This is a genomic window from Pseudomonas sp. zfem001 (assembly GCF_032621725.1).
Classification (GTDB): domain Bacteria; phylum Pseudomonadota; class Gammaproteobacteria; order Pseudomonadales; family Pseudomonadaceae; genus Aquipseudomonas; species Aquipseudomonas sediminis.
Genome location: NZ_JAVYJI010000001.1, coordinates 165,596 through 276,914, shown reverse-complemented (window position 1 = coordinate 276,914; position 111,319 = coordinate 165,596). Strand labels below are relative to the sequence as shown.

Below are 111,319 nucleotides of genomic sequence, written 5' to 3'. Positions count from 1 at the left end.
CTGCGGCCGCTGGAAGCACTGCGTCGGGAAGTGGCTGAGCGGGCCAGCGATGACCTGCAGCCGCTGCCGGACGGCGGGCTGCCACGTGAGGTGCTGCCGCTGGTGGAAACGCTGAACCAGTTCAATGAGCGCTTGCAGGGGCTATTCGAGCGACAGTCACAGTTCATTGCCGATGCAGCGCATGAGTTGCGTACGCCGCTGGCGGCGCTGAAAGCGCGCATCACCCTGGGCTTGCGCGCCGATCAGCCTGAGGAATGGCGCAGCACTCTGGAGCAGGTGGCGCAGGAAGGTGATCGTCTGACTTCGTTGGCCAATCAGTTGCTGTCGCTGGCGCGTATCGAGAGCGGTGCACGAGCCATTACCGAAGGCGGTGCTCAGCGTATCGATCTCAGTCAGCTGGCGCGTGAACTGGGGCTGGCCATGGCGCCACTGGCTCATGCCCGTGGTGTCGCGCTGGCGCTGGAGGCTGACCAGGCGGTGTGGATCGATGGTGAACCGACGTTGCTCAACGAGTTACTGAATAACCTGCTGGATAACGCATTGGCGCATACACCGGCCGGCGGCAACCTGATCATCCGCGCACTGGCGCCGTCTGTACTCGAGGTCGAGGATGACGGTCCGGGTATTCCCGAGGCCGAACATGAGAAGGTTTTCGAGCGTTTCTATCGACGTAGCAACCTCGGCAATGGCGCAGGCCTCGGCTTGGCCATCGTTGGTGAGATCTGTCGCGCCCATCAGGCTCGTATCAGCCTGCATCAAGCGCAGCCGCATGGCCTGCGGGTACGTGTCGAGTTTCCGTTATCAGTGGCTGAGGCTTAGCGGCTGCTGAATCTCCAGCAGGTACTGGGAAACCCTGCCACTGTCGCGCAATTGATTCAGGCCACGATTGAAGCGTTGCATCAGTTCGTCATTGCCCGGCACCTCGCGCGATAGCAGCAGATGCAGACTGTCGCTGCGCAGAGGCTTGCGATGAAAGCTCAGGCGCTGGCGTTCGGCAGCGCTGAATTTCTGATAGAGCAGGTCGAAGCCCACCACCTTGTCCACGGGAAACACATCGATGCGCCCGGCCAGCAACTGGCGCAGGCCCTGTTCATCACCGGTCAGGCGTACCACCTCGAGCTCTCCGGCGGCTTCGGCACGTTGAAAGGCTTCGCCGTAGTCATAGCCACGGGTACCCGCAATGCGCAGGCCGCGCAGATCCGTGACATCGTTCCAGTCAAACGCGTGGCTCTTGCGATGAAACAGGTAGTAGCCGCTTTCGACCACCGGCTCGCTGATGTGAAAGTGTTGTTCGCGTTCGGGGTTGGCAAGCCAGACGGCGCTGCCGTCGCGCGTGCCTTGTTCGGCCATTTTCAGCGAGCGTGCCCACGGGTGAAATTCCCATTGCACTTCGACGCCTTGCAGTGCAAATGCCTCGGCGACGATGCGTGAGGCCACGCCATGGTGGGGCAGGGTTTCCCCGAGGTACGGCGGCCATTCGCCGTTGGTGAGGCGTACCTGCTCGGCGGCCTGGGCGCTGCCGAGCATCAGGACGAGCAGGAGAAATGCGTAACGCATGGCTCTACTTCCTCAAGCGAATGGCTCGAGTGTAGAGGCATTTTGCCATCTTTGGCGAGATGCTTTTATTGCAGCATGCCCATGGCTGCTTCCATGGCGGCGGAGAGGTCTTCGTCGGCCTGCATGTCGACCTGCGGGTCCAGGCCAAGCTTGGAGAACGCTGGCACTTTGCTCCAGTCCAGCTGGGTGTAGGGGTGCTCGCTGCCCAGGTAGCTTTGCAGCGTGGCGACCTGAACGATATCGACGTAATCGACCTTGGCCGAGTCGCGGGTGAAATCCAGATACTGGCTCGGCACGATGGCGATGGGCTCGGGGAACTCCCAGGTACGCAGGATCTTGTCGCCGATGATCGGGTGAATCTGCTCGATCACGTGATTGAGGCTGATGGAGTCGGCCAGCAGCTCGTTGTGTTCTTCGGCGTAGGTGAGGATCGGCAGCACGCCGATCTGGTGCACCAGGCCGGCGAGGGTGGCCTGGTCCGGCATCAGGCGGGTGTAGTGACGGCACAGCACGTGACAGATACCGGCGATCTCGGTGCTCTTGTTCCACACCTCGCGCATCTTGCGGTCGACCACATCGCTGGTGGCCTGGAACATCTGCTCCATGGCCAGGCCGGTGGCCAGGTTGCAGGTGTAATTGATCCCCAGACGGCTGACGGCCATCTGCAGGTCGGTGATTTCCTTGTTGCTGCGCAGCAGCGGGCTGTTGACCACCTTGATGATGCGCGCGGTGAGGGCTGCGTCGTTACCGATTACCTTGCTGATCTGCGGAATGCCCACATCCGGGTCTTCCGCTGCTTCACGCACCCGCAATGCCACCTCGGGCAAGGTGGGCAGTACCAGCTCATCGTTCTCGATGGCGTGGATCAGTTCCTGTTGGACTTTTTCGGCAAGCTTGCTCATGAAATAGCTCTCTTAGGCGATCCGATGCGGCGCCGGGGAAGTTTAGTCAGCGCTGGATTTCCTGGTCGGCATCCAGCTGATAAGGCAGATCGAGCAGGGTCAGCGTCGGGCCCTCACTGCTGCCGAGGTGAATACGGCCGTCGTTCACGGCATCTTCCTGCAGCACGGCGAGCAACTCGATGGCGTCGCCGGCCTGGGCCGCCAGCACCACTTCGCCAACGCTGGAACCATGCACCGGGGAGAACAATTCGACGCCGACGGCCGGCAGCTCGGAGCCGACCAGGCGCAGGCGCTGCAAGCGGCGCTTGAGCTTGCCCAGGTACTGCATGCGCGCGACGATTTCCTGGCCGGTGTAGCAGCCCTTCTTGAAGCTTACGCCGCCGAGGGCCTGCAGGTTGATCATCTGCGGAATGAACAGCTCACGTGTGGCGCCGAACACCTGGCCCACGCCGGCACGAACCTGAGCCAGTAGCCAGTCGTTCAGCGGCGCCTGCGGCAGCGCGGTGGCCAGGCGGCCTTGCAGTTGTTCTGTTTCGGCGGCCGGAGCCCACAGCTCGGCACGGCCATCGCTCAGGCGCACGGCAATTAACGGTCCAGCGCTGGTGATGGAGTCGCTGGCAGAGCCCAATTGCAGGCCAAGCTCGCCGAGTACGGCGTCGCCGCCGGCCAGGCCGAAACGGACCCAGGCGGCGCTTTCATCACTGAGCTTGGATTTGGAGAACACTGCGTATTTCTGCAGATCGGCCTGCTGCGACTCGATCAGTTCGCGTGCCATGGCCAGCAGATAGCCGTCTTCCACCGGGACGATGCGAAAGCTCGACAGCATGCGGCCCTTGGGCGTGCAGCGGGCGCCAAGACTGGATTGGCTGGCGCTGAGGTAATTGAGGTTGCAGGTCACTTGGCCCTGCAGGAACTTGGCTGCGTCCGCGCCGCGAACAGCGAGTAGGCCTTCGTGATCGAGGAGGGTGAAGTAAGCGCTATCGGCCATGATGCAAATCGAATCGCTGAATAAAGGTCAGGGGCATCATCATAGTGGGCAGGGCAGGGCCTTGTCAGCGCAATTGCACAGCGTCGCGGTGAACAGCGACGCAATTCGCCGTTATACTGCCGGCCTCGTTCGAGGAGTCCGTTGCATGGTTGAGCAAAGTGAACTGAATCGCCTGTTCTGGCATAGCCGCCGTGGCATGCTGGAGCTGGATGTGCTGCTGGTACCTTTCGTCAAGGAGGTGTACCCGAGCCTGGATGCCGAGAACCAGGCGCGCTATCGCAAGCTGCTGGAATGCGAGGATCAGGACATGTTCGGCTGGTTCATGCAGCGCGGCGAGCCCGAGGATGCCGACCTGCGCCACATCGTGCGCATGATCCTGGACCGTGTCCAACCCAAGTGATGTTTTCGAGTGCCGTTGGCAGCCATCACGCCGGCTGCTGAGGCTCTATCTGTCGGTCCTGGCGTTGGCCTTGCTGGCGCCGTGGCTGGCCGACATTCCCACCTGGTCGAAGCTGCTGTCATTCGTGGCGTGCCTGGCACATGCCGCCTGGGTGCTGCCGCGACACGTTCTGCTGACAGCGCCGAAGGCCATCACCGGATTGCGCCGTGATGGATTCGGCTGGCATCTATACAGTGCTGCAACTGGCTGGCAGGCGGTGCAACTTCGTCCTGACAGCCTGGCCTTGCCGCTGGTCGTGGTGCTGCGCTATCGCTTGCCAGGCCAGCGCTTCAGTCGCGGCTCGTGCATTCCGTGTGACGCGTTGGCGCCGGAGCAGCACCGGCGCCTGCGTTTGTGCCTGAAGTTCAGCCGGCGGCGCTGGGCTGAGCCTGGGGCGTCGGCGTCAGGATAGTGTCGCGTGCTTCGGCCAGTTGCTCGGGATAGTCGAGGGTGTAGTGCAGCCCGCGGCTCTCATGGCGTTGCATGGCCGAGCTGATCATCAGCTCGGCGACCAGGGCGAGGTTGCGCAGCTCGATCAGGTCGCGACTGACTTTGTAGTTCGAGTAGAACTCATCGATCTCGTCCAGCAACAGGCGCACGCGATGTTGCGCGCGCTGCAGGCGCTTGTTGGTGCGCACGATGCCGACGTAGTCCCACATGAAGCGGCGCAGCTCGTCCCAGTTGTGGGCGATGATCACGTCCTCGTCCGAGTCGGTCACCTGGCTGGCGTCCCAGCCCGGCAGGTCGCTGGGCATCTCGATAGTGTTCAACTGCTCGGTGATATCCGCGCAGGCCGAGCGCGCATAGACGAAGCATTCGAGCAGCGAATTGCTGGCCATGCGGTTGGCGCCATGCAGGCCGGTAAAGCTGGTTTCGCCGATGGCATACAAGCCTGGTACGTCGGTACGGCCATGTTGATCGACCACCACACCGCCGCAGGTGTAATGCGCTGCGGGGACGACCGGGATGGCCTGCTTGGTGATGTCGATGCCAAAGCCCAGGCAGCGCTCGTAGACAGTGGGGAAGTGACTCTTGATGAACTCGGCGGGCTTGTGACTGATGTCCAGGTAGACACAGTCGACACCTAGGCGCTTCATTTCATGGTCGATGGCGCGGGCGACGATGTCGCGCGGTGCCAGTTCGGCGCGCTCGTCGAAGCGCTGCATGAAGCGTTCGCCATTGGGCAGCTTGAGCAAGCCGCCTTCGCCGCGCACGGCTTCGGTGACCAGGAAGCTCTTGGCTTGTGGGTGATACAGGCAGGTGGGGTGGAACTGGTTGAACTCCAGATTGCCGACGCGGCAGCCGGCACGCCAGGCCATGGCAATGCCGTCGCCACAGGCGCCATCCGGGTTGCTGGTATAGAGGTAGACCTTGGCTGCGCCGCCGGTGGCGAGAATCACGAAGCGCGCGCTGAAGGTGTCCACTTCACCGCGAGCACGATCCAGTACGTAAGCCCCCAGGCAGCGCTCACCATCCAGGCCGAGCTTACGTTCGGTGATCAGGTCGACGGCGACGCGTTGCTCCAGTAGTTCGATGTTCGGGCGTTGCCGGGCCTGCTCCAACAGCGTATTGAAGATCGCTGCACCGGTAGCGTCGGCTGCGTGAATGATGCGTCGATGGCTATGGCCACCTTCGCGGGTCAGGTGGAACTCGAAACCGCCATCCTCGCGCGCGGTTTCATCGTCGCGGGTAAAAGGCACGCCCTGGTCGATCAGCCACTGGATGGCTTCGCGGCTGTGTTCTACCGTGAATCGCACAGCGTCTTCGCGGCACAGGCCGGCGCCAGCGTCGAGGGTGTCGGCGACGTGGGATTCGACCGTGTCGGTGTCGTCCAGGACTGCCGCTACACCACCTTGCGCCCAGTAGGTCGAGCCGTTGGCGAGATTGCCTTTGCTCAAGACCGCGATGCGCAAGTGGGTTGGAAGGGTGAGGGCGAGGGTCAGGCCGGCGGCACCGCTGCCGATAACCAGAACGTCGTGCTGGAAGTGTTGGCTCATGTCCGAGTTCCGCGTGAAAGCGAGCCCTAGTATATAGAGAGGGGCAGCGGCACAATAGGTGGCTTATGACCGACCGTGGTGCTCGGGAACTTTCTTAGTCATTAAGGTTCCATAGAGGGTCGCCCATATAAGGGAGAGCGCTTGCGCGTGCCTGCATCTGAAGTTAATGGAGGGTGTGGGAAATGAGCGGCGATAAGATTATTTGCGCGAGCGGAAAGGTTCCGCTGGCGCCATTCCTGGCAGAGAAAAGCAATCTCTGCGGGAAGCTTGCTTGGAGGGGAGAACTTTTGCGTAAGACCCGAGTCTATCTTGGCAAGCTGATTCGCTTACGGGCGCAAGCCTCCTCCAAGCCTCATGAGGAGAGTGCATGCTAACCCAGGAAGATGATCAGCAACTGGTCGAGCGAGTGCAGCGTGGTGACAAGCGTGCCTTCGATCTGTTGGTGCTGAAGTATCAGCACAAGATCCTCGGTTTGATCGTGCGATTCGTGCACGACACCCACGAGGCTCAGGATGTCGCTCAGGAGGCGTTCGTAAAAGCCTACCGAGCGCTTGGAAACTTTCGCGGGGACAGCGCGTTCTATACATGGCTGTACCGCATCGCCATCAATACGGCGAAGAATTATCTGGTGTCACGCGGTCGGCGGCCGCCGGATAGTGATGTCAGTAGCGATGACGCGGAGTTCTACGATGGCGATCACGGCCTCAAGGACATCGAGTCACCGGAGCGGGCATTGCTGCGCGACGAGATCGAAGCCACCGTGCATCGAACCATCGCCCAGTTGCCAGATGACCTGCGCACGGCTCTGACCTTGCGTGAGTTTGAAGGTCTGAGTTACGAGGACATTGCCGGTGTCATGCAGTGCCCGGTAGGAACAGTGCGTTCACGGATCTTCCGTGCACGTGAGGCAATTGATAAGTCCCTGCAGCCTCTGCTGCAGGAAACCTAAGGCAGCGGCGACAGCCAAGAGAGGAACACCATGAGTCGTGAAACCCTGCAGGAATCGCTGTCCGCGGTGATGGATAACGAAGCGGACGAACTGGAACTGCGGCGCGTGCTCGCAGCCAGCGATAATGGCGAGTTGCGTGGTACCTGGTCGCGTTACCAGGTCGCCCGTGCAGCCATGCATCGTGAGCTATTGGTGCCGCAACTGGACATCGCATCCGCCGTGTCTGCGGCGCTGGCCGACGAAGCCGTTCCAACACGCAAAGCACCCATCTGGCGTAGCGTAGGGCGTGTAGCCGTAGCAGCGTCGGTGACTGTTGCAGTGCTGGCTGGTGTGCGCTTCTACAACCAGGATGACCTGAGCGGTGCCCAACTGGCCCAGCAGGAAGCCTCTCCGGTACTTTCGGTACCTCAGGTGCAAGGTCCTGCACTGCTCGCTGGTTACAACAGCAGCGAGGAAGTCGGCGAACCCGCTGAAGCTGGCACTGCCAGCTGGCATGAGCAGCGCCTGCCGAACTACCTGCGTCAACATGCGCAGGAAGCCGTGATGGGTACCGGTGAAACCGCTCTGCCTTATGCTCGGGCTGCAAGTCTGGAAAACCGCTAAGCGCTAAGGAGTCACATGCGCGCGATTCCCCTCTACCTTCTCGGTGGTCTGCTGGCTCTGCCGGTTCAGGCCTCCGAGGTGCAGGACTTGCTCGGGCGCCTCGCTGCGGCAGAGCGCCAGCAAAGCTTCCAGGGTACGTTCATCTATGAGCGCAATGGGAGTTTTTCCACCCATGCCGTGTGGCATCAAGTAGAAGAGGGGGGCGAAGTTCGTGAGCGCCTTCTGCAGCTCGATGGTCCTGCCCAGGAAGTATTCAAGGTCGATGGTCAGGCTCAGTGCGTCAGTGGCGCGTTGGCCGATCAGGTCAGTGAGGGGCAAGCCTGGCCTGCCCGTCAGCTGGATGCCGAGCAACTGAGCAACTGGTACGACATTCGTGTCGCCGGTCAGTCGCGCATCGCCAATCGTCCTGCCGACGTTCTGGTGTTGGCGCCCAAGGATCAGCATCGTTACGGCTTCGAGTTGCACCTGGATCGAGAAACCGGCCTGCCGTTGAAGTCCCTGCTCTTGAACGAGCGCGGTCAGCTTCTGGAGCGATTCCAATTCGCCCAGCTAGATACCTCCGCCCCCGTAGCGAGCGCCATGCAACCGAGTTCGGGATGTCGTCCGGTACGTTTGCGTGCTGCCGACAGCATGGCCGAAGGCAGCTGGCGTTCGGACTGGTTGCCTCCAGGCTTTACCTTGACTGCCGCGCAGCTGCGTCGTGATCCTTCTTCTGATAACTCTGTCGCCTACATGATGTACGGCGATGGTCTGGCACGATTCTCGGTTTTCCTTGAGCCCTTGAAAGGCAGCGTTGTTGATGATGCGCGCAGCCAGCTGGGGCCGACCGTTGCCGTTTCGCGGCGCATGAGCACCGATGCAGGTGACGTGATGGTTACCGTGGTCGGTGAGATTCCTTTGGGTACTGCCGAGCGTATCGCCCTGTCCATGCGTGCCGGAGTTCCTGAACAGGCTAGCCAATGATCGAAGAGCAGGGGCGTGTAGTGGCGCTCGAGCCCGGCGCTGTCTGGGTCGAGACGCTACGCAAGAGCACCTGCTCGAGTTGTTCGGCCAATGCGGCGTGCGGTCAGGGGTTGATGGATCGTCTCGGCGTAGGTCGGCAGCGCGGTTACGTGCGCGCCCTCAGTCAAAAGCCGCTGGCCGTCGGCGACACCGTGATCATCGGTGTGCGCGAAGATCTGCTGGTGCGCAGTTCTGTTCTGGTTTATCTGCTTCCACTTCTGGGGCTGTTCGCCGCTGCGCTGCTGGCGGACGGTCTGGGTCTATCCGAGCCTCTGGTGATTCTCGCTGGCCTGAGTGGTCTGCTTGCCAGTTGGCTATTGGTTCGATGGCGCGCTGCTCGCGTTGCCGAGAACCCCTTATTACAGCCCGTTGTCCTACGTGCGCTGCTGGTGTCTGTGCCAGCGGCGGGTTGAGAGTGTCCGAGTTTTACATGGGGAGTCGTAGTTCGATGAGAAAACTCAAGTCCATTGCGCCGCTGCTGGCGGTTGCCTTGCTCTGGGGGCAAAGTCTGTTCGCTCAGGCCAGCCTGCCAGACTTCACCAATCTGGTAGAGGAAGCTTCGCCCGCGGTCGTCAATATCAGTACCCGCCAGAAGATGCCCGAGCGCGCCGTTGCCGGGCAGCCAGGGATGCCTGATCTGGAAGGTCTGCCGCCGATGTTCCGCGAGTTCTTCGAGCGCAGCATCCCGCAGGCTCCGCGCAACCCGGGCGGCCGCCAGCGCGAGGCGCAGTCGCTGGGCTCTGGTTTCATCATCTCGCCGGATGGCTACATCATGACTAACAATCATGTGGTCGCCGATGCTGACGAGATCATCGTGCGTCTCTCCGATCGCAGCGAGCTGGAAGCCAAGTTGATTGGCGCCGATCCGCGCAGCGATGTCGCGCTGCTCAAGGTCGAGGGCAAGGATTTGCCTGTGGTACGTCTGGGCAAGTCTGACGAGCTGAAGGTCGGCGAGTGGGTGCTGGCCATCGGTTCACCGTTCGGCTTCGACCACTCGGTGACCGCCGGGATCGTCAGCGCCAAGGGGCGCAACCTGCCGAGCGACAGCTACGTGCCGTTCATCCAGACCGACGTGGCGATCAACCCGGGTAACTCCGGCGGTCCGCTGTTCAATCTGCAAGGTGAAGTAGTGGGTATCAACTCGCAGATCTTCACCCGTTCCGGCGGTTTCATGGGGCTGTCCTTCGCCATCCCGATGGAAGTGGCCATGCAGGTCGCCGACCAGCTCAAGGCCGACGGCAAGGTCACTCGCGGCTGGCTCGGTGTGGTGATTCAGGAAGTGAACAAGGATCTGGCCGAATCCTTCGGTCTGGACAAGCCCGCTGGCGCGCTGGTCGCGCAGGTGCTGGAAGACGGCCCGGCGGACAAGGGCGGCCTGCAGGTGGGTGACGTGATCCTCAACCTCAACGGCAAGCCGATCATCATGTCGGCCGACCTGCCGCACCTGGTTGGCGGGCTGAAACCGGGCGAGAAGGCCGAGCTGGATGTGGTGCGCGATGGCTCGCGCAAGAAACTCAGCGTCACGATTGGCACGCTGCCGGAAGAAGGTCAGGAACTGGCGTCGTCCGGTTCGGAGCAGGGTGGCGAGCGTAGCAATAACCGCCTGGGCGTCACGGTGGTGGAGCTGACCGCCGAACAAAAGAAAGGTCTCGACCTCAAAGGCGGGGTTGTCGTGAAGGAAGTGCTCAACGGCCCGGCAGCGATGATTGGCCTGCGTCCGGGCGACGTGATCACTCACCTGAACAATCAGGCCATCGATTCAACCAGCACCTTCACCCAAGTGGCGCAGGAACTGCCGAAGAATCGTTCGGTGTCCATGCGAGTGCTGCGTCAGGGGCGTGCCAGCTTCATCACGTTCAAGCTGGCTGAATAAGCCGGGTACGTTGAAAAGGGCGCTTTCGGGCGCCCTTTTTCGTATCTGCACCAGCGCTGTGCAGACGTGACGCGGTCGCGAGGGATCGGGTACAATCCGCGGCTATTTTCGGCAAGCGTCTTGCCTGTGCCTTCTTTGAGTGTTGATCTGTGAGTGACCTGAGTCATATCCGCAATTTTTCCATCATTGCCCACATTGACCACGGCAAGTCCACCTTGGCTGACCGTTTCATCCAGATGTGCGGCGGTCTCACCGCGCGTGAAATGGAGGCTCAGGTTCTGGACTCCATGGATCTGGAGCGTGAGCGCGGCATCACCATCAAGGCCCACAGCGTCACTCTTCACTACAAGGCCAATGACGGCAAGACCTACCAACTGAACTTCATCGATACGCCCGGCCACGTCGACTTCACTTACGAAGTCTCGCGCTCTCTGGCTGCGTGCGAGGGCGCGCTGCTGGTGGTGGATGCCGGTCAGGGTGTCGAGGCGCAGTCGGTTGCCAACTGCTACACCGCCATCGAGCAGGGGCTGGAAGTAATGCCCGTGCTGAACAAGATGGACCTGCCGCAGGCCGACCCGGACCGCGTCAAGGACGAGATCGAGAAGATCATCGGCATCGACGCCACCGACGCCGTGGCCTGCAGCGCCAAGAGCGGCATGGGCGTGGACGAGGTGCTCGAGCGCCTGGTGCACACGATTCCTGCCCCGACAGGTGATATTGACGCGCCGTTGCAGGCGCTGATCATCGACTCCTGGTTCGACAACTACCTGGGCGTGGTCTCGCTGGTGCGTGTGCGCCATGGCCGCGTGAAGAAGGGCGACAAGATTCTGGTCAAGTCCACCGGCAAGGTACACCTGGTCGACAGCGTTGGTGTCTTCACCCCGAAACACACCGCCACTGCGGATCTGAAAGCCGGTGAAGTGGGCTTCATCATTGCCAGCATCAAGGATATTCACGGTGCGCCGGTGGGTGACACCCTGACCCTCTCTTCGACCCCAGAGGTCGAAGTGCTGCCCGGCTTCAAGAAAATCCAGCCGCAGGTCTACGCCGGCTTGTTCCCGGTCAGCTCCGATGACTTCGAGGATTTCCGCGACGCTCTGCAGAAGCTGACGCTGAACGACTCTTCGCTGCAATACATGCCGGAAAGCTCCGATGCCCTGGGCTTCGGTTTCCGTTGCGGCTTCCTCGGCATGCTGCACATGGAGATCATCCAGGAGCGCCTGGAGCGCGAGTACGACCTCGATCTGATCACCACCGCGCCGAGCGTGATCTACGAGCTGGAGCTCAAGACCGGTGAAACCATTGTCGTCGACAACCCCTCCAAGCTACCGGACGTTTCTTCGGTCACCGATTTCCGCGAGCCGATCGTCGACGCGACCATCCTGGTGCCGCAGGAGCACCTGGGTAACGTCATTACTCTGTGCATCGAGAAGCGTGGCGTGCAGCGCGACATGCAATTTCTCGGCTCGCAGGTTCAGGTTCGCTACGACATGCCGATGAACGAAGTGGTACTGGACTTCTTCGACAAGCTCAAGTCCACCAGCCGCGGTTATGCGTCGCTGGATTATCATTTCGATCGCTACCAGTCTGCCAACCTGGTCAAGCTGGATGTACTGATCAACGGCGACAAGGTCGATGCCCTGGCATTGATCGTGCACCGTGATAACGCGGCCTATAAAGGCCGTGCGTTGACCGAGAAGATGAAGGAACTGATTCCTCGGCAGATGTTCGATGTGGCGATTCAGGCAGCCATTGGCGGCCAGATCATCGCGCGGACCACTGTCAAGGCGCTCAGAAAGAACGTACTGGCCAAGTGTTACGGTGGCGACGTGAGCCGTAAGAAGAAGCTGCTCGAGAAGCAGAAGGCCGGTAAGAAACGCATGAAGCAGGTCGGTAACGTGGAGATTCCACAAGAAGCCTTCCTCGCCGTGCTCAGGTTGGATAGCTAAGGCTCTATGTCGATCAATTTCCCGCTCCTGTTGGTTATCGCGGTCGCCGTTTGCGGCTTTCTGGCCCTGGTCGATCTGATCCTGCTGGCTCCGCGCCGCCGTGCGGCAATTGCGGCGTACCAGGGGCGGGTCGACGATCCCGACGACAGGGTGCTGGAGCGCCTGAGCAAGGAGCCCTTGCTGGTCGAGTACGGCAAATCCTTCTTTCCGGTGCTGGCTATCGTGCTGGTACTGCGCTCGTTTCTGGTCGAGCCGTTCCAGATTCCATCCGGGTCGATGAAGCCGACCCTGGAAGTGGGCGATTTCATCCTGGTCAACAAGTTCGCTTACGGCATCCGCCTGCCGGTGATCGACGAGAAGATCATCGAGGTGGATAACCCGCAGCGCGGCGATGTGATGGTGTTCCGCTACCCCAGCGACCCGAGCATCAACTACATCAAGCGCGTGGTCGGTCTGCCGGGTGATCGTATCGAGTACACTCAGGGCAAGCGCCTGCTGATCAATGGTGAGCCGGTGGCCGAGAAACTGATCGGCGAAGAGGCCGGTAGCCTGGGCAGTGCGACGCTCTATCAGGAGCGCCTCGGCCAGGTCGAGCACACCATCCGCAAGGAAATGACCCGCATGCGCCGCGAACCCGGCGGTCAATGGGTGGTGCCGGAAGGGCACTACTTCATGATGGGCGACAACCGTGACAACTCCAACGACAGCCGTTACTGGCGTGATCGTCATATCCCTCAGGAGCTGTGGGGCATGGTCCCGGACGACCATATCGTCGGCAAGGCCTTCGCCATCTGGATGAGCTGGCCGGAGCCCAAGACCGGCAATCTGCCCAATTTCTCTCGAGTCGGCCTGATTCATTGAGCACTGGCGCGCTGTTCAATGCAGCGCCACAGGCTATAAATAGTCTAGCCGTCAGGCTTTCCAACAAGACCGTCTATTGGGGATACACATGACTTTCGCGCGCTCGCAGCAGGGGCTTTCCATTCTGGGTTGGTTGGTGGCTCTGGCCGTGGTGGCATTTTTCGCCAGCACTGCCTTCAAGGTGATGCCGCACTATCTCGACTACATGTCGCTGGAGAAGATCATCACTTCGGTGGAAACCGACAAGGCGTCGGATGTACGCACCGTCGGTGAGTTTTACAACCATGTGAGCAAAGGCATGCAGGTCAACAACATTCGTGACCTGAACATGCGCGACGCTCTGCAGGTGAAGGTGGAGAACAACGAGTTTCTGGTTCACCTCAAGTATGAAAAACGCGAGCCGCTGATCGAGAACCTCGATCTGGTGGTGAATTTCGACAAAGAATTTCGTGTACGGATGCCGTGACTCCCAATCTGTCCCGCCTCGAGCGCAAGCTCGGCTATAGCTTCAAGGACCAGGACCTGATGGTCCTGGCTCTGACCCATCGCAGTTTCGCCGGCCGCAATAATGAGCGGCTGGAATTTCTCGGTGATGCCATCCTCAATTTCGTCGCTGGTGAAGCGCTGTTCGAGCGCTTCCCACAGGCCCGCGAAGGCCAGCTGTCGCGCCTGCGCGCACGCCTGGTCAAGGGCGAGACGCTGGCCGTGCTGGCGCGCGGTTTCGAGCTGGGCGAATACCTGCGCCTGGGCTCTGGTGAGCTGAAAAGCGGCGGCTTTCGACGCGAGTCGATCCTGGCCGATGCTCTGGAGGCGCTGATCGGCGCCATCTATCTGGACACCGGCATGGATGCAGCGCGCGAGCGCGTGCTGGACTGGCTGACCGGCGAGCTGGACGGCCTGACCCTGGTCGACACCAACAAGGACCCGAAAACGCGCCTGCAGGAGTTCCTGCAATCGCGTGCCTGCGAGCTGCCTCGTTACGAGGTGGTGGACGTACAGGGCGAGCCGCACTGCCGTACCTTCATGGTCGAGTGCCAGGTTTCCCTGCTCAATGAAAAGACCCTGGGCCAGGGCGGCAGCCGGCGTATCGCCGAGCAGGTCGCTGCGGCTGCGGCGCTGATCGCCCTCGGGGTGGAGAATGGCAATGACTGATGCACCTGTGACCCGTTGCGGCTACGTCGCCATCGTCGGCCGGCCCAACGTGGGCAAGTCGACGCTGCTCAACCACATCCTCGGGCAGAAGTTGGCGATCACTTCGCGCAAACCGCAGACCACCCGCCACAACATGCTCGGTATCAAGACCGAGGGCGAGATTCAGGCCGTCTACGTCGACACGCCTGGCCTGCACAAGCAGAACGACAAGGCGCTCAACCGCTACATGAACCGTAGCGCCTCCACCGCACTGAAGGACGTTGACGTCGTGGTGTTCGTGGTCGACCGCATGCGCTGGACCGACGAAGATCAACTGGTGCTGGAGAAGGTGCAGCACGTCAAATGTCCTATCCTGCTGGCGGTGAACAAATCCGACCGCCTGGAAGACAAGAGCGAGCTGTTGCCGCACCTGGGCTGGCTGGCCGAGCAATTGCCGCAAGCCGAGATCGTGCCGATCTCCGCGCTGCAGGGGCAGAACCTCGACACCCTCGAGAAGCTGGTGGGCGAGCGCCTGCCGGAGTCCGAGCATTTCTACCCGGAAGACCAGATCACCGACCGTTCCAGCCGCTTCCTGGCGGCCGAGCTGATCCGCGAGAAGATCATGCGCCAGCTCGGTGCCGAGCTGCCGTACCAGATCACCGTGGAGATCGAGGAGTTCAAGCAGGAGGGCCGTATCCTGCATATCCACGGTCTGATCCTGGTGGAGCGCGACGGACAGAAGAAGATCATCATCGGCGACAAGGGCGAGCGCATCAAACGCATCGGCCAGGAAGCGCGCAAGGACATGGAAACCATGTTCGACTCCAAGGTGATGCTCAACCTCTGGGTAAAGGTCAAAGGTGGCTGGTCCGACGACGAACGCGCCCTGCGTTCGCTGGGTTACCTGGATTGATCGAGGCGCCATGCGCATCCTCGTTGTTGCTCATGGCGCATTCTGGCGGTTACTCATATGACTTCTGCCGCCTACGTTCTGCATAGCCGTCCGTACAAGGAAAGCAGCGCCCTGGTGGACTTCTTCACCGCCCAGGGCCGCGTGCGTGCCGTGCTACGCGCCGCACGCGGCAAGGTCGGCAGCATCGCCCGGCCTTTTGCGCCGTTGGAGCTGGAGCTGCGGGGGCGGGGCGAGCTGAAGACCGTCGGCCGCCTGGAAAGCGCCGGCATTCCTCTGTTGCTGACCGGCGAGGCGCTGTTCTCTGGGCTTTATCTCAATGAGCTACTGATCCGTCTGCTGCCGGCCGAAGACCCGCATCCTGTGATGCTCGAACACTATGGCCTGACCCTGCAGGCGCTAGCGGCCGGTCGGCCGCTGGAGCCACTACTGCGCGCATTCGAATGGCGCCTGTTGGACGAGCTGGGCTATGGTTTCGCCCTGGATCGTGATCAGCACGACCAACCCATCGATCCGACTGCACTTTACCGTTGGCAGCAGGACATAGGCCTGGTGCCGGTGGTACAACTGCAACCCGGTGTATTCCAGGGCCGCGAACTGTTGGCCATGGCTGAAGCCGACTGGCAGACCCCAGGCGCGCTGGCTGCCGCCAAGCGCCTGATGCGTCAGGCGCTGGCACCTCATCTCGGCGGCAGGCCCCTGGTCAGCCGCGAACTTTTCATGACGCTCAAGGAGTCCAAGCGTGACTGAGGCCAATCGTATTCTGCTCGGCGTGAACATCGACCACGTCGCCACCCTGCGCCAGGCTCGTGGCACGCGCTACCCGGACCCGGTCAAGGCTGCGTTGGACGCCGAAGAAGCCGGTGCCGACGGCATTACCGTGCACCTGCGTGAAGACCGTCGGCACATTCAGGATCGCGACGTACGTGTGCTGGCCGATGTGCTGCAGACGCGGATGAACTTCGAAATGGGCGTCACCGATTTCATGCTCGGTTTCGCCGAGCAGATCCGTCCGGCGCATGTCTGCCTGGTACCGGAAACCCGCCAGGAGCTGACCACCGAAGGCGGTCTCGATGTGGCCGGGCAGGAGGCGCGTATCGCAGCGGCGGTGGAGCGGCTGACGCTGGCCGGTTGCGAGGTGTCGCTGTTCATCGATGCCGAAGAGCGGCAGATCGAAGCGGCCATGCGCGTCGGTGCGCCGGCCATCGAACTGCACACCGGTCGCTATGCTGATGCGCACACCGCGGAAGAAGCCGCGCATGAGCTTTCACGCATTCGCGATGGCGTTATCTGCGGCCTGAACCACGGGCTGATCGTCAACGCCGGTCACGGCTTGCACTACCACAATGCCGAGGCTGTCGCCGCGATTCCTGGCATCAACGAACTGAACATCGGCCACGCTATCGTCGCCCATGCGTTGTTCGTTGGTTTCAAGCAGGCTGTCGCTGAGATGAAGGCGCTGATCGTCGCCGCGGCCGATCGCGGCTGAACGTAGTCGAGTGCTGGGGAGTTGGGCGTTCAACTGCCGTTCGGGTGGCTGATCGTAGGGTGCGCTGTGCGCACCGGCAGGCGCCGCGGTGCGCACGGCGCACCCTACACAGCTCTGTGCGATCGTCTGAATCTCTAAGTAAGCGCGCCCCATTCAGCCCTGTGCGAAAGCCTGAACCATCTGCCTGGCGAGCGCATCGACGGCGTCAGTGCGTTGATGGCCGAGAATCAGTTTGATGTGGTACTCGCCGAGGGCAGGCAAGCCCTGTTCCGCACCGAGCCGGCGCAGGGGTGGTCTGACCAGACTGCGCGGGAAGGGCGCGATGGCGAGGTCGGCGGTCATTGCTGCTTCCTGGCCTGCGCACTGTTCACAGGAATAGGCGATACGGTACGCCAGCCCTTGCCGGTCCAGCGCATCGAGGGCGTTACGGCGCCAAGCGCAGCCCGGGTTGGCCAGCGCCAGTGGCAGGGGCGAGCGCTGCATGGCCAGGCCGCCGTCGCGTCCAGCCCAGACCAGTTCTTCGGAATAGATTACTTCGCCGCGCGAATCATCCAGGCCGTCATTGCCCGCGTTGATCAGGGTCAGGTCCAACTCGCCGGCATCCAGCTTGGCCACCAGATCCACACTGCGCCCCACGTTTACCTCGACTTCCACGGCCGGATGGCTGCGGGCGAACAGCATGAGCACACTGGGTAACACGCGATCACCGATATCGTTCGGCGTGCCGAAGCGCACGCGGCCGGTCAGCGTCGGGGTGAGAAAGCGTGCCACCGCTTCTTCGTTGAGTTTGAGCAGACGCCTGGCGTAGCCCAGCAGCAACTCGCCCTCGGCAGTCAGTTGCACGCGCCTGGCCTCGCGAGTGAACAGGCGCTGGCCGAGCGTTTCCTCCAGGCGCTTGATCTGCAGGCTGACGGCTGCCGTGCTGCGAAACACCTGCGCTGCCGTGCGGGTAAAGCTCCCGCTGTCGGCGATGGCGACGAAGGTGCGCAGCACATCGCTTTCCAGAAGCGGCAGGGCGGTGGTTGCTGTCATGTTCATGATCGTTAAATATTACTTAATTTGGTGTTTGATATTTGTCGTTTGTTTGAACGATAGGCGCGTTTCATTCTGATCGCAAGCCCGGCACAGGCCGGCAGCGAAACGGAGGAAAAGCCATGAACAGTTCGAGCAAGTACGACAAGTCGCATCCGGCCGTGCCCGAGTTCTACATGCCGGCCATGTGGCCGCTGGATCTGCAGAACGCCATCGTCGACTGGGTTGGCGCCTGGTTCTGGCGCCGCCGCATGCGTCGTCTGCTGGCGCAGGACATCGAGGGAAGGATCCGCCTGGGCGGTGCCCGTGGTGTGGTAGAGCAGGGCGCCGGTGAACCGCTGCGGCTGATCGCACAGCGGCGGGCGCGTTGGCTACGGCCGTAGGGCGGATGCAACCCGCCAATTGCAGTCTGGCGGGTTGCACCCGCCCGACGAGACCCGCTGTACCTAGGGCTTGCGCGCGACCAGTACGGCGCGGGTCGGTGCCGGCAGGCCTTCGACGGTGCGGCTGTGGTCGGCCGGGTCGAGGAACTCCGGCAGCGACTGGAAGCGCATCCATTCGGTGGCACGTTGTTCTTCCACCGAGGTGGTGCTGACGTCGACGCAGCGTACGTCCTCGAAACCGGCACGGCGCAGCCAGCGCTCCAGTGCCGGCACCGAGGGCAGGAACCAGACGTTGCGCATCTGTGCGTAGCGGTCTTCCGGCACCAGCACCTGCTCGCTGTCGCCCTCGACCACCAAGGTTTCCAGCACCAGTTCGCCGCCCTTGACCAAGGCATCCTTCAGATCGAGCAGGTGGTCGATGGGCGAGCGGCGGTGGTAAAGCACACCCATGGAGAACACGGTGTCGAAGCCTTGCAGCTTGGCTGGCAGCTCCTCGAAGGCCAGCGGCAGGTGCCATATAGGCTGATCCGGCAGGTAGCGCTTCATCGCCAGGAACTGGCAGAGGAACAGCCAGTTGGGGTCGATGCCGACCACGCTGTCTGCGCCCGCACCGAGCATGCGCCACATGTAGTAGCCGTTGCCGCAACCGACATCGAGGATGCGTTTGCCGACCAGGTCCAGGTGCGGCGCGACGCGCTGCCATTTCCAGTCCGAGCGCCATTCGGTGTCGATATGCACACCGAACAATTCGAATGGCCCCTTGCGCCAGGGAATCAAGCCCTGCAGGGCCGCTTTCAATTGTGCGCGGGTCTCCTCGTCGCAGGCGCCGCCAAAGGCGAAGCGTTGCACCAGCTCCACCTCGCTTACCGGTAGATCCGGCAGTGCCTGCACGGCGCCATACCAGCGCGGCAGGTCACCGTGACCGATGGCCAGTTTGGCATCGAGTTGCCCGGGCAGCTCACAAGCCCAGTCCAGCAGCGGGGTGCCGGCCAGTTGCGCCTGCAGCGCGTCGAGATCCAGGTCGCGCATCATGGCAGGGCCACCAGCGAGGCGAAGTTAAGGCACTGGAACCAGGGCACCACCTTGCTGAAACCGGCAGCCAACAGGCGCTCGCGGTGCTGCTGGAGGCTGTCGGGCAGCATCACCTTCTCGATGGCGCTGCGTTTCTGCGCAATCTCCAGTTCGCTGTAGCCGTTGGCGCGCTTGAAGGCGACATGCAGTTCGGTGAGTAGCTCATGCTCGGCGGCGTCTTCGAAGCGCAGTTTCTCCGAGAGGATCAGCGCGCCACCGGGCAGCAGGGCCTGGCGAATGCGTGTGAGCAGTTCCAGGCGCCGTTCCGGCGGGATGAATTGCAGGGTGAAGTTGAGCGTGACCAATGAGGTGGGTTGCAGATCGAGGGCGAGAATGTCGGCCTCGATCACATCTACCGGCAGCAGCTCCTGGAACATGGCGTCCTGGGCATGCAAGTACTCGCTGCAGCGCGCGACCATGGCCGGCGAGTTGTCCACGGCGATCACCTTGCAGCCATCGACGCGTACATGGCGGCGCAGGGCCTGGGTGACTGCACCGAGCGAGGCGCCGAGGTCATACAGAGTGGTCTGCGGCTGGGCGAACTGGCCGGCGAGCACACCGATGTTCTCGACGATAGTCGGGTAGCCGGGGACCGAACGCTTGATCATGTCGGGGAAGACCCGTACCACGTCCTCGTTGAAGACGAAGTCGGGCACCTCGGGCAGAGGCTGGGCGAATAGACGATCAGGTTCTTGGCTCACGGCGGTAGCAACGGGTAGCGGAAAAGGCCGGCATTTTAGGCTTTGTACGAAAAGTCGTCGAGCGATGGTCAGGCGAGGCAAAAACGGGTGAGGAAGCGGAGTTTACGAGTTGTAAATGAGCATAACTCGCTGCGCTCGCCCTCCGGGCCGCGCTGAAGCGCGTTAGCCGTAAGCGGCTTGCCGAACCAGTTTTTAACGAAGCATCACCGAGCGCAGGCACTTTTCGTACAAAGCCTAGCCAAGTGCGGGCAATAGTCAGGGCTTTCCCGACTGCCCGCACGAAGGTATCAGGCCTTGGTGCGTCGAAAGGCCGAGGCGGCGATGCCCCACTGGCCAAGCCAGTAGGTGAGGATGATGGCGTAGGGCGCCGCGTCAAAGCTGGTGACGAAGCGGTCGATGCCGATCAGGCTGTCGGACAGCACGAAGAGCGCCGCACCAACTGCGGCGAGCCAGGTGGAGCTCGGCTGTAGGTCCGGGTGGCCGATGCGGGCCAGGGCGCGCCAGAGCATCAGGCAAATCGCGGTGGCATAACAGGCCACCGGAATCAGCAGCTCGCCCAGGCCGCTGCTGGCCAGTATGGCGAACATCGCGCCACCGGCGATCAGCGCCAGCAGCAAGGCGGGTAGGGCCGGCAGCCGGCTATCGGAGACGTAGGCGCGCAGATAGGCCAGGTGGCCGATCAGGAAGGCGCCGAGGCCGAACACGAAGAGGTCGCCAGGCCAGTCCAGAAGGATGTCGCCGGCCAGGGAAAATACCAGGCCGATGCAGATCCAGCGGCGGTAGGTGCCAGCCGGTGCCTGGCGCAGCCAGAGCAGCAGGGCGATCACCGGGATGCCCTTGGTCAGCAGGCTGAGCTGCGCATCGCCGGTGATCCGGCCATAAAGAAATACCGCAGCACCCGCCAGGCCGAGCAGCAACCAACGCATAGCAAGACTCCCTTCGTTATTGGAATGGCGCGACTATGCCCAGCGGCCGTGCGGCTGCCAATGCGAGGGGTGCCAAATCGAGTGGCGGATCGTGCCGCCCCTCGACGTCACGAGCAGTATTGGGCAACGTAGGCATTCGTCGAGGAGAAGCGCATGTCGATATCGCCACCTGTCACCGATCTGATCGCGCGGCTGTACCGCGAGGAGTCGCGTCGGGTGCTCGCCACCCTGATTCGCCTGCTCGGCGATTTCGACCTGGCCGAAGAGGCGCTGCATGAGGCCTTTCGCAGTGCGGTCGAGCAGTGGCCGCAGAGTGGTGTTCCGGACAACCCGCGCGCCTGGCTGGTCTCTGCTGGGCGCTTCAAGGCCATCGACAACCTGCGTAGGCAGCGCCGCTTTCAGCCGCTGGACGAACAGGTCGAGTTGCCAGATGAGAGTGGCGCCGAGGAGGGCGAGCTACTCGAGGACGACCGCCTGCGCCTGATCTTCACCTGCTGCCACCCGGCGCTGGCCAGCGATGCCCAGGTGGCGTTGACCCTGCGCGAGGTGTGCGACCTGACCACCGAGGAGATCGCTCGCGCCTTCCTCTCCAGTCCTTCGACCCTGGCGCAGCGCATCGTCAGGGCCAAGGCGAAGATTCGTGACGCGCGCATCCCTTACGAGGTGCCGGGGCGTAGCGAACTGCCCGAGCGCCTGGAGGCGGTGTTGCGGGTGATCTATCTGGTGTTCAACGAAGGCTACTTTGCCAGCTCCGGCGATTCACTGACCCGCAGCCAGCTGTCTGACGAGGCGATTCGCCTGGGCCGTTTGCTGCAGGAGCTGCTGCCCGAGCCGGAGGTGCAGGGGCTGCTGGCGCTGATGCTGCTGCATGAATCGCGTCGCGCGGCACGCAGCGGGGTCGATGGCGAGGTGATCTTGCTGGAGGCGCAGGATCGCAGTGTGTGGGACCGCGAACTGATCGCCGAAGGCGAGGCCCTGGTCCTGCAGGCCCTGCATTCACGGCGTTTCGGCCCTTACAGCCTGCAGGCGGCGATTGCCGCAGTGCATGCCGAGGCGGCCAGTCTGGAAGACACCGATTGGGTGCAAATCGTCGGCCTGTACGACGAGCTGCTGCGCCTGAGTCCGTCGCCGGTGATCGAGCTCAACCGCGCCGTGGCGCTGGCCATGCGTGATGGGTTTGAGACCGGGCTGCAGCAGATCGACCGTCTGCTGGCCATGGGCGAGTTGGACGGTTACCACCTGGCCCATGCGGCGCGGGCCGATCTGCTGCGCAGGCTGGGCCGCCGCGAGCAGGCGATTGCAGCCTACCGTCAGGCCCTGGCGCTGGCGCAACAGGGCCCGGATCGACAGTTTCTGCAGAGGAGGCTGGAGGAGCTAGGCGATCCGTAGAGTGCGCTGTATGCACCGAGATTCTTCGGTGCACACGCTCGGTGCGCATGGCGCACCCTACGGAGCGGGCGTGCTTAGCCCGCCACCAGTACGCGAATCGCTTCCAGGCGCAGGGCGGCCTTGTCGAACATCGCCAGGCTCTGTTCGCGCTGCTCGCGCAGGGCGTCGATCTCGCTGTCACGTACGCTTGGGTTGACCGCGCGCAGGGCGACCAGGCGCGCCAGTTCTTCGTCCAGTTCGGCGATCAGGCGACGCTTGGCCTCGGCGACGCGCTCGATATGGCGCGGCATGACCTTGGCTTCGGCGTCGTTGATCTGTTTGGCCAGCACGTCGCGCTGGGCCTGGACGAACTTGTTGGCGCTGGCGCGTGGCACGCTTTCCAACTGGTCGTTGAGCGTCTCGAAACCGACCTTGGCGGCCAGGTCGTTGCCATTGGCGTCGAACAGGCAGCGCAGCGCCGCTGGCGGCAGGAAACGCCCCAGTTGCAGTTTGCGCGGGCCGACTACTTCGCTGACGTAGAGCAGCTCCAGCAGCACGGTGCCAGGCTTGAGCGCCTTGTTCTTGATCAGCGCGACGGCGGTGTTGCCCATCGAGCCGGACAGCACCAGGTCCATGCCGCCCTGCACCATGGGGTGTTCCCAGGTGAGGAACTGCATGTCTTCGCGGACCAGGGCCTGCTCGCGGTCGTAGGTGATGGTCACCGCTTCGTCGTCACCCAGAGGGAAGCTGGCATCCAGCATTTTCTCGCTGGGGCGCAGGATCAGGGCGTTGTCGGAGTGGTCTTCGCTGTCGATGCCGAAGGCGTTGAACAGCTCTTCCATGTAGATCGGCAGGGTGAACTGGTCGTCCTGCTCGAGGATCGCCTCGACCAGTGCTTCGCCTTCACCGGCGCCGCCGGAGTTCAGCTCCAGCAGGCGGTCGCGGCCGCTATGCAGCTCACCTTCCAGGCGGATGCGCTCGGCAGTGGCTTCGTCGACCAGTTGCTGCCATTCGCCGTCGTCGGCGTTCTCCAGCATCGGCAGCAGACGCGGGCCGAACTGGTGCTGCAGGGCGTTGCCGGTCGGGCAGGTGGCGAGGAAGGCATTCAGCGCCTGGTGGTACCACTGGAACAGGCGTTCCTGCGGGCTGTTTTCCAGGTACGGCACGTGCAGTTGGATGCGGTGCTTCTGGCCGATACGGTCGAGACGACCGATGCGCTGCTCGAGCAGGTCCGGGTGGGCCGGCAGATCGAACAACACCAGGTGATGGGCGAACTGGAAGTTTCGGCCCTCGGAGCCGATTTCCGAGCAGATCAGCACCTGCGCGCCGAACTCTTCGTCGGCGAAGTAGGCAGCGGCGCGGTCGCGCTCGAGGATGCTCATGCCTTCGTGGAACACCGTGGCCGGGATACCGGAGCGCACGCGCAGGGCGTCTTCTAGATCCAGTGCGGTTTCGGCGTGGGCACAGATCACCAGCACCTTGAATTTCTTCAGCATCTTCAGGGTGTCGATCAGCCACTCGACACGTGGGTCGATGCGCCACCAGCGCTGCTCTTCGTCGACATCGTCCTGCGCCTGGTAGCTGACTTCCGGGTACAGCTCGGCATGCTCGCCGATCGGCAGCTCCAGGTATTCGTCCGGGCTCGGCAGCGGGTAGGGGTGCAGTTCGCGCTCAGGGAAACCCTGCACAGCGGCGCGAGTGTTACGGAACAGCAGGCGGCCGGTGCCGTGGCGGTCGAGCAGTTCGCGTACCAGGCGAGCGCGGGCTTCGCTGTCGCCAGTATCAATGGCGTCGAGCAGTTTGCGGCCTTCATCGCCGAGGAAGCCGCCGATGGCATCACGTGCCTGGGCGCTGAGCTTGTCCTGATCGAGCAGTTCCTGCACGGCTTCGGCGACTGGGCGGTACTGACTGCTTTCAGCGCGGAAGGCCTGCAGATCATGGAAACGGGCTGGATCGAGCAGGCGCAGGCGGGCGAAGTGGCTGTCCTGACCGAGCTGTTCCGGGGTGGCGGTGAGCAGCAGCACGCCGGGGATGACCTCGGCCAGTTGCTCGACCAGTGAATATTCGGCGCTGGCCTGTTCCGGGTGCCAGACCAGGTGGTGGGCTTCGTCGACCACCAGCAGGTCCCAGCCGGCGGCAAACAGCGCATCCTGGGCCTTCTCGTCGTCCTTCAGCCACTCCAGGGCGACCAGCGCCAGCTGGCAATCTTCGAAGGGGTTGCTGGCATCGCTTTCCATAAAACGCTCGGCGTCGAACAGGGCGACGTCGAGGTTGAAACGGCGGCGCATTTCCACCAGCCACTGGTGCTGCAGGTTTTCCGGCACCAGAATCAGCACACGGCTGGCGCGCCCGGAGAGCAGTTGGCGATGGATCACCAGGCCGGCCTCGATGGTCTTGCCCAGGCCCACTTCGTCGGCCAGCAGTACACGCGGAGCGATACGGTCGGCCACTTCGCGAGCGATGTGCAACTGGTGGGCGATCGGTTGTGCGCGGGCGCCGCCGAGGCCCCAGAGCGACGACTGCTGCAGGCGGCTGTTGTGTTCCAGGCTGTGGTAGCGCAGGGCGAACCAGGACAGCGGGTCGATCTGGCCGGCGAACAGGCGGTCGCTGGCCAGGCGGAACTGGATAAAGTTCGACAGCTGGGTTTCCGGCATGGTGACCGGCTGATGCTGGGCATTGAGGCCGTGATAGACCAGCAGTCCGTCGACGTCTTCGACTTCCTGCACGGTGAGCTTCCAGTTCTCGAAATGGGTGATCTCGTCGCCCGGAGCGAAGCGTACACGGGTCAATGGGGCATTGCGCGTAGCGTACTGGCGGGTTTCGCCGGTGGCCGGGTAGAGCACGGTGAGTAGGCGGCCGTCCTCGGCGAGGATGGTTCCCAGACCCAATTCCGCTTCGCTGTCACTGATCCAGCGTTGCCCCGGTTGATATTGCGCCATGCCTGTCTGTCTCCCGCGTGAAAAAGCCGGCTATGTTAACGGATGCGGCGCCGCGGCCAAAGCGGTCGTGGCACTATTGCCGAGCGGCTTAGTCGAAAGTGTAGCGAGCACCGGCTAAAGTCGCGGCTCACGGGGCCGACAGCCTGACCAAAGGAGGTGCTGTAACGTGCTACCGCCTATCCCCCATAGCCTGGTGCCAGTCACTGCCACGCAGGACGTGATCAAGCCCAAGCCCGAGATTCCTCCGGTGACTCCGGCCGAAGGCAGCGCCAAGGAAAGTGCGCTGAGCCTGGACAAGCGGCACCCGCAGGAAACCGAGGAGCTGCTGCGCGAAGAGCAGCGCCGCCGTCAGCGGCGTGGCTACACTCCGGAACAGCTGGCCGAGGCCGAGCCGGAAGAGGTGGAGCAGACGCTGGGCGATCTTCCGCGACAAGGACTTTGGGTGGATGTGGAAGTCTGAGAAACTCTTTTCATTCTTTTGTGCGTAGATCGTCATGCTGTTCGCCGACCCCTTGCCCGCACTCGCCGATGCAGAGCTGGGCTACCTCCCAGGCTGGATCGACCCCGCGCTCGCCGACAGCTGGCTGCATATGCTGGTCGAGCAGACACCCTGGCAGCAGCCGGAGCTGTTCATCCATGGTCGCTATCATCGAACACCGCGGCTGACGGCTTGGTATGGCGACCCCGAGGCGCGTTATCGCTACTCGGGGAAGATCCACGAGCCGTTGCCCTGGACGCCCTTGCTGGACGAGATTCGCCAACGGCTCGAGAAAGAAGTCGGGCAATCGCTCAATGCCGTGCTGCTCAACTATTACCGCGACGGCCAGGACTCCATGGGCTGGCACAGCGATGCCGAGCCGGAGCTGGGACGTGATCCGCTGATCGCCTCGCTCAATCTGGGCGGCAGCCGGCGTTTCGACCTGCGCCGCGTCGGCAGTACGCGCATCGAACATTCACTGACGCTGGAACACGCTTCGCTACTGGTCATGCGCGGGCCGACCCAGCATCATTGGCAACATCAAGTGGCGAAGACGCGGCAAGCCTGCGCGCCACGCCTGAACCTGACCTTTCGCCTGATTCGGTTTCCGCTATGAGCAATGACGACAAGCTGATCGATTTCGCCGCCGAGCGCGACAAGCGTATCCACGATCTCAACGACAAGCGCCTCAACGAGATGCGCCAGGTTTTCGAGCAGGTATTGCCGATCGGCAAGGCCAAGAAGAAGTCCAAGAGCAAGCCCAAGAAGCGCTGAAACTCCCACCGTTTGTTCGTCATGCACGGCTGCCAGGCCGTGCTTCCCGCCTCGCACCCTCTCGATTTCTTGACCTGGGTCAGTATTCCCTCCGGCCTGGTCGCGCCTGCTCGTCAGCCATTGACCCAGATCAATTTTCCCGCTGCCAGCGCTGATAACGTGAAGCCATCCCAGACAGACAGGCACAACAGGAGGCAGCCATGTTCGTCGATACAGTGGTTCTCGCCGGAGTCGGCACCGTTCTTCTGATGGTCGCGTTCTTCGGGGGTGTTGGTTACTTCATCTGGAAGGATGCTCACAAGCGCAAGCAGAGCTAACCCTTCCAGTTCACTGGGCACGCAAGGCAATTCGGGCGACTTCGGTCGCCCTTTTTTTATTTGCACGTTGACTGCCTGGGTGTATGGCGCCTTCTGGACATAAATACTTAGCTAGCTAATAATTGAGTTTCGCACGGAGGCGGAACCCAATCGCTACAGCTATGTTCAGAGTTGAGATTTCTTCAGGTAGCCATCGTGCGTGATTCCTTGCTGGCGTTTCTCGCGCCAAGCTCGCAAGCCGTTCAATTTGCCATCAAGACCCTGCTCGGCGGCGGTCTGGCGTTGTGGTGTGCGTTGCGTTTCGGCCTGGAGCAACCGCAGTGGGCGTTGATGACCGCGTTCATCGTCGCCCAGCCGCTGTCCGGCATGGTGGTGCAGAAGGGCCTGGCGCGGCTGCTCGGCACCCTGGTCGGCACCTTCATGGCCGTGGTGATGATGGGCCTGTTCGCCCAGGCGCCGCTGCTGTTCATACTGGCGTTCGCCTTGTGGTTGGCGTTGTGTACGGCGTCCTCGACCATGTTGCGCAGCGCCTGGTCATATTCCTTCGTGCTGGCTGGCTACACCGTGGCGATCATCGCCTTGCCGGCCATCGGCAAGCCGCATGTGGTATTCGATGAAGCTATCGCCCGCTGCACGGAAATCTGCCTGGGCATCATCTGCGCCACCCTGAGCAGCGCTTTGCTCTGGCCGCAGCGCGTCGAGCGGCAACTGGCACAGCAGGCGCGCAACACCTGGCAGGCCGGCGTTGCAGCTTCGCGTCAGGCGCTGGCGGGTGAGGCTGATTCGCGACAGGGCTTGCTGGAGGTGCTGGCGCGGATCGTCGCCGTCGACGCCCAGCGCGAGCACGCCTGGTTCGAGGGTGCCCGTGGTCGCCAGCGTGCCGTGGCGTTGCGGGTGTTGAGTCGTGATCTGCTCGGCATGCTGCGTCTGGCTCGTGGGGTGGCGCGGCAGTGGCGGCAACTGAGCGGTGTCGAGGCGCAGGCGGTCGCGCCCTGGCTGCAGGTGGTGGACGAGCGTTTGCAGCAGGAGCAGCCAGCGGGCCTGCTGGAGCTGGTCGAGCAACTGCGCCAGGCCGCGCAGGACGATGAGCTGAGCAGTGGCCAGCAACTGTGTCTGGAACGCTTGATGGTGCTGCTGTTGCGTGTCGAGGAAGCCAGCCACGCGTTGCGCGCGGTCGAGGAGGGCAAGGCTCCGGCCGATGCACCGCGCGCCTTGTCCTGGCATTACGACTGGCAGACCGCGCTGGTGTATGGCTCGCGCAGCGCGCTGACCTTTCTGGTTCTGGCGTCGTTCTGGCTGGCCACCGGCTGGACCCACGCCACCGGTGCGCTGCTGCTGGCCTGTGTGGTCTGCAGCTTGTTCGCCCGCCTCGAAGCGGCGCCGCAGATCGGCATGATGTTCCTGCGCGGCATCTTCTACGCGCTGCCGGTGGCGTTCTTCGTCGGCCAGATTCTGATGCCGCAGATCGATGGTTTCGTGATGCTCTGCATGGTGCTGGGCGTGCCGCTGTTCTTCGGCGTGCTGGGCATGGCCAAACCAGCGACGGCCGCGACCTCGACCTCGTTCTGTCTGCACTTCATCGTGCTCTGCCTGCCGGCGCCGGGTGTCGGCTACAACGTCGAGTTTTTCCTCAATGAAGCGCCCGGAATGCTGATGGGCGTGGGTTGCGCAGTGATGGCGTTCAAACTGGTGGTGTTGCGCAATCCGGTCTGGCATGGCCGGCGTCTGATGCAGGCGATCCTGACCGATCTGGGGCGGCTGACCCGTCGTGACCTGGGCCGCGCCGAGAACTGGTTCGGCGGGCGTATGGCTGATCGTCTGCTGCAGCTGGCGCGGCATTATCCGGCACGGCCGGATCAAACGCGCAGCCGCTGGGACGATGGCGTGGCCGGTCTCGACCTGGGCGACGAGTTGTTGCATCTGCGCAAGTGCCTGGCCAATGCCGATGCCGGCCTGGCGCGGTCGCAGCAGCGTTTCCTGGAGCGCCTCGACGACGCACTGGAACGTGGCCCCGCGCCAGGGCGTGAAGACGATCTGAACGCAGCGGTGGCCGAATTGCAGGGGGCCTTGCGCGCCTGCACGCCGAGCATCGACAAGCGCCTGGCTGAGGCGGCGTTGTTGCAGCTGCAAAACGGCTGGCGTCAGTGGTGCCAACTAAGGGGAGGGGCTGATGGGCTTGCATGAATGGTCGCTGGGCGGCGTGTTGCTGAGCCCGATGGCGGCCTACGCGGTATTGGCGTTGCTGCTGACCGGCGTGTTGCGCCTGGGCTTGCAGCGCATCGGGCTGTCGCGCTGGATCTGGCACGAAGCCCTGTTCGATTGTGCCTTGTATGTCTGCGTGCTGGCGGCCGTGATGGCCGTCCTGGCGCATTGAGGAGAAGAAAGCATGCGTTCGACCATTCGAGTCGGCATCACCCTGGCCATGGTGGCGGCGGCGATTTTCGCCGGCTCCTGGATTTGGCAGCACTACATGTACTCGCCCTGGACGCGCGACGCTCGGGTGCGCGCCGACGTGGTGACCATCGCCCCGGACGTGTCCGGCTGGGTGGTCGAGCTCAAGGTGCGCGACAACCAGCAGGTCAAGGCGGGTGATCTGCTGATGAGTATCGACCGCGATCGCTATCAGGCGGCGGTGGAGAAGGCCAAGGCGGTGGTGGATATTCGCCGCCAGCAGTTGAGCCTGCGCGAGCACGAAGCTTCGCGCCGATCTCGCCTGGGTGCCCAGGCGATCAGTGCCGAGCTGCTGGAAAACGCGCAGATCAACGCCGAGATGGCGCGCAGCGAATACCGCGAAGCGCAGGCTGATCTGCGTGTAGCCGAGCTGAACCTGGCACGCAGCGAAGTGCATGCCCCACGCGATGGGCAGATCACCAATCTGGTGCTGGCGCAGGGTAACTACATCAATGCCGGGCAAGCAGTGATGGCGCTCGTCGATACCGAATCGTTCTACGTGCAGGCGTACTTCGAGGAAACCAAGTTGCCGCGCATACAGGTTGGCGCGCCGGTGGAGGTGTGGTTGATGGGCGGTGATCAGCAGATTCGCGGCGAGGTCGAAAGCATCAGCCGTGGCATCACCGACCGCAATGCCAGCCCTGATGGGCAACTGCTGGCCAATGTCGAGCCGACCTTCAACTGGGTACGCCTGGCGCAGCGAATTCCGGTGCGCATCAAGCTCGATCAAGTGCCCGAAGGCATGGTGCTGAGCGCCGGCATGACCGCAAGCGTGCGGGTGGAGTAGGGCGCGTGGGAGGGGCTTTAGCCGCGAGCCCTTGACAGGTTATCGCGGCTAAAGCCCCTCCCACGTTTGAGCGTCAGGCGCGCTCGATACTGGCCGGCGTACGCCGCATCAGCACCTTGCCGTGGCGCACCGACACCAGCGCGTGGCCCTGGCTGCGTACCATCTCGTAATCGTCCGGCGCCGAGAGGATCAGCAGGTTGGCTGGGCGCCCCACTTCCAGGCCATACCCTTCACCCAGGTTCAGCGCGCGCGCCGAGTTGTCGGTGATCAGATCCAGGCTGCGCTTGAGGTCTTCATAGCCGAGCATGTGGCAGATATGCAGGCCGGCTTCGAGGATGCGCAGGATGTTGCCGTTGCCCAGCGGGTACCAGGGGTCGACGATAGAATCCTGGCCGAAGCAGACGTTCATCCCCGCTCGATCGATCTCCGCCACGCGAGTCAGACCGCGGCGTTTCGGGTAGGTGTCGAAGCGGCCTTGCAGGTGGATGCTTTCGGTGGGGCAGGAGATGAAGCTGATGCCGCTCATTTTCAGCAGGCGGAACAGCTTGGAGCAGTAGGCGTTGTCGTAGGAGCCCATGGCCGTGGTGTGGCTGGCGGTGACCCGTGCGCCCATGCCGCGCACGCGGGCTTCCTCGGCCAGCACTTCGAGAAAGCGCGACTGCGGATCGTCGGTCTCGTCGCAGTGCACGTCCACCAGGCAGCCGCTGCGTTCGGCCAGGTCCATGAGGAACTTGATCGACGACACGCCCTGGTCACGGGTGTTCTCGAAGTGGGGGATGCCGCCGACCACGTCGGCGCCCAACTCGATGGCTTGCTCCATCAACGCGCGACCGTTGGCGTAGGACTCGATGCCCTCCTGCGGGAAGGCGACGATCTGCAGGTCGATCAGATGGCGGGTTTCCTCGCGCACTTCGAGCATGGCCTTGAGCGCGGCCAGGGTTGGGTCTGTGACGTCGACGTGGGTGCGCACGTGCTGGATGCCGTGGTCTACCAGCATGTCGATGGTCTTCTTGGCGCGGGTCTTGGTGTCTTCATGGGTGACCAGCGCCTTGCGCTCGGCCCAGCGCTCGATGCCCTCGAACAGCGTGCCGCTCATGTTCCAGGCCGGCTCACCAGCGGTGAGGGTGGCGTCGAGATGGATATGCGGCTCGACGAAGGGCGGCACCACGAGATTACCGGCGGCGTCCAGGTCGCCCTCGGCGATGGGATGCAGGGCGTGCTGGGCCTCAATGGCGGCGATACGCTCGTCGTCCAGGGTGATGCGATGCAGGCCGTCGCGGCCGCGCAGGCGGGCATTGTGGATGATCATGGAAGTTCCTCTCAGGCAGGCGACGACAGGCGCCGGATCAACAGTGCGACGCTGATGTTCAAGCGGTCGTGCGGGTCTTCGAACGAGCAGCCGGTCAACGCTTCGATGCGCTGTAGACGGTAGCTCAGGGTGTTGCGGTGAACGTTCAGGCGTTGCGCGGCCAGGGCCAGGTTGCCGTTTTCCTGGAACCAGGCTTCCAGCGTCGGCATCAGCACCGGCTGGTGACGCGAGTCGTCGCCGATCAGCGGGCCGACCACGCGCTCGACGAAGCGATCGAGCAAGCTGCGGTCGCGGATCGCGCCGAGCAGTTCCAGCACGCCTAATTCATTGAAACTGCACAAGCCCAGGCGCTCGGGAAAACGCTGCGCCACGCTCAAGGCCTGGCGTGCTTCACCCAGGCCCTGGGCGAAACGCGGCGCCTCACAGCCGGCGCTGCCCAGACCGAGGAACAGGCGTAGCGGGCCGAGCTGTGGGCGCAGTTCGTCGAGCAGCACGGTCATAGCCTGGCGGTTGCGCGCTTCGGCGTGGGCATCGGGGCAGGGCAGCAGGGCGATCCAGTGTCGCCCTTGGCTGACCAGCGGCAGCGCGTCACCGAGTTCGCCGAGGCTCTGTTCCAGGCGCCGTTGTAGCAGTTGTTGGCGAGTCTGTAGCTGACGTTCGGCGTCTTCGTCGGGCAGGTCGCCGAACAGTTGCTCGCTACCGTCGAGGCGCAGCAGCGCTACCTGGCGCGGTACGTGTAATGCCAGGCCGAGGCTGTCGCCGCGTTGCAGCAGCACGTCGAGTGACTGGTAGTCACCGTCGAGCACCTGCTCCAGCACGTGCTGGCGTGAGCGGCCGAGCTGCTGCGCCTGCACCAGCGCGGTACCGATGGCCTGGGTGACCACCACCATTTTCAGCGCGTAGGGCTGCTCGATCAGCGGCAGATTCAGGCGCTCGGCCTCGGCGATGACGCTGGGCGGAATGGCCTGGATGAACTCGGCGCCGGTGAGGATGACCATGCCTGCGACCACGCGCTCATGGCCCTCGCGCACTAGGCGCAGCAGGTTGGCTTCGTCGCGCGGGTGGTTGATGCCGGTGACGAAGATCAGCTCGCCACCCATCACCCAATCGGCGATGCCTTCGTTCTCGGCCACGTAGGGCCAGCGCACGGCATTCTCGCGCCCGGCCTGGCCGGCACGCAGCTGCATGCTGGCCAGATCGGGCAGGGCGAGTACGTCGGCGACGGTCAGACTCACGCGCCGGCGACCTGCTGGCGGCCGACCAGGGCCTTGTTCAGTTCGAACAGCACGACGTAGGCCAGGGCAGCCACGGCGATGCCTACCAGCGGTGCGACCCAAGGCGAGAAGTAGGCGCTCAGCGCACCGATCAGGTAGGCGCCCAGGCCGACCCAGTTGAACGCTGGCAGACGTACATCGGCCAGTTTCGGATAGCGCGCGCGGTGGCCATAGAAGAAGTCGGCCATGATCACCCCACCAATCGGCGGGATGATCGAGCCAAGCAGGATCAGGAAGGGAATCAGCATCTCGTACATGCCGCCGATGGCCAGCAGCGTACCGATGGCCGCGCCAGCCAGGGTGACGGTCTTGCGTTTGCCGGTGCGCAGTAGGTTGCAGCCGGCTGCGGCGAAGTTGTAGATGGTGTTGTCCTGAGTGGTCCACAGGTTGAGGAACAGCATGATCACGGCAGCCATGGACAGGCCCTGCAGCACCAGCACTTCGACCACGTCCGGTTGCTGATAGACGATGGCGCCGTAGGCTCCGGCGACGATCATCAGGCCGTTGCCGATGAAGAAACCGAACAGGCTGGCCAGCACCGCGACGCGGCCGCTCTTGGCGAAACGCGTCCAGTTTGTGGCCTGGGTGGCGCCGCTGACGAAGGTGCCGAACACCAGGGTGATGGCCACGCTCAGGCTCATGCTCTCGGACGGTTCCACCGCGAGCAGGCCGGCCAGGCCGCCGATATCACGGGTGGCGATCCACAATGAAGCCACCAGCAGCACCAGCATGGCTGGCACGGCGACGCGTGAGAGCAGATCCAGACCCTTGTAGCCGACGAAGGCGGTGAGACAGAAACCGAAGCCGAACAGCACCATCAGTGGGATGGTCAGACTTTCGGACAAGCCAAGGATCTTCACCAGGACGATGGCGATGGTCGCCGTGCCCCAGGCGTACCAGCCGATCTGGGTGAAGCCCAGGAGCATGTCGGACAGCTTGCTGCCCACCTCGCCGAAGCAGAAACGGCCCATCAGCACCGAGTTCAGCCCGCTGCGACAGGCGATCAGGCCGAGCACGGCGGCGTACAGGCCGAGCAGCAGGTTACCGATCACCGCAGCCCAGAGCAGGGTGGTGAAATCGAAGGCCATACCGATCTTGCCGCCGGCGAACATGGTGGCGGTGAAGAAGGTGAAACCGAACAGCAGGATGGCGGTGGAGAACAGCCCCTTGCGAGCGCCGTTGGGCACCTCGCTCAGAGGGTAATCGCTATCGGGGGTGGCGTTGCTCATGGACCTGGCTCCGGTAAGGGTATGAAGCCTTGGCGATAGCAGGGGACGTGCCAGAAATCAGCGCAGCAGGCTGCTTGGCGAGGTGATCAAAGGGTTTTGTGCGAAATGCACAAAGAAACGCACTTATGCAGTGCCAGGTCGCTCAAGGTTTGTGAGTGTAGAACAAAAGTGGTGCGCGACGCTGTGGTCGCGCACCAGCTTGCAGCGAATCAGTTGACGGTCACCTGCGGCATCGGCGGCATGGTCACGGTCTGCTCAGCGCTTGGGGCGAGCACTTCGGCTTCGCCGTCGACCACTTGCTTGCCGTCCTGGTTGAACACGCGGGTGGCGATGCGCACGCGGTTCTTCGGCAGTTTTTCCAGCACTTCCAGCTTCACGGTCAGGGTGTCGCCGAGTTTTACCGGGCGGGTGAACTTGAGCTGTTGGCCAAGGTAGATGGTGCCCGGGCCGGGCAGGTTGCAGGCGATGGCGGCGCTGATCAGCGCGCCGGTGAACATGCCGTGGGCGATGCGCTCCTTGAACATGGTCTCGGCGGCGAAGGCGGCGTCCAGGTGTACCGGGTTGTTGTCGCCGGATACCGCAGCGAACAGTTGCACGTCGCGTTCTTCGACCTGTTTCTCGAAGCTCGCCTGCTGGCCGACTTCGAGGGCTTCGTAGGGGATGTTGGTTACCTGGGTCATGGACACTCCTTGATTGGGCTTCGACCATGGCTCAGCGCCTGCTGCAGCCAATCGATCAGGTGGGCGGTGACCTCGTCGCGATTGCTCTCGTTGAGCAGCTCATGACGGGCCTCGGGATAAATCTTCAGTTGCACGTCGCGCACGCCGCCCTCACGCAGGGCGCCCGCCAGATCACCCAGACGCTTGCCGTCGCTGACCGGATCGCGCGAGCCGCCGATCACCAGCAGCGGCAGGTCGGCATCGATCTGCGCCAGGTTGGCCGTCGGGGTGATGTATTGCAGGCCATCGAGCAGGTCGCACCACAACTGCGTGGTGCAGACGAAACCGCACAGCGGATCGGTCACGTATTTGTCCACTTCGGCCGGGTCGCGGCTGAGCCAGTCGAAGGCCGTGCGGTTGGGCTTGAAGGCCTTGTTGAACGAGCCGAAGGAGAGGAAATCGATGACTTTGCTGCGGCCCTTGGGGCCCAGACGCCAGCGTTCGAAGCCAGCGATCAGCCGGGCGGCCTTGTACAGCATCACGGGTTGGTAGTTGGAGCCCGACAGCACGGCGCCCTGCAGGCTGCAACTGTGCCCCAGCAGGTAGGCCATGCCGATGTAGCTGCCCATGCTGTGGCCGAACAGGAAGATCGGTGCCTGCGGGTAGCGTTGGCGGATATGGTGATTGAGCGAGGCCAGGTCGCCGACCACCTTGTCCCAGCCGCCTTCGTCGGCGTAGTGGCCGAGCGTACCCTGAGCGGCGCTCTGGCCGTGGCCGCGCTGGTCCAGCGCATAGAGATCGAAGCCGGCGGCCACCAGGCTTTCGGCCAGGCGTGCATAGCGCAGGCTGTGTTCGGCCATGCCGTGGGACAGCATGACCACCGCGCGCGGTGGTTGATCACCGTGCCAGTGGTTGACGTGCAGGTGCATACCGTCCTGGGTAGCCAGGGGAAAGGCGTTGTGGCGCATGGCGAATCCTTGTGCCGGAAGTTGGCGGCATTGTGCACCTTGGCCATCAACAGGCATAGCTCCCCGGTTTTCTTCGAAGCGGTAAAGATCGGTTACGAATCACTACATTTATTGCGAAATTCAGCCCATCAATGACGCCTTCGAGCTATTTGCGGCTCGGCCCTAAGCTGCTACTTTCCGGGCAGTCAGATCACTTCAGGGGAAGAGGACAAGAACAATGCAGCCTGATTTCTGGAACGACAAACGCGCCCCTGGCGTGCCCAACGATATCGACCTGTCCAGCTACAAGTCGGTGATCGAAGTATTCGAACGCTCGTGCAAGCGCTTTGCCGACCGTCCGGCCTTCAGCAATCTCGGCGTTACGCTGACCTATGCCGAGCTGGATCGTCTCTCTGCGACCTTCGCCGCCTACCTGCAAAAGCACACCGACCTCAAGCCGGGCGATCGTATCGCGGTGCAGATGCCCAACGTGCTGCAGTATCCGATCGCGGTATTCGGTGCCATGCGCGCCGGGCTGATCGTGGTCAACACCAACCCGCTGTACACCGCGCGCGAGATGCGCCACCAGTTCAAGGACGCCGGTGTGCGTGCGCTTGTGTACCTGAACATGTTCGGCAAGCTGGTGCAGGAAGTGCTGCCGGATACCGAGATCGACTACCTGATCGAAGCCAAGATGGGCGACCTGCTGCCGAGCCTCAAGGGTTGGCTGGTCAACACCGTGGTGAAGAAGGTCAAGAAGATGGTGCCGGACTACCATCTGCCCCAGGCCATTGCCTTCAAGCAGGTGCTCAAGCAGGGCCATGGCCAGGCGCTGGCGCCAGTCAAGGCCAGCCACGACGACATCGCCGTGCTGCAGTACACCGGCGGCACCACCGGCGTAGCCAAGGGCGCGATGCTCACTCACGGCAACCTGGTGGCCAACATGCTGCAGGTCGATGCCTGTCTGTCGCAGCTCGGCCCGGACGGCACGCCGCTGATGAAACAGGGCCAGGAGATCATGATCGCGCCGCTGCCGCTGTACCACATCTATGCATTCACCGCGAACTGCATGTGCATGATGGTCAATGGCAACCACAACGTACTGATCACCAACCCGCGCGACATCCCCGGCTTCGTCAAGGAGTTGGGCAAGTGGAAGTTCTCCGCGCTGCTGGGCCTGAACACCCTGTTTGTCGCGCTGATGGATAACCCCGAGTTCAAGAGCCTCGACTTCTCCAACCTCAAGGTCACTAACTCCGGTGGTACCGCGCTGGTCAAAGCCACCGCCGAGCGCTGGCAGCAGATGACCGGTTGCACCGTGGTCGAAGGCTATGGCCTGACCGAAACCTCGCCGGTGGCCAGTACCAACCCCTACGGTGACAAGGCGCGTCTGGGTACCGTCGGCATTCCGGTGCCGGGCACGGCGTTCAAGGTCATCGACGACGACGGCAACGAACTGCCGACGGGCGAGCGCGGCGAGCTGTGCATCAAGGGTCCGCAGGTGATGAAGGGTTACTGGCAGCGTGAAGAAGCCACCGCCGAAGTGCTCGATGCCGAAGGCTGGTTCAAGACCGGCGACATTGCCGTGATCGATGCCGACGGTTTCGTGCGCATCGTCGATCGCAAGAAGGACATGATCATCGTCTCCGGCTTCAACGTGTACCCCAACGAAATCGAGGATGTGGTCATGGCCCACCCGAAGGTCGCCAGTTGCGCCGCTATCGGTGTGCCGGACGAGAAGTCGGGGGAGGTGGTCAAGCTGTTCGTGGTGCCGCGTGACGGCGGTGTCACCGCGGAAGAACTCAAGGCCTACTGCAAGGAAAACTTCACCGGCTACAAGGTGCCTAAGCACATCGTGTTCAAGGACTCGCTGCCGATGACCCCGGTTGGCAAGATCCTGCGTCGCGAGCTGCGCGACATCGCTTGATCCAAAGCCCCTCCCCAGCTCAGGGGAGGGGCTTCCCGCCTCAGCTGCCATCGGGCAGTCCAATTGTTGTGATTTGGTAACTACCTTCGCGTGTTTCATACAACCCAGTGCTGCATCGGTGACAGAGACGAGCTAGGCTCTATGCGCTGCAATATGCGAGCTAGAGGCTTTTTGCGGGTTTGCGAAGATAAAGATTGTTTGTGACTTTGTAGTCTTTTTTGGTCACTTTAACGACTCTGCTGGCCATGGTTGGTGCTGGTCGGCCTCTGGCAAAGCTGCTACTCTCGGCGCGCTTCCGGGCCCTGGGGCCAGCGGAAAAGCGAGCTATACACACAACAAACAACCGCCCTCGCGCGGTGAAGATCAGCTGTTGCTTAGGAGTGGGCTTCCATGACCGAAAACTTCTGGAAGGACAAGTATCCCGTTGGGGTTGCTGCCGAAATCAATCCCGATCAGTACCCGAACATCCTCGCGGTACTGAAAGAGTCCTGCCAACGCTTCGCCGACAAGCCTGCTTTCAGCAACCTGGGCAAGACGCTCACCTACGGCGAGATCTACAAACTCTCCGGTGACTTCGCCGCCTACCTGCAGAAACACACCGACCTCAAGCCCGGCGACCGCATCGCCGTGCAACTGCCTAACGTGCTGCAGTACCCCGTCGTGGTATTCGGTGCCATGCGCGCCGGCCTGGTGGTGGTCAACACCAACCCGCTGTACACCGCACGGGAGCTGGAGCACCAGTTCAACGACTCCGGCGCCAAGGCGCTGATCTGCCTGGCCAACATGGCTCACCTGGCCGAGCAGGTCGTGCCCAAGACCGGCGTCAAGACCGTGATCGTCACCGAAGTTGGCGACATGCTGCCGACCTTCAAGCGCCTGCTGGTCAATGCCGTGATCAAGCACGTGAAGAAGATGGTGCCGGCCTACAACCTGCCCAAGGCGGTCAAACTCAATGACGCCCTGGCCAAGGGCCGTGGCCAGAGTTTCGCCGAGGCTAGCCCGAGCAACGACGACATCGCCGTGCTGCAGTACACCGGCGGCACCACCGGCGTAGCCAAGGGCGCCATGCTCACCCATCGCAACCTGGTGGCTAACATGCTGCAGGTCAAGGAGCTGATGGGCGCCAACCTCAATGAAGGCTGTGAGGTGCTGATCGCACCGCTGCCGCTGTATCACATCTACGCCTTCACCTTTCACTGCATGGCGATGATGCTGATCGGTGGCCACAACGTCCTGCTGACCAACCCGCGCGACCTGCCGGCAGTGGTCAAGGACCTGGCCAAGTACCGCTTCACCGGCTTCGTCGGCCTCAACACCCTGTTCGTCGCCCTGTGCAACAACGAGGACTTCCGCAAGCTGGACTTCTCCAGCCTGAAAGCGACCTTCTCGGGCGGTATGGCCCTGCAGTTGGCCACCGCTGAGCGCTGGAAGGAAGTCACCGGCTGCGCCATCTGCGAAGGCTTCGGCATGACCGAGACCAGCCCGGTGGCCACGGTCAACCCGTTCAGCGCCATCCAACTCGGCACCATCGGCATTCCAGTGCCATCGACGCTGTGCAAGATCGTCAACGATGACGGTCAGGAACTGGCCATCGGCGAAATCGGCGAGCTGTGCGTGAAAGGCCCGCAGGTGATGAAGGGCTACTGGCAGCGCCAGGAAGCCACCGACGAAATCCTCGACGCCGAAGGCTGGTTGAAGACCGGCGATATCGGCCTGATCCAGGAAGATGGCTACCTGCGCATCGTCGACCGCAAGAAGGACATGATTCTGGTGTCCGGCTTCAACGTCTACCCGAACGAACTGGAAGACGTGCTGGCAACTCTGCCGGGCGTGCTGCAGTGTGCCGCCATCGGCATCCCGGACGAGAAATCCGGTGAAGCGATCAAGGTATTCGTGGTGGTCAAACCAGGCGAGAGCGTGACCAAGGAGCAGGTGATGGAGCACATGCGCGCCAACCTCACCGGCTACAAGGTGCCCAAGGCCGTCGAGTTCCGCGACGTGCTGCCGACCACCAACGTCGGCAAGATCCTGCGTCGCGAACTGCGCGACGAAGAGCTGAAGAAGCTGGGCAAGAAGTGATTCGCTAGCGCTTCCGAGAACCCCGCTTCGGCGGGGTTCTTGCGTTTTGCAGTCCCCGATGTAGGGCGTACCGGGCGGCGATCCGTGTACGTAGCAGTACGCGGTACATACCTGCTCTATGGGATATATTGCTCCGCCACTGCGCAATAACTGCCAGTGGTCGACACTAGCGCTGGGCTATATTCCCACTCAGAGCATGGGAACGATTAAAAAATCACGAGAAGAGCAGATGGATGTGATCTTCAATGTTGTTTTTGAAGTTGCCCTTAGAACGCTCGGGCTTTGGCTGTTGAAGCTCGTAACTTTCGGGCGTTACAAGGGCACCAACAGCTACCTGTATTTCTTTCCAAGTCTTGTGGGGCTGGTGTTCTTGATACTTCTGACCGTCCTGATATTGCTGGCGATAGGCTGGATCAAAACGCTGGGTTGAATCAGCAGCAATTGGTGGACTATTCGCTACGCCACGAACGGTCGGTGTCCCGATCCGCCCTACGCGCTGACGCTTTACGCCTTGGCGTCCTTCGCCCCCCGCCAGGCCACCAGCAGCACGCCGCCGACGATGCACAGCGCCGCCAGCAGCATCGACAAGCTGCCCTGTTCGCCGAGCAGGCCGATGGCGATGGCCGCGCCAGTGATCGCTGCTACCGAACCGATCTGGCTGAGAAATACCGTGCCAGCCAGGTTCTGTAGAACGAAGAACAGCGCATAAACGGCCGCGAACAGCAGCATCTGCAAGGCCAGCAGGCCCACGGCTGCAGTACCTTGCAAACGCGGCGCGAGGTCGACGCCGAACAGGCCCAGCGGCACCAGCAGCAGCGCGCCGCCTAGCAGCATGCCGGGTGCCAGGGACAGTGGGCTGGCGCCCTGCGGCCAGTAGCGGGCGCGGTAGATGTTGCCGAGCGCCAGAAACACGGGCACGCAGAGCGCCGCCAGCACCCACAGCAGGGGGCTGTCGCCTGCGTTGAGCTTGCCTAGTGCCAGTAGCAAACTGCCGGCCAGACCGATGCAGATGCCCAGCAGACGAATGCGGCTCAGTCCCTCCATGCGCAAGGCCAGGGCCAGCAGGTAGGTGATCAGAGGCGGGAAGGCCAGGCACATTGAGGCGAACCCGGCGCCGACATGGCCGATGGAGCTGAACAGCAAACCATTCGGCACCGCGATGCTGAGCAGCCCCGAGGCCAGGTAATAACCCAGCAACCCGGAGCTGATGCCGGGGCGCTCGCCGCGTATCCAGGTGAACAGCAACAGCAGCAAACCGCCGCCCAGCAAGCTCCAGAGCAGGTAGGCCATGGCCGGCCAGCCGACGTTGCCGGCCAGTTTCACCAGGATGCTGGTCAGTCCCATCAGGGCGCCGATGGTCAGCAATAGTGACAAGGCAAGAACGGGACGAAATTGGGAGCCGGGCATGCAGCTGTCTCCTGAGGATGGATGCGTTACGATGCAAACATTCTTTTTGAAAAGTATCTTGATATCAAGATAAATCGAGGGCGATATGCAAGACCGCGCACAATTGGCTGCCGAGCAGTGGCTTCGACAGCGCCCGGATCTGGATGGTTTTTCCATGGCGGTGATTGGCCGCCTGGGTGAGCTGAACCAGGTGATCAGCCGCGATCACCTGTTGCCGTTCTTCGCCGAGAACGGGCTGCAGGCCGGCGAGTTCGACCTGCTCGCTACCCTGCGTCGCTCGGGTGAGCCCTATGCGTTGATGCCGACAGCGTTGTACGAGAGCGCGATGATTTCCTCGGGCGGCATGACCAGTCGTATCGACCGCCTGGAAAAGGCCGGGCTGATCGAGCGGCGCAAGCATCCGTCCGATCGCCGTGGCGTGCTGGTGGCGCTGACCCCAGCTGGCTTCGAATTGATCGACGGTATGCTCGCGGCCCATGTGGCCAATCTGCAGCGCGTGCTCACAGGATTGACCGCCGATGAGCAGCGCACGTTGCATGAGTTGCACGGCAAGTTGCTGGCAGGGATAGCGCAGCAGGGTGCCGAGTGATTGAACTGTGGGAGGCTGTTTTCGATCTCACTCATGCTGCGTGAGTGCGCGTCCATGACGCTCTTCGTGCTGCTACCAGTACGCGGATGTTGGAGCACGTGTAGAGCGTGGCAGTGATCAAAGTGCACTCAAACGCCCTGAAGGTCGAAGCTTCCGAGTTGACGCTTCAGCGTTTTGAGCCACGATCTTCTGGCGGTATAGCGAAAAGGCACACATATGGAATCGGTCTGGATCGCTGCGGGTGTCTTCGTATGCCTGCTGTCGGCGTCCCTGCTCATGATGCATTGGTACCCCAAACTCTCGGCTCGCCACCGAGATGAAGAAACCAACACGGTGGTTCGCCTGGTCGCCAACATCTTTGTGGTCATGACCTCGCTGGTGTTCGGCCTGATGATCAATTCGGCCAAGAACACCTTCGAAGCGATCGACACCAACATGCACACCTATGCGACCAGCCTGATCATCTTTGATCGAACACTGAAGACCTACGGTGACAAGGCGCAGGACACGCGCCAGCACCTGGCCGCCTATGTGGAGCACGCTATCGCCAATCCTTATCGCGGTGATGAAGCACTGCAGCATCGAGCGAGCCCCGCTACTCAGTTTCTGGATGAGATCGGTGTGGTCCTGGCTGCCATCAAGCCCGAAACCCGTTATCAAGAAACCATGCTCAGCGACCTTCGTCAGCAGTACCACTCACTCATAGAACAGCGTTGGCGAATCGTGGAGCAGTCCGAAGGGACGATACCGATGCCACTCATCGGCATGCTTGTCGCCTGGATGACGCTGATCTACGCCAGCTTTGGCTATCGCGCGCCGAACAACCCGATGGTGATTGGCATGTTCGCCTTGTCTGCGCTGCTGATTGCCGCTTCCGTGTACCTGGTTCTGGACATGGATATTCCTTTCCATGGGCCGATACAGATATCAGACGCGCCATTGCGCAGAGCCTTGGCGGAAATGCAGATGTAGTGCGGGTTTCCCAGGGAGAGAGTCACCAGGAAAAGTGACTGATTTATTTTCGGTGTGGCTGGTCTGATTCAGTGCTCTTTCTCTTTTTTGTTAGCGGTAGGGATCGGTCGCTCTGTTCTCTACGACGAGACTAATGGAAATATGCCATGCATCTTCTACGCATCCACGCCATCGCCTTGGGCGTTATGTTTCTGGTCGGCCCTGCCGCGGCACAGGTGAATATCGGTATTTGGGGCAACGGTATTCTAGGCCAGGCCGCTCTTCGGAATGCCCAGGAGGCAGCAGGCCAGAGCGCTGACGATGACGAGTCTGAAGCCTCTGTGCAGGCTCGACCGGAAGAGCCTGCCGCGCTGTCCTTTACTCGTTCAGGTGATTTGAGCCGCCAGATCGAAGAGGGTGTCGCACAGCGCCTGTCCGAGATGGTCTCGGTGCAGTTCCAGATGAAAGACCCGTCATCTCTGGTAAGAACGGCAGGCACTCGCGCCATTTACCGGCAAGAGCTGAAGAAACGCGGCCTACCGGAGAATTCTCTCAGTGGCGCTACGGCGCTGTTCCTGGCCGTCGGTTGGGAGTTGGCTAACGGGCGCCCGTTGTCGGAGGCGCAAACAGCAGCCATTTTCCGGCAGACCGCTGGCGGGCTGCAGCGGTCCCCTCTGGCTCGCAAGAGTGGGCCTGAGCTCCAGCAGGAGTCCGAGATACGCTTGATAATCACCGCGCTGTGGCTGGAGGAGGCACGTGTACGTTCATCGTCATCTCGGTCGACACAGGACCTAGCCGACGCGGTCAGGAGCGACCTGGAGGCGATCACTCGCAATGACATGCGCGCCTATGAAGTGACCGAGAACGGGTTCAACGGGCGCTAGTGTCTCGGTAGTCGGGTGACCCGCTTACATCCGATGCTGTTCCACCAGGTAATCCACGAACACCCGCACCCGCGCTGGCATGGCCGGGCCGCCGATGAACACCGCATGAATCGGCTCCCGGTCGTCTGGGTTGAAGGCTTGCAGCAGCGGCACCAGATCGCCGCGCTGCAGGTCTTCGGCCACGCTGAATTCGCCGATGCGCGCGATGCCGGCGCCGACCCTGGCGAACTGCGCCAGTGCCTCGCCACTGCTGCATTCGATATTGCCGCAGACCTTGAGTGAGAACGCCTGGCCGTCGCGGATGAATGGCCAGTTGGGTTCGGCACGGCGGAAGTTGAAGCGCAGGCAGTTGTGCTGCAGCAGGTCTTCCGGCTGCTGCGGCGTGCCGTGGCGTTGCAGATAGTCGGGGGAGGCCACCACCACCTGGCCGGTTTCGCCGACTTTTCGTGCGGTCAACGGGCTGTCTGGCAGATGGCCGAAGCGCACGGCCACATCAGCCTGGCCACCGAGAATGTCGACCACCTCGTCGCCCAGGCTGAGGTCGACGGTGATGTTCGGGTAACGCGCGCTGAACGCCGCCACCAGCGGCACGATGGTCATCCGGCCATGGCCGAGCGCGGCACTCACGCGCAAGCGCCCGCGTGGCACGCCCTGATCGGCGATGGCTTCCTCAACCTCCGTCATATCGGCGAGGATGCGCCGGGCGCCACGCAGATATGCCTCGCCCTCGGCAGTAAAGGTGATCGCGCGGGTGGTGCGCAGCAGCAGGCGCGTGCCGAGGCGTTGTTCGGTGCGGGCGATGATGCGGCTGACCGCCGAAGGTGTCAGCCCCAATGCGCGTGCAGCGGCCGACAGGCTGCCTTCCTCCGCCACGGTGGCGAACACCACCATGTCACCTGACCTGCCGCCTATGTCCATTTGTGCTCCGTAAGCAAAGGTGTTTGCCAGAAATGCCATCTACCGCCGTCAAGGTTTGGATCCTAGCATTCGCGGCATAGATGAGGAGACTTTCCATGCGTATCAATCCACCCCTTGTTGCACTCTCCATCGGTGCTTTCGGCATCGGCGTTACCGAGTTCGCCCCCATGGGCATGTTGCCGGGTATCGCCAGCGATCTCGGCGTTTCCATTCCCGCTGCCGGCCTGCTGGTCAGCGCCTACGCGCTGGGCGTGCTGCTCGGCGCGCCACTGATGACGCTGACCACCGGCAAGATTCCCCGGCGCTACCTGCTGATCGGGCTGATGGCCATCTTCACCCTGGGCAACCTGATGTCGGCCCTGGCGACTGACTACTACAGCCTGCTGATCGCCCGCGTGGTGACTTCGCTTAACCACGGTGCTTTCTTCGGCGTCGGCTCCATCGTCGCCGCCAGTGTGGTCGCGCCAGACAAGCGCGCAGGGGCGGTGGCAGCGATGTTCATGGGCCTGACTCTGGCGACCATCGGCGGTGTACCGCTGGCGGCCTGGTTCGGTGAGGTACTCGGCTGGCGCACGGCGTTCTGGGGCATTACCGGGCTCGGTGTGCTGGCGATGGTCTCGCTATGGTTCGCGCTGCCCAACGTGCCGCTGCCGAAGAGCGATGGTGTGCTGGCAGAAATCCGCGTGCTGGGCCGTGGCCCGGTGCTGGCGGCACTGGCTCTGACCGTAATCGGCTCCAGCGCGATGTTTACCGTGTTCACCTATATCGCGCCGATCCTCAGCAGCGAGACCCAGGCCTCCACCGCCTTCATCACCGCCATGCTGGTGCTGTACGGCATCGGCCTGACACTGGGCAACGTGTGGGGCGGCAAGGCGGCGGATCGCTCCGTCGACCGCACCCTGATCGTCTCGCTCAGTGCGCTGATCCTGGTCTTGCTGGCCTTTACCGTGCTGATGCGCTGGCCGGTGCCAGCCGCTGTGGCCATCCTGATCTGGGGTATCGCCAGCTTCGCCATCGTGCCGCCGCTGCAGATGCGTGTTATGGAAGCCGCCAAGGAAGCACCCAATCTGGCCTCGGCGGTGAATATCGGCGCCTTCAACCTCGGTAACGCGATTGGCGCAGCACTGGGCGGCGCGGTGATCAAGGCGGGGTTGGGGTATCCAGCGATCTCGCTGGCCGGTGCGGCGATGGCCGGGCTGGGGCTGCTGATGGTGCTGGGGTTTGCCTGGCGTTCCAGGGCGGTGACGGCTGCGGCGATCTAAGAGAGCGGCAATCGGGAAGGGGCGGATTAAGTGAATCCACCCCTTTCCGGTTTACGCCTTCGCAGCAGGGCTCAAGCGAAAGCTGACGCCCATGCGGTTGAAGGCGTTCATGGCTGCGATAGCGGCCGTGAGGTCGACCAGGTCTTTCGGATTGAATGCGGACGATGCTGCGGCATAGGCCTCGTCAGAAACATGCGTTTCGCTGACCAGGGTCACTTCTTCCGTCCAGGCCAGGGCGGAACGTTCCTGCTCGGAAAACAGATGCGCGGCCTCATGCCACACCGGCACCAGAACGAGCTTATCTACTGACATACCTCCCTTGATCAAGTCTCGCGAATGGATATCGATGCAGTGCGCGCATCCATTGATTTGCGATGCCCGCAAGAACACCAGATGGATGAGCTGAGGCGGCAGGTTCGTGCCTGCGGTGACGAAATGGTGCATCCCTCCCAGTGCTTTGGCTGCACCGGGTGAAGCCTCAAACCAATTCAGACGAGTCATAGAGCAGTACCCTTTGTGGATGGGGGGAGTCGGTAAGGTCTGCCCAATTAAGACAACTAAGAGGATCAAGGTATTGATCCAATTAAAGGCTTAATGAATGGTCCACTTTGCGGCGTGGCCGTTGTGGCTTTTGATGCGGTGCAGCGTGGGGCGGCTGATCTCCTGTCCATCGCTCAGGCTTTAGCCTGGGGAGCGTTGCGATGCTTGCGCTTCTGGCTATATGAGAGCCTGCGCACTGGCTCGTGGCTGCTCAGCTCTGTGAACGGTGTCCGCAGAAAAATACGATGGCTCCCGCGCTCCGGCGTGGTAACGATCATGAAACGACTTCTTTTGGCCGTTTTCTGCGTTTCACGACCGGCTGCAATCGGCCAGAAGCGGACGGTTTCCAATGGAACCGGGCTTCTTCCTGAGGATCGAAAACACTTATGAAACTCGGGGCGATTCATTCAGGCCCGGTTAAGAGGACTTCATCTCTGAATCGGGCCAGCAGGTTGGGGGGTGCCATGGACGAGCTCATGGCTAGATTTGAGAGCAACTGATCAGCATAGCCCGCCTCAAAATGCCCCTCCCTGACGCTCATCCCGGTACTCCTGGGTCTCAGGCGAGGGCTCAATTGGGTCGATCTCCTCAACCTCAAATCAGGACGCCGTTCATAGGAATTAGAGTCGTCTCTCTTGACTCTAACTGCTACCATGGTGACATAACGCAATCCTACTTTGGCGAGCAGGATGCGAGTCTTTGATTCCCTCCTATCCTGAGCACCGCGTCGCCGCAATAGCCACGGATTGGGCATTTTTTGCAAAGATCAGGTAACAGAAATGGCCAGCGCCGAACAGCTCAAAGCGCTCGTGAAATCTCACATCGAACGGGATGACAGTCAATTCTATTCCGTAGCGATGCAGGTTGCCGCGCGCGAAGCTAAATCGGGCCATGGCAAGCTCGCGACCGATCTGCGCGACATGATCGATGCTGCTAAAAGCAGTGTGAGTCTAGAAGGTCGGCGCAATAGCCCTATTCCCCTTGCCAAGCCTCGCGGCGAAATGGCAGGTTTGCTGAGCGTTACCTATCCAAAAGATCGCTTCGTAGAGATGGTTCTCGACGAAGCGGCATCAGCTCAGTTGCAACGAGTCTTGAAAGAGCAACGAATGTTCTCTCGTCTACGAGAGCATGGGCTTTCTCCTCGCAGGAAGGTGCTGTTGGTAGGCCCTCCAGGAACGGGGAAATCCATGACTGCTTCGGCTCTTGCTGGCGAGCTAGGGGTGCCGCTTTTCCTTGTCCGGTTGGACACGCTTATTACTAAATTTATGGGTGAAACTGCGGCGAAGCTCAGACAGGTTTTTGATGCCATAGCTGAAGTCCGTGGTGTCTATTTTTTTGATGAGTTCGACGCAATTGGTTCCCAGCGTGGAATGCCAAACGATGTTGGCGAGATCCGACGGGTCCTAAACAGCTTTTTGATGATGATCGAAGAAGACCAATCAAATAGCCTAATCATTGCCGCGACTAATCACCCCGAGATCCTTGACTACGCCTTATTTCGTCGTTTCGATGACGTCATCGAGTATCACTTACCGACTGCTGAACAAGCATCGAGTCTTATTCGTTCGCGGCTTGGCCATTTCGCACCTAAGCCCTTTTCAGCTAAAGCCATTGGGGAAAAAGCTGCTGGACTGAGCTATGCCGAAATCCGGCGGGCGGTGGATGACGCTATTAAAGAAGCCGTTATGCACGATGAAGAATGCGTCAAAGGACAGACGCTGGGCAAGGCATTGATGGATCGCCAACTGCTCAGCCAGAAATTGGCAAAACAACGTAGCAGCGAGCCATGCCGGACAAAAGAAACGCAAAGCGTGAACACTTAATACTGCCAAAAAATTCCCAGTCGAAAGATTTCACGGCACATGCCTCTAAGGGCGGCGTAAAACCGCAGATCCCAGATTTGCCTAGGCAGCAGCATGGTGCGTCACTTCAGCATCAGCTGCACGCATTGAAGCCAATGGCCGAAGCAGCCAAGAACTTTCAACAGGGGATCGATGTTGAAAGTGGCTTGGGCTTGCAAATCCAGTTCATTGGTCAGCCCGATGTGGAAATGGCATTCCAGAGCCTTGGTGATGAGCGTAAGAAAATCGAGCTCCTCAGCGTGCGCCAAGAGGGAGACCAGACCATTGCCAACGTCTATGTTCCCGATGGCAAGCTCGATCATTTTGAGAAGATCGTTACGGAGTACCTTCAGGAAAAGAAGGACAAGAACGGCAATCCCCGAGATCACCGTAACCTCCTCAATACGATCGAATCGATTCGCAACGCCGAGCTGGAAGCGTTGTGGACAGATGATCCAGATTTACTGCCCATCGACAAATTAGAAGCGTTTTGGTGGGAGGTGTGGCTTCCGGTACGAGGTTCGCGCCAGGCTGTTATTAACGACTTCACCAAAATCGTCGAAGGAAGTGGATGCATCGTCAGCGAAGCGCGAGCTGATTTTCCCGAACGAACTGTGGTGCTGATGAAAGGTTCCCAGCGACAGTTTTCGCAATCGGTGATGGGGCTCAACTGCGTCGCAGAGCTTCGTCGAGCAAAAGAAACTGCTGACAGCTTCGATGATTTGGCCAATGAAGAGCAAATCGAGTGGCTGGATGAATTGATTGCGAGAACTGATTTTCCGCCGGTAAATCATCCAGCCCCCAGAATTTGTTTGTTGGATTCAGGGGTCAATCGAGCTCACCCCTTGCTCAGTCCACTAATCGAGGATGAGGACACTCACACCGTCGACCCTCAGTGGGGAAAGCACGATGATGAGAACCACGGCACTGGTATGGCAGCCCTTGCAGCTTATGGTGATCTCACTGACTGTCTATCTTCACTTGAGCGAGTGAGCATTCATCATCGGCTTGAGTCGGTGAAACTTTTGCCGGGCCACGGGGCAAATCAGGGGAGCGCTCTGCTTCATGCTTCTCTGTTTGCTGAAGGTGTGGCAAGACCAGAAATCAGCCATGCGGATAGATCCAGGATCTTTAATTCAGCAGTTAGCGCGGAGGACTACCGTGACCGCGGTCGACCATCCTCCTGGTCTTCAAAGCTGGACAGTCTGGCTGCGGATGCCGATAACGAAGGCGAGTTCCCAAGATTGTTCATTCAATCGGCCGGGAACATTCGGGACAACAACGCATGGATGCTTTATCCCGCGAGCCTAAGCACCAACCTGATCCATGATCCGGGTCAAGCTTGGAATGCTCTGACGGTTGGAGCCTGTACCCGCAAAACGGACACGAGGCCCACTGCATATGAGCCAATAGCGCAAGAAGGTGGGCTCAGCCCTTTCACCACAACCTCTGCTACCTGGGACAGTGCCTGGCCATTAAAACCGGACGTAGTTTTTGAGGGAGGCAATGCTGCCAAGGATCGATATGGCGCAGCAGGGATGGCGAGCCTTAATTTGCTCACCGCCAAGAATGAGTTCGAGGCAAGACGATTCTGTACCTTTAACGCTACGAGTGCAGCGTCGGCACTGTGCTCCCGCATGGCGGCCCAGATTCTCGTTAAGTATCCGGCTTTACGGCCAGAGACAGTCCGCGCCCTGATTGTTCACTCAGCTGAGTGGTCGGAAGCTATGCGCCACGCTTATCTTCCTGCTCGCCCAGTGAAATCGGACTACGTAAACCTCATTCGACATGCCGGCTGGGGAGAACCGAGTCTTGATCGAGCTCTTTGGAGTGCCAGTAACTCCCTCACCTTGGTGTTAGAGGACCAGCTCTACCCTTATAAGAAAGGCAAGGGGAAGATCGATACGAAGGAGATGAACCTCCACGACATCCCTTGGCCAAGGGATGAGCTTGAAGCTCTGCAGGATGCAGAGGTGGAGATGAAGGTCACCCTCTCGTATTTTATCGAGCCGAATCCCTCTGCTCGCGGTTCCGCGTCTAAATATCACTACCCATCTCACCGTTTACGATTCGATGTTAAGCGTCCCTTGGAAGGGCCTGAAGATTTTGTGGGTCGCATAAATGCGGCTGCTGAACAGGTGAATGAAGGCATGGCACCGAAGGATCCCGATTGGCTCCTCGGGGGGCAATACAGGCACAAAGGGTCCATTCACCAAGATATTTGGAAAGGCACTGCTGCTGATTTGGCAAGCCGCGGCTTGCTGGCTGTGTTTCCAGGAATGGGCTGGTGGAGAACACGGCCCAATCTCAACCGGTATATGCTCCCTGCTCGGTACAGTCTGATCATCTCCATCAAAACCCCGGAGACGGACATCGATCTGTATACCGCGGTCGAAAACAAGCTGGCTATCCTAGTGTAAAGATCCATGAAACGGCTCACCGCTTCCCTCTCAGGATAGAGGTAGGGGCAAATTTTTTGAGAGAACGGTAGGCGATTTTCAGCTATTCGAATCACTGCTGGTTGCCTAGACAATCTGACTGGCGACTCTGGGTCGATTTCTGCCGATAACGAGAAGGGCCGCTCTTGGCCGATAGCTGCCGCCCCTCAAGCTCTTCCGCTGCTGTATAGCCTGCCCGCCTTGAGCCGTAATCTGCGACAATCCCGCCTTTGCCCTGATTGCCTCGATCCAGATGACTGACCTCGCCACGCTGCAGAAGAAACTCGACCACGTCATGATCGCCGAGCGTCATCGCTTGCGCCGGCAGTTGCATGAGCTGCAGAAGCAGCCCGATGAGGCCAAGCTGGCGCAGTGGCTGGAGCGTTTTCAGGCGTCCAGCGACAAGGTGGCGGCGCGGCGTAGCAGCATCCCCACCATGCGTTACGACGATGCGCTGCCGATTGCCGCCAAGCGCGATGAGATCAAGGCCGCGCTGGAGAAGAGCCAGGTGGTGGTGATCGCCGGCGAGACCGGTTCGGGCAAGACCACGCAGTTGCCGAAGATCTGCCTGGAGATTGGCCGGGGTGTGCATGGGCTGATCGGCCACACCCAGCCGCGCCGCTTGGCAGCGCGCAGTGTGGCCACTCGGGTGGCCGAAGAGATTGGCACGCCGTTGGGCGAGCTGGTCGGCTATCAGGTGCGTTTCGAGGATCAGAGCAAGGACGGTACGCTGATCAAGCTGATGACCGACGGCATCCTGCTCGCCGAAACCCAGCACGACCGCTTTCTGGAAAAGTACGACACCATCATCGTCGACGAGGCGCACGAGCGCAGCCTCAATATCGACTTCCTGCTCGGTTACCTGAAGACCCTGCTGCCGCGTCGCCCGGATCTGAAGCTGATCATCACGTCGGCGACCATCGATCTGGAGCGGTTCAGCAAACACTTCAATGACGCGCCGATCATCGAGGTATCCGGGCGTACCTACCCAGTGGAAACCTGGTACCGCCCGTTGGCGGCCGAGGTGGACGAGGAGGGCGAGCGCCTGCTCGATGACCTGTCCATCGACCAGGGCATTCTCGCTGCGCTGGACGAGATCGCCGAGCACGAGCGCAGCGTGGGCAAGCGCCCCGGCGATGTGCTGGTGTTCCTGCCCGGTGAGCGCGAGATTCGCGAGGCGGCGGAGGTGCTGCGCAAGGCCAATCTGCGTTTTACCGAGGTGCTGCCGCTGTATGCGCGGCTGACGCCCGCCGAGCAGCAGAAGATTTTCGCGCCCATGGCCGGGCGTAAGATCGTGCTGGCCACCAACGTGGCGGAAACCTCGTTGACCGTGCCGGGCATCCGTTACGTGATCGACAGCGGCACGGCGCGCATCAGCCGCTACAGCTACCGCGCCAAGGTGCAGCGCCTGCCCATCGAGCCGGTGTCGCAGGCCAGCGCCAACCAGCGCAAGGGCCGTTGCGGGCGGGTCGAGCCGGGTATCTGCATTCGTTTGTACAGCGAGGAGGATTTTCTCGGGCGCCCGGAATTTACCGACCCGGAGATTCTGCGTACCAACCTGGCGGCGGTGATCCTGCAGATGCTGCACCTGCGCCTGGGCAGCATCGAGGACTTCCCCTTTATCGAGCCACCAGACGGCAAGGCCATCAGCGATGGCTTCAACCTGCTGCAGGAGCTGTCGGCGGTCAACCGCGAAAGCCAGCTCACGCCCATCGGTCGGCAACTGGCGCGCCTGCCCATCGACCCACGTCTGGGGCGCATGGTGCTGGAAGGCGCCAAGCAGGGCAGCCTGGAGGAAATCCTCATCGTCGCCGCCGCGCTGTCGGTGCAAGACCCGCGCGAGCGACCGATGGATCGCCAGCAGGCCGCCGACCAGGCGCACGCGCAGTGGAAGGATGTGGATTCGGACTTCGCCGCGCTGATCAACCTGTGGCGCGGCTTCGAGGAGAAGCGCCAGGAGTTGGGCAGCAACCCGCTGCGTACGTGGTGCAAGAAGAACTTCCTCAACTACATGCGCCTGCGCGAGTGGCGCGATGCGCATCGGCAACTGGTGCTGATCGCTCGTGATCTGCAGTTGATGGGCAAGGGCAGCCAGAACCGCTCGGAAGCGCAGGGCGAGCAGGCGGCGAACGCGCCGCAGCCGACCAAGGACACCCGCGTCAACGCCATCGCCCGCCAGCAGGCCGAGGCCAGCGAGGCGGCAGTGCGGGCGAAGAACTACGCCGCCGTGCACAAGGCGATTCTCGCCGGCCTGCTCAGCCAGATCGGCCAGAAGACCGAGGAGGGCGACTACCTCGGCGCGCGCCAGCGGCGTTTCTGGATTCACCCGTCGAGCGTGATCGGGCGCAAGAAGCCCAACTGGATCATGGCCGCCGAGCTGGTAGAAACCACCAAGCTGTTCGCCCGCATGGTGGCGAAGATCGAACCGGACTGGATCGAACCGCTGGCCGCGCATCTGGTGAAGAAGAACCATCTGGAACCGCACTGGGAGAAGAAGCGCGGCCAGGTGGTGGCGTACGAGCAGGTCACCCTGTACGGCATGATTATCGTCGGCCGCCGCCCGGTGCATTACGGCCCCATCGACCCGCCGGTTTCCCGCGAGATGTTCATTCGCGAAGGGCTGGTGCGTGGCGAGATCAATAGCCGCGTGCGCTGCCTGACCGCCAACCGCCAGTTGCTCGAACGCCTCGACGAGCTGGAGGCCAAGTCGCGCCGCCGCGACATTCTCGCCGACGAGGAAACCCTGTTCGGCTACTACGACGCGCGCATCCCGCAGGACATCTACCAGGCCGCGAGTTTCGAGAGTTGGTACAAGAAGGGCAGCGCCGCTGACGCGCAACTGCTGATCATGCGCGAGGAAGACGCCCTGGCCCGCGATGCCAAGGAAGTTACCGCCGCGCAGTACCCGGACACCTTGCGCATTGGCGAACTGCAACTGCCGCTGAGCTATCACTTCGAGCCCAACCACCCGCGTGACGGCGTGACCCTGCGCGTGCCGGCGCCGCTGTTGCCGCAACTGCAGCCCGAGCGTTTGGAATGGCTGGTGCCGGGCCTGCTGGAGGCCAAGTGCATTGCCCTGGTGCGCGGCCTACCCAAGGCGCTGCGCAAGAACTTCGTGCCGGTACCGGACTTCGTCGGCGCCGCGCTGGGCAAGCTGGTGTTTGGCCAGGGTTCGTTGCCGCAGGCGCTCGGTGCCGAGCTGCTGCGCATGACTGGCGCGCGGGTATCCGACGAGGCCTGGGCAGAAGCGGCTGAAAGCATCGAAAGCCACCTGAAGATGAACATCGAGGTGGTGGATGCGCGCGGCAAGTTCCTCGGTGAAGGCCGCGATCTGGCCGAGCTGACCGCGCGCTTCGCCGAAGCCAGCCAGGCTGCGTTGGCCATCCCGCAGCAGAGCGACAAGCCGAAAGCGGTGGAGGCCAAGGCCTTTGCCGAAGTGGCCGAGAAGGCGCAGCAGAAGATCGCCGGACTTTCCATGACGGTCTACCCGGCCTTGGTGGAGGAGGCTGGAGTGGTCAAGGAAGGGCGCTTCCCGACCCAGGCCGAGGCCGACTTCCAGCATCGCCGTGCATTGCAACGCTTGCTGTTACAACAACTGGCCGAGCAGGCGAAGTTCCTGCGCGGCAAGCTGCCGGGGCTGACCGAGCTGGGCCTGCTGTACCGCGATATCGGCCGTGTCGAGGCGTTGGTCGAGGACATTCTGCTGGCCAGCCTGGATGCCTGCATCCTCGAAGGCGAAGCCACGCTGCCACGCGACGGCGCGGCCCTGGCGCAGCTGGCCGAGCGCAAGCGCGGCGACTGGACGGCGCATGCCGAACGCATCGCTCGCCAGGTGCTGGAAATCCTCAAGTTGCACCATGGCCTGCAGAAGCGCTTCAAGGGCAAGATCGATCTGGCCCAGGCCATGGCGCTCAACGACATCAAGCTGCAACTGGCCAATCTGGTTTATGCCGGCTTCGTGCGTGAGACGCCGGGCGAGTGGCTCAAGGAAATCCCGCGCTATCTGAAGGCCATCGAGCAGCGCCTGGACAAGGTCGGGGCGCAGGTGCAGCGTGACCGCGTATGGACGGGCGAGCTGACCGGCTACTGGGAACAGTACAAGGCGCGTGCGGCCAAACATGCCCAGGAAGGCAAGCGCGATGCGCAGCTCACGCTGTATCGCTGGATGCTGGAGGAATACCGCGTGTCGCTGTTCGCCCAGCAACTGGGTACCAAGATGGCGGTATCGGACAAGCGCCTGAGCAAGCAGTGGACGCTGGTTGAAGGTTGATGATCGGCGCTCGCCCCGGTGCAGGGGCGAGCCAACCACTGATGAATGCGGAAACCGAGAAAGATGAGCGCAAGTGAAGAAAATTCCGGGCTGGGGCGCCGTGGCTGCCTGGGCCTGTTTCTGGTCGGCCTGGCCTTTGTCGTACTGATTTTCGCCGGGCTGATCTACATCATGACCCGTCCGCAGGACGCCGAGATCGAGGCCGGCGAGCGCGCGGCCATCGAGGCCTGCTGGAAGAGCGCGCAGGCCACCGAGCGCAGTTTTACCGAGGAGAGTTGCCAGGAAATGGAGAAGCAGTTCCTGCGCAAGTTCGGCCATCAGCCATGAATCTGCTGCAACGCCTGAGCTTCAAGCATCTGGTGGTGGGCTTCTGCGTCTTGGCGCTGGGGAGCGTGGTGCTGATCTGGTGGCTCAGCGGCGCGGCCTATCTGCGGCCCTACGCCGAGCAGACGGTGATCTTCGGTCAGGGCGAGCTGAAGCTGCCGCCTGAACTGGCTGGCCCCGGGCCCATTCGCGTGGTGCACTTCTGGGACCCGGATTGCCCCTGCAATGCGGAAACCGACGCGCACCTGCGCTATCTGATTGGCCTGCACCGTAACGCCGATGTGGCGTTCTACAGCGTGCAGAGGCCGGGTAGCACAGGTGAGATCGCGGCATTCCTGCGTGGGCGGATGAAGCCCCTGCCGGGTATCGAGGGTATGGAGTCGCTGCCGGCCAGCCCGGCCCTTGCGATCTGGGATCGTGACGGCAAGCTGGCCTATGCCGGGCCATACAGCGAAGGGTTGGTGTGTAACTCCAGCAACAGCTTCGTCGAGCCGGTGCTCGATGCGCTGACCCAGGGGCGCCATGTGTCGCTGGCCAGTGGGTTGGCGGTGGGGTGTTATTGCGCTTGGAAGTAGTGGGGTAGGCCGGTGTCGGGTTGGGAGCAGGGTAGGGTTGCCTATGCCTATGCCTATGCCTATGCCTGTGCCTGTGCCTGTGCCTGTGCCTGTGGGAGGGGCTTTAGCCGCGACAAGCATCGCGGCTGAAGCCCCTCCCACAGATGCCCCCCTGTCGGCTGCAATTGCGTAGCCCGGATGCAATCCGGGGCACATATCCAATCGTTCCGGGTTGCGTGTGGGTTAGGCAGAGCTATCGCGGCTGAAGCCGCTCCTACAGACATTCACCCATCCCGTAGGAGCGGTTGGGCGGCATTCCGTTTCAGCCGCGCTCAATCGCCCCGGATTGCGTCCGGGCTACAGCACCAACCACCTCTGATTTCTTTCTAGCTGCCGCTCTGCGGCCCAGCCTTTCGCTAGGCCCAAGCGCCTATCGCCCGTATTCGAAAACCTCGAAATCTCCTTAATGTCAAGGCAGGCCGTGCTGTGAGCTAGCGGCATCTTTCCTTGCAATGATTCCTGTCAATTTGCTGACAAACAGCTCTAAAACGGGCCTGTGATCATTTGTCGCACCCCTGCGATTCTTTGCTGGCTTCTTGCTGCAAAGTGTTTCAAATCTTTGCATAAATGTTTCGAAACATGTCGAAGAGGTGCTGTAAGTTCGCTCATAAGTAGGCCGCTAACGAATTGAATGAGGCCTTTTTAGCCGGCAACATCGTCGAATCCCACGGTTTTACCGCTTCGCTTGCACGGATGCTCAAGCTCTGAGTTCTCGCTGCCGGCCTTTGCTCGATGGGCCGCACGGCAACTGAAGCCGATTGTGGGGCTCACTCAGTTGAAGGTCGTGACATGAAAGAAGAGAAATACCATCGTTGTGTGCGCTGGCTGGTGATGGCGATTGCCTTCTCGGCGCTCGGTGGATGTGACTGGGCACTGTTCAACTCGAAAGGGCAGATCGGTGTCGAGCAGGGCAATCTGATCCTGATCTCCATCGGACTCATGCTGATCGTGGTGGTACCCGTGATCATCATGACCTTCCTGTTTGGCTGGCGTTATCGCGAGTCGAACGAGAAGGCCACCTACATGCCCGATTGGGCACATTCGCACAAGATCGAGCTGGTCGTCTGGGGCGTTCCCCTGATCATCGTCGCCGTTCTGGCGGTCATCATCTGGCAAACCTCGCATTCGCTCGACCCCTATCGCCCGATCGAATCGGACAAGCCGGCACTGAACATCGAAGTCGTCTCGCTCGACTGGAAATGGCTGTTCATCTACCCGGACCAGGGCGTGGCCGTGGTCAATGAGCTGGTGATCCCGGAGAAGACCCCGGTGACCTTCCACATCACCTCCGACACGGTGATGAACGCGCTGTCGATCCCGCAGCTCGGCGGGATGATCTACGCCATGGGCGGCCAGCGCACCCAGCTCAACCTGATCGCCAATGAGCAGGGTGAGTTCTTCGGCCAGTCCGGCAACTTCAGCGGCGAAGGCTTCTCGGCCATGCGCTTCACCACTCACTCGGTCAGCGACGACGCGTTTGCGCAGTGGGTCGACAAGGTCAAGCAGTCGCCTGAGGTCATGGATTTCGCCGCCTTCAAGCAGGTGGGCGAGCCTGGCGAGATGGTCCATCACCGTTACCCGATCTACCCGATCCGTTACTTCGGCCAGGTCGAGGCGAACCTGTTCAACAAGGTGATCGGGCAGTACGTGACCCTGAAAGATTCCCACAGCACAGCCATGCACGAAGCAGCGGAGGTGCAGGAGTGAATATGTTTGGAAAACTGACTCTGGACGCGATTCCGTACCACGAGCCAATCATCATGATCACCCTGGCCATCGTGGCGCTGGGCGGTCTGGGGCTGTTCGCGGCGGTCACCTACTTCAAGAAGTGGGGCTACCTGTGGAAAGAGTGGCTCACCTCGGTGGACCACAAGAAAATCGGCGTGATGTACATCCTCGTCGCGCTGGTCATGCTGGTGCGTGGCTTCGCTGACGCGATCATGATGCGCACCCACCTGGCGATGGCCCACGGTGACGGCCAGGGCTACCTGCCGCCCGAGCACTACGACCAGATCTTCACCGCGCACGGCATCATCATGCTGATTTTCGTGGCCATGCCACTGGTCACCGGCCTGATGAATATCGTCGTGCCGCTGCAGATCGGCGCGCGTGACGTGGCCTTCCCCTACCTGAACTCGCTGAGCTTCTGGCTGTTCGTCGGCGGCGCGCTGCTGATCAACCTGTCGCTGGGCCTGGGCGAATTCGCCAAGACCGGCTGGGTGGCTTATCCGCCGTTGTCAGGGATTCAGTACAGTCCCGGCGTGGGGATGGACTACTACATCTGGAGCATGCAGTTATCCGGCTTGGGGACGACGCTGACCGGGGTCAACTTCATCGCCACCATCCTCAAGATGCGTGCACCGGGCATGAGCCTGATGAAGATGCCGATCTTCACCTGGACCATTCTGGTGACCTGCGTGCTGATCTGCGGCGCCTTCCCTCCGCTGACCGCGACCCTGGCGATGCTGTCGCTGGACCGCTACCTGGATTTCCACTTCTTCACCAATGAACTGGGCGGCAACCCGATGATGTACGCCAACCTGTTCTGGATCTGGGGTCACCCGGAGGTGTACATCCTCATCCTGCCGGCGTTCGGTGTGTTCTCCGAAGTGGTGGCGACCTTCTCGCGCAAGACCCTGTTCGGTTATGCCTCGATGGTCTGGGCGACCGCGGCCATCGGCGTGCTGTCGTTCGTGGTGTGGCTGCACCACTTCTTCACCATGGGCTCGGGGGCCAGCGTCAACGCTTTCTTCGGCATCATGACCTCGATCATCGCCATCCCCACCGGGGTGAAGATCTTCACCTGGCTGTTCACCATCTTCCGTGGCCGTCTGCAACTGAACGCCATGACCTGGATGACCCTGGGCTTCCTCGTGACCTTCTCCATCGGCGGCATGACCGGCGTACTGATGGCGGTACCGGCGGCGGACTTCGTGCTGCACAACAGCCTGTTCCTGATCGCCCACTTCCACAACGTGATCATCGGCGGTGCGGTGTTCGGCTACCTGGCCGGCATCATCTACTGGTTCCCGAAAGCCTTCGGCTTCAAGTTGCTCGATCGTTTCGGCCGCTACTCGTTCTGGTGCTGGCTGATCGGCTTCTACTTCGCCTTCATGCCGCTGTACGTGCTGGGCTTCATGGGCATGACCCGTCGCCTCAACCACTTCGACAACCCGGCCTGGGTGCCGTGGGTGCAGGTGGCCGTGGTCGGCGCTGTGCTGATCGGTATCGGCATCGTGTTCACCGTGGTGCAGTTCGTCACCAGCTACATCAAGCGCAAGGAAAACGTCGACGTGAGCGGCGACCCCTGGGATGGCCGCACCCTGGAGTGGGCGACTTCCTCGCCACCACCGTTCTACAACTTCGCGGTCATCCCGACTGCGGACAAGATCGATGCCTTCTATGAGGCGAAGAAGAACGGTGTCGAGCTGATGCCTGCGCCGGAGCACTACGAGCCGATCCATATGCCGAAGAACACCGGTAACGGTCTGGTGGTGTCGGCGTTCGTCATCGCCTTCGGCTTCGCCATGATCTGGCACATCTGGTGGCTCGCCATCGTCGGTCTGGTCGGCGCCGTGGTCAGCTTCATCGTGCGTTCCTATGACGAGGACATCGACTACTACGTGCAGCCCGAAGAGATCGCGCGGATCGAGCAGGCGCACCACCAAACCAAAGCCAACGCAGTCGTACAGGCATAACCATGACCGCTTACGAACCCCATTTTCCACACGACGCTCATGGCCACGGCCATGAGCACCACCATGACACCAGTGGAATCAAGCTGTTCGGCTTCTGGGTTTACCTGATGACCGACCTGCTGATCTTCGCCACGGTGTTCGCCACCTTCGCGGTACTCAGCAACTCCTTCGCCGGTGGCCCCACCGCCAAGGAAATGCTCGGTGGCGGCCTGCACCTGGTGCTGGTGGAAACCTTCGCGCTGCTGTTTTCCAGTATCACCTACGGCATGGCCATGCTGGCCACCTACCGTGGCGACAAGGCTGCGGTGCTGCGCTGGTTGGGCATCACCTTCCTGTTCGGTGCGGCCTTCATCAGCATCGAGCTGTACGAGTTCCGCCACCTGATCCATGAAGGCGCCGGGCCGCAGGTCAGCGCCTACTGGTCGGCGTTCTTCACCCTGGTCGGCACCCACGGCCTGCACGTCAGTGCCGGTCTGCTGTGGATGCTGGTGCTGATGTTCCAGGTTGGCAGCCGTGGCCTGACTGACACCAACAAGACCCGCGTCGGGCTGCTCAGCCTGTTCTGGCACTTCCTCGACGTGGTGTGGATCTGCGTGTTTACCGTCGTCTATCTGCTGGGGGTGCTGTAAATGGCTCACCAAGACAATCACGCCGCCCACGCCGTGGGCTTCAAGGATTACCTGATCGGTTTCATCCTGTCGGTGATCCTCACCGTGATCCCTTTCATGCTGGTCATGCACCCTGACGTGCTGGGCCTGAGCCGTGGCGCGACGCTGATCACCGTGGTGCTCTTCGGCCTGGCGCAGGTGCTCGTCCACCTCGTGTACTTCCTGCACATGAAGACCGACGCAGAAGGCCGCTGGAACGTCGTTTCGATGATCTTCACCGTGCTGATCATCGCGTTCGTGGTCGGCCTGTCGGTCTGGATCATGTGGAGCATGCACTATCACATGATGATCAACTGATGCTGGCGCTCCTGAAGCAGTACCTCAACCTCGCCAAGCCGGGCATCGTCTTCGGGAATCTGATTTCCGTGACGGGCGGTTTCTTCCTGGCTTCGCGCGGCGATGCCAACCTTGCGCTGTACCTTGCGACGGCGCTGGGGGTTTCGTTGGTGATCGCCTCAGGCTGTGTGTTCAACAACTACATCGATAGGGACATCGACCAGAAGATGGAGCGCACGCGTAATCGAGTCCTGGCGCAGGGGCTGGTATCTCCTGCGCACGCCATCGTCTATGCCTTCGCGCTCGGGGTAGCCGGGGTGGCCGTGCTGTACGCCGCCACCAATACCCTGGCGGTGATGCTGGTGCTGATGGGCTTCGTGGTCTACGTCGGCCTCTACAGCCTGTGGCTCAAGCGTGGCTCGGTGTACGGCACCCTGGTCGGCAGCCTGTCCGGGGCGGCTCCGCCCGTGGTCGGCTACTGCGCGGTGAGCAACGAGTTCGATGCCGGCGCCGCCATCCTGTTGTTGATCTTCAGCCTGTGGCAGATGCCGCATTCCTATGCCATCGCCATCTTCCGTTTCAATGACTACCAGGCCGCGAACATCCCGGTGTTGCCCGTCATCAAGGGGATCTCGGCTGCCAAGCGGCAGATCGTGCTGTACATCGCCGCCTTCGTGGTTGCGACCCTGATGCTGACGCTCAGCGGCTACGCCGGCTACAGCTACTTCGTGGTCGCCGCGCTGAGCGGTGCCTACTGGTTGTGGATGGGCGTGTCGGGCTACAAGGCCGCCGATGATCGGGTGTGGGCGCGCAAGCTGTTCACCTTCTCCATCATCAGTATCACCATGCTCAGCGTGATGATGTCGGTGGATTTCATCTCCTCGCCCGAGCAGGTATTGGTGACCTCCATCAATCACCTGTGCAGCCAGTTCGCCGGCAGCGCGCAGGGTATCTGCGCGGTGGTCGCCGGTATCTGATCTTGGCTCCGTGGGAGGTGCTTGAGCCGCGACTGTCGCCGCTAAAGCGCCTCCCACGGTGTTCCTGTCGCAGGTTGGCGGTCGCTCTTTACATCCACCACACGGTGGATAGATGAAGCATGATCCACCCTACGACAGCACCTTCAACTTTGGCCAGGTAGCCAGCCAGTTCTTGCTGCGCAATCGTTTCTGGTAGATCGGCTGTTTCTCGCCCTTGAATCTCCCCGCCGGACGTACCACGAGGTCGAACAGATCCTCGAGACCGAGCGGTGCCGCGACCTCCAGCCTGCCTTGTTCATCGAGCCTGACTGCTACCGCCGTCGCAGTCTCTGGCCAGTGCCGCATCGCTTCGGTGGCCGAGGTGTAAGGCGCATCGCCATTGCGCAGGTGCATGCGTGCCTGATTCTTCACCGACCACTGCAGCGATTCGTCCTGTTGGCGCAGGATCGTCTCCAGCTCAGCATCGCGAGTAGGGCAGAGCTGGTAGCGGTCGAACCAGATCACATCGATATCTTCTGGTAGCGGCGAGGGCGTGCGTTGGTGCAGATGATCCCAGACCGCACTGCGCACGAAACCGGCGGCTACCCAGCAATCGGGCAAGTCGAGCCCGCGCACCTGCTGCAGGATGCGCAGGCGCCGAGGGTCGTTGGCAATCAGGGTCTGGAGGCGAGCAACGAGGTTCATGTGCGCAGCCTATCAGCGGTGCCTGTTGCGGCTCCACAACGTAGGAGCGGCTTCAGCCGCGATTGTCGCCGTACTGAGGCGCTTCAGATACTGCGCTGATTGACCCGCTGTGACAGCGCCTCGGCCGACTCCTTGCGCTCGGAGTAGCGGTCTACCAGTTCGGGGTGGTCGCGCAGCAGCCAGGTGAAACGCACCAGCTCTTCCATCACGTCCACCAGGCGGTCGTAGTAGGGCGACGGCTGCATGCGGTCGTCATCGCCGAATTCGAGAAAGGCCTTGGGCACCGACGACTGGTTGGGGATGGTGAACATGCGCATCCAGCGGCCCAGTACGCGCAACTGATTGACCACGTTGAACGACTGCGAACCGCCGCAGACCTGCATCACCGCCAGGGTCTTGCCCTGGGTCGGGCGCACCGCGCCAACGGCCAGCGGCACCCAGTCGATCTGAGCCTTGAATACCGCCGACATGGCGCCGTGGCGTTCCGGCGAGCACCACACCTGGCCTTCAGACCACTGCATCAGGTCGCGCAGTTCCTGCACCTTGGGATGCTCGACCGGGGCGTCGTCCGGCAGTGGCAGGCCGGACGGATCGAAGATGCGCGTCTCGCAGCCCAGGTGCTGCAGCAGGCGCGCCGCTTCCTGCACCAGCAGGCGGCTGAACGAGCGCGGCCGGGTGGAGCCATACAGCAGCAGTATGCGCGGTGCCGGGGCCGAGCCGCTGGGTTGGGCCGGCAGCAGATCAAGGTCGAGGTTGGGTAGTTCGTCGTTCATGCGTGCGTCCTCACTCCTGGCCGATATGGTTGAGCGCCTGCTGCAGCTCGTCGCGGCTCATGTCCGCCAGGGGCAGGGCGAAGAAGGCGCGGCAGCGCCGTTCGATATGCGCCAGGGTGGCGTGAAAGGCGGCGTCGATGCTGGCCTCGTCGCCTTCCACGTGGGACGGATCTTCCAGGCCCCAGTGGGCTTTCAGCGCCGGGCCGAAGTACACCGGGCAGGCTTCGCCGGCCGCCTTGTCGCAGACGGTGATGACGATATCCGGCGGGCAATCTTCGAAGGCGTCGTTGCCCTTGCTGCTCAGGCCCTCGGTGGCGATGCCGGCCTCGCGCAGGGTCACCAGGGTGCGCGGCAGTACCTCGCCGCGTGGGAAGCTGCCGGAGCTCACCGCCTGGTGCTCGCTTGGCGCCAGGTGGTTGAACATGGCTTCGGAGAGGATGCTGCGGCAACTGTTGGCCGTGCACATGAACAAGACTTTCATCGGAAGGCTCCAAATCAGAGGCTCAGGCGCAGGGCCAGGGCCGAAAGGGTAAGCAGCAGTACCGGCAGGGTGAGCACGATGCCGACCTTGAAGTAGTAACCCCAGGTCACGCGGATGCCCTTGCGCGCCAATACGTGCAGCCAGAGTAGGGTGGCCAGGCTGCCGATGGGGGTGATCTTCGGCCCCAGATCGCAGCCGATCACGTTGGCGTAGATCATCGCCTCACGCACCGCGCCGCTAGCCTGGCTGGCGTCGATGGCCAGCGCGCCAATCAGCACGCTGGGCATGTTGTTCATCAGCGACGACAGCAGCGCGCTGAGCAGGCCGGTGCCCAGCGCCGCGCCCCAGATGCCATAGGCTGCGAAGGCGTCGAGCAGCCGCGTCAGCTCGGTAGTCAGGCCGGCATTGCTCAGGCCGTAGACCACCAGATACATGCCGAGGGAGAAGATCACCACCTGCCAGGGGGCCTCGCGCAGCACCTTGCCGGTGGCGATGCGTTTGCCGCGCGCGGCGACGGCGAACAGCAACGCGGCACAGGCCGCTGCTACGGCGCTTATGGGGATGCCCAACGGCTCCAGGGCGAACAGCCCTATCAGTAACGCGAGCAGCACCACCCAGCCGACCTTGAAGGTACTGAGGTCACGGATCGCCTGGCTCGGTGCCTGCAGCGCCGTCACCTCATAGCGCGCCGGAATGTCGCGGCGGAAGAACAGCCACAGCACCAGCAGGGTGGCGGCGACGCTGACCAGGTTCACCGGCACCATCACTGCGGCGTAGGCGCCGAAGCCGATGCCGAAGTAGTCGGCCGAGACGATGTTGACGAGGTTGGACACCACCAGCGGCAGGCTGGCGGTGTCGGCGATAAAGCCGGCAGCCATGACGAAGGCCAGGGTCGAAGCCGGCGAGAAGCGCAGCGCCAGCAACATGGAAATCACGATGGGGGTGAGGATCAGTGCCGCGCCGTCGTTGGCGAACAACGCCGACACCGCCGCGCCAAGCAGGATGCTGAAGGCGAATAGGCGCGCGCCGCTGCCGTTGGCCCAGCGCGCCACGTGCAGCGCCGCCCATTCGAAGAAGCCGGCCTCATCGAGCAGCAGGCTGATGATGATCACGGCGATGAAGGTCGCCGTGGCATTCCACACGATATTCCACACGGTAGGGATGTCGGCCAAGCTGACCACGCCGGCGGCCAGGGCCAGCACGGCGCCGAGCGAGGCGCTCCAGCCAACGCCGAGGCCTCTGGGTTGCCAGATGACCAGAATCAGGGTGAACAGGAAGATGGCGACGGCGATCAGCATGCGGTGTACTCAGCAGCAGGTAGCGAGGCGGGCAGGGCGGTCGCCCATGTTGGCGAGGCGGCTGGCGTCCTGCTCCAGCCAGGTGCGGTTGGCGGCGAGGGTGGCGGCCAGTACATCGCGCACCCATTGCGGCAGATCGGGCGCCAGTCGGTAGTAGACCCACTGGCCCTGGCGGCGATCCTGCAACAGGCCGCTGGCGCGCAGCTGCGCCAGGTGGCGGGAGATCTTCGGCTGGCTGTCGCCCAGCGCGCAGACCAGCTCGCACACGCACAGCTCGCCCTGCTCGGCGATCAGCAGTACGGCGCGGGCGCGGGTTTCGTCGGCCAGGGATTTGAACAGCGTGGGCGGGGAGAGGTGCTCGGACATTGAGTAAGTCCTTATATGCGGGTTGGCGAATATACGGAAATCCATATGTTTGAGCAACTCGGTGGAGGTAGAGGGCGGCTTTGCACTACAGTCGCCAAGCCGGTCGCCGGGACGGACTTTCCCGGCCAGAGATTTTCAAGGGAGGCGCTGGATGCGTTTACCGCGCATGCGCAACGTGATGGCCTGGACGCTGGTAGTGCTGTTGTTGATCGTGGTGGCCTTGCTCGGCATTCGCATCGCCGGGCTATCGTCATTGCCCGAACTGGAACCCTGGCACCGCCTGGTGCCGCAGGAGCTTGAGGTCAGCGAGCTGGACGAGGGCGACTGGCAGACCTACGTGGCTGCCGAGGCGGCCCTGTTCGAGCGCCTGCAGCGTGAGTTGATCGAGCCGGTCACGGCTTCCGGTTCGGCGCGCTACAGCCGTTATGCCAGCGACAGCCCGGTCTACCCCGGCAATCTGCCGCATGACTGGAACCGCTCCTTCATCCTGTCGCCGCCAGGCCCGGCACGCGGCGTGGTGGTGTTACTGCACGGCCTGACCGATTCGCCCTACAGCCTGCGCCACATAGCCCAGCACCTCAGCGAGCAGGGCCTGCTCGCCGTGGTGCCGCGCATGCCCGGCCATGGCACCGTGCCGGCGGCGCTTACTGCTGCGCACTGGGAACAATGGCTGGCTACCACCCGTCTGGCCGTGCGCGAAGCGCGGCGTCAGGTGCCGGACGGGCCGCTGTATCTGGTCGGCTATTCCAATGGCGGTGCATTGGCGCTGCGCTACAGCCTGGCGGCGCTGGAGGACGAACACCTGGCCATGCCGCAACGCCTGGTGCTGATCTCGCCGATGATCGGTGTCACCAGCTACGCGCGTTATGCCGGGCTGGCGGCCTTACCGGCGTTGCTGCCGGCCTTCGCCAAGTCGGCCTGGATGAACGTGCTGCCGGAATTCAACCCGTTCAAGTACAACTCCTTTCCGGTGCACGCGGCGCGGCAGACCTACGAGTTGACCCATGAGGTGCAGAGCGCCTTCGACGCTGCCGAAGCCGATGGCCGTCTCTCACGATTGCCGCCGGTGCTGGCCTTCCAGTCGCTGGCCGACAGTACCGTGAGCACACCGGCCGTTGTGCGCCAGCTGTTCGAGCGCCTACCGGCCAATGGCAGTGAGCTGGTGGTGTTCGATATCAATCGCTCGCAGGCAGCCAGTTCGCTGTTGCGCACGGATATGAGTGGGTTGCTGGAGCAACTGCTACCGCCGGCCAAGCGTGACTACGACCTCACTGTGGTTGGCGTGGCGCCGGAGCAGGGGCGTGCGGTGGAAGCCAGACGCATCGCTGCAGGTGACCAGCAGGTGCAGCGCGTGTCGTTGGGTGTGGATTACCCGCGCCAGCTGTTCTCGCTGTCGCACGTGGCCTTGCCGTTCCCGCCCAGTGATCCGCTGTATGGCAGTGATCCCACTCCGGACGAGAACTACGGCGTGGCGCTGGGTACGCTGGCGCCGCGCGGTGAGCACGGCGTATTGGTGGTGGGGCTGGACAGCCTGCAGCGGGCGACGTCCAACCCCTTCTACGATTACCTGCTGCAGCGTATCGACGAGGATCTGCGCTGAGCCTTACAGGCGGAAGCGGCCCACCAGCCCATCCAGTTGGCTCGACAGCGCCTGCAGGTCGCTGCTGGCCTGGTTGAGCTGATCGGCGATATGGGTGGTGCCGACGGTCAGCTCGTTGATGTCGACGATATTGCGGTTGATGTCTTCGACCACGCTGGACTGCTCCTCGGTGGCGGTGGCGACCTGGATGTTCTGATCGCTGATCTGGCCGATATGGCTGTTGATCTGCTCCAGCGCGGCCGACGCCTTGCTCGCATATTCCACTACCAGCGCGCTCTGCCGTTGTCCCTTGGCCATGGCCTCGACGGCCGAGCGTGATTCGTTCTGCAGGCGGTCGATGACTTGCTGGATCTCCTCGGTGGACGCGCCGGAACGGCTGGCCAGGGTGCGTACCTCGTCGGCCACCACGGCGAAGCCACGGCCCTGTTCGCCGGCACGCGCCGCTTCGATGGCGGCGTTGAGGGCGAGCAGGTTGGTCTGTTCGGAAATGCTGCGGATGGTGTTGAGCGTGGTGCTGATGGCGTTGGTCTGTGCGGCCAATGCTTCGATCACTTTAGCGGCCTGTTCCAGCTCGCCGTTGAGGGCATCGACCTGGCGATGCGCCTGGCTGACCACGGCGCTGCCGTCGCTGGCGTGCTGGGTCGCTTCGCGGGCGACTTCTGCGGCGTTCTCGGCGTTACGGGCAATCTCGTTGACGGTCGAGCCTAGTTCGTTGATGGCGGTGGCCACCTGCACCGTGCGGTCGCTCTGGGCGGTGCAGTTGCTCTGGGTAAGGCGCGCGCGTTCGGCCACGTCACGGGCCATGCCCGAGAGCTGACGCGAGTTGTCGGCGAGCTGGCGCATGGCGCCGTGCACCTTGTCGATGAACTGGTTGAAGCTACGGGCGATCTCGCTCAACTCGTCCTGGCCGGGCAGGTCGATGCGGGTGTCCAGGGCCAGGTTGTCGGCGGCCTGGCCGAGGCTGTTCTGTAGCACGGCGACGCGGCGGCGCAGCTGGATGGCGATCAACCAGGAGATGATGATCGACACCAGCAGGCCGATGGCGATGATGGCGATCTGGCGGATCAGTCCATCGTCGTAGCTCTGTGCGCTGTGCAGGTTCTGTTGTTCGGCCTGTTTGAGCAGGGCATCGAGCAGGTCGTTGGCGCCCTGGCGCATCACCCCGTAGGTCTTGGCGTACTGGTCGCGGTAGATCTGCTGCGCCTTGGCCATGTCACCCGCATCGAAGGCGGCGAGCATCGGGTTCAGTTCGTTGCTGACCATGGCTTCGAACTGATCGAGCAACTGCTGCGCCTGCGCCTTGCGCTCGGGGTTGACCTGGGCGGCCACGGCCTGGCGCATTGCCTCGCGCATGCCGGGCACGTCTTCGTTGCGAGCATCCTGCACACGGGATTTCACGCCGCGTTCGTCGCGCAGCGGGGTTTCCTGCAGCAGCATCATGTCGATGCCGACGCGCATGCGTGGGATGCGTGAGGCCACTTCGGCCATGGCGCGCATGGGCGCGGCGGTATTGAGATAAAGCACCTCCGTGTCTCGATGCATGCTCGACATGCTGCTCAGGCTGGTCAGCGCAACCAGCAGCAGGGCGATGCAGGGAATCGCCACCGCGATGATCAGGCGGGATTTCAAAGAGAGGGCGTCGAGACGCATGGGAAAACTCCATTTCGAGATAGGGCGCAGCGCATCAGCCTATCGGACCAATGTTGCCGCTCTTGTATCGGCCGCGATGGCCCGCAACATGAGAGCGAAGGCGACCACTTTGGCGAAAAGGAGTAGGCCGACCATCAGGCCGGCCTCCAACACTCAGGCTTGCAGTAACGCGTCCAGCTTGCCGCCACGCTCCAGCGCGGCGAGATCATCGAAGCCACCGACATGCTGCTCGCCGATGAAGATCTGCGGCACACTGCGGCGCTTGCTGCGCTGAAGCATCTCTGCCAGACGCTGCGGCGAACTGCCAACATCGATTTCCTCGTAGGCCACGCCCTTGCGCGTCAGCAGGGTCTTGGCATTGACGCAGTAGGGGTAGTGCCCGGTGGTGTAGAGAGTAACGGTTTGCATGATGCACCTCCTGCGTTGTCAGACGGTCACGGGCGGAAAGTCGACAACGGTTTCGGCCAGGTTGTTGAGGTAATTGGTCAGAGTCATCAGGGCGACGTTGGCTACGACCTCGACGATAGCGGCGTCACCCAGCCCAGCCTCGCGTGCAGCCTGCAGTTGCGCATCGCTGATGCGGCCGCTGCTGTCGATGATCTGCCGGGTCAGACGCGCCACGGCATCGAACTCGCCGTTGCGGGCGCTGCGAATGTCCGCCTCGCTCAAACCGGCCTTGCCGGCGAACAGGGTGTGTGCGGCCAGGCAATACTCGCAGCCGTTGACCTGCGAGCTTGCCAGCGCGACCACTTCGCGCGCCTTGGCATTCAGCGTGCCCTTGCCGAGGGCCTGGGACAGCGCCAGGTAGCCGCTCAGCGCGGCTGGGGCATTGGCCAGGGTGGCGAAGGTGTTGGGGATGAAGCCGAGGCCCTTGCGGATACCTTCCAGTTGCGCCTGGGCGCTGGCGGCGGTTTGTTCGAAGGGCAGTGCGGCGATACGAGTCATGGTGATTCTCCAGTCTTGGGTGGGGAGCTTGTCGTTCAAGCCTGGAGCCAGATTAGTGAAATGAGCTGGCCTTTCGGATTCAGATCGTCGATGTTATGCGACAGATCGTCCAAGAGTGCGAGATGACCATGGATCGCCTGTCCAGCCTGCTGCATCACTTCAATCTGCACGCCAGCACCTTCCACCGCGGTGGCTTCTGCGGCACCAGCAGCCATGGCGAGCATGAGCCGCATGGCTACATCCACCTGCTGCGTGCCGGGCGCATGAGCTTTCGTGAGGGTGATGGCCGCGAGCTGCGTCTGCAGGAGCCGAGCCTGATGCTGGTGGCCAGGCCGCGCCTGCACCAGATGACGGCCAGCGAGGCCGATGGCGCCGAGTTGGTCTGCGCCACCTTGGCCTTCGATGGCGGTATCGACAATCCGCTGTCGCGGGCATTGCCCGGCGCCATCGTCAAACCGCTGCGTGAACTGCCGAGCCTGAGCGGCTGCCTGGACTGGCTGTTCGCCGAAGCGGCAGGGGAGGATTGTGGGCGCGAACTGGTGCTCAACCGCCTATTCGAGCTGATGGTTATCCAGCTGCTGCGGCACTTGATGAACAGCCGCGAGCTGGCCTCGGGGATGATGGCCGGCCTGGCCGAACCGCGCCTGGCCCGTGCGCTCAATCAGCTGCACGAGAAACCGCAGCATGGCTGGTCGGTGGCCGAACTGGCGGCGTTGGCCGGTATGTCGCGCGCCAGTTTCGCTGCGCACTTTCACCAGGTGGTGGGTGCTACGCCGGCCGATTATCTGGTGGGCTGGCGTGTCAGCCTGGCGCAGAAGCGCTTGCGAGAAGGCCGGCCCATGGCGCTGATCGCCGATGAGGTTGGTTACGAAAGCCCTTCGGCGCTGGCGCGCGCGTTTCGCCGCAAGGTGGGAACGAGCCCCAGTGAGTGGCTGAAGCAGGGCGCTTGAGTATCACGCGACAGCTTTGATCTGCGGCAATCGTGCTGTTGATCGGGCTCGACCCCAGTGCCCCGATAGTGCATGGTGGCGCCCCACGCTGCCTGCTTCGAGAGTCGCGCCATGTTCGAAATCCAAGCCATCGACCCCGCCTATTACCGCCAGCAGACACGCCGCAGCACGGCGGTGATCGCCGTTATCTTCGTGGCACTGGCCATGCTCTGCGCCACGCTGAGTACGCAGGTGTTCGGCACGCCCGGTGGCGACAACTTCAAGTGGAATCTGCTCGGCGTGGTGGCGGGCCTCGCATTGACCATCGCCCTGGTACGCCAGCAATTATGGTCGCGGCCGTTCATGGCGCCTGCCGTTTACGGTTGGCGGCTCAAGCGCAGCCTGATGCGCATCACCAATGTCATGCATCACGTCAAGGCAGGTGTGGCGCAGGGGGATGACGGCGCGATGAAGTTGCTGCGTTTCTATCATTTGGGGGTAACCCAGATGCACCAGCTCGACGGCAACTCCAGCGAGCTGAGCCAGATGGTGCGCGAGATCGATAGCCATCGTGAGGCGATGGAGCAGCAGGGGCTGGATATCGAGCAGACGCGGCTCGACCTGGCCTGGCTGGAGCAGGTGAAGGCGTTCAAAGCGGCCTGATCAGTTGTCCAGCGACAACTCCAGCGTCTGACCTTGCCAGATGCCCTGGCGGCGGCGCGCAATCACGAGGCAGTCACCCGTGCCGACTGCATTTACCACCTGTCGCCCACCGGGCGCCCAGAACGCGCTGCGCCCGGCGCAGGCCCAGCCGCCGGAAGGACCGCCGTGGTTGGCCATCAACACCCCGAGGGACAAGTCACGGGCATAGCCTTCGAGCAATTCGCTGTCATGCGGGTAACCGTTTTCGCTGATCAGCACACTGGTCGCGTAGATCCCGGCGCCGCGCTCGACGGCAGCCCTGGCATGGCTGGCGTGGGCGAAGTCCGCACAGATCGACAGGGCGATGCGCTCGTCGCCGAGGTGCAGCGGCGCACCGCCGGTGCCTGGGCTGAACACTCGCTCTTCACCCGCATGCAGGTGCTGCTTGGTGTAGATGGCCTGCGAGCCATCGGCGCCGCATAGCACTGAGCCGATCAGGACGGCGTCGCTTTCGGCTGTTCGCAGCGGCAGGCCGACCACCGTGGTCATGCGCAGCTGCTTGGCCAATGTGCGCAAAGGTTGCAGCAGGGCAGTGTCCGTCGCCTGCGCCAGTTCGCGTGCCAGCGAGGGCTCGTAGCCGGTCAACGACAGTTCGGGGAACAGCAGAAAATCGATGCGCTGCTCGGCGGCGAGTCGCATGACCTGCAGGTGGCGCTGGAGGTTGGCGTGGAGGTCGCCGGCGATGGCGCAGTATTGGGCGGCGCAGAGATCGAGGTCGGTCATGGGGCTTGCTGTCACTTTGGGTTGCGACAGTAGAGCATGGATTGCTGTTGAAGACCTTGCGTGTGCTGGCAAGCGCAAGGCTCACGTCGGCATCGATGCGAAGAGTCATCATGACCTTTATTTAGTCTTTATGACTTCTTTATGGCGTAGTCATTAAAACTTATCTGATTTTATCTTGTTGTTTTTTAAGTAAAAAATATATGGCACGGAAACTGATTTGCTCCAGGTGCAATGCCCATTAAAGGAGAAATCAGATGAAATCCATTGCCTTGCTTGCCCTTTCCCTCGGCCTTGCGGCCGTCAATGTTGTGCAGGCTGCCGAAATGGTGGCCGGACGTGAAGAAAACTCTGTAGGTGCCGGTTTTGGAGGTTTGTCCGGCCTGATGCTGGGTGCCGCCGCGGGTGGCCCTGTTGGTGCGCTGATTGGCGGCGCCGCTGGGCTCTGGTCCGGCGCGCAGGTGCAGGCCGCCACTGGCAATAGCGGCACCGCCTATGTGGTGCGCCACGAAGATGGTCGTGAGCAGTGGGTGCGTTCGCCCAAGGAGCGCTTCGAGCTGGGTCAGCAGGTGAAGATGAACGGTATCCGCCTGCAAGCGCAGTAAGTCGATCTCAGCGCGGCTCGTGGAAGCCGCGGTACTCATGCTCTTATCGCTTCGAGGAACTTCATGAATACGAATTTTCAGGGTCGTCTGGCTGTCGTCACCGGGGCCAGTTCAGGTATTGGCCTGGCGGTGTGTGATCTGTTGCTGCAGCGCGGCGCGCGGGTACTGGCTTTTTCACGGCGTCTGGGCGCGTTGGAAGCGTTGCAGGCGTTGCATCCCGAACAGCTACATTGGTGTGCGGGTGACGTTACCGATATCGACGCGCTGCATGGGCTGGCCGAGCGGGCGGGGCGGCTCGGTGCAGTCGATTATCTGGTGCCCAACGCTGGAATCGCGCGGCTGGCACCGGGCTGCGACATGCAGGCGTTCGAGCAGCAGTGGCAGGTCAACGGTGCCGGTGCAATCAATACCTTTCAGGTGCTTAAGCCTCATCTGGCGCGGCCCGCGTCGGTGGTTTTCATCAGTACCTTTCTGCGTCAACTGGGGTTTGCCGGGCTCGGCGGTTATATCGCCAGCAAGGCGGCGCTATCTGCGCTGGTACGTAGCCTGGCGCTGGAGCATGCCAGCGAAGGATTGCGGCTCAATCTGGTTTCACCAGGGCCGACGGCGACTCCAATCTGGAATAGCCTGGGCCTGGCTGACGATGCCTTGGCGGGGGTTGCCAGTGAGGTCGGCAAGCGCCTGGTCGACGGCGAGTTTCTCGACCCGCAGGCGATTGCCGAGGTGGTGTTGTTCCAGCTGAGCAATGGTGCATGTGGTGTCCACGGCCAGGATTGGGTGGTAGACAAGGGCTACACCCTGCAATAAATGAAGTCGGGGGCGGCAGGGCTGCCGCCCCGATTTCGCGACATATCCACTGACATTTAGCGAGGCGCATGTTCGCCGCTTAAAGGTTTTTGAAAGGTTCGCCTCTTAGCCTCCGCACGCGCCTTTTGCGTGCTTTACAAGAAAAAGAGGAGAAAGCGGTTTGTTGACCTTGATTGGCCTGTTGACCATCTGCAGCCTGGTTGTGCTGCTGCTTATCGGGCGCATGTCGCCTGTTCTGCCATTGATCGTGGTGCCGTTGCTCGGCGCTCTGGCCGCGGGCTTTGGCCCGGAGGCGATTTCCGGTTTCTTCACCGATGGCATCGGCCGCGTGACGGCGATTGCCACCATGTTCGTGTTTGCCATCACCTTTTTTGGCGTGCTGCAGGACACCGGGCTGTTCCGCCCGCTGATCGGCGGCATGGTCCGGCTCACCCGCGGCAACGTGATCGCGGTGACCGTGGCCACTGCGGTGATCGGCATGCTGGCGCACCTGGACGGCGCCGGCGCCACCACCTTCCTGCTCACCGTTCCCGCCTTGCTGCCGCTGTACAAGCAGTTGCGCATGAGCCCGTACCTGATGCTGCTGTTGCTGGCGATCGGCGCCGGTATCTTCAACATGCTGCCCTGGGCCGGACCGCTGGGCCGTGCCTCGGCCGTGACCGGCATCGAGGTCACCGAGCTGTGGCGTCCGCTGATCGCCATCCAGGGTATCGGTGTGGTGTTGTTGGTAGCCCTGGCGGCGCTGCTGGGTTGGCGTGAGCAGCGCCGTATCGCCGCCGGCAAGAGCGGGGACGAAGGGGTACTGGTGGAAACCAGCACTGATTTGCATGAGCCAAGCGCCGAGGAGCTTGCACTGGAGCGCCCGCGTCTGCTGTGGGCCAACTCCGCGTTGTTCCTGGCGGTGCTGGTATCGCTGTTCTCTGGCGTGCTGCCGGCTGGCTATATCTTCATGATCGGTCTGTGCCTGGCGCTGCTGATCAACTACCCCGGCGGCAAGGCGCAGATGCAGCGTATCTCCGCCCACGCTCCGGCTGCGCTGAGTATGGGCATGATCATCCTGGCGGCGGGCTCGATGCTCGGCATCTTCACTGGCACCGGCATGCTCACGTCCATTGCCCAGGACCTGGCGCAGGTGCTGCCGGCACCGCTGGTGGGGCAGATGCATATCGTGCTGGGGCTGTTCGGCCTGCCGATGGAGCTGATGCTGAGCACCGACGCCTACTACTTCGGCCTGCTGCCGGTAACGCTGGAAGTGGTCGGTGCCCAGGGCGTCGAGCCGGCCAGCGTGGTCTATGCGCTGACCATCGGCAACATCATCGGCACCTTCATCAGCCCGTTCTCGCCGGCGCTGTGGCTGGCGCTGGGTCTGGCCGGGCTGGATCTGGGCCGGCACATTCGCTACTCGCTGTGGTGGATGTGGGGCTTCTCGCTGGTGCTGTTCGGTGCGGCCTGGGCACTCGGGTTGTTCTGACAAACCCAGCTTGTATCGCACCTCACGCCCGGGCTTGCCCGGGCGTGTTGCATCTGGAGGCGGGTGTTTAGCTGATTTCCACCTGATAGCGGAAGTTCTCCGCCGCCGCGCGTGACAGGCGATATTCCAGCGGCGTGCGATCGTAGCCCAAGGCGGTACGTTCAATCACCACGCTTGGGCTGGCTTCGGCCACATCCAGAATGGCGGCGAGTTCGGCATCGGCGGAGGAGACCGTCAGGGTTTCCCGGGCGGACGCGATGCGCTGGCCGCAATGCTGCTCGTAGAAGGGGTAGAGCAATTGTGGAAAGTCGTCCGGCGCGAGCTCCAGCAGAGCGTCGAAGCGTGAAGCCGGCAGCCAGATACGTTCATGGAACAGCGGGCGGCCGTCGATCAGACGCAGGCGTTGGAGGAATACGCAGGGCTCGCCTTCGCTCAGCTGCAGTGCCTGGCTGACGGCGGCATCGGCAGCTACCTGGCGGCAGTCGAGGATGCGACCCTGCGGCACCTGAGACTGGCCACTGGCGCTGACCTGGCGGAAAAAACGAAACAGCGAGCCGTCGAAGTTCGGCCGGCGTACGAAGGTGCCGCGTCCCTGAGCACGCAGCAGCAGGCCTTCTGCGACCAGGGTTTCCACTGCCTTGCGCACCGTACCAACGGCCACGCCGTAGTGGCGGGTCAACTCCGCTTCGGTAGGGATGGCTTCACCCGGCAACCATTCGCCTGCGGCAATTTTCCCCAGCATTTCGTCGCGTAACCGCTGGTACAGCGGCAGGCGCTCGTCCTGTCCCAGAGCCGTGGTGCTCATAAACCTCAAATCCAAAAGTCGACCGGCCGTCACTTTACCACTGGCCTGCAGATTGACAGCACTCGATCTCTGTAGATACAGTCATCTAATCATATATATGAATATATGACTTACAAGAAGGAGTCGCTCGTACCGGCGGCTCGTACAAGAATCGACAGAGGTATCGCTTCGTGACGCCCATGCCTTATGCCGCTATCACCGGCATCGACACCCACGCGCACATCTTTCGCCAGGACCTGCCCATGGTTCCCGGCCGCCGCTACAGCCCCAGCTATGACGCCACCGTGGAGCAGTACCTGGCCCACCTGGACGCCTGCGGCCTGTCCCAGGGGGTGCTGATCCAGCCCAGCTTTCTCGGCACCGACAACCACTACATGGTCGCGGCGTTGCAGCGCTTCCCCGAGCGTTTGCGCGGCGTTGCGGTAGTCGACGCGCAGGTCAGCGATGCCGAGCTGGACGAGTTGGCCGCTGCCGGCGTGGTGGGCGTGCGCCTGAACCTGATCGGCAAGGCGCTGGAGGATTTCACCGGCCCAACCTGGAGTGGCCTGTTCCGCCGTCTGGCGCGCCGTGGCTGGCAGGTGGAAATTCAGCGCGGCTTCGACGACCTGGCGCTGATCGTGCCGGCGATTCTCGAATCCGGCGTCACCGTGGTGATCGATCACTTCGGCCTGCCTGCTCCGAGCGTGCAACTGGATGCTGCGCAGCATGACGTGTTCTTCGACCTGCTGGGCCAGGCGCCGGTATGGATCAAGCTGTCGGCAGCCTACCGCAGCCAGTCCGATCTGAGCCGTACCCAGGCCATCGAGGTGCGTCTGCGTGAGGCTTGTGGCGGCGTCGGTCGCTTCCTCTGGGGCAGCGATTGGCCCAACACCCAGTTCGAGTCGCAGACCCGCTACGATCAGCAATTCGCGCTGCTCGAGGCTCTGCTGCCCAACCCCGAGGAGCGCCGTCGCGTTCTGGTGGATAACCCCGCAACCCTGTTCGGTTTCGCCTCAGCGTAACCACTGCTCACATCAGAACAACAAAAGGAGTCAAACCATCATGATGAGCTTGCTCGTCGTCGCCGCGATCGTCCTCGCCGTCGCGCTGGGTTACACCACCAAGATCAACATCGGCCTGTTCGCCATTGCCTTCGCCTACCTGCTGGGCTGCTTCGGCATGGGCATGAGCCCGGGCGATATCATCAACATGTGGCCGCTGAAGATCTTCTTCGTGATCTTCTCGGTCTGCCTGTTCTACAGCTTCGCCACCGTCAACGGCACCCTGGAAAAACTCGCCGGGCATCTGCTGTATCGCTGCCGTGGCGTGCCGCACATGCTGCCCTATGCCATTTTGCTGACCTCGGGGGTGATCGCTGCCATGGGCGCCGGTTACTACACCGTGCTGGCCTTCATGGCGCCGCTGACCCTGCTGCTGTGCCAGCGCACTGGCATGAGCCTGATTCTCGGTGGCATGGCGGTGAACTACGGTGCGCTGGCCGGGGCGAACTTCGTTTCCAGCCAGAGCGGCATCATCTTCCGTGGCCTGATGACCGGCGCCGGCATGCCCGAGAGCGAGGCTTTCGTGAATGCCCTGGCGATCTTCGCCAGCACGGCGATCATCCCGGTGCTGGTGATTTCCGCCTTCGTCTTCCTCGGTGGCCACGGCCGCAACCTGAAGAATGCGGTGCTCGCCGCCGATCTGCCGGAGGCCTTCAATCGTGAGCAGAAGCTGACCCTGCTGCTGACTGTGCTGATGATGGTGCTGGTGCTCGCTGCACCACTGGCGCTGCTGGCCTTCCCGGACAATGCCACGATCAAGTTCATCAACAGCAAGGTGGACATCGGCCTGATCGCCAGCGTGTTCTCGGTGATCGCCCTGTTGCTCAAGCTCGGTGACGAGCGCAAGGCCATCGCCTCCGTGCCCTGGGCCACGCTGATCATGATCTGCGGCGTCGGCATGCTGATTACCGTCGCGATCAAGGCCGGCACCATCGACGCCCTGGCGTCCTGGATCGGCGGCAATATCCCGCCGTTGATGATCCCGGTGGCCTTCGGCGTGGTGGCTGCGCTGATGTCGATCTTCGCCAGCACCCTGGGTGTGGTGACGCCGGCACTGTTCCCCATGGTGCTGCCGCTGTCGGCGTCGATGTCGATCGATCCGATGATCCTCTTCATCGCCATCGTGGTGGGCGCTCAGGCTACCTCGATCTCGCCGTTCTCCTCCGGTGGCAGCCTGCTGCTGGGCTCCTGCACGGACGACAAGGTTCGCTCGACCCTGTTCTCGCAACTGCTGCTGCGCGCCGCGCCCATTGGCTTCGTTGCAGCGATGCTGTTCAACCTGGCGCTGACCTTCCTGTTCTGATGAGAAGAGGTTCTTTGCCTAGTTTGGGGAAAGTGCGAGTTGATACTGGACTGCTAAGTTTGTGTGCGTATTGCTCACGGGCTTAGCACTATCCATTACCGAGCCCACTGAACGTTTGGGTTGCGCCCCTTACGGGCGCCACACCTTTCTTGCTTGCCCAAGAAAGGTGTGCCAAAGAAGGGCACCCCGACATCCGGGTTTCGCTACGCGAAACTTCCCTCGCTCCGGTGCCGCTCCGGGGGCCGGCTTACATGGGCCATCCTTGGCCCATTAAGCCTTTCGCCGCATCCATGCGGCTCACTCCCCTACGCAACACCTACGTTCGGCCTCCTGAAGGGGACCAGGTCGCGAGCTTGCGTAATCTTCGCAAAATTGAAATTAGCGGCGTCTGAGCTTTGCCTTTGCTCTTCAACTGCGATGGTACAGACGACGCCCAAGTCCCCTTCAGGAGGCCGAGTGGAATCGCCGTGGAAGGGGTTGAGCGACATGGATGTCGCGAGAGCTGCGATGGGCCAGGGATGGCCCTTCGCAGCGTGCCCCTGTAACGGTGATGGAGCGAGGGAACCCCGGCGCAGCCGGGGCCGTATGCAGGGGTGTGTTTCTTTGCTTAATTTCTTTGCACAAGCAAAGAAAGTGAGTCGCCCGTAAGGGGCGAAACCCATCAGATCAGACGACACGCTAACGGATAGTGCCAAGCCATGGACAGCTAACACGTAATTGCCAGTCCGGTATCAAGCGTATCCTCCCCGCGAGAATGCGAAGAACCTGAAAAAACCGGCATCGAGTGATGCAGGGGCTTTATCCCCGCAAGTCCGTATCGCTATTTCAGCCGATAGCGTCGCATATCATCCTGGCTCAGCAGGCGCAAGCGACCTGGCGGGGCCTGGTAGATCGCTTCCGCCAGGCTTACGTCGACGCCCATGTCGCGAAAGTACTTGGCCGGGCTGAACGCCTGGCTGCCATGGGCGGCCTGCGCCAATGCCGAGTCACCGGCGGGGAAGGGTGGACGGCGCAGGGCAACGTGGCCGTTGACCGTGCGTTTGCTGCCAGCCGCCAGCAAATAGATGCAACTGCCCTGGCACATGCCGCCTGAAGGCACCAGCGCCTCGAAGCCGGTTTCGCGTAGCAAGCGACCCATGCGGATGGCCTCCGGGGCACTGCCGCCGATGCTGTCGAGCAGCACGATCTTGCGCGTGTGCTTGCCTGGGTTGGCGCGCAAGCCCTGCAGCAGTTTCTCGTAGTCGCCGGGAACGATCTCTTCGGAAATTTTCGCTGCCAGCAGGCCGGCGTTGGCCTCGACTTCCACCTGCGCCTGGACGTTCAGGGCGGTGCATAAGGTGGTGGCGATCAGGGCGACGCGTAAACGCTGAACAATCATCGGGCGGGTTCGTTGGTGGCTCGGGAGGTAGAAGATACCTTGCCCGAGTCACCTCACGCACCTGTTCAGATCGCTGCGTTTTTCTGCTGCACCTGCCACGCCCAGGCAAACAAGAGTAGGCCGCCGATGGCGGTCGCGGCGCCGATGTAGCCGGTCACCGTCCAGCCCATACCGGCGCTGATGGCCAGGCCGCCGAGCCAGGGGCCGAGCGCGTTGGCGACGTTGAACGCGGCGTGGTTGGACGCGGCAGCGAGTGTCTGCGCGCCCGTGGCAACGTCCATCAAATGGGTCTGCAGCGCCGGGCCGAGGGCGATCATGGTGCCGAGGGCGAAGATCGCCGGCAGGATGGTCCACAGGCTGTGCGCTGCGAACGGGAAGACCAGTAGCACCAGCGTGCTCCAGGCCAGAATCCAGGCCACGGCGCGCAGGCGCAGGCGGTCGAATAGCCAGCCGCCGGCACTGTTGCCGACGATGCAGCCGGCACCGAACACGCCCATGGCCAGGGGAATCCAGCCGGGGCCGACCTGGGTGACATGAAGCAGGGTCGGCGCCATGTAGCTGAACACGCAGAACATTCCGGCAAAACCGATCGAGCCGATGCCCAGGGCCAGCCAGATCGGCGCGCGGTTGAAGGCGCGCAGCTCGCCCGATGGGCTGCTGCGCTGCTCGTTGGGGTCAGCCGGGAGGAAGATCGCGACCATGGCGATGGTGGTGATGGCGATGATGCCGACCAGGGCAAAGGCGTAGCGCCAGCTCATGAATTGGCCGAGCCAGGTGGCCAGCGGGTTGCCGATCAGGATGGCCACGGTCAGGCCGGCCAGCACCCGGCTTACCGCCTTGGCGCGTTTGTGCGGCGGAGCCATGGAGGCCGCCACCAACATGGCGATACCGAAGTAGGCGCCATGTGGCAGGCCGGCGATGAAGCGGAAAATCAGCAGCGGCTCATAACTGGGTGCCAGAGCGCTGGCGAAGTTGCCGAGGGCGAAGCAACCCATCAGCAACAGCAGCAGGATGCGCCGTGGCAGGCGCGCACCGAGCAGGGCCAGCACCGGTGCACCGACTACCACGCCGAGGGCGTAAGCGCTGATCACGTGGCCGACTTGCGGCTCGCTGACGCCAAGGTCGGCGGCGACGTTGGGCATCAGGCCCATGATGGCAAACTCGCCGGTGCCGATGGCGAAGCCGCCAAGGGCCAGGGCGAGTTGAATGAGAAGGATCGCGCCCGGCGACAGAGTGGTCGCGGCGCCTGATGCAGAGCTGTTCATGAGTGACCTGGAGGAGGGGGAAGCAAGCGCGCAATTATAATCTCCCAGCGTCTTGCTTGGGTATTGGCGGCCGCTCTATATCGGGCTTTGAGACGAATGGTCGGCGTTGTTCAAGGCCTTCACGTAGTCGACGAAGGCACGCAGGGGCGCCGGCACCTGGCGCCTGCTGTGGTAGTACAGATACGGGCCGTTGAAGTGCTGCCACCAGTCCTGCATGAAGGGTTGCAACTGGCCGCTGGCCAGGGGCGCCGCGATGTATTCCTCGAATGTGTAGAGAATACCGTGGCCGGCACAGGCTGCAGCGATCAGCAGGTCCTGCGACGAGCTGACCAGGCGACCCTCGGGGCTGATGCGCAGGGTGCGTCCATCCTGCTCGAACTCCCATACGCCGAGCTTGCCGCTGGCGAAGCGGTAACCGAGCAGGCGATGCTCGCTCAGTTCGCTGGGGTGTTGTGGCGTGCCATGGCGCTGCAGGTAGCTGGGCGCCGCCACTGCCATGAAACACTGTCGGCGCGGCCCGATGGGGATGGCGATCATGTCCTTGGCCAGGCTTTCCTCGTAGCGGATGCCAGCGTCATAACCGGCGCCGATCACGTCGATGAAGGTGTTGTCCATGTTCACCTCCAGCGCGATGCCGGGGTAGCGAGCGAGAAAGCCATCCAGCAGTTGCGGCAGGATGTGCCGCGCGATCACGCCGGGCACATGCAGGCGCAGTGAGCCGACCGGGTTCTGCGGATCTTCCTGCAGGTCGTTGAGCGCCGTGTTGATCTCATCCAGCGCGGGGCGCAGACGTTCAAGCAGGCGCGCGCCGATTTCCGTCGGTGTCAGGCCGCGCGTGGTGCGGTTTAGCAGGCGTACGTCCAGCTCCTTTTCCAGACGGCGCACGCAATCGCTCAGCGACGAGGCCGACATGCCGCGGCGTTGCGCGGCGACGCGAAAGCCGCCGGCCTCGACCACGGCAGCGAACAGGGCAACATCGGATAGATTCGGTTGGCGCATGGGTGGCGGCTGGATTATTACGAAGGGTCCGATAATGCGGCGCAGCGGCCACTTTGCCAATCCTGAGTGGAGACTAGGGAGTGCGTGGGAGGGGCTTCAGCCGCGATCTTCGCCGTGGCAGCACTCACTCTCGAATTACGCTTCGCGTCCGCGAAACACCTGGTAACTGTCCGCCTGACCGTATGCGTTGTTCGGTTTTGGCCGGCTTATCGTACGTGCCATCTGCCTGCACCCTATGTCCTGTACGTGCGCCGGGTCTGGCGCATTGAGTCAACGGACACGAGGAATCAGCCGATGGACAAGAAGAATGCTGTGGGGCGAGGCCATTCGCGTCGTGATGCCCTGAAACTGTTCGGCATGGTGGGCGGCAGCCTGGCCTTGCATGGGGTGTTGGGCGGTGTACCGACATTCGCCTGGGCCAGTACCTCACCGGGGTGGCAGGCGAGCGACATGCCCTCGCTGACCGGCAAGCGCATGCTGGTCACTGGCGGCAGCAGCGGCATGGGCTTCGAGGATGCCCTGGCCCTGAGCCGCGCGGGTGCTCAGGTGATCATCGCCGCGCGCAATTCACAGCGCGGTGCCGAAAGCATCGAACGCATTCGTGCTCAGGTACCGGATGCGCGTCTGCGTTTCGAACAGCTGGATCTGGCCGACCTGGCCTCGGTGCGCAGCCTGGCTCAGCGCCTGAATGCCGAGGGTGAGGTGCTGGACGTACTGATCAACAACGCGGCGATCATGGCGCCACCACAGCGCGGCGTGTCCCGCGATGGTTTCGAGATGCAGTTGGCGACCAACTTCCTCGGCCATTTCGCCCTGACCGGTTTGCTCCTGCCGTCGCTGCAAAAGTCGGCCGACCCGCGCGTGGTCACCCTGGCGAGCATCGCCGTGAACCGCGGCAGCATCAATTTCGATGATCTGCAGTCGCAGAACAACTACAACCCCTATGCCGCTTATGCCCAGTCGAAGCTGGCCTGTCTGATGATGGCCTTCGAGTTGCAGCGGCGCAGTTTGGCCAATGACTGGGGCATTCGCAGCGTGGCCGCGCATCCTGGCGTGGCTGTCACCGAACTGGTCGAACGCGGGCCTGGACTGGAAAGCGAGTTCGCCCGCGAGTGGGCGAAGGACCGTGATGTCTATCACTCGGCAGCGCAAGGTGCGCTGTCATCGCTGTTCGCGGCGACGGCGGCCGAAGCCGAGGGCGGTCGTTATTACGGCCCGACCGGCGAAGAGGAAAAACGCGGCCCGTTAGGTCTGGCCAAGGTGCCGGATGCGGCAGCCGATGCTGATGCTGCGGCGCGCCTGTGGTCGGTAGCCGAGCGTCTGACTGGCGTCAGATACGGCTGAGTGATGCCGGCGCGCCGTGCTGGCGCGCCCGTTCGAGGAATTTCCCATGTCATCGTCAACGATGGCGCAGCGCGTGGCCGTAGCCATCAACGCGCAGCGCAACGAGTTGTGGCCGGCGCTGGCCGGTTTTGCCCTGTTCTTTTGCCTGTTCTCGGGCTACTTCATGCTGCGACCGATCCGCGAGGCGATGGGCATCGTCTCCGGCGTGGAGAACCTGCAATGGTTGTTCACCGCCACGTTCGTGGTGATGCTGATCGCGGTGCCCTTGTTCGCCTGGCTCAGTTCGCGGGTGCCGCGGATTCATTTCATCGACTGGGTGTACGGTTTCTTCACCCTGAACCTCGCGCTGTTCGCCCTGTTGTTTTTCAGCGCTGATGAAAGTGTATGGCTGGCGCGTAGCTTTTACGTGTGGATCTCGGTCTACAACCTGTTCGTCGTGTCGGTGGCCTGGAGTCTGATGGCGGATGTATTCGACAGCGAACAGGCCAAGCGATTGTTCGCTTTCATCGCCGCGGGAGCCAGCGTCGGCGGTTTAGCTGGACCCGCGCTCAGTACACTGTTGATCGGCACTCTTGGTCAGGCCGGGTTGATTCTGCTGGCCGCTGTACTGCTGGCTGTTGCGCTGACGCTCAAGCAGGTGCTGATGCGCTGGCGAGAGCAGGGTGGTGCGGGACGCCCCGGTGCGGTTCAGGCCGAGAGCCCACGCCGGCCCGTGCCGGGCAATCCGTTCAGCGGTTTGACCCGGGTACTGGCTTCGCCCTACCTGCTGGGTATCGCCGGCTTCGTGATTCTTCTGGCCACGGCCAGCACCTTTCTCTACTTCGAGCAGGCACGTCTGGTGGCCGAGCTGTTCCCGGATCGCGCGGCGCAGGTGCGCGTATTCGGCGTGATCGACTTCGTGGTGCAGGCTGGCGCATTGATTGCCCAGCTGTTCATCACCGGGCGTATCGCGCGGCGTATGGGCGTGCGAGTGTTGTTGGCCTGTGTGCCGCTAATGGTGTTTGTCGGTTTCATCGGCCTGGCGTTGATGCCGAGCTTCGCCATGCTGGCGGCGCTGATGATCGTCCGGCGTATTGGTGAATATGCCTTCGTGCGGCCTGGGCGGGAGATGCTCTTCGCGCCGCTGGATGCCGAGAGCAAGTACAAGGCGAAGAACTTCATCGACACCGTGATCTATCGCGCGGGCGACGCCATGAGTGGTTGGCTCAAGAGCCTGCTGGACATGCTGGCCCAGGGCGCCTGGCTGGTGGCGTTGGTGGGGGCTGCCAGTGCGGCGCTGTGGGGACTGCTGGGTTGGTACCTGGGCGGGCAGGCCGATCAGCGCAGTGCCGAGAAAAAGGTGGCTGCGACTACCTAAGGCAAGTGCGAGAGAAACGATGTGGGAGTCGGCGGCCGACTCCCACAACTGCATCAGCCTCGTGCGGGGATGTTCAGGCCGCGCTGCACCGCCGGGCGAGCGAGGAAGGCATCGAGCACGCGGCGCACGTTGGTGAAGCGCTCGAACTGCACCAGATCACCGGCCTGGTAGAAATCCGCCAGGGTGCGAATCCAGGGGAATACGGCGATATCGGCGATGCTGTATTCGCCAGCGATCCAGTCACGGCCTTGCAGGTGTTGGTCGAGTACGCCCAGCAGGCGTGCCGATTCAGCGGCGTAACGATCACGTGGACGCTTGTCTTCAAACTGGCTGCCGGCGAATTTGACGAAGAAACCGAGCTGGCCAAACATCGGCCCCAGGCCGCCCATCTGCCACATCAGCCATTGAATCGTCTCGTAACGTGCAGCGGCATCCTGCGGTAGCAGCTTGCCGGTCTTTTCCGCCAGGTAGATCAGAATCGCGCCGGACTCGAACAGCGGCAGCGGATGACCATTGGGGCCGTCGGGATCGAGGATGGCGGGAATCTTGTTGTTCGGCGCCAGCGAGAGAAACTCGGGGCTGAATTGGTCATCGCTACCGAAGTCGACTAGGTGCGGTTCGTAGGGCAGGCCAATTTCTTCCAGCATGATCGAGACCTTGACCCCATTGGGTGTGGGCAGCGAATACAGCTGCAGGTGCTCGGGATGCTGGGCAGGCCATTTGCGGGTGATGTGGAATGGGCTGAGGTCGGTCATGTGGAGTTCCATGTCGAATGGGGCGAAGAAGGAGCGATCAGAACACGAGTAGCCTTAGCGCAGGAAATCGATCCAGCTGCTAGTAGTCATCGACTCGAGCAATCCTGCCCGGTTCCCTGTACGTGAACGAGGCGGTATGGTGCGGTTTTCATCCACTCGGCCCGGAGCCCATCGGCATGAGCCTGCACGGTACTTACGACTCCCAGAACATCTTCGCCCAGATCATTCGTGGCGACTTGCCCTGCTACACACTCTACGAGGACGACGATGTACTGGCCTTCCTCGATCTGTTCCCGCAATCGAAAGGTCACAGCCTGGTGATTCCCAAGCGCGCGGCCGCGCGCAATATCCTGGAAATCGACGACGCCAGCCTGGCCAAGGTCATGGCCGTGGTGAAGAAGGTCACCCAGGCCGTGGTCGATGAGTTGCAGCCGGCTGGCGTGCAAGTCGCGCAGTTCAACGGTGCGCCTGCCGGGCAGACGGTGTTCCACATCCACATGCACGTGATTCCGCGCTTCGAGGGCGAGGGCTTGGGTGTTCACGCGGCGAGCAAGGCCGATCCGGCCGAGCTGGAAGCGCTGCAGGCACGACTGGTCAAGCGCCTGCAAGCCTGAAACGGCATCGCCCCGGACGAGTGACTCGGCCGGGGCATCAGGCAACCTGTGGTTTAGCCGTTCTGGTTGCTCAGGCCGCCCCATTCCACGAAACGCACGGCGTGCACTTCGCCCTGGCTGTCACGGTAAACGATGACGCTGGGCACGACACCGCTCTTGCGGCTGTTGTCGGTGCGCTGCAGAACCTGGTCGATGTCCAGCTGCATGCCGTACTGGTATTCCTGTACGTTCACTTTGGTGCTGTCTGGCGCTTTCTCGCTGGCGAATGCGATAGGGGTGAAAGCGGCGAGGAGGGTGGCGTTGAGCGCTGTGAATTTCATCTGAGTAATCTCCGATCAGTTGCGCCGAAGAAGTTGGCGCTGGGGTCGAGAGAGATGAAAACATTGCGCCGATCATTACAGAAATCGATGCTTTTGCTTTTGGGCATCGATGTTATCGATACCTTGCCCGCCGGCTCGCCAACCCCAATACTCAGGCAGCACTTATCTGCCCATGGAGGGCTTCATGCGTTCGATCCTCATCGCTCTACCGCTGTTGCTGTTGGCCGGTTGTTCGTCATATCGGGGTGACCCCGAGAACGTCAAACCGGTACCGGAAGATCGTCTGCTGGCGTTTCAGGAGGCGCAGGCGAACGGCGCGCAGATCGTGGTCAACCGCGATTTCGGGATGATGGGTGGCGGCTGCTTCGTGGCCATCGAGGTGGATCGCAAGGTCGCAGCGCGCATCGGCGTCGGCGAGGTCGCAACCTTCCAGGTGCCGCCAGGCACGCGTGTGGTCGGCATCACGCCGGATCGCATGGACGACACCCTGTGCGGCATGGGCCGCTTGCTACGCGAAGTGGCGGTACCGGTGAAAGCCGGGGAAACCCAGCACCTGCGCATCGTCAGCCAGAACAAGGGCGGCTTCGATATTCGTCCGGACAAGCCCTGATCGCTTTGCCGCTGTGCGAGCGGTCATATCGAGCATGACGCCAGGCGGTTAGTATTCCCTGCATCAAAACAGGGAGCATGAACGTGAATGGATTGCCGATAGCCATCGTAGGGGCGGGTACCGCGGGTCTCGCCACGGCGATATTCCTCGCCCGTCAGGGGTATGCGGTTCGACTCCTGGAGCGGGTCGAGCAGTTGCAGCCGGTGGGTGCAGGCATTCTCTTGCAGCCTTCCGGTCTGGCTGTGTTGCAGCGCTTGGGCCTGCTGGCCGAGTGCACCGCACTGGGCGCCCCGGTCAGCCGGCTGTATGGCACCAGCTGTCAGGGCCGGGTGATCCTCGATACCCGTTATCACGACTGGCAGCCAGGCAGTTTCGGCCTGGGCATTCACCGCGGCGTGTTGATGACGGCATTGCTCAATGCAGCGCAGCGTGCCGGTGTGCAGGTGGAGACCGGCGTGGCGGTCAGCCGCTTCGAGCAGGCCAGCGGCCATATTCGCTTGCTGCGCCAGGACGAGGGTGGCAGTGAACAACCCCTGGGCGATTTCGCCGCAATGATCCTGGCCGATGGCACACGTTCGACCCTGCGCGCGCAGATGCAGGTGCGGCAGTGGTCGCGGCCCTATCCGTGGGGCGCGCTGTGGAGCATGTTGCCGACTTCACCTGCGACCGAGTCCGGCGAGCTGCGCCAGTGGTACCGCGGTTGCCGCGAGATGTTCGGCCTGATGCCGACTGGCTGCACCCACCACGCGCGTGAGACTTCTTTGACTAGCCTGTTCTGGAGCCTGCCTCTGAGCGAGCACGAGAGTTGGCGCAACAGCGGCTTGCAGGCCTGGAAAACCCGCGTGCGCAACCTCGCTGGCGAGGCTTCAGAGGCCTATCTGCAGCAGATCGATGATCCCGCACAACTGACCCTGGCGGCCTATGCGGACGTGCGCATGCAACGCTGGAACGATGGTCGCGTGCTGGCCATCGGGGATTGCGCCCACGCCATGAGCCCGCAATTGGGGCAGGGCGCCAATATGGCACTGGTCGATGCCGCTGCACTGGCCGATGCGCTCGGCAATGCCGGTGACCAGCATCAGCACGCGCTCGACTGGAACGCCATCTTCACTCGCTATGGTGATACGCGCCGTGATCACCTGCGCTACTACCGCCAGGCCAGTCGCTTGCTGACGCCGCTGTTCCAGTCCAACAGCAACGCCCTGGCGGTATTGCGCGATATCGTCCTGATGTTGGCTCGGCACAACCGTTTCGGCCGCCAGCATGCTGTCAGCACGCTGGTAGGTGCACGCGGCGGCTGGCTGTGGTCGGGGGCGCAGAAGCGCGAGTTGCATGCCTGGACGGGCGAGCGGGAGGCCTGGGAGTAAGGCCGCTCAGTCGCGCTGCAGCTCAAGCAGCGCCTTCTGGCTCAGGTCCAGCCACTCCTTGTGTAGCACTCGATAGTGCCGTGCGGAGCGGCGGGCGTGGGTCTGGATCTGCTGCAGCAGTTCGATGGCCTCGCGCTGACGTCCTAGTCGCTGCAGCAGCAGGGCGTAGCGGTAATTAGCCTCGGGGCTGGCGCAGTAGCTGCCGAGGGCGCGGTATTCCTCTTCGGCCTTGAGGTCGTTGCCCTGGCCTTCCAGCGCGCGGGCATACAGCAAGTGGCCGTCGCTGGAACGGAAGTCGGGGTTGTGGGCGATCAACTGGTCGAGGCTTGCCTGGCAACCGGCGAAGTCGCCCTGGGCGAAACGGGCTCTGGCCAGGCCGAGGAGGATGTCCGGGGCGTCGCTGTGGATACCGCGCAGGGCTGTCTGGTAGTGCGTGGCCGCTTCTTCGGCCTGGCCCATGCGCAGCAGTTCATCGGCCAGGTTGACGCGGGTATCACGGGTGTCGCGAATCTCCAGTTCGTCGCGCAGGGCGCGCAGGTGGCGCTGCGGGTCGATGCTGTCGTGCAGGCGGTTGAGTGTCTGCCGGCCGCGTCGGCTGCCGAGCAGATCCGGCAGCATGATGCCGAGGAAGTAGATCAGGCAACCGAGGCCGGGCAGGGCGATGATCAGGTACAGCCAGTAGCGTTCCTGGCCACTGCGCACCACGTGGAGGCCGCAGGTGACTTGGCAGGCGATGACCAGCAGAGCGAGCAGAGGCATGGGGCGATCCATTCCTTTGGAGTGCGAGGGGAGGCTTATCAGAGCATGGATCAGCGCTGTTGTCAGGTGATGCATGCACGGCTGTGGCTTGTGTCACGTGATAGGCTGCGCGGCTGATTCCATGTTCATAAGGATGCGTGCATGCCGTCGTCGCTGGAGATTTTCGCCAACCTCTTTTATCTGGTTTCGGTCGTGCTGGCGGCGCGCAATTCGGTGCACACCTGGGCCGTTGGCCTTGTCGGCTGTGTGCTGTTCGGCTGGCTGTTCTTCAGCGTGCAGCTGTATGCCGATGTCACCTTGCAGGCCTTCTTCATCGCCACCAGCCTGCTGGGTTGGTGGAGCTGGCGGCGCGGTCGCCAGGGCGAGGCGCTGCCGATCAGCCATGCAAGCGCGACCGGACTGGGCCTGGCGCTGCTGCTCGCGGTGGTTGTGGCGGGTGCATACGGCGCCTTGCTGCACCATTTCACCGACGCCTACGCGCCTTTCATCGATTCGCTGGTGCTGACCTTCAGCGTGTTGGCGCAATTGCTGCTGATGCGCCGCACGCTGGAAACCTGGTACGGCTGGCTGCTGGTGAACACCCTCGCGGTGCCGCTGTTCGCCTCGCGCGAGCTGTATCTGACGGCGTTCATCTACCTGCTGTTCTGGTGCAATGCCTGGTACGGCCTGTACCGCTGGCGCTGTGAGCTGAACGCGCAGATCGCCTGACATGAGCATGCGATTCGCCTGCGGGCTGGTGGTCGGCAAGTTCGCGCCGCTGCACCTGGGGCATGAATGGCTGATTCGCCAGGCGCAACAGCAATGCGAACAGCTGGTGCTGCTCAGTTGGGCCTGCCCGGAGCTTGCCGGTTGCGAGCCCGAGCGCCGTGCGAACTGGTTGCAGGTGCGCTTTCCCGAACTGCGCAGCTGGGTGGCTACGCCCGAGTGGGTTGCCCAGCAACGCGCACGCGGCCTGGCGTTACCAGAGCTTCCCCACGAATCCGAGCCCGATGCCGCGCAGCGCCAGTTCGTGGCCGATTTCTGCCTGGCAGTGCTGGGCCATCCGGTCGACGCGGTATTTACCAGCGAGTCCTACGGCGATGGCTTCGCCGCGCACCTGAGCGAATGTTTCGGCCGGACAGTGGAGCACGTCGAGATCGACCGCGCACGCATCCAGGTGCCGGTGTCTGGTACGCGTCTGCGCGCCGATATCCATGGCTTGCGCCACTACCTGGCGCCGCAGGTGTATGGCGATTTCATCGAACGCATCGCCTTGCTCGGCGGCGAGTCCACCGGCAAGAGCAGCCTCGCCCTGGCATTGGCCGAGGCCTTGGGTACGCGTCACGCAGCGGAGTACGGCCGCGAACTCTGGGAAGAGCAGGGCGGTGTGCTCGCCTATGAGGACCTGCTGCGTATCGGTCGCACTCAGGTTGCCCGCGAGCAGAGCCTGGCCGGGCAGTGCCAGCGCTACCTGGTGTGCGACACCACGCCGCTGACCACGCTGTTCTACTGTCGCGAGCTGTTCGGGCGTGCCGAGGCCGAGCTTGAACAGTTGGCCGAGCGGCACTATCACCACCTGTTCCTGTGCGCCGATGACTTCCCCTTCGTGCAGGACGGCACCCGTCAGGACCAGACCTTTCGCCGCCGGCAGAACCAGTGGTACGAGCAGAAGCTGACGCGGCGCGGCTGGCCATTCACACGGCTGACCGGCTCTCTGCAACAGCGCATCGAGCAGGTGCTGCATAGCCTGAGCGGAACCTAGTCGGAGGCAGTTGGTGCGCACGGCGCACCCTAGGTTCGAACGAGCGAAGCACTTGCCGGGATAGCGACGGGTGGTGTTGCGTAGGGTGCGCTGCGCGCACCGGCTTGTGGAACACGCCTGGAGTTCAGCCAGCCATAACTGCAATCAGCGGCGCGCAACGTCTGGTCGGCCTTGCGACACGCTACGAGACTTGTCGGCCATCCATGGCTGGGCGAGGATGCGCGTTTTCGACCGAAACGGAATCGTCATGCGTCGTCTGCCTTCGCTTACCGCCCTGCGCACTTTCGAAGCGGCCGCGCGGCATGCCCACTTCGGCCGCGCGGCTGCTGAACTGTGCGTCACCGACAGCGCCGTCAGCCACCAGATTCGCCAGCTCGAAGAGCAACTCGGCAGCACGCTGTTCGAGCGCGACGGCCGTCAGGTACGCCCGACGCCGCAGGCCAGGCGCCTGCTGCACAGCCTGCAGCAGGCCTTCGAGCTGATTGGCGAAGCCTGCGACGAGCTGCGTGATCCCGGTTCGCAGGCGCAACTGCGCGTCGCGGTTACCGCAGAGTTGGCGCAGAAATGGCTGGTCGGGCGCCTGGCCGACTTCGCCGAGCGCCACCCGCAGATCACCCTGCATCTGCATGAGCAACCGCTGGAGGCGACGCTGCCGGGCAGCGAGATCGATATCGCCATCACCTATGGCACCGGCCCGGACGATGCCAGCGCCTACTTCGTACGGCCGCTGCCGACCCTGCAATTCTTTCCGGTGTGCAGCCCGGGCCTGTTCAACCAGTCGCCGCTCAAGCACCCGCGCGACCTCGCGCGTCATTGCCTGCTGCATGACGATCAGGACGGCAAGACCTGGACCGCCTGGCTGACCACTCATGCTGGCGATATCCAGCCGAATCGGCATCTGTACCTGGGCCATGCCGGCCTGACCATGGAGGCCGCTGCACGCGGCCAGGGTGTGGCCATCGGCGACAACCTGACCAGTGCCGAAGATCTGGCCAGTGGTCGCCTAGTGCGCCCCTTTGCGGCCCAGGTGCCGTCGCTCGGGCAGTACGCGCTGGTGTGCGAGCGCCTGCGTCTGGACAAGCCGGCAGTCGCTCATTTCATCGAATGGCTCACTGATCAGCTGGTCGATTTGTGAATTGAATTCAAGAGTTCCGCGATTATCGTCATTGGTCGTAGTGGTATCGCCGGGCGTACTGTCGGGCTACTTCCAGCCACTGACGAGGAGCCGCAAGATGGCCCGTACCCTGACTTCCCTGCCCAAGGCCGACGGCTTGCGTCTGCCCGGCGAATTCGAAACCAAGAGCCGCTGCTGGCTCGGCTGGCCGGAGCGCCCGGACGTCTGGCGCAACGGTGGTAAGCCGGCGCAGAAGGTCTGGGTCGAGATCGTTGCGGCCATCGCCAGCAGCGAGCCGGTCACCGTCTGCGCCTCGGCGGCGCAGTATGCCAACGCTCGGCGCCTGCTGCCGGCGCATGTGCGGGTGGTGGAAATGACCTGCAACGACACCTGGTTCCGCGACAGCGGCCCGGCGTTTCTGGTGCATGACGAGACGGCCGAAGTGCGCGGCGTGGACTTCGAATTCAACGCCTATGGCGGGCTCGATGGCGGGCTTTACTACCCATGGGACAAGGACGATCAGATCGCGCAGAAGATTCTCGAGATCGAAGGCTTCGATCGTTATCGCGCGCCTTTCATTGCCGAAATGGGCGGTATCCAGAGCGATGGTCAGCGCACCCTGCTGACCACCGAGCAGTGCCTGCTCAACCGCAATCGCAACGCCCACCTGGGCAAGGACGAGATGACCCGCAGGCTGTCGGATTACCTCGGTGCCGAGCAGGTGATCTGGCTGCCGCGCGGCTGCAAGTTCGACGAAACCGATGGTCATATCGATGACCTGGCCTGCTTCGTTCGCCCCGGCGTGGTGGTGATGCAGTGGACCGACGACCGCACCGACCCGCAATGGGAAATCTACCAGGAGGCTTACGACATCCTGCGCAGCGTGCGCGATGCGCGTGGCCGTGCGCTGGAGGTGCACAAGCTGCCGCAACCGCGCGTACTGGAGTGGACGGCGCAAGAGGCCGAAGGTCTGGATCAGGACGATGCCACCCACACCCGCCAGGCCGGCACGCAGATCTGCGCTTCGTACATCAATTACTACGCCGGCAACTCGGCCATCGTCCTGCCGCTGTTCGGCGACGCCAACGACCGTGTGGCCCAGGCCACCCTGGCCGAGTTGTTCCCGCAGCATCGCATCCTCGGTATCGAGAACTCGCGGGAAATCCTCCTGGGTGGCGGTAACGTCGCCTGCATCACCATGCCGCAATACGCCGCGCCTCAGCGCGCCTAGGAGGCCCGGATGAAACTGCCCGCCAGTCTGCTGGCCTTGGCCCTTGCCGCCTGCGCACACGCGCAGGCCGGCGAGGCGCCGAAGCAGGTCAACCTGTATATCTGGAGCGAATACCTGGCCCCGGACACCCTGGCTTCGTTCGAAGAGAAGACCGGTATCCGCGTGGTGGTCGATCATTTCGATTCGCTGGAAACCGTGGAAACCAAACTGCTCACCGGCGGCAGTGGTTACGACCTGGTGCTGACTGCCGGCCAGCACCTGAGCCGGGCCATCGCCAGCGGTGCATTGCGCGAGCTGGACAAGACGCAGCTGCCGCATTTTTCCGGGCTTGATGACGAGTTCACTCAGCACATGGCCAAGTTCGACCCGGGCAATCGCTACGCCGGACTCTACGTCTGGGGCACCACCGGTTTCGGCTACCAGGAGCAGGCCATCGCTCAGCGCATGGCAGATGCCCCGACCGATAGCTGGGCAATGCTGATGGACCCGCAGGTGGTGGCGCGTTTTGCCGATTGCGGAGTGAGTTTGCTCAATGACCCCAACGAGGTATTCGCCGCTGCGTTCCGCTACCTGGGGCTGGATATCAACCGGCAGAATCTCGATGACCTGAAACAGGCCGAGGCCCATCTGGCCAAGGTGCGACCGTTCATTCGCTACTTCGACAATGACCGCAACATCAGCGATCTGGCCAACGGCAACACCTGCCTGGCGATGGCCTGGAATGGCAACGTCGCCATCGCCGCGGCACAGGCCGAGCAGGCCAACAAGAAATTCCAGCTGAGCTACCGCATCCCTCGTGAAGGGGCTCTGTTGTGGTTCGATGCCATGGTCATCCCGCGTGATGCGCCGCACCCGGAAGCCGGGCTGGCGTTGATGGAGCACCTGATGACACCCGAGGTGATCGGCGCCATCAGCAACAGCATCTACTACGCCAATGCGGTGCCAGCGGCCGACGCCTTCGTCGATCCGGCGATTCTCGCCGACCCCGGCACCTATCCGCCGGCCGAGCTGCGCGCCACGCTGTACACCAAGAATGACAACAGTCGTGAGTTCAACCGGGCCCTGACCCGTGCGTTCAGCCGGCTGAAGTCGGGTCGGTAGCTGTCAGCGATAGCGAGCGAGGATGGCCTCGAACTCGCCATCCTGTCTCATCTGCACCAGGGCACGGAGCAGCGCCTGGGTCGGCACATCCGGCTCGTCGCGGACGATGCAGGCGATCAGGTCAGCGCTGATTTCACCGAGCGCATGCAGGTGTTGGTCGGGCGACAGGTCGCGATTGAACCAGGCCAACGCCAGCTGATTGCTGACGGCATAGCGGTAGCGGCCGGCCTCGAGTTTCTCCAGGGCCAGTTCCTGGGTGCGGGCGTCTTCGCGGTGTATTGCGCCACTGGCCAGCAGCGGCTCCAGATTTGGATAGCTGAAGCCCAGCACCGTACCCACGCGCTCATCTCGCAACTGCTCCAGTTTGAAGTGAGGGTCGGCGTTGCGCGCGACGATCAGGTCGCGCTGCACCATGAAGGGCAGGCTCCAGATGTACTGATGATGGGATTCGACGAGCCAGTCAGGATTGACGTAGCAGCGCACGTCGATTCCGCCGCTGACCAGCAAACGTTGAACGCGCAGGCGTGGTAGCACCAGCATCTCTGCGCGGCGGCCGACCTTCTGTGCCAGGCGCATTTGCAGATCGTAGAGAATCCCGCCCGCGGCTTGGCCATCGACGATCTTTATCATCGGCATGGCCCAGCTCTCGGTCACCGAGAAGCGCAGTGGGCGCTGCTCCTGGGCCGAGGCTGCGAGGCACAGCAGAAGCAGCAGAGCGGATAGCGAAAGGCGCATGCGGTTACCGGTTCAAGACGTTAAGCGAGGTCGCGCCGAGCTTGGCCGTAACAGACTGGACGATGGCCGCTCAGGCCGGCGCCGACTCGAAGCTGTCGGCGCGCGCCATGCGCCACATGCGTTCGTAGAACTCGCCTTCGATCTGGCCGCTGAGCAACTCGCCCGGCGCGAGGAACACATGCTGCTGCGAGAACAGTTTGATCTCGGTAGCGGACATGCGCTGCACCAGGTGCTTGGCATCGATCTGTGCCGGGTGATCGAGGCCGGCGGCGGCGAGCATCTCGGCCAGCGCCTTGAGCGTGTTGCGGTGGAAGTTGTAGACGCGCTGGGCCTTGTCCTCGACCACCAGGGCGCGCTGGCGCAGCGGGTCTTGCGTAGCCACGCCGGTAGGGCACTTGTTGGTGTGGCAGGACTGCGACTGGATGCAGCCGATGGCGAACATGAAACCGCGTGCCGAGTTGGCCCAGTCGGCACCGATGGCCAGCACGCGGGCAATGTCGAAGGCGCTGACGATCTTGCCGCTGGCGCCGAGCTTGATCTTGTCGCGCAGGTTGCTGCCGACCAGGGTGTTGTGCACGAACAACAGCCCTTCGCGCAGCGGCACGCCCAGGTGATCGGTGAACTCCAGTGGCGCCGCGCCGGTGCCGCCTTCCTTGCCGTCTACGACGATGAAGTCCGGCAGGATGCCGGTCTCCAGCATGGCCTTGACGATGCCCATGAACTCCCAGGGATGGCCCAGGCAGAACTTGAAACCGACCGGCTTGCCGCCCGACAGCTCACGCAATTGCGCGATGAACTGCAGCAGCTCGGTGGGGGTGGAGAAGGCGCTGTGGCGCGAGGGCGAGATGCAGTCCTCACCCATCGGTACGCCGCGGGTGTTGGCGATTTCCTCGGTGACCTTGTGCTTGGGCAGGATGCCGCCATGGCCCGGCTTGGCGCCCTGGCTGAGCTTGATCTCGATCATCTTCACCTGCGAGCTGGCGGCCTGGGCGGCGAAACGCTCGGGGTCGAAGCGCCCGTCGGAAGCACGGCAGCCGAAGTAGCCGCTGCCCAGCTCCCAGACCAGATCGCCGCCGTGCTCGCGGTGATAGGGGCTGATGCTGCCCTCGCCGGTGTCGTGGTAGAACTCGCCGAGTTTCGCCCCTTCGTTGAGGGCGCGAATGGCGTTGGCGCTGAGCGAGCCGAAACTCATCGCCGAAATATTGAACAGTGACGCCGAGTACGGCTGGCTGCATTGCGGCCCGCCGATCTCCACGCGAAAGCTGCACGGATCGGTCAGCGGCGCCGGACGCATGGAGTGGCTGATGAACTCGAAGCCGTTCTGGTACACGTCGCTCAAGGTGCCGAAGGGTTTGTCGGCACCTTCGTTCTTGGCGCGCGAATAGACCAGCGAGCGCTGGGCACGGGAGAAGGGCAGTTGCTCGGCGTCGCCTTCGAGCAGGTACTGGCGAATCTCCGGGCGGATGCCTTCGACCAGGTAGCGGATGTTGCCCAGGATCGGGTAGTTGCGTCTGACTGCATGGCGCGTTTGCAGCAGGTCGCCGATACCGATCAGGCTGAGTACGCCACTGAGCAGGGTGAACGGCCACATCCACTCGTGGCCAAGGAAGGGCAGGCTGGCCAGGGTGAACAGCACGCAGAAGACGAAAAAAGCGTAGCGGCTGAGCAGGGAGAGGTTCATGCAAGCTCCAGATACACGGATCAAGATAAGACTTTAGACCAAATGGCTATATTGGGTCATGTTCTGTCCAATTAGACACGCTCAAGGGCTGAGGACGAACCCCATTGCCCTGTGGCACACTCAGTGGCCCGGAGCCAACCATCGTAAGAGCTTGGCCCAAGTCCCCCGATTTTCGGCCTGCGCCATTGTCGCCGGCCTACTGCCTGAGGCCGCCAGCGGCCGATAAGAGGAATGACCGTGCATAACGTCGTGATCAGTGGTACCGGCCTCTACACCCCGGCCAACAGCATTTCCAACGACGAGCTGGTGGCATCCTTCAATGCCTATGTGCAGCAGTTCAACGTCGATAATGCCGAGGCCATCGCCCGCGGAGAGGTGGAGGCGCTGAGCGAGTCCAGCAGCGGCTTCATCGAGAAGGCGTCGGGCATCAAGAGCCGCTTCGTCATCGACAAGGCCGGCATTCTCGACCCGCAGCGCATGGTGCCGAGCATTCCCGAGCGTTCCAACGAAGACTGGGGCATCCTCTGCGAAATGGCCGTCGGCGCTGCCAAGCAGGCGCTGGAGCGCGCCGGCAAGACCGTCGCTGATATCGATGGGGTGATTGTCGCCTGCTCGAACCTGCAGCGCGCCTACCCGGCGGTGGCCATCGAAGTGCAGGCCGCGCTGGGTATCCAGGGCTGGGGCTACGACATGAACGTGGCTTGCTCCTCGGCCACCTTCGGCATCCAGGCTGCGACCACCGCGATCCAGACCGGCCAGGCCCGCGCCATCCTCATGGTCAACCCGGAAATCTGCACTGGCCACCTCAACTTCCGCGACCGCGACAGCCACTTCATCTTCGGTGACGCCGCCACCGCAGTGATCATCGAGCGCGCCGACCAGGCCACCTCCCAGCACCAGTTCGACGTGGTCAGCACCAAGCTGCTGACGCAGTTCTCCAACAACATCCGCAACAACTTCGGCTTCCTCAACCGCGCCGCGGAAGAGGGCGTTGGCGCCCGCGACAAGCTGTTCGTGCAGGAAGGCCGCAAGGTGTTCAAGGACGTCTGCCCGATGGTCGCCGAGCTGATCGCCGCACACCTGGCGGAAAACCAGCTCAACGTCAGCGACGTCAAGCGCTTCTGGCTACACCAGGCCAACCTCAACATGAACCTGCTGATCGCGCGCAAGCTGCTCGGTCGCGACGCCGAGCCGCACGAGGCGCCGGTGATTCTCGACACCTACGCCAACACCAGTTCGGCCGGTTCGGTGATCGCCCTGCACAAGAATCAGGACGACCTGCCGGCGGGCAGCCTGGGTGTTCTAAGCTCCTTTGGTGCCGGTTATTCCATCGGCAGTGTAATTTTGCGCAAGCGTTGAACTCTCTGTAGGTATGCCTGACACGCGTAGAACCTGTTTCACGATCTAGCGAGCTAGAGCCAGGCAAGGCGAAAGCAGCCGAAAAAGCGCAGTTTACGAGCTGTAAATGAGCATTTGAGGTTGGTTTCAACGCAGCATGGCCGACGCGCAGCAGATCGTGAACAGGTTCGTACAGGGTTTGCTCGTGCGCGCCAGGCCCTACCATGGGAGTTCTATGTCCGATACCGATCTGTTGGATCGTCTGCTCACCGGTGAGCAGAAGGCCTACCGCGAGCTGGTCGCTCGTTACCAGGGGGCGATGCGAGCGGTGGCCTACGCCATCGTCGGCAGTCGCCACGCCGACGAAGTGGTGCAGGATGCCTGGCTCGCCGTAGTGCGCAGCCTGGCAGGCTTCCAGGGGCGCTCCAGCCTCAAGACCTGGCTGCTGACCATCACCGCCAACACCGCCAAGACCCGCCTCAAGCACAACCGTCGCGAGGTGCTGCTCGACGACCTGGCCGCGCCCCATGGAACGGTGGGTGACGAGCGCTTCGCCGATGACGGCCACTGGCTGCTGGCGCCACATGCCTGGCATCAGGACAGCCCCGAAGCCCTGCTCACCGAGGACGAATTGCGCGATTGCCTGGAACACACCCTGGCCAGCCTGTCCGAGTTGCAGGCCAGCGTGCTGGTGCTGCGCGAGCGACAGGGTCTGGAGCTGGAGGCGATCTGTAATCTTCTCGACATCTCGCTCTCCAATGCCCGTGTGCTGCTGCACCGGGCACGCCTGAAAGTCTTTGCCACCCTGGAACATTTCGAGGAGACAGGCCAATGCTGACCTGCAAGGAATTGGTCGCTCATTCCAGCGATTATCTCGACGGCCAACTAACCCTGCGCCAGCGCCTGGCCGTACGTGCGCACCTGGCCATGTGCGGCAACTGCCGACGTTTCATCCGCCAGATGAAACTGACCCAGGCGGTGATCCGGCAGATGCCCGAGGATGAATTGCCTGAACTCGACGCCCTGGCCGAGCGCCTGGCGCAGGATCGGCGTAATCAGGGGTGAGCCGTGTGTTTGCTGGACGGCTCGGCGCCCCCCTCCCGGGCAATCCACTGCGTAGGGTGGATCGGGGCGCGTAGCCGACGCTTTTTCATCCACCGTTTGCGGTAGTTGTTCGGGCTAATTGATAGCGCCTCGCAACGAAGAAACCTCCGGCAAACTTTGCTTGCAAGAGCAGCACCTTAGGATGGTTAGAGCAACGCGAAACCCATCGAATCTCCCCTGAGTTTCGCTGTGCTCTACCCAGGCTACTTGCTGGTGTCATGGTATTTGAAAAGTAATTTCAATATTCTCTTAGCTTGCGAAAATCCCATGTAATATTCTCGCCCTTTTTCTCTTGCCCGTCTGGATAAACCCGGCCAGATAGCGATCTAAGATGAAGGGTGTCGCCTTGGAATTCTCCTTCATACTTTGTGTAGTAGATGTGCGGCACAAATCCATCGGTTTTCAAATGGTCAAATATTCTTTGTCCTGAAATTAAACTCCCATTCCTTGTGAACTTAATGGGTTCTTTTGTGGGCGGATATTCTGCTTCTAAATTGGCGAGGTTGGATAGAAATATTTCAACATTGTCCCTGTTGCGCAATATTACAAATTGATCATTTGGCAGAAGAAACAAAAAAGCTTGATATTTTCCATATCCAACAGGCTCTTCAATGTCGTCGTAATATATTGCTAAAACTGGCAGCTCGTTCAGGTGCGGCTGTATATCGGCTGGCTCAGGTGGTGCGCTAGTGCAGCCAGCTAAGGACATCATGAAGATCAATAATGGCATGAAAAATCTATTCATAATTATAACCTTGTGTTAATGCTTTGAGCATCAATGGGGGTGGTGTCATTAATTTTTCGAAAAGGGGATAGATTATTTTTAGATCGATAGTACTGCGCCATAAATAAATCTGTCCCCTTTTTTCCTCCTACCTTTCGTGCCGCCCTGGCAAAGAAAACTTCTCTGGTGTCTTTGGTCATGGAAATCGATTCCGTCTGTTTGTCTAGACGGAGCTCACCATCCTCGTTAGGGAAGGCTGAGTCGTAAAAACGGAATGTGGCCTCACTATCCGTTTCGCTGAGTTTCTCAATAAGAATGTGGAACGCCATTTGGAGTTTGCCTAACGTTTGGTTAAGGGGCCGGCTTTAGCTGGTCCCGAGTGAGCGAAGCGAGCGGCTTGAACCATTTGTTATGCGTCTGGCGCAACAGGGAAGCCTGGCGGTTGGTTTGGGAAGCTTTTAGTAGGAAGCTCCTGGTTCTTTCCTACCCAGTAAATTTGGCCGCCATTTTCATATTGAAGTGGAATGTCACACTTTCTCGTGAAGAAGCCTTGGCAGTATATATTTGATGCCTGTGCTGGGTATGGCTCGAATGCGAAATTATAAATATCATCTTTAGCTAATGTTTTGATGCTGTAGCTCCAAGAATTGATTTGCCTGTCTGCGGCTAGCAGTAACTTGCCAGATGATTTTGGCTCAATGATTTGGCAGCGTTGATTTGAATGGTTCAGGCTGCATACCTTGATGCTTGAGCTGCTGTTGTTAAATAAAATAACATCAACTAAAAATGAGCACCCGGACAAAACTATGGCGAGGATTAAGGTTGCAAGGTGTTTAATCATATGATCACGCATAACGTTTGGTTAAGGGGCGGGCTTTAGCCCGTCCCAGTGAGCGAAGCGAGCGATTTGAACCTGTTGTTAGGTAACGGATTGCCACCTTTTAATTATTTTATTTAGTTCGTGAGCGTCAATATTCGCAGGCTGGTTGTGTGCCAAGTGGCCCAAGAAGGCTAGCATAGCTTTCTTTTGGTGGACTGAGAGAATAAACCACAGTCCGGCATGGGTGTCTCCGGGATTTTTACACTTGCTGTAGTTGTTTATTGTGGTAATTAGCTGCAAGTAAACCATGGAGCCAGGGTTGCTCCTTAGGTTTTTCAGCGCATATACCATGTATGCAGGAATTAGCTCAACGGCCTCACAGGCAGATAGTGACTCAAATATATACGGGTTTCTTTCAATCGACTCGTCGCTCAAGTTCTTCATTTCTGGAAAGGCCAGAGCGATTTTCTCGGAGGTGAATTGCTCCGCCTTCATGAGTGAGTTACCTAACGTTTGGTTAAGGGGCGGGCTTTAGCCCGTCCCAGTGAGCGAAGCGAACGGTTTGAACCACTAGTTAGGTTGCTGGGTGATTTCAAAAAAATATTCATTTGCTTTGCTTATGGTGTTTGACTTGATGCATTGTCAAATACAAGCGCCAAAGAATTATGGGGGTTACTATTATTTGGGCAATGATCGTTATGCTTTCTTGATAATTATAGATTGATAAATAGTCATAAAATGGTACCTGGCTTTGCCATAGAATGGCTTGATGTATTGCAGATGCAAACGAAGTAAAATGCCTAATGCCGAATGATATTAAGACGGCGATGATAAAAAATAGAAATCGGCTATTTATACGTTTCCAAACAATAGCTGTGGCACCAAGAGCGATTAGGCTTGGGAGAAAACCAGATATAGTTAACGTCGAAAATATCATGAGTAAACCTAACAGTGATTAGATAGTCTTCCGTACTAATCCAATAGCATGGAAGGCGGTATAACTCCGAAAAATGGCAGTTTTCAATTCAGAGAAATTTAAACCTTTCAATGACTTAGAGCGTGAAGCATGCGCCAGCACGTATTCGCTTGACCTCCACATTCCACGCTTTCATTACTACTGGGCAGATATACACAAAGGCACTGGAAAGGTGCAAGGCGCGTGAGAGACCGTGTCGAAATCAACGCTCGACACCGAGCTGCAGCGCGTAGTGTGGGTGACGCTTTTTCATCCACTGTTTGGGTGGCTGTTCGGGCTACTGGCTATCGAAAACCTCGCCGCTGAAGCGCCTCCCACGGTGTGGTGGATGTTCCTGTGCCTGTGGGAGGGGCTTTCGGCTCTGGCATCCTGCTTCGCTCTACCTCCTGCATCCATGCAGTCGTAGCCGCGACTAGTAGCGGGCAAAGCGCTCCCGGATTTCATCCGGGCTGCGAAAAACTTTTTTCGCCCGCTGTAACGCCCGCATCTCTGCCTCGTCAATTGCTGCGAGGGCGCCAACCTGGCGTCGTATTCGAAACTGATGGAGATATGCCATGAAACAACTCAATACCCTGACTGCCACCCTGGGCGCTGCGCTGCTGACTTCCATGGCGTTCACTGCCCATGCCGCGAGCAACCCCTTCGCTGCGCAGGAACTGGCCAGCGGCTACAGCCTGGCCGCTGCCGAGAAGGCGCAGGAAGGTTCTTGTGGCGAAGGAAAATGCGGTGGCGAGATGAAAGCCGACAAGGAAGGCAAGTGCGGCGAGGGCAAGTGTGGTGCCGAGAAGAAGGCCGATGCCGAGGGTAAATGTGGCGAAGGCAAGTGCGGCGGCGAGAAGAGCGAGTAAGGGCGAGGGGAGGGCGGATCATGCACCTCGTAAACCTCACCGGCGCAGGTCTCGGCCTGCGTCGCGGACTGCTCGCTGAGCTGATCGGCGATGAGGCCAGCGGCGCCGACTTTCTCGAAGTGGCGCCGGAGAACTGGATCGGTGTCGGTGGCCGGCTGGGCAAGCAGTTGCGCGCCCTGAGCGAACGCCGGCCGTTGCTGTGCCATGGTCTGTCCCTCAACCTCGGCGGCTTCGCGCCGCTGAACCTGGAGTTGCTGTACGCCATCAAAGGCTTTCTCGACGCACATGGCGTGCTGGCCTACAGTGAACATCTGTCGGCCTGTGCCGACGACGGCCAGCTGTATGACCTGATGCCGCTACCATTTTCCGACGAGTCGGTGGCACGCATCGCCGAACGCGTGCGCATCGTGCAGGACGTGCTGGAGCGGCCGCTGATCATCGAGAACGTCTCGGCCTACGCGCGTCTGCCCGGTGAGCTGGATGAGGCGGATTTCGTTCGCGCCGTGCTGGAGCGTGCAGACTGCCAGCTGCTGCTGGACGTCAACAATGTCTACGTCAACAGCCTGAACTTCGGCTTCGATGCCGAAGCCTACATCGCCGCGATGCCCAGTGAGCGCATCGCCTATCTGCACGTCGCCGGTCATTACGACCAGGCGGCAGACCTGAAGATCGACACCCACGGTGCGCCGGTGATCGACCCGGTATGGGTACTGCTGAGCGGCGCTTACGCGCAGCATGGCGTGCGCCCGACGCTGCTGGAACGCGACTTCAACTTCCCGCCGCTGGCCGAGCTGTATGCCGAGCTGGCGCATATCCGCAGCCTGCAGCAGGCTGCGCAACCGCTCAGCAGGTACGGCACATGAGCAGCGTGCAATTGCAGCGCGACTTTGCTGCACGTATTCGCCAGCCTGAGGTGCAGGCCTTGCTGCCGGGCATCACGGCCGAGCGCATGGCGGTCTACGAGGAGCTGTTCTTCAATAACGTCGCCAGCCTGGTCGGCGGCGCCTTTCCGGTGCTGCGCGGGGTTCTTGGGGCCGAGCGCTGGCAGCGGTTGCTGCGGGCGTTCTTCACCGAGCATCAGGCGAGCACGCCGTACTTTCTAGAGATCAGTCAGGAGTTCATTGCCTGGCTGCAGCGGGGTTATCGCGTCGAGCCTGATGACCCTGCGTTCATGCTGGAGCTGGCGCACTACGAGTGGGTTGAGCTGGCGCTGGATGTCAGCGATGCGCAGTTGCCCGAGCGCGGTTGGTCGCCATTGGCCTGGCCGTTGGCCTATCGCTGGCCGGTGCAGATGATCGGTGCCGATCACTGCCCTACGCAGCCGCCGGCCGAGCCGACCTGCCTGCTGGTGTGGCGTGATCGCCAGGATCAGGTGCGCTTCATGCAACTGGCGCCGTTCGCCTATCAGCTGGCGCTGCGGCTGCAGGCCGGCGAGCCGCCTGTGCAGGCGCAGCTGGAGTTGGCCACGGCCCATGGCCTGGCCGCTGATCGCAACTATTTCGCTAACGCCCGCGCGCTGCTGGATGACTGGCAGGCGCGCGATATCTGGTTTCCGCATCCCGAGGACTGACCACATGATCACTTTGCTCAATCGCTTCCAGGACGCGCTGGAGGCTACCCGGCGCCTGGATTTTCTCGGCCCGCTGTTGCTGCGTCTGTATCTGGTGCCGGTGTTCTGGATGGCCGGCATGCAGAAACTGTCCGATATCGACGCCACTGCTGCCTGGTTCGGTAACCCCGACTGGGGCCTGGGCCTACCGTTTCCCGAACTGCTGGCTTGGGCGGCGGCGCTGACCGAGGCTGGTGGCGCCATTCTGCTGTTGTTCGGCTTTGCTGTGCGCTGGATCAGCATTCCGCTGATCATCACCATGCTGGTGGCGATCTTCGCCGTGCACTGGCCCTATGGCTGGCAAGCAATTGCCGACCCATCCGCGCCCTTTGCCAACGAGCGCGTGCTGGCGGCGGCGGAGAAGATCGAACGGGCGCGGGCGATTCTGCGTGAGCACGGCAATTACGACTGGCTGACCGGCAGCGGCAAGTTCGTGGTGCTGAACAATGGCATCGAGTTCGCCGCCACCTACCTGGTGATGCTGGTGGCGTTGTTCTTCAGCGGGGCAGGGCGCTGGTTGAGCGTCGATTACTGGCTCGCGCGGCGTTTCCGAATTTCCCGCTAACCCAGCGGGTTATCCCGGCGCCGGCTTTCGCGAAACTCGCCCGGCGTCTGCCCGGTCCAGCTCTTGAAACTGCGGTGGAATGATCGTGACTCGGTGAAACCGAGGTAGCAGGCGATGTCCTGGATCGCCAGGTCGCTGCGCAGCAGGTAGTGCTCGGCCAGCTCCTGGCGCAGCTCGTCGAGAATCTGCTGGTAGCTGGTGCCGGCCTGCTGCAGATGGCGCTGCAGGGTGCGCACGGTCATGTCGAACTTCTCTGCCACCCGTTCCTTGCGCGGCAGGCCGTCCTTGAGCAGCAGGCGCAGGGCGTTCTTCACCCGGCGCGGTAGCGGTTCGTTGTCGTCCAGCCCGGCCATCAGGGTCAGGGCGTGTTCTTCCAACGTGCGCAGCAGGTTGGCGTCTGCCTGGCGCAGCGGCACGCCAAGGTAATCCAGCGGCACCAGCAGGGCGTTGCAGCTTTGTTCGAACCGCACCGGGCAGCCGAACAGCTGCTGGTATTCCTTCAGTTCGGTGCCTGCCGGTTGCGCATGCTCGAACCACACCTCACGCGGCGAATGTTCGGAGTCGGCGATCCAGCGGGCGTACAGCAGCCAGGAGGCGAGCACGTTCTCGACCATATGGCGGCGCACGTCCGGCGCCTGATGGCGACAGCTCCAGATCAGCCGCACGTGATCCTCAGCCGCCTCGATACGGCTGGTGCCCATGTCGCCCACCAGTTTCTCGTAGGGCACGATGCGGCCCATGGCCTCGCCCAGGGTGGCGCAGTTCATGGCGATGTAGCCAAGCACGCTCCACGAGCCGGGCTGGACGAAACGCGCCGAGTGCAGACCGAACAGGGGATCGCCGGATACCTCGATCAGATGCGCCAGCAGGCGCTCGTGTACCTCGCTGGGCATGCGCTTGCCATTGTCGGCCAGGTCCTGCGCGGCAATGCCGGCAGCGGCCAGGGCGCGGTCGATGTCCAGGCCGAGCTGTTCGGCCTGGCGCAGGTACTTGAGTAGGGCGGGAACCGAGGTATAGCCGAGGTTTTCCATGGATTCTTCTTGTTCTGCGATGCCTGTCTTGATTGGCGATAGCGCCTGTCCCGATTCGACAGTGACGGAAATCGGCGGCTGGCTAGTATAGGCAGCCATAAGTGCTGATCGGAATGGGGGATGCGATGCGACGCTGGAACGGATGGGGTGACGAAGCGACCGAAGTGGAACTGCCGGCTCATGGCGAGGCCTTTCTCGCCGAACTGGTTGGGCCGGGCCAGCGTTTGGCCGATGCCAGCCTGGAGGATGTGCTGGCGCGCGTGCCGGCGTCGCGCCTGGCGCCGCATCCACTGATCAGCGTCGATGCCGAAGTGCGCGTGCGCCATGCCCGTGGCCAGAGCCTGCCGGACTGGCTGGCGATGCGCTCCGGTGACTTCGGCCTGTTTCCCGATGGCGTCGCCTGCCCGGAAAGCGCCGAGCAGATCCGCGAGCTGCTGGCCTGGGCGCAACAGCATGACGTCACCCTGATCCCCTATGGCGGCGGCACCTCGGTGGCCGGCCACATCAACCCGCAAGCCGGCCAGCGCCCGGTGCTGACCCTGTCGCTGGAGCGCATGACGCGCCTGCTGGATATCGACGAGGACAGCCTGATCGCCACCTTCGGCCCCGGCGCCAATGGGCCGCAGGTAGAAAGCCAGCTGCGTGCGCGTGGCTATACGCTGGGCCACTTTCCGCAGTCCTGGGAGCTGTCGACCCTCGGCGGCTGGGTCGCCAGCCGTTCCAGCGGCCAGCAGTCGCTGCGCTACGGGCGGATCGAGCAACTGTTCGCCGGCGGCAAGCTGGAAACTTTCGCCGGTACCTTGGAAATTCCAACCTTCCCGGCCTCGGCCGCCGGGCCAGACCTGCGCGAGCTGGTGATGGGCTCGGAAGGGCGCTTCGGGGTGATCTCCGAAGTGCGCGTGCGCATCAGTCGCCTGGCCGAGCAGGAGCGTTTCTACGCGGTGTTCCTGCCCAACTGGCAGCAGGCGCTGAGCGCCATCCGCAGCCTGGCCCAGGCGCGCGTGCCGCTGTCCATGCTGCGCCTGTCCAACGCCATCGAAACCCGTACCCAACTGGCACTGGCCGGTCACCCGCAGCAGATCGCGCTGCTGGAGAAATACATGGCCCTGCGCGGCGCCCGCGACGGCAAGTGCATGCTGACCTTCGGCGTCACCGGCAGTCGGGTGCAGAACGCCGCCTCGCTGAAACAGGCGCGGCGCTTGCTGAAAGGTTTTGGTGGGGTATTTACCGGCACCCTGTTGGGCAAGAAGTGGGAGCAGAACCGCTTTCGCTTCCCTTACCTGCGTCATGGTCTGTGGGAGCGCGGTTACCTGGTGGACACTTTGGAAACCGCCACTGACTGGTCCAACGTCGACAACCTGCTGAATAAGGTCGAGGCCAGTCTACGTGACGAGCTGACCGACGAGGGCGAGCGGGTGCACGTCTTCACCCATCTGTCGCACGTCTACGGCGAAGGTTCGAGCATCTACACCACCTACGTATTCCGCCCCGGCGCCGATTACGCCGAGGCTATGGCGCGCTGGCAGCGCTTGAAAGCAGCGGCCAGCCGCACCATCGCCGAGAATCGCGGCACCATCAGCCACCAGCACGGCGTCGGTCGTGACCACGCACCTTATCTGGTAGCAGAGAAGGGCGAGCTGGGCATGGCCACGCTGCGCAGCCTGGCCACGCATTTCGACCCCGACCAGCGCCTGGCGCCTGGCGTGTTGCTGCAGGACTGAGCATGGAGCCCTGGAACGCCACCTGGCGCACGCGCGCGCTGCCTGAACTGGCCGCGCGCGACTGGGATCTGCTGGTGATCGGCGGCGGCATCTGCGGCGCCGGTATCCTGCGTGAGGCCGCACGGCGCGGCTGGCATTGCCTGTTGCTGGAGCAGCGCGACTTCGCCTGGGGCACCTCCAGTCGTTCTTCGAAGATGGTGCACGGCGGCTTGCGCTACGTCGCCAAAGGCCAACTGGGGCTGACCCGCGACTCGGTACGCGAGCGCCAGCGCCTGCTCGGCGAGGCGCCGGGGCTGGTGGAGCCGCTCAGCTTCGTCATGCCGCATTACCGCGGTGGTTTTCCCGGGCCGAAGGTCTTTGGCGGCCTGCTTAGCCTGTACGACGCCCTGGCCGGCAAGCGCAATCATCTGTTCTATCCGCTGCAGCAGCTGCGTTACCTGGCGCCAGGCATTCGCGAGGACGGTCTGCTCGGTGGCACACGTTTCTTCGATGCGGTGACCGACGATGCCCGCCTGGTGCAGCGCGTGCTGGGCGAGGCGCGTGCCGAAGGCGGCGAGGCGCTCAATGGTATGCGCGTGGTCGAGTTGTTGCGCGAGGCAGGGCAGGTAGTCGGTGTGCTCGCCGAGGATGTGGAAACGGGCGAGCAATACCGCCTACGCAGCCGCGCCGCGGCGCAAGCCACTGGTGCCTGGGCCGATCGCCTGCGTCAGCCTGGCAATGGTCGCATCCGTCCGCTGCGCGGTAGCCACCTGCTGCTGCCTAGCTGGCGCCTGCCGGTGGCGCATGCCTTCAGCTTTATGCACTCGGCCGATGGCCGGCCGGTGTTCGTCTTCCCCTGGGAAGGCGCAACGGTGATCGGCACCACCGATCTGGATCATGCTGACGAGCTCGATCATGAAGCGGCCATCAGCGCCGAGGAGGTCGATTACCTGCTGGCCGCCTGTGCTCAGCAGTTCCCGACTGCGCAGGTGAGCCGCGCCGACGTGCTGTCGACCTGGGCGGGCGTGCGCCCTGTGGTGAGCGATGGTGGCGGCGCACTGAAACCCTCCGACGAGAAGCGCGAGCATGCGCTGTGGATCGAGCCGGGCAGCGTGACCCTGGCCGGCGGCAAGCTGACCACCTTCCGCCTGCTGGCGCTGGAGGTACTGCGTGCCTGTGCCGGATTCGTCGGCAAAGCGGTGGACGATCAGGGTGGCGCGGTCTTCGCTGCGAATACGCCGACACCGGTGCCGACCTTGAGCCCGGCGCAGCAACGTCGCCTGGCTGGGCGCCATGGTCGTCAGTTGGGTGAGGTACTGCGTTTGATCGACGAAATCGGCGCTGATTGCGTCGTCGGTACCGATACCTTGTGGGCCGAACTGGCTTGGGCTGCCGAAGGCGAGCTGGTGCTGCATCTGGACGATCTGCTGTTAAGGCGCACGCGCCTGGGCCTGTTGCTGGCTGAAGGCGGCCGCGCCGAGCTGCCACGTATCCGCGCGCTGTGCCAACCAAGGCTGGGCTGGAACGATGCGCGCTGGCAGCAGGAAGAGACGGATTATCTGGCTCTGTGGCAACGCTGCTATAGCTTGCCGGGTGCTGAATGATGACGTTGCCAAATATCCGTAGGAGCGAGCTCTGCTCGCGAAACTTTTGCGCCACCCCCGTTCGCGAGCAGAGCTCGCTCCTACAGCAATACCGTGCATTCCAAGCAGAGGTCACACCTTGAGCGAACCAAGCTACCTGCTGAGCATCGACAACGGCACCCAGAGCGTCCGGGCGTTGCTGTTCGATACTCAGGGCAATCTGCTGGCCAAGGGCAAGGTCGAGCTCGACCCCTATTTCTCCAGCCAGCCAGGCTGGGCCGAGCAGGACCCCGAGTATTACTGGGCCAGTCTCGGCGAGGCCTGCCGCCAGCTGTGGCAGCAGGTGACTATCGACCGCAGCCAGATCAAGGGCGTTGCCGTCACCACCCAGCGCGGCAGCATCATTCATGTTGACGAGCAGGGCACACCCCTGCGCCCGGCGATTCTCTGGCTCGATCAGCGTCGTGCCGAGGTGGTCGGGCGGATCAAGGGCCTGTGGGGCTGGCTATTCAAGCTGGTGCGCGCCGAAGAGGCGGTCGATCACTTTCGTGGCCAGGCCGAGGTCAACTGGGTCGCCCAGCACCAGCCGGAGATAGCGGCGCGCACGCACAAGGTGCTGTTGCTCTCGGGTTTTCTCACCCATCGCCTGTGTGGCCGCTTCGTCGATTCCACCAGCAGTTGCGTGGCTTACCTGCCGTTCGACTACAAGCGCCTGCGTTGGGCTGCGCCCGGCGACTGGAAGTGGCAAGCGCTGAAGGTGCGCCGTGAGCAACTGCCCGAGCTGTTCAAGCCGGGGGAACGACTGGGTCAGATCAGCGCCGAGGCCAGCCGCCATACCGGTATTCCGGAAGGCCTGCCGCTGATTGCTGCTGGGGCTGACAAGGCCTGCGAGGTGCTGGGTTCCGGTGCGCTGGAGCCTAGCACGGCGTGCCTGTCCTATGGCACCACGGCGACCATCAACACCACACGCAGCCGTTACCTGGAAACCGTACGCCTGATTCCGCCCTATCCGGCAGCGCTGCCGGATCACTTCAACACCGAGGTGATGATCTATCGCGGCTTCTGGATGGTCAGCTGGTTCAAGCGCGAATTTGGCCTGCGCGAAATGCAGCGTGCCGAGGCGCTGGGCGTGTCGCCCGAGGCGCTGTTCGACGAGTTGGTCAACGCCGTACCGCCCGGCTCAATGGGTCTGATGTTGCAGCCGTACTGGACGCCAGGCATCCGTGAGCCAGGGCTGGAGGCCAAGGGCTCGATCATCGGTTTTGGCGATGTGCATACCCGTGCGCATCTGTATCGGGCGATTCTGGAGGGGCTGGCCTATGCGCTGCGTCAGGGCAAGGAACGTATCGAAAAGCGCTCCGGCACCCGTATCGAGCGCCTGCGTGTGTCCGGTGGTGGTTCGCAGAGCGATGCTGCGATGCAGCTGACCGCCGATATCTTCGGCTTGCCGGCAGAGCGACCGCACCTCTACGAAACCAGCGGGCTGGGGGCTGCGATCAACTGCGCGGTAGGTCTGGGCTTGCACCCGGATTACCCGAGCGCCATCGCCGCCATGACTCGGGTTGGTCAGGTGTTTCAGCCGAACCCGGAGGCCCAGCACGTTTACCAGCAGCTCTACGCGCAGGTCTATCAGCGCATGTACCGCCAGCTCAAGCCGCTGTACCAGCGCATTCGCAAGATCACCGGCTATCCGGCGTAGGCTGAAGTTGATGAACATTGTGGGAGGGGCTTTAGCCGCGACCGAGCAATACCCAGGTCGCGGCTAAAGCGGAGCGCCGCCCGGCCCCTCCTACAGAAACCAGTCGCCCTCCGAAGTGGAGGGCGATGGTGTGTGCATCAGGCGACATCCACCAGCACGATCTCGCTGTCTTCCTGCGCCTCGATGCGGATCAACGCTTCATCGGCGACGGCCACGCCATCACGTGCCTTGACGTTCACGCCGTTGACGCTGAAGGCACCCGTTGCGCCCACCAGATAGGCCTTGCGACCCGGCTGCAGGGCGTACTCGGCGCTCTGTCCGGCCTTGACCGTGGCGGCCACCAGGCGTGCGTCGGTGCGGATACGCAATGCATCGACATCCTCCTCGTAACCGCTGGCCAGGGTGACGAACGATCCTGAGCGGTCGCCTTTCGGGAAAGGCTTGGCGCCCCAGGAGGGCGGCAGGCCAGCCTGGTTCGGCTGAATCCAGATCTGGAAGATCTTGGTGGTTTCATCCTCCAGGTTGTACTCGCTGTGAGCGATACCGGTACCGGCACTCATTACCTGCACGTCGCCTGCTTCGGTACGGCCCTTGTTGCCCAGGTTGTCCTCATGGCTGATGGCACCTTCGCGAACGTAGGTGATGATCTCCATGTCGCGATGTGGGTGCGGCGGAAAGCCCGAGTGCGGAGCGATCTCGTCGTCGTTCCACACGCGCAGGCGGCCCCAGTTCATCCGCTCGGCGTCGTAGTATTCGGCGAAGGAAAAGTGGTGACGGGCGTTGAGCCAGCCGTGATGAGCACCACCGAGTTGTTCGAACGGACGTACATCGATCATGGTCAATCCTCCAGTCGTGCGCGAGGTGAGTCCCGCGCAACGTCGATGGCGCTATGATCTATTCCGTTTAATCGATTTAAAAGCGCAATATTTACGGCTTTAATATCTATTAATTTGATTAATTTTCGCGAAGGCCAGGCACTAGGCTTTCGCTGATTCCCTCAAGGAGCAGTGCAATGCGCGAACGCAAAGCCTGGTTGATCCTGCATGGCAAGCAGGCGTTGAACGAAGAGGTGAGGACGGCCGTGAGCGGCCTGCGTGAGCGTGGCTGGGATTTGGCCGTGCGCCTGACTTGGGAAGGCGGGGACGCCGAGCGGCTGGTCGAGGAAGGGCTGGCTGCTGGTTACCCGACGCTGATTGCTGGTGGCGGTGATGGCACCCTGCGTGATGTGGTCGAAGCGCTGGTCAAGGCGCAGGGCGATGCGAGCCTGGCTCTGCTGCCGCTGGGCACGGCCAATGATTTCGCCCACGCTGCAGGCATACCGCTGACGCCGGCTGCCGCGCTGGCGCTGCTGGAGGTCGAGCCGGTCGCCGTTGACGTGGGCATGGCCGGTGAACGTGCTTTCCTCAATATGGCCACGGGCGGTTTCGGCTCCAACATCACCGCCAACACGCCGGAGGAACTCAAGAAGGTCCTCGGTGGCGCCGCCTATCTGCTCACCGGGCTCAGCCGCTTTTCCGAAGTGCGCGCGGCCGCCGGTCGGTTTCACGGGCCGGACTTCGAGTGGCAGGGCGAATTTCTGGCATTGGGCATCGGTAACGGACGCCAGGCCGGTGGCGGTCATTTGCTCTGTCCCGACGCGACCATTGACGACGGCTTGCTGGACGTCTGCATTGTTCCTGCCGCGCAGGATGTGGTGAGCACCCTGGGCACGTTGCTCTCGGGCGGCATGCATGGTGTGCAGAGCGTCGCGGTCAGCGCGCGGCTGCCCTGGCTGGAGGTGGAGGCGCAGGAAGGGCTGGATTTGAACCTCGATG

General features: G+C 62.3%; 111 protein-coding genes and 1 pseudogene (2 of these 112 cut by a window edge). 70 read left to right on the top strand and 42 right to left on the bottom strand.

The window, feature by feature from the left end:
- Positions 1-819: the 3' portion of a sensor histidine kinase gene (locus RTH74_RS01390; RefSeq protein WP_316913518.1), read on the top strand. Its footprint begins 579 nt before the window's first position; only the last 819 of its 1,398 coding nucleotides appear in the window; the start codon falls outside the window, past its left edge; it ends in the stop codon at positions 817-819.
- Here RTH74_RS01390 and RTH74_RS01385 read toward each other — a convergent pair.
- From RTH74_RS01385 to RTH74_RS01375, 3 genes are all read right to left on the bottom strand, one after another.
- Positions 802-1,557, bottom strand: coding sequence for a transporter substrate-binding domain-containing protein (locus RTH74_RS01385; protein WP_316913517.1), 756 nt, complete (start codon positions 1,555-1,557; stop codon positions 802-804). The two genes, RTH74_RS01390 and RTH74_RS01385, sit on opposite strands and share 18 nt — an antisense overlap.
- 65 nt (positions 1,558-1,622) lie before the next feature.
- The gene (locus RTH74_RS01380) at positions 1,623-2,459 is read right to left on the bottom strand and encodes an HDOD domain-containing protein (RefSeq protein WP_099522050.1); all 837 of its coding nucleotides are present in this window, start codon (positions 2,457-2,459) and stop codon (positions 1,623-1,625) included.
- 46 nt (positions 2,460-2,505) lie between these two features.
- Positions 2,506-3,447, bottom strand: a complete 942-nt coding sequence (locus RTH74_RS01375) for a folate-binding protein (RefSeq protein ID WP_316913516.1) — start codon at positions 3,445-3,447, stop codon at positions 2,506-2,508.
- A 145-nt stretch (positions 3,448-3,592) separates the two neighbouring features.
- On the opposite strand from RTH74_RS01375, the gene RTH74_RS01370 reads away from it, so the two are divergent.
- Together RTH74_RS01370 and RTH74_RS01365 are read left to right on the top strand one after the other, a co-directional pair.
- The gene (locus RTH74_RS01370) at positions 3,593-3,847 is read left to right on the top strand and encodes a succinate dehydrogenase assembly factor 2 (protein WP_017677771.1); all 255 of its coding nucleotides are present in this window, start codon (positions 3,593-3,595) and stop codon (positions 3,845-3,847) included.
- Positions 3,831-4,298, top strand: a complete 468-nt coding sequence (locus tag RTH74_RS01365) for a protein YgfX (RefSeq protein ID WP_316913515.1) — start codon at positions 3,831-3,833, stop codon at positions 4,296-4,298. The genes RTH74_RS01370 and RTH74_RS01365 overlap by 17 nt, the downstream gene beginning before the upstream one ends.
- Here RTH74_RS01365 and nadB read toward each other — a convergent pair.
- Positions 4,252-5,883 carry an L-aspartate oxidase gene (gene nadB / locus RTH74_RS01360; RefSeq protein ID WP_316913514.1) on the bottom strand — a complete coding sequence of 544 codons (1,632 nt, stop codon included), beginning with the start codon at positions 5,881-5,883 and terminating at the stop codon, positions 4,252-4,254. The two genes, RTH74_RS01365 and nadB, sit on opposite strands and share 47 nt — an antisense overlap.
- A 367-nt stretch (positions 5,884-6,250) precedes the next feature.
- Between nadB and rpoE the strand changes: the two genes are divergently transcribed.
- The 12 genes from rpoE to pdxJ all read left to right on the top strand — a co-directional run bounded on the left by rpoE (position 6,251) and on the right by pdxJ (position 16,650).
- A complete protein-coding gene (rpoE, locus tag RTH74_RS01355) occupies positions 6,251-6,832 on the top strand; it encodes an RNA polymerase sigma factor RpoE (protein ID WP_017677768.1) in 582 nt (193 codons plus the stop codon).
- A 30-nt stretch (positions 6,833-6,862) separates the two neighbouring features.
- The gene (locus RTH74_RS01350; RefSeq protein ID WP_106732941.1) at positions 6,863-7,435 is read left to right on the top strand and encodes a sigma-E factor negative regulatory protein; all 573 of its coding nucleotides are present in this window, start codon (positions 6,863-6,865) and stop codon (positions 7,433-7,435) included.
- 15 nt (positions 7,436-7,450) lie between these two features.
- Complete coding sequence (locus RTH74_RS01345; protein WP_099522045.1) at positions 7,451-8,398, top strand: MucB/RseB C-terminal domain-containing protein; 948 nt, start codon at positions 7,451-7,453, stop codon at positions 8,396-8,398.
- Entirely contained in the window at positions 8,395-8,850 is a 456-nt protein-coding gene (locus RTH74_RS01340; protein WP_316913513.1) for a SoxR reducing system RseC family protein, read from the top strand. Before RTH74_RS01345 ends, RTH74_RS01340 begins: the two co-directional genes overlap by 4 nt.
- A 35-nt stretch (positions 8,851-8,885) precedes the next feature.
- On the top strand, positions 8,886-10,310 hold the full coding sequence (locus RTH74_RS01335; protein ID WP_099522043.1) for a DegQ family serine endoprotease: 1,425 nt from the start codon (positions 8,886-8,888) through the stop codon (positions 10,308-10,310).
- A gap of 149 nt (positions 10,311-10,459) precedes the next feature.
- Positions 10,460-12,259: a translation elongation factor 4 gene (gene lepA, locus RTH74_RS01330; protein WP_106732937.1), complete on the top strand. Its 1,800-nt coding sequence runs from the start codon at positions 10,460-10,462 to the stop codon at positions 12,257-12,259.
- 6 nt (positions 12,260-12,265) lie between these two features.
- Positions 12,266-13,120, top strand: a complete 855-nt coding sequence (gene lepB, locus RTH74_RS01325) for a signal peptidase I (protein ID WP_099522041.1) — start codon at positions 12,266-12,268, stop codon at positions 13,118-13,120.
- Positions 13,121-13,208: 88 nt separating this feature from the next.
- Positions 13,209-13,586, top strand: a complete 378-nt coding sequence (locus RTH74_RS01320) for a DUF4845 domain-containing protein (protein WP_099522040.1) — start codon at positions 13,209-13,211, stop codon at positions 13,584-13,586.
- Positions 13,583-14,272, top strand: a complete 690-nt coding sequence (gene rnc / locus RTH74_RS01315) for a ribonuclease III (protein ID WP_037000004.1) — start codon at positions 13,583-13,585, stop codon at positions 14,270-14,272. Before RTH74_RS01320 ends, rnc begins: the two co-directional genes overlap by 4 nt.
- Entirely contained in the window at positions 14,265-15,164 is a 900-nt protein-coding gene (gene era, locus RTH74_RS01310; protein ID WP_125879399.1) for a GTPase Era, read from the top strand. The genes rnc and era overlap by 8 nt, the downstream gene beginning before the upstream one ends.
- Before the next feature lie 57 nt (positions 15,165-15,221).
- On the top strand, positions 15,222-15,911 hold the full coding sequence (gene recO, locus RTH74_RS01305) for a DNA repair protein RecO (RefSeq protein ID WP_316913512.1): 690 nt from the start codon (positions 15,222-15,224) through the stop codon (positions 15,909-15,911).
- Complete coding sequence (pdxJ, locus tag RTH74_RS01300) at positions 15,904-16,650, top strand: pyridoxine 5'-phosphate synthase (RefSeq protein ID WP_013714669.1); 747 nt, start codon at positions 15,904-15,906, stop codon at positions 16,648-16,650. The genes recO and pdxJ overlap by 8 nt, the downstream gene beginning before the upstream one ends.
- Positions 16,651-16,803: 153 nt before the next feature.
- Here the strand turns inward: pdxJ and RTH74_RS01295 are convergent, their stop codons facing one another.
- Complete coding sequence (locus tag RTH74_RS01295) at positions 16,804-17,688, bottom strand: LysR substrate-binding domain-containing protein (protein ID WP_316913511.1); 885 nt, start codon at positions 17,686-17,688, stop codon at positions 16,804-16,806.
- Positions 17,689-17,804: 116 nt separating this feature from the next.
- On the opposite strand from RTH74_RS01295, the gene RTH74_RS01290 reads away from it, so the two are divergent.
- The gene (locus RTH74_RS01290; protein ID WP_316913510.1) at positions 17,805-18,065 is read left to right on the top strand and encodes a hypothetical protein; all 261 of its coding nucleotides are present in this window, start codon (positions 17,805-17,807) and stop codon (positions 18,063-18,065) included.
- Positions 18,066-18,128: 63 nt separating this feature from the next.
- On the opposite strand, the gene cmoB is transcribed toward RTH74_RS01290, so the two are convergent.
- From cmoB to RTH74_RS01275, 3 genes are all read right to left on the bottom strand, one after another.
- Positions 18,129-19,097, bottom strand: coding sequence for a tRNA 5-methoxyuridine(34)/uridine 5-oxyacetic acid(34) synthase CmoB (cmoB, locus tag RTH74_RS01285; protein WP_316913509.1), 969 nt, complete (start codon positions 19,095-19,097; stop codon positions 18,129-18,131).
- Complete coding sequence (gene cmoA / locus RTH74_RS01280) at positions 19,094-19,837, bottom strand: carboxy-S-adenosyl-L-methionine synthase CmoA (RefSeq protein WP_316913508.1); 744 nt, start codon at positions 19,835-19,837, stop codon at positions 19,094-19,096. The genes cmoB and cmoA overlap by 4 nt, the downstream gene beginning before the upstream one ends.
- 287 nt (positions 19,838-20,124) lie before the next feature.
- Positions 20,125-20,763, bottom strand: coding sequence for a lysoplasmalogenase (locus RTH74_RS01275; protein WP_316913507.1), 639 nt, complete (start codon positions 20,761-20,763; stop codon positions 20,125-20,127).
- A 153-nt stretch (positions 20,764-20,916) separates the two neighbouring features.
- On the opposite strand from RTH74_RS01275, the gene RTH74_RS01270 reads away from it, so the two are divergent.
- Positions 20,917-22,152: an RNA polymerase sigma factor gene (locus RTH74_RS01270; RefSeq protein ID WP_316913506.1), complete on the top strand. Its 1,236-nt coding sequence runs from the start codon at positions 20,917-20,919 to the stop codon at positions 22,150-22,152.
- Positions 22,153-22,226: 74 nt separating this feature from the next.
- On the opposite strand, the gene rapA is transcribed toward RTH74_RS01270, so the two are convergent.
- Positions 22,227-25,070, bottom strand: coding sequence for an RNA polymerase-associated protein RapA (gene rapA / locus RTH74_RS01265; RefSeq protein ID WP_316913505.1), 2,844 nt, complete (start codon positions 25,068-25,070; stop codon positions 22,227-22,229).
- Between the two features lie 166 nt (positions 25,071-25,236).
- Between rapA and RTH74_RS01260 the strand changes: the two genes are divergently transcribed.
- The 7 genes from RTH74_RS01260 (at position 25,237) to RTH74_RS01230 (ending at position 29,877) form a co-directional block, all read left to right on the top strand.
- A complete protein-coding gene (locus tag RTH74_RS01260; RefSeq protein ID WP_099522029.1) occupies positions 25,237-25,530 on the top strand; it encodes an aspartate-semialdehyde dehydrogenase in 294 nt (97 codons plus the stop codon).
- A gap of 34 nt (positions 25,531-25,564) precedes the next feature.
- Entirely contained in the window at positions 25,565-26,164 is a 600-nt protein-coding gene (locus tag RTH74_RS01255) for an alpha-ketoglutarate-dependent dioxygenase AlkB (RefSeq protein WP_316913504.1), read from the top strand.
- Positions 26,161-26,322, top strand: a complete 162-nt coding sequence (locus tag RTH74_RS01250; protein WP_017361613.1) for a hypothetical protein — start codon at positions 26,161-26,163, stop codon at positions 26,320-26,322. Before RTH74_RS01255 ends, RTH74_RS01250 begins: the two co-directional genes overlap by 4 nt.
- A 200-nt stretch (positions 26,323-26,522) precedes the next feature.
- Positions 26,523-26,639 (top strand): cytochrome c oxidase subunit CcoM, encoded by a 117-nt coding sequence (gene ccoM, locus RTH74_RS01245; RefSeq protein ID WP_017361612.1) that lies wholly within the window; start codon positions 26,523-26,525, stop codon positions 26,637-26,639.
- A gap of 195 nt (positions 26,640-26,834) precedes the next feature.
- Entirely contained in the window at positions 26,835-28,823 is a 1,989-nt protein-coding gene (locus tag RTH74_RS01240; RefSeq protein ID WP_316913503.1) for an FUSC family protein, read from the top strand.
- The gene (locus RTH74_RS01235; protein WP_316913502.1) at positions 28,810-29,013 is read left to right on the top strand and encodes a DUF1656 domain-containing protein; all 204 of its coding nucleotides are present in this window, start codon (positions 28,810-28,812) and stop codon (positions 29,011-29,013) included. Before RTH74_RS01240 ends, RTH74_RS01235 begins: the two co-directional genes overlap by 14 nt.
- A 12-nt stretch (positions 29,014-29,025) precedes the next feature.
- The gene (locus tag RTH74_RS01230) at positions 29,026-29,877 is read left to right on the top strand and encodes an efflux RND transporter periplasmic adaptor subunit (RefSeq protein WP_179576061.1); all 852 of its coding nucleotides are present in this window, start codon (positions 29,026-29,028) and stop codon (positions 29,875-29,877) included.
- Between the two features lie 73 nt (positions 29,878-29,950).
- Here RTH74_RS01230 and codA read toward each other — a convergent pair whose 3' ends face one another.
- The 5 genes from codA to RTH74_RS01205 form a co-directional block, all read right to left on the bottom strand.
- Positions 29,951-31,186: a cytosine deaminase gene (gene codA / locus RTH74_RS01225; protein WP_316913501.1), complete on the bottom strand. Its 1,236-nt coding sequence runs from the start codon at positions 31,184-31,186 to the stop codon at positions 29,951-29,953.
- Positions 31,187-31,197: 11 nt separating this feature from the next.
- On the bottom strand, positions 31,198-32,421 hold the full coding sequence (locus RTH74_RS01220; RefSeq protein WP_316913500.1) for a PucR family transcriptional regulator ligand-binding domain-containing protein: 1,224 nt from the start codon (positions 32,419-32,421) through the stop codon (positions 31,198-31,200).
- On the bottom strand, positions 32,418-33,689 hold the full coding sequence (gene codB, locus RTH74_RS01215; protein WP_316913499.1) for a cytosine permease: 1,272 nt from the start codon (positions 33,687-33,689) through the stop codon (positions 32,418-32,420). Before codB ends, RTH74_RS01220 begins: the two co-directional genes overlap by 4 nt.
- Positions 33,690-33,898: 209 nt before the next feature.
- Entirely contained in the window at positions 33,899-34,369 is a 471-nt protein-coding gene (locus RTH74_RS01210; RefSeq protein WP_024307460.1) for a MaoC family dehydratase, read from the bottom strand.
- On the bottom strand, positions 34,366-35,277 hold the full coding sequence (locus RTH74_RS01205) for an alpha/beta hydrolase (RefSeq protein ID WP_316914300.1): 912 nt from the start codon (positions 35,275-35,277) through the stop codon (positions 34,366-34,368). The genes RTH74_RS01210 and RTH74_RS01205 overlap by 4 nt, the downstream gene beginning before the upstream one ends.
- A gap of 256 nt (positions 35,278-35,533) precedes the next feature.
- Here RTH74_RS01205 and fadD2 point away from each other — a divergent pair, with 256 nt between their 5' ends.
- The 3 genes from fadD2 (at position 35,534) to RTH74_RS01190 (ending at position 39,731) form a co-directional block, all read left to right on the top strand.
- A complete protein-coding gene (fadD2, locus tag RTH74_RS01200; protein ID WP_099522017.1) occupies positions 35,534-37,222 on the top strand; it encodes a long-chain-fatty-acid--CoA ligase FadD2 in 1,689 nt (562 codons plus the stop codon).
- Between the two features lie 390 nt (positions 37,223-37,612).
- Positions 37,613-39,301: a long-chain-fatty-acid--CoA ligase FadD1 gene (gene fadD1, locus RTH74_RS01195; protein ID WP_106732914.1), complete on the top strand. Its 1,689-nt coding sequence runs from the start codon at positions 37,613-37,615 to the stop codon at positions 39,299-39,301.
- A gap of 229 nt (positions 39,302-39,530) precedes the next feature.
- Positions 39,531-39,731, top strand: coding sequence for a hypothetical protein (locus tag RTH74_RS01190; RefSeq protein ID WP_316913498.1), 201 nt, complete (start codon positions 39,531-39,533; stop codon positions 39,729-39,731).
- Between the two features lie 74 nt (positions 39,732-39,805).
- Here RTH74_RS01190 and RTH74_RS01185 read toward each other — a convergent pair whose 3' ends face one another.
- Positions 39,806-40,708, bottom strand: coding sequence for a DMT family transporter (locus RTH74_RS01185; protein ID WP_316913497.1), 903 nt, complete (start codon positions 40,706-40,708; stop codon positions 39,806-39,808).
- Positions 40,709-40,793: 85 nt separating this feature from the next.
- Between RTH74_RS01185 and RTH74_RS01180 the strand changes: the two genes are divergently transcribed.
- From RTH74_RS01180 to RTH74_RS01170, 3 genes are all read left to right on the top strand, one after another.
- On the top strand, positions 40,794-41,297 hold the full coding sequence (locus tag RTH74_RS01180) for a MarR family winged helix-turn-helix transcriptional regulator (RefSeq protein WP_064494393.1): 504 nt from the start codon (positions 40,794-40,796) through the stop codon (positions 41,295-41,297).
- 216 nt (positions 41,298-41,513) lie between these two features.
- Positions 41,514-42,269: a hypothetical protein gene (locus RTH74_RS01175; RefSeq protein WP_316913496.1), complete on the top strand. Its 756-nt coding sequence runs from the start codon at positions 41,514-41,516 to the stop codon at positions 42,267-42,269.
- Between the two features lie 146 nt (positions 42,270-42,415).
- The gene (locus tag RTH74_RS01170; RefSeq protein ID WP_316913495.1) at positions 42,416-43,132 is read left to right on the top strand and encodes a DUF6683 family protein; all 717 of its coding nucleotides are present in this window, start codon (positions 42,416-42,418) and stop codon (positions 43,130-43,132) included.
- A gap of 24 nt (positions 43,133-43,156) precedes the next feature.
- Here RTH74_RS01170 and RTH74_RS01165 read toward each other — a convergent pair whose 3' ends face one another.
- Positions 43,157-44,050: a LysR family transcriptional regulator gene (locus tag RTH74_RS01165; protein ID WP_316913494.1), complete on the bottom strand. Its 894-nt coding sequence runs from the start codon at positions 44,048-44,050 to the stop codon at positions 43,157-43,159.
- A gap of 95 nt (positions 44,051-44,145) precedes the next feature.
- On the opposite strand from RTH74_RS01165, the gene RTH74_RS01160 reads away from it, so the two are divergent.
- On the top strand, positions 44,146-45,312 hold the full coding sequence (locus RTH74_RS01160; protein WP_316913493.1) for an MFS transporter: 1,167 nt from the start codon (positions 44,146-44,148) through the stop codon (positions 45,310-45,312).
- A gap of 51 nt (positions 45,313-45,363) precedes the next feature.
- On the opposite strand, the gene RTH74_RS01155 is transcribed toward RTH74_RS01160, so the two are convergent.
- Positions 45,364-45,813, bottom strand: coding sequence for a carboxymuconolactone decarboxylase family protein (locus RTH74_RS01155; RefSeq protein ID WP_316913492.1), 450 nt, complete (start codon positions 45,811-45,813; stop codon positions 45,364-45,366).
- An 818-nt stretch (positions 45,814-46,631) separates the two neighbouring features.
- Between RTH74_RS01155 and RTH74_RS01150 the strand changes: the two genes are divergently transcribed.
- The 10 genes from RTH74_RS01150 (at position 46,632) to cyoE (ending at position 60,958) form a co-directional block, all read left to right on the top strand.
- Positions 46,632-47,675: an AAA family ATPase gene (locus RTH74_RS01150; protein ID WP_059391236.1), complete on the top strand. Its 1,044-nt coding sequence runs from the start codon at positions 46,632-46,634 to the stop codon at positions 47,673-47,675.
- Entirely contained in the window at positions 47,639-50,113 is a 2,475-nt protein-coding gene (locus tag RTH74_RS01145) for a S8 family peptidase (protein WP_316913491.1), read from the top strand. Before RTH74_RS01150 ends, RTH74_RS01145 begins: the two co-directional genes overlap by 37 nt.
- 271 nt (positions 50,114-50,384) lie before the next feature.
- Positions 50,385-54,401 carry an ATP-dependent RNA helicase HrpA gene (gene hrpA, locus RTH74_RS01140; RefSeq protein WP_316913490.1) on the top strand — a complete coding sequence of 1,339 codons (4,017 nt, stop codon included), beginning with the start codon at positions 50,385-50,387 and terminating at the stop codon, positions 54,399-54,401.
- Between the two features lie 63 nt (positions 54,402-54,464).
- Positions 54,465-54,728, top strand: coding sequence for a hypothetical protein (locus RTH74_RS01135; RefSeq protein ID WP_301404395.1), 264 nt, complete (start codon positions 54,465-54,467; stop codon positions 54,726-54,728).
- Positions 54,725-55,300 carry a DUF6436 domain-containing protein gene (locus tag RTH74_RS01130; RefSeq protein WP_316913489.1) on the top strand — a complete coding sequence of 192 codons (576 nt, stop codon included), beginning with the start codon at positions 54,725-54,727 and terminating at the stop codon, positions 55,298-55,300. The genes RTH74_RS01135 and RTH74_RS01130 overlap by 4 nt, the downstream gene beginning before the upstream one ends.
- Before the next feature lie 828 nt (positions 55,301-56,128).
- Complete coding sequence (gene cyoA / locus RTH74_RS01125; protein ID WP_316913488.1) at positions 56,129-57,046, top strand: ubiquinol oxidase subunit II; 918 nt, start codon at positions 56,129-56,131, stop codon at positions 57,044-57,046.
- Between the two features lie 2 nt (positions 57,047-57,048).
- Positions 57,049-59,037, top strand: a complete 1,989-nt coding sequence (gene cyoB, locus RTH74_RS01120; protein ID WP_059391862.1) for a cytochrome o ubiquinol oxidase subunit I — start codon at positions 57,049-57,051, stop codon at positions 59,035-59,037.
- Between the two features lie 2 nt (positions 59,038-59,039).
- Positions 59,040-59,666 carry a cytochrome o ubiquinol oxidase subunit III gene (gene cyoC, locus RTH74_RS01115; RefSeq protein WP_316913487.1) on the top strand — a complete coding sequence of 209 codons (627 nt, stop codon included), beginning with the start codon at positions 59,040-59,042 and terminating at the stop codon, positions 59,664-59,666.
- The gene (gene cyoD / locus RTH74_RS01110; protein ID WP_230925006.1) at positions 59,667-60,002 is read left to right on the top strand and encodes a cytochrome o ubiquinol oxidase subunit IV; all 336 of its coding nucleotides are present in this window, start codon (positions 59,667-59,669) and stop codon (positions 60,000-60,002) included.
- Positions 60,002-60,958, top strand: coding sequence for a heme o synthase (cyoE, locus tag RTH74_RS01105; RefSeq protein WP_316913486.1), 957 nt, complete (start codon positions 60,002-60,004; stop codon positions 60,956-60,958). Before cyoD ends, cyoE begins: the two co-directional genes overlap by 1 nt.
- Positions 60,959-61,087: 129 nt before the next feature.
- Here cyoE and RTH74_RS01100 read toward each other — a convergent pair whose 3' ends face one another.
- The 5 genes from RTH74_RS01100 to RTH74_RS01080 all read right to left on the bottom strand — a co-directional run bounded on the left by RTH74_RS01100 (position 61,088) and on the right by RTH74_RS01080 (position 64,560).
- Complete coding sequence (locus RTH74_RS01100; RefSeq protein WP_316913485.1) at positions 61,088-61,642, bottom strand: nucleotidyltransferase family protein; 555 nt, start codon at positions 61,640-61,642, stop codon at positions 61,088-61,090.
- 83 nt (positions 61,643-61,725) lie between these two features.
- On the bottom strand, positions 61,726-62,415 hold the full coding sequence (gene arsH / locus RTH74_RS01095; RefSeq protein WP_316913484.1) for an arsenical resistance protein ArsH: 690 nt from the start codon (positions 62,413-62,415) through the stop codon (positions 61,726-61,728).
- A gap of 10 nt (positions 62,416-62,425) precedes the next feature.
- The gene (locus RTH74_RS01090; RefSeq protein WP_316913483.1) at positions 62,426-62,896 is read right to left on the bottom strand and encodes an arsenate reductase ArsC; all 471 of its coding nucleotides are present in this window, start codon (positions 62,894-62,896) and stop codon (positions 62,426-62,428) included.
- 14 nt (positions 62,897-62,910) lie between these two features.
- Positions 62,911-64,194 carry an arsenic transporter gene (locus RTH74_RS01085; protein ID WP_316913482.1) on the bottom strand — a complete coding sequence of 428 codons (1,284 nt, stop codon included), beginning with the start codon at positions 64,192-64,194 and terminating at the stop codon, positions 62,911-62,913.
- A gap of 9 nt (positions 64,195-64,203) precedes the next feature.
- Positions 64,204-64,560 carry a metalloregulator ArsR/SmtB family transcription factor gene (locus RTH74_RS01080; RefSeq protein WP_316913481.1) on the bottom strand — a complete coding sequence of 119 codons (357 nt, stop codon included), beginning with the start codon at positions 64,558-64,560 and terminating at the stop codon, positions 64,204-64,206.
- A 151-nt stretch (positions 64,561-64,711) separates the two neighbouring features.
- Here RTH74_RS01080 and RTH74_RS01075 point away from each other — a divergent pair, with 151 nt between their 5' ends.
- Entirely contained in the window at positions 64,712-66,160 is a 1,449-nt protein-coding gene (locus RTH74_RS01075) for an alpha/beta hydrolase (protein WP_316913480.1), read from the top strand.
- Between the two features lie 3 nt (positions 66,161-66,163).
- Here RTH74_RS01075 and RTH74_RS24080 read toward each other — a convergent pair whose 3' ends face one another.
- The 4 genes and pseudogenes from RTH74_RS24080 to RTH74_RS01060 all read right to left on the bottom strand — a co-directional run bounded on the left by RTH74_RS24080 (position 66,164) and on the right by RTH74_RS01060 (position 68,755).
- Positions 66,164-66,964, bottom strand: coding sequence for a methyl-accepting chemotaxis protein (locus tag RTH74_RS24080; RefSeq protein WP_420713130.1), 801 nt, complete (start codon positions 66,962-66,964; stop codon positions 66,164-66,166).
- 57 nt (positions 66,965-67,021) lie between these two features.
- A pseudogene (locus RTH74_RS24075) lies at positions 67,022-67,810 on the bottom strand (MCP four helix bundle domain-containing protein); the annotation flags it as partial.
- A gap of 153 nt (positions 67,811-67,963) precedes the next feature.
- Positions 67,964-68,218, bottom strand: a complete 255-nt coding sequence (grxC, locus tag RTH74_RS01065; protein ID WP_316913478.1) for a glutaredoxin 3 — start codon at positions 68,216-68,218, stop codon at positions 67,964-67,966.
- Between the two features lie 18 nt (positions 68,219-68,236).
- Positions 68,237-68,755, bottom strand: coding sequence for a carboxymuconolactone decarboxylase family protein (locus RTH74_RS01060; RefSeq protein WP_316913477.1), 519 nt, complete (start codon positions 68,753-68,755; stop codon positions 68,237-68,239).
- Positions 68,756-68,883: 128 nt separating this feature from the next.
- Here RTH74_RS01060 and RTH74_RS01055 point away from each other — a divergent pair, with 128 nt between their 5' ends.
- Both RTH74_RS01055 and RTH74_RS01050 read left to right on the top strand, forming a co-directional pair.
- A complete protein-coding gene (locus RTH74_RS01055) occupies positions 68,884-69,705 on the top strand; it encodes an AraC family transcriptional regulator (protein WP_316914299.1) in 822 nt (273 codons plus the stop codon).
- Positions 69,706-69,816: 111 nt separating this feature from the next.
- On the top strand, positions 69,817-70,347 hold the full coding sequence (locus tag RTH74_RS01050; protein ID WP_316913476.1) for a DUF3087 domain-containing protein: 531 nt from the start codon (positions 69,817-69,819) through the stop codon (positions 70,345-70,347).
- Here RTH74_RS01050 and RTH74_RS01045 read toward each other — a convergent pair whose 3' ends face one another.
- A complete protein-coding gene (locus RTH74_RS01045; RefSeq protein WP_316913475.1) occupies positions 70,348-71,109 on the bottom strand; it encodes a carbon-nitrogen hydrolase family protein in 762 nt (253 codons plus the stop codon). It abuts the gene before it with no gap.
- A 254-nt stretch (positions 71,110-71,363) separates the two neighbouring features.
- Here RTH74_RS01045 and RTH74_RS01040 point away from each other — a divergent pair, with 254 nt between their 5' ends.
- From RTH74_RS01040 to RTH74_RS01030, 3 genes are all read left to right on the top strand, one after another.
- A complete protein-coding gene (locus RTH74_RS01040) occupies positions 71,364-71,711 on the top strand; it encodes a hypothetical protein (RefSeq protein WP_316913474.1) in 348 nt (115 codons plus the stop codon).
- Between the two features lie 63 nt (positions 71,712-71,774).
- Positions 71,775-72,518, top strand: coding sequence for an SDR family oxidoreductase (locus tag RTH74_RS01035; RefSeq protein ID WP_316913473.1), 744 nt, complete (start codon positions 71,775-71,777; stop codon positions 72,516-72,518).
- Positions 72,519-72,678: 160 nt separating this feature from the next.
- Positions 72,679-73,989, top strand: a complete 1,311-nt coding sequence (locus RTH74_RS01030; RefSeq protein ID WP_021488506.1) for a CitMHS family transporter — start codon at positions 72,679-72,681, stop codon at positions 73,987-73,989.
- Positions 73,990-74,056: 67 nt separating this feature from the next.
- Here the strand turns inward: RTH74_RS01030 and RTH74_RS01025 are convergent, their stop codons facing one another.
- The gene (locus RTH74_RS01025) at positions 74,057-74,794 is read right to left on the bottom strand and encodes a GntR family transcriptional regulator (RefSeq protein WP_316913472.1); all 738 of its coding nucleotides are present in this window, start codon (positions 74,792-74,794) and stop codon (positions 74,057-74,059) included.
- A gap of 170 nt (positions 74,795-74,964) precedes the next feature.
- On the opposite strand from RTH74_RS01025, the gene RTH74_RS01020 reads away from it, so the two are divergent.
- Both RTH74_RS01020 and RTH74_RS01015 read left to right on the top strand, forming a co-directional pair.
- Positions 74,965-75,795, top strand: coding sequence for an amidohydrolase family protein (locus RTH74_RS01020; protein ID WP_420713102.1), 831 nt, complete (start codon positions 74,965-74,967; stop codon positions 75,793-75,795).
- Positions 75,796-75,835: 40 nt separating this feature from the next.
- Entirely contained in the window at positions 75,836-77,137 is a 1,302-nt protein-coding gene (locus RTH74_RS01015; RefSeq protein ID WP_125835938.1) for an SLC13 family permease, read from the top strand.
- An 820-nt stretch (positions 77,138-77,957) separates the two neighbouring features.
- Here the strand turns inward: RTH74_RS01015 and RTH74_RS01010 are convergent.
- The 3 genes from RTH74_RS01010 to RTH74_RS01000 all read right to left on the bottom strand — a co-directional run bounded on the left by RTH74_RS01010 (position 77,958) and on the right by RTH74_RS01000 (position 80,779).
- Positions 77,958-78,515, bottom strand: coding sequence for a hypothetical protein (locus RTH74_RS01010; protein WP_316913470.1), 558 nt, complete (start codon positions 78,513-78,515; stop codon positions 77,958-77,960).
- Positions 78,516-78,580: 65 nt separating this feature from the next.
- Complete coding sequence (locus tag RTH74_RS01005; RefSeq protein ID WP_183895755.1) at positions 78,581-79,780, bottom strand: MFS transporter; 1,200 nt, start codon at positions 79,778-79,780, stop codon at positions 78,581-78,583.
- A gap of 75 nt (positions 79,781-79,855) precedes the next feature.
- Positions 79,856-80,779, bottom strand: coding sequence for a LysR family transcriptional regulator (locus RTH74_RS01000; RefSeq protein ID WP_179545342.1), 924 nt, complete (start codon positions 80,777-80,779; stop codon positions 79,856-79,858).
- A gap of 294 nt (positions 80,780-81,073) precedes the next feature.
- On the opposite strand from RTH74_RS01000, the gene RTH74_RS00995 reads away from it, so the two are divergent.
- Positions 81,074-82,123 (top strand): SDR family oxidoreductase, encoded by a 1,050-nt coding sequence (locus RTH74_RS00995; protein WP_279922545.1) that lies wholly within the window; start codon positions 81,074-81,076, stop codon positions 82,121-82,123.
- Positions 82,124-82,169: 46 nt separating this feature from the next.
- Positions 82,170-83,480, top strand: a complete 1,311-nt coding sequence (locus tag RTH74_RS00990) for an MFS transporter (RefSeq protein ID WP_316913469.1) — start codon at positions 82,170-82,172, stop codon at positions 83,478-83,480.
- 53 nt (positions 83,481-83,533) lie between these two features.
- On the opposite strand, the gene RTH74_RS00985 is transcribed toward RTH74_RS00990, so the two are convergent.
- Entirely contained in the window at positions 83,534-84,235 is a 702-nt protein-coding gene (locus RTH74_RS00985) for a glutathione S-transferase N-terminal domain-containing protein (RefSeq protein WP_179545339.1), read from the bottom strand.
- Between the two features lie 176 nt (positions 84,236-84,411).
- Here RTH74_RS00985 and RTH74_RS00980 point away from each other — a divergent pair, with 176 nt between their 5' ends.
- Entirely contained in the window at positions 84,412-84,849 is a 438-nt protein-coding gene (locus RTH74_RS00980) for an HIT family protein (protein ID WP_316913468.1), read from the top strand.
- Positions 84,850-84,902: 53 nt separating this feature from the next.
- Here the strand turns inward: RTH74_RS00980 and RTH74_RS00975 are convergent, their stop codons facing one another.
- Entirely contained in the window at positions 84,903-85,169 is a 267-nt protein-coding gene (locus tag RTH74_RS00975; protein ID WP_179545338.1) for a DUF2790 domain-containing protein, read from the bottom strand.
- Between the two features lie 184 nt (positions 85,170-85,353).
- Here RTH74_RS00975 and RTH74_RS00970 point away from each other — a divergent pair, with 184 nt between their 5' ends.
- Together RTH74_RS00970 and RTH74_RS00965 are read left to right on the top strand one after the other, a co-directional pair.
- Positions 85,354-85,779 (top strand): 3-isopropylmalate dehydratase, encoded by a 426-nt coding sequence (locus RTH74_RS00970; RefSeq protein WP_316913467.1) that lies wholly within the window; start codon positions 85,354-85,356, stop codon positions 85,777-85,779.
- Positions 85,780-85,862: 83 nt separating this feature from the next.
- Entirely contained in the window at positions 85,863-87,146 is a 1,284-nt protein-coding gene (locus tag RTH74_RS00965; protein WP_316913466.1) for an NAD(P)/FAD-dependent oxidoreductase, read from the top strand.
- 6 nt (positions 87,147-87,152) lie between these two features.
- On the opposite strand, the gene RTH74_RS00960 is transcribed toward RTH74_RS00965, so the two are convergent.
- Positions 87,153-87,905, bottom strand: coding sequence for a tetratricopeptide repeat protein (locus tag RTH74_RS00960; RefSeq protein ID WP_316913465.1), 753 nt, complete (start codon positions 87,903-87,905; stop codon positions 87,153-87,155).
- 141 nt (positions 87,906-88,046) lie between these two features.
- On the opposite strand from RTH74_RS00960, the gene pnuC reads away from it, so the two are divergent.
- The 5 genes from pnuC to RTH74_RS00935 all read left to right on the top strand — a co-directional run bounded on the left by pnuC (position 88,047) and on the right by RTH74_RS00935 (position 93,092).
- The gene (gene pnuC / locus RTH74_RS00955) at positions 88,047-88,613 is read left to right on the top strand and encodes a nicotinamide riboside transporter PnuC (RefSeq protein WP_316913464.1); all 567 of its coding nucleotides are present in this window, start codon (positions 88,047-88,049) and stop codon (positions 88,611-88,613) included.
- A gap of 1 nt (position 88,614) precedes the next feature.
- Entirely contained in the window at positions 88,615-89,646 is a 1,032-nt protein-coding gene (locus tag RTH74_RS00950) for an AAA family ATPase (protein WP_316913463.1), read from the top strand.
- Between the two features lie 247 nt (positions 89,647-89,893).
- Positions 89,894-90,781, top strand: coding sequence for a LysR substrate-binding domain-containing protein (locus tag RTH74_RS00945; protein WP_316913462.1), 888 nt, complete (start codon positions 89,894-89,896; stop codon positions 90,779-90,781).
- Between the two features lie 97 nt (positions 90,782-90,878).
- Positions 90,879-91,991, top strand: a complete 1,113-nt coding sequence (aguA, locus tag RTH74_RS00940; protein WP_316913461.1) for an agmatine deiminase — start codon at positions 90,879-90,881, stop codon at positions 91,989-91,991.
- A gap of 9 nt (positions 91,992-92,000) precedes the next feature.
- Positions 92,001-93,092 (top strand): extracellular solute-binding protein, encoded by a 1,092-nt coding sequence (locus RTH74_RS00935; RefSeq protein ID WP_316913460.1) that lies wholly within the window; start codon positions 92,001-92,003, stop codon positions 93,090-93,092.
- 3 nt (positions 93,093-93,095) lie between these two features.
- Here RTH74_RS00935 and RTH74_RS00930 read toward each other — a convergent pair whose 3' ends face one another.
- Both RTH74_RS00930 and RTH74_RS00925 read right to left on the bottom strand, forming a co-directional pair.
- Positions 93,096-93,827 (bottom strand): transporter substrate-binding domain-containing protein, encoded by a 732-nt coding sequence (locus tag RTH74_RS00930; RefSeq protein WP_316913459.1) that lies wholly within the window; start codon positions 93,825-93,827, stop codon positions 93,096-93,098.
- 70 nt (positions 93,828-93,897) lie between these two features.
- On the bottom strand, positions 93,898-95,508 hold the full coding sequence (locus tag RTH74_RS00925) for an FMN-binding glutamate synthase family protein (RefSeq protein ID WP_316913458.1): 1,611 nt from the start codon (positions 95,506-95,508) through the stop codon (positions 93,898-93,900).
- 237 nt (positions 95,509-95,745) lie between these two features.
- Between RTH74_RS00925 and RTH74_RS00920 the strand changes: the two genes are divergently transcribed.
- The 3 genes from RTH74_RS00920 (at position 95,746) to RTH74_RS00910 (ending at position 97,911) form a co-directional block, all read left to right on the top strand.
- On the top strand, positions 95,746-96,867 hold the full coding sequence (locus tag RTH74_RS00920; RefSeq protein ID WP_316913457.1) for a beta-ketoacyl-ACP synthase III: 1,122 nt from the start codon (positions 95,746-95,748) through the stop codon (positions 96,865-96,867).
- A 214-nt stretch (positions 96,868-97,081) separates the two neighbouring features.
- Complete coding sequence (locus tag RTH74_RS00915; protein ID WP_316913456.1) at positions 97,082-97,684, top strand: RNA polymerase sigma factor; 603 nt, start codon at positions 97,082-97,084, stop codon at positions 97,682-97,684.
- Positions 97,678-97,911: an anti-sigma factor family protein gene (locus tag RTH74_RS00910; protein WP_099526470.1), complete on the top strand. Its 234-nt coding sequence runs from the start codon at positions 97,678-97,680 to the stop codon at positions 97,909-97,911. Before RTH74_RS00915 ends, RTH74_RS00910 begins: the two co-directional genes overlap by 7 nt.
- Positions 97,912-98,188: 277 nt before the next feature.
- Here the strand turns inward: RTH74_RS00910 and RTH74_RS00905 are convergent, their stop codons facing one another.
- From RTH74_RS00905 to RTH74_RS00890, 4 genes are all read right to left on the bottom strand, one after another.
- Positions 98,189-98,680, bottom strand: coding sequence for a hypothetical protein (locus RTH74_RS00905; protein ID WP_316913455.1), 492 nt, complete (start codon positions 98,678-98,680; stop codon positions 98,189-98,191).
- Positions 98,681-98,697: 17 nt separating this feature from the next.
- Complete coding sequence (locus RTH74_RS00900) at positions 98,698-98,874, bottom strand: hypothetical protein (RefSeq protein WP_316913454.1); 177 nt, start codon at positions 98,872-98,874, stop codon at positions 98,698-98,700.
- A gap of 209 nt (positions 98,875-99,083) precedes the next feature.
- Positions 99,084-99,527, bottom strand: a complete 444-nt coding sequence (locus tag RTH74_RS00895; protein WP_316913453.1) for a hypothetical protein — start codon at positions 99,525-99,527, stop codon at positions 99,084-99,086.
- 66 nt (positions 99,528-99,593) lie between these two features.
- Positions 99,594-99,989, bottom strand: a complete 396-nt coding sequence (locus tag RTH74_RS00890; RefSeq protein ID WP_316913452.1) for a hypothetical protein — start codon at positions 99,987-99,989, stop codon at positions 99,594-99,596.
- A 1,035-nt stretch (positions 99,990-101,024) separates the two neighbouring features.
- On the opposite strand from RTH74_RS00890, the gene RTH74_RS00885 reads away from it, so the two are divergent.
- From RTH74_RS00885 to RTH74_RS00870, 4 genes are read left to right on the top strand one after another with little or no spacing between them, the layout of a single operon-like run.
- Positions 101,025-101,318 (top strand): hypothetical protein, encoded by a 294-nt coding sequence (locus RTH74_RS00885; protein WP_112210593.1) that lies wholly within the window; start codon positions 101,025-101,027, stop codon positions 101,316-101,318.
- A 20-nt stretch (positions 101,319-101,338) separates the two neighbouring features.
- A complete protein-coding gene (locus RTH74_RS00880; RefSeq protein WP_316913451.1) occupies positions 101,339-102,181 on the top strand; it encodes a DUF692 domain-containing protein in 843 nt (280 codons plus the stop codon).
- Positions 102,178-102,888, top strand: a complete 711-nt coding sequence (locus tag RTH74_RS00875) for a putative DNA-binding domain-containing protein (RefSeq protein WP_316913450.1) — start codon at positions 102,178-102,180, stop codon at positions 102,886-102,888. The genes RTH74_RS00880 and RTH74_RS00875 overlap by 4 nt, the downstream gene beginning before the upstream one ends.
- A gap of 4 nt (positions 102,889-102,892) precedes the next feature.
- Positions 102,893-103,492, top strand: coding sequence for a DoxX family protein (locus tag RTH74_RS00870; RefSeq protein WP_316913449.1), 600 nt, complete (start codon positions 102,893-102,895; stop codon positions 103,490-103,492).
- On the opposite strand, the gene RTH74_RS00865 is transcribed toward RTH74_RS00870, so the two are convergent.
- Complete coding sequence (locus RTH74_RS00865) at positions 103,489-104,523, bottom strand: AraC family transcriptional regulator (RefSeq protein WP_169969659.1); 1,035 nt, start codon at positions 104,521-104,523, stop codon at positions 103,489-103,491. The two genes, RTH74_RS00870 and RTH74_RS00865, sit on opposite strands and share 4 nt — an antisense overlap.
- Positions 104,524-104,648: 125 nt before the next feature.
- Here RTH74_RS00865 and RTH74_RS00860 point away from each other — a divergent pair, with 125 nt between their 5' ends.
- From RTH74_RS00860 to RTH74_RS00850, 3 genes are all read left to right on the top strand, one after another.
- Complete coding sequence (locus RTH74_RS00860; protein ID WP_316913448.1) at positions 104,649-106,244, top strand: FAD-binding oxidoreductase; 1,596 nt, start codon at positions 104,649-104,651, stop codon at positions 106,242-106,244.
- A gap of 2 nt (positions 106,245-106,246) precedes the next feature.
- A complete protein-coding gene (locus tag RTH74_RS00855; protein WP_316913447.1) occupies positions 106,247-107,827 on the top strand; it encodes a glycerol-3-phosphate dehydrogenase/oxidase in 1,581 nt (526 codons plus the stop codon).
- Positions 107,828-107,945: 118 nt separating this feature from the next.
- On the top strand, positions 107,946-109,505 hold the full coding sequence (locus RTH74_RS00850) for an FGGY-family carbohydrate kinase (protein ID WP_316913446.1): 1,560 nt from the start codon (positions 107,946-107,948) through the stop codon (positions 109,503-109,505).
- Positions 109,506-109,642: 137 nt separating this feature from the next.
- Here RTH74_RS00850 and RTH74_RS00845 read toward each other — a convergent pair whose 3' ends face one another.
- Entirely contained in the window at positions 109,643-110,341 is a 699-nt protein-coding gene (locus tag RTH74_RS00845; protein ID WP_179545318.1) for a pirin family protein, read from the bottom strand.
- A 176-nt stretch (positions 110,342-110,517) separates the two neighbouring features.
- Here RTH74_RS00845 and yegS point away from each other — a divergent pair, with 176 nt between their 5' ends.
- On the top strand, positions 110,518-111,319 hold the 5' portion of the coding sequence (yegS, locus tag RTH74_RS00840) for a lipid kinase YegS (RefSeq protein WP_316913445.1). Its footprint extends 116 nt past the window's final position; the window shows 802 of its 918 coding nt (coding positions 1-802); it begins with the start codon at positions 110,518-110,520; its stop codon lies off the right edge, out of view.

Coding starts and splice junctions, on each gene's coding strand:
- RTH74_RS01385 (WP_316913517.1), bottom strand. CDS start 1,557: ATGCGTTACGCATTTCTCCTGCTCGTCCTGATGCTCGGCAGCGCCCAG.
- RTH74_RS01380 (WP_099522050.1), bottom strand. CDS start 2,459: ATGAGCAAGCTTGCCGAAAAAGTCCAACAGGAACTGATCCACGCCATC.
- RTH74_RS01375 (WP_316913516.1), bottom strand. CDS start 3,447: ATGGCCGATAGCGCTTACTTCACCCTCCTCGATCACGAAGGCCTACTC.
- RTH74_RS01370 (WP_017677771.1), top strand. CDS start 3,593: ATGGTTGAGCAAAGTGAACTGAATCGCCTGTTCTGGCATAGCCGCCGT.
- nadB (WP_316913514.1), bottom strand. CDS start 5,883: ATGAGCCAACACTTCCAGCACGACGTTCTGGTTATCGGCAGCGGTGCC.
- rpoE (WP_017677768.1), top strand. CDS start 6,251: ATGCTAACCCAGGAAGATGATCAGCAACTGGTCGAGCGAGTGCAGCGT.
- RTH74_RS01350 (WP_106732941.1), top strand. CDS start 6,863: ATGAGTCGTGAAACCCTGCAGGAATCGCTGTCCGCGGTGATGGATAAC.
- RTH74_RS01345 (WP_099522045.1), top strand. CDS start 7,451: ATGCGCGCGATTCCCCTCTACCTTCTCGGTGGTCTGCTGGCTCTGCCG.
- RTH74_RS01340 (WP_316913513.1), top strand. CDS start 8,395: ATGATCGAAGAGCAGGGGCGTGTAGTGGCGCTCGAGCCCGGCGCTGTC.
- RTH74_RS01335 (WP_099522043.1), top strand. CDS start 8,886: ATGAGAAAACTCAAGTCCATTGCGCCGCTGCTGGCGGTTGCCTTGCTC.
- lepB (WP_099522041.1), top strand. CDS start 12,266: ATGTCGATCAATTTCCCGCTCCTGTTGGTTATCGCGGTCGCCGTTTGC.
- RTH74_RS01320 (WP_099522040.1), top strand. CDS start 13,209: ATGACTTTCGCGCGCTCGCAGCAGGGGCTTTCCATTCTGGGTTGGTTG.
- era (WP_125879399.1), top strand. CDS start 14,265: ATGACTGATGCACCTGTGACCCGTTGCGGCTACGTCGCCATCGTCGGC.
- recO (WP_316913512.1), top strand. CDS start 15,222: ATGACTTCTGCCGCCTACGTTCTGCATAGCCGTCCGTACAAGGAAAGC.
- RTH74_RS01295 (WP_316913511.1), bottom strand. CDS start 17,688: ATGAACATGACAGCAACCACCGCCCTGCCGCTTCTGGAAAGCGATGTG.
- RTH74_RS01290 (WP_316913510.1), top strand. CDS start 17,805: ATGAACAGTTCGAGCAAGTACGACAAGTCGCATCCGGCCGTGCCCGAG.
- cmoB (WP_316913509.1), bottom strand. CDS start 19,097: ATGATGCGCGACCTGGATCTCGACGCGCTGCAGGCGCAACTGGCCGGC.
- RTH74_RS01275 (WP_316913507.1), bottom strand. CDS start 20,763: ATGCGTTGGTTGCTGCTCGGCCTGGCGGGTGCTGCGGTATTTCTTTAT.
- RTH74_RS01270 (WP_316913506.1), top strand. CDS start 20,917: ATGTCGATATCGCCACCTGTCACCGATCTGATCGCGCGGCTGTACCGC.
- rapA (WP_316913505.1), bottom strand. CDS start 25,070: ATGGCGCAATATCAACCGGGGCAACGCTGGATCAGTGACAGCGAAGCG.
- RTH74_RS01255 (WP_316913504.1), top strand. CDS start 25,565: ATGCTGTTCGCCGACCCCTTGCCCGCACTCGCCGATGCAGAGCTGGGC.
- RTH74_RS01250 (WP_017361613.1), top strand. CDS start 26,161: ATGAGCAATGACGACAAGCTGATCGATTTCGCCGCCGAGCGCGACAAG.
- ccoM (WP_017361612.1), top strand. CDS start 26,523: ATGTTCGTCGATACAGTGGTTCTCGCCGGAGTCGGCACCGTTCTTCTG.
- RTH74_RS01235 (WP_316913502.1), top strand. CDS start 28,810: ATGGGCTTGCATGAATGGTCGCTGGGCGGCGTGTTGCTGAGCCCGATG.
- RTH74_RS01230 (WP_179576061.1), top strand. CDS start 29,026: ATGCGTTCGACCATTCGAGTCGGCATCACCCTGGCCATGGTGGCGGCG.
- codA (WP_316913501.1), bottom strand. CDS start 31,186: ATGATCATCCACAATGCCCGCCTGCGCGGCCGCGACGGCCTGCATCGC.
- codB (WP_316913499.1), bottom strand. CDS start 33,689: ATGAGCAACGCCACCCCCGATAGCGATTACCCTCTGAGCGAGGTGCCC.
- RTH74_RS01210 (WP_024307460.1), bottom strand. CDS start 34,369: ATGACCCAGGTAACCAACATCCCCTACGAAGCCCTCGAAGTCGGCCAG.
- RTH74_RS01205 (WP_316914300.1), bottom strand. CDS start 35,277: ATGCACCTGCACGTCAACCACTGGCACGGTGATCAACCACCGCGCGCG.
- fadD2 (WP_099522017.1), top strand. CDS start 35,534: ATGCAGCCTGATTTCTGGAACGACAAACGCGCCCCTGGCGTGCCCAAC.
- fadD1 (WP_106732914.1), top strand. CDS start 37,613: ATGACCGAAAACTTCTGGAAGGACAAGTATCCCGTTGGGGTTGCTGCC.
- RTH74_RS01190 (WP_316913498.1), top strand. CDS start 39,531: ATGGATGTGATCTTCAATGTTGTTTTTGAAGTTGCCCTTAGAACGCTC.
- RTH74_RS01185 (WP_316913497.1), bottom strand. CDS start 40,708: ATGCCCGGCTCCCAATTTCGTCCCGTTCTTGCCTTGTCACTATTGCTG.
- RTH74_RS01180 (WP_064494393.1), top strand. CDS start 40,794: ATGCAAGACCGCGCACAATTGGCTGCCGAGCAGTGGCTTCGACAGCGC.
- RTH74_RS01175 (WP_316913496.1), top strand. CDS start 41,514: ATGGAATCGGTCTGGATCGCTGCGGGTGTCTTCGTATGCCTGCTGTCG.
- RTH74_RS01170 (WP_316913495.1), top strand. CDS start 42,416: ATGCATCTTCTACGCATCCACGCCATCGCCTTGGGCGTTATGTTTCTG.
- RTH74_RS01165 (WP_316913494.1), bottom strand. CDS start 44,050: ATGGACATAGGCGGCAGGTCAGGTGACATGGTGGTGTTCGCCACCGTG.
- RTH74_RS01160 (WP_316913493.1), top strand. CDS start 44,146: ATGCGTATCAATCCACCCCTTGTTGCACTCTCCATCGGTGCTTTCGGC.
- RTH74_RS01155 (WP_316913492.1), bottom strand. CDS start 45,813: ATGACTCGTCTGAATTGGTTTGAGGCTTCACCCGGTGCAGCCAAAGCA.
- RTH74_RS01150 (WP_059391236.1), top strand. CDS start 46,632: ATGGCCAGCGCCGAACAGCTCAAAGCGCTCGTGAAATCTCACATCGAA.
- RTH74_RS01145 (WP_316913491.1), top strand. CDS start 47,639: ATGCCGGACAAAAGAAACGCAAAGCGTGAACACTTAATACTGCCAAAA.
- hrpA (WP_316913490.1), top strand. CDS start 50,385: ATGACTGACCTCGCCACGCTGCAGAAGAAACTCGACCACGTCATGATC.
- RTH74_RS01135 (WP_301404395.1), top strand. CDS start 54,465: ATGAGCGCAAGTGAAGAAAATTCCGGGCTGGGGCGCCGTGGCTGCCTG.
- RTH74_RS01130 (WP_316913489.1), top strand. CDS start 54,725: ATGAATCTGCTGCAACGCCTGAGCTTCAAGCATCTGGTGGTGGGCTTC.
- cyoA (WP_316913488.1), top strand. CDS start 56,129: ATGAAAGAAGAGAAATACCATCGTTGTGTGCGCTGGCTGGTGATGGCG.
- cyoB (WP_059391862.1), top strand. CDS start 57,049: ATGTTTGGAAAACTGACTCTGGACGCGATTCCGTACCACGAGCCAATC.
- cyoC (WP_316913487.1), top strand. CDS start 59,040: ATGACCGCTTACGAACCCCATTTTCCACACGACGCTCATGGCCACGGC.
- cyoD (WP_230925006.1), top strand. CDS start 59,667: ATGGCTCACCAAGACAATCACGCCGCCCACGCCGTGGGCTTCAAGGAT.
- cyoE (WP_316913486.1), top strand. CDS start 60,002: ATGCTGGCGCTCCTGAAGCAGTACCTCAACCTCGCCAAGCCGGGCATC.
- RTH74_RS01100 (WP_316913485.1), bottom strand. CDS start 61,642: ATGAACCTCGTTGCTCGCCTCCAGACCCTGATTGCCAACGACCCTCGG.
- arsH (WP_316913484.1), bottom strand. CDS start 62,415: ATGAACGACGAACTACCCAACCTCGACCTTGATCTGCTGCCGGCCCAA.
- RTH74_RS01090 (WP_316913483.1), bottom strand. CDS start 62,896: ATGAAAGTCTTGTTCATGTGCACGGCCAACAGTTGCCGCAGCATCCTC.
- RTH74_RS01085 (WP_316913482.1), bottom strand. CDS start 64,194: ATGCTGATCGCCGTCGCCATCTTCCTGTTCACCCTGATTCTGGTCATC.
- RTH74_RS01080 (WP_316913481.1), bottom strand. CDS start 64,560: ATGTCCGAGCACCTCTCCCCGCCCACGCTGTTCAAATCCCTGGCCGAC.
- RTH74_RS01075 (WP_316913480.1), top strand. CDS start 64,712: ATGCGTTTACCGCGCATGCGCAACGTGATGGCCTGGACGCTGGTAGTG.
- RTH74_RS24080 (WP_420713130.1), bottom strand. CDS start 66,964: ATGGCCCGTGACGTGGCCGAACGCGCGCGCCTTACCCAGAGCAACTGC.
- grxC (WP_316913478.1), bottom strand. CDS start 68,218: ATGCAAACCGTTACTCTCTACACCACCGGGCACTACCCCTACTGCGTC.
- RTH74_RS01060 (WP_316913477.1), bottom strand. CDS start 68,755: ATGACTCGTATCGCCGCACTGCCCTTCGAACAAACCGCCGCCAGCGCC.
- RTH74_RS01055 (WP_316914299.1), top strand. CDS start 68,884: ATGGATCGCCTGTCCAGCCTGCTGCATCACTTCAATCTGCACGCCAGC.
- RTH74_RS01050 (WP_316913476.1), top strand. CDS start 69,817: ATGTTCGAAATCCAAGCCATCGACCCCGCCTATTACCGCCAGCAGACA.
- RTH74_RS01045 (WP_316913475.1), bottom strand. CDS start 71,109: ATGACCGACCTCGATCTCTGCGCCGCCCAATACTGCGCCATCGCCGGC.
- RTH74_RS01040 (WP_316913474.1), top strand. CDS start 71,364: ATGAAATCCATTGCCTTGCTTGCCCTTTCCCTCGGCCTTGCGGCCGTC.
- RTH74_RS01035 (WP_316913473.1), top strand. CDS start 71,775: ATGAATACGAATTTTCAGGGTCGTCTGGCTGTCGTCACCGGGGCCAGT.
- RTH74_RS01025 (WP_316913472.1), bottom strand. CDS start 74,794: ATGAGCACCACGGCTCTGGGACAGGACGAGCGCCTGCCGCTGTACCAG.
- RTH74_RS01015 (WP_125835938.1), top strand. CDS start 75,836: ATGATGAGCTTGCTCGTCGTCGCCGCGATCGTCCTCGCCGTCGCGCTG.
- RTH74_RS01010 (WP_316913470.1), bottom strand. CDS start 78,515: ATGATTGTTCAGCGTTTACGCGTCGCCCTGATCGCCACCACCTTATGC.
- RTH74_RS01005 (WP_183895755.1), bottom strand. CDS start 79,780: ATGAACAGCTCTGCATCAGGCGCCGCGACCACTCTGTCGCCGGGCGCG.
- RTH74_RS01000 (WP_179545342.1), bottom strand. CDS start 80,779: ATGCGCCAACCGAATCTATCCGATGTTGCCCTGTTCGCTGCCGTGGTC.
- RTH74_RS00995 (WP_279922545.1), top strand. CDS start 81,074: ATGGACAAGAAGAATGCTGTGGGGCGAGGCCATTCGCGTCGTGATGCC.
- RTH74_RS00990 (WP_316913469.1), top strand. CDS start 82,170: ATGTCATCGTCAACGATGGCGCAGCGCGTGGCCGTAGCCATCAACGCG.
- RTH74_RS00985 (WP_179545339.1), bottom strand. CDS start 84,235: ATGACCGACCTCAGCCCATTCCACATCACCCGCAAATGGCCTGCCCAG.
- RTH74_RS00980 (WP_316913468.1), top strand. CDS start 84,412: ATGAGCCTGCACGGTACTTACGACTCCCAGAACATCTTCGCCCAGATC.
- RTH74_RS00975 (WP_179545338.1), bottom strand. CDS start 85,169: ATGAAATTCACAGCGCTCAACGCCACCCTCCTCGCCGCTTTCACCCCT.
- RTH74_RS00970 (WP_316913467.1), top strand. CDS start 85,354: ATGCGTTCGATCCTCATCGCTCTACCGCTGTTGCTGTTGGCCGGTTGT.
- RTH74_RS00960 (WP_316913465.1), bottom strand. CDS start 87,905: ATGCCTCTGCTCGCTCTGCTGGTCATCGCCTGCCAAGTCACCTGCGGC.
- pnuC (WP_316913464.1), top strand. CDS start 88,047: ATGCCGTCGTCGCTGGAGATTTTCGCCAACCTCTTTTATCTGGTTTCG.
- RTH74_RS00950 (WP_316913463.1), top strand. CDS start 88,615: ATGAGCATGCGATTCGCCTGCGGGCTGGTGGTCGGCAAGTTCGCGCCG.
- RTH74_RS00945 (WP_316913462.1), top strand. CDS start 89,894: ATGCGTCGTCTGCCTTCGCTTACCGCCCTGCGCACTTTCGAAGCGGCC.
- aguA (WP_316913461.1), top strand. CDS start 90,879: ATGGCCCGTACCCTGACTTCCCTGCCCAAGGCCGACGGCTTGCGTCTG.
- RTH74_RS00935 (WP_316913460.1), top strand. CDS start 92,001: ATGAAACTGCCCGCCAGTCTGCTGGCCTTGGCCCTTGCCGCCTGCGCA.
- RTH74_RS00930 (WP_316913459.1), bottom strand. CDS start 93,827: ATGCGCCTTTCGCTATCCGCTCTGCTGCTTCTGCTGTGCCTCGCAGCC.
- RTH74_RS00925 (WP_316913458.1), bottom strand. CDS start 95,508: ATGAACCTCTCCCTGCTCAGCCGCTACGCTTTTTTCGTCTTCTGCGTG.
- RTH74_RS00915 (WP_316913456.1), top strand. CDS start 97,082: ATGTCCGATACCGATCTGTTGGATCGTCTGCTCACCGGTGAGCAGAAG.
- RTH74_RS00910 (WP_099526470.1), top strand. CDS start 97,678: ATGCTGACCTGCAAGGAATTGGTCGCTCATTCCAGCGATTATCTCGAC.
- RTH74_RS00905 (WP_316913455.1), bottom strand. CDS start 98,680: ATGCCATTATTGATCTTCATGATGTCCTTAGCTGGCTGCACTAGCGCA.
- RTH74_RS00900 (WP_316913454.1), bottom strand. CDS start 98,874: ATGACCAAAGACACCAGAGAAGTTTTCTTTGCCAGGGCGGCACGAAAG.
- RTH74_RS00895 (WP_316913453.1), bottom strand. CDS start 99,527: ATGCGTGATCATATGATTAAACACCTTGCAACCTTAATCCTCGCCATA.
- RTH74_RS00890 (WP_316913452.1), bottom strand. CDS start 99,989: ATGAAGGCGGAGCAATTCACCTCCGAGAAAATCGCTCTGGCCTTTCCA.
- RTH74_RS00885 (WP_112210593.1), top strand. CDS start 101,025: ATGAAACAACTCAATACCCTGACTGCCACCCTGGGCGCTGCGCTGCTG.
- RTH74_RS00880 (WP_316913451.1), top strand. CDS start 101,339: ATGCACCTCGTAAACCTCACCGGCGCAGGTCTCGGCCTGCGTCGCGGA.
- RTH74_RS00875 (WP_316913450.1), top strand. CDS start 102,178: ATGAGCAGCGTGCAATTGCAGCGCGACTTTGCTGCACGTATTCGCCAG.
- RTH74_RS00870 (WP_316913449.1), top strand. CDS start 102,893: ATGATCACTTTGCTCAATCGCTTCCAGGACGCGCTGGAGGCTACCCGG.
- RTH74_RS00865 (WP_169969659.1), bottom strand. CDS start 104,523: ATGGAAAACCTCGGCTATACCTCGGTTCCCGCCCTACTCAAGTACCTG.
- RTH74_RS00860 (WP_316913448.1), top strand. CDS start 104,649: ATGCGACGCTGGAACGGATGGGGTGACGAAGCGACCGAAGTGGAACTG.
- RTH74_RS00855 (WP_316913447.1), top strand. CDS start 106,247: ATGGAGCCCTGGAACGCCACCTGGCGCACGCGCGCGCTGCCTGAACTG.
- RTH74_RS00845 (WP_179545318.1), bottom strand. CDS start 110,341: ATGATCGATGTACGTCCGTTCGAACAACTCGGTGGTGCTCATCACGGC.